Here is a 115,343-nt window from a genome sequence, read left to right as displayed (position 1 = left end):
CGCATCAGCAACGCCAGGCGCAGGTCCCGTGACAGCGCAGTGCGCACCATTGCTGATGTCCTTGATAATCACGGCATCAGGATCCCCGCCGCCCGGATCACGCGGATTGGAGAAGAATTGATCGCCGGCGACCTTGGCATTGAGATAGCTGAAGGACAGATTGATAAGCCAGTTCGGGTCCGGCCTGATGACAGACTCCAGTTCGACACCCCAGATATTGGCGTCAACCGTGTCATTCACGGACGTTCTTGCCACGATGCGGCTGAGCTGCAGTCCACTATATTTGTAGTAAAATGCGGTGGCATTGAGTTGTAACGCGCCGTTTGCGAAGACGTTCTTGGAGCCGATCTCGAAGGCATCGATCGTTTCAGAGCCGAAACTCTCGCTGACGGCGAAAATCGGAGAAAGCGGAGGATTGATCCCGCCGGATTTGTAACCCCTAGAATAAGATGCATAGAGTGAATTGTCCGGCGTAACCTCGAAGGCCAGAACTGCTCGTCCGGTAATTTCGTCGAAGCTTACTTCGCGAAACTGGGCGAGCTGTTGGCCCGGCGTCCCCGGGTCGGCATCGAAAAGCCCAGACGGCCCGGTGAGGGGCGTTATCGGGGTATCGAACGGATCTCCATCATTGGCATAAGGGTTCAGGAAACTGATCAGCGTCGTACGCGCCGTCACATCCTTCTTGTCATTATTGTAACGCAGCCCCCCGGTCAACGTCAGCCGGTCGCTTAGATCGAAATAGACCTCGCCGAAAATGCCATAGCTCTCTAGATTCGATTCCAGCGAGTTGTTCCGATACATCGACGTCGCGAAATAGGATGGCGGAAGGCCGCCCGACAAGGAGCCGAATGAACCCAATACGGCACTGGCGTAATCGAGCGCAAACGAGTTCACATAATAGCTATTGTCGGTGGTTTTCGATTTCGCGTAAATTCCGCCCAACAGGAAATTGAACGGCCCGTCGAAGTCACTCGTGAGGATGAGCTCTCCGCTCCACGATTCGCGTTGTTCCGAAGATCGATCGAAAGAAAGCGGCGTTTCGGAACACAGCGAGTTCCCTTCGAAAGCGCCTCTGCTTCCATCATCATTATCCGACGTGCACAGCACGCCCTGCGGACCGTCCGGGATTAGAGCGCCGGCAATCGGCGAAAAATAGGCCGAAGAGCCGGGAATGAAGGCTGGCGCCGGCGGAGCAAGACCTGTCGGTAATCCGTTAGCCGCAAAAAAGTCCAACGTATTGAGCGCCGGGGCGAAACCGGCACGGCTTTGAATTCCAAGAAAATAGTCCTGCCTGGAATCGACTTCAGTATCCTGATAAATGCCGGTGGCCGTCAGGGTCATCGCGCCGAATTTTTGCTCAAGGCGCGCCTGCACCTGTAGCTCTTCGGCAAAATAGAAAGGGGTATAGGCCGTGTTGACGACACGCACATCGCCAGGCTCCTGAAACCCGGAAAACCCATCAGGGCCATAAAGGCTGCCGAGGCCGAGCACGGCGGGAATGCCCTGAATGGCGAAGAACTCGGATGAACTGAGCGTCGCACCGACCGTTGAATTTGCGTTCGTGGTATCGAAATCACGTCGATTGTTCAGGCATCCGAGCACGCCCAATGGATCGCGTTGGCACGTTTGTTTCTGGTTTCTGAGGCGCGTGTCCTTTTCCCGGAAATAATAGCCCATGAGATCGATCGTCGTATCAGGACCGGGTTCGAAACGAAGGGAGCCTCGCAACGCATAGAGGTCCCGAGCGTCGATGTCCGATCCATCATAGAGATTCGTCGTATAACCGTCGCGGTTCACATATATGCCCGCCAGCCTCACGCCGATCATATCCCCGATCGGGACGTTGACCATGCCACGCGCTTCGATGCTGTTGAAATTGCCATACTCGAATTGCGCTTCAGCCTCGAAACGGGAGAGTTTGGGTTTCGCGGTCACAACATTCACGACCCCGGAGGTCGCATTCCGGCCGAACAGGGTGCCTTGAGGTCCGCGAAGGACTTCAATCCTTTCCAGATCGAAATATTCGGTCTCGAACAGGCGTGTTCCGAACAAGGGGGATCCATTGACATGGATTGCGGTCGCAGCATCGCAGGTGACGCCGACGCACAGGTCGCCAACGCCGCGAATAGTGAATGAAGCTGAGGTGAAATTGCCTTTCGAGAAAGATACATTGGGCAGCGTCAGCTGTAGATCCGAGGCATTTTCGATCTGCTGGCTTTCAAGCGCCTCAGCGCTGAATGCGCTGACAGCGATCGGTACGTCTTGCAAGCTTTGCGCCTGACGTTGCGCTGTCACGACGATGACATTGTCACCGCCATCTGGCTCTTCGGCTATGACTTCCTGAGCATTTGAGACCTGTGGCAACGCCATCACGACGGCGCTTGCCAACCAATAGGCTTTCTTATTCATCACCCTATCTCTCCCTGTCTCGATTTTTTCGTTTCTTGCGCGAACCCGTCCTTGTCCCCGATTGTCGATGTTCAAAAATGGGGCAGCTCGCCGAGCTGCCCCGAGTTTGAGGAGTGGCCAGAAGGAGATTTCCGGAGAGGAAAAGATTCTCGCCGCTCGGCTGGAAGATGAGCAGTTTTTCGGCATTTGGTAAAGAACTTTATTATGGCACTTTATTATTTTGCTCGGGGCGGTGGGAGGTGTGCCATCTCAGATCCGAAGATATCAGTTTATACATCCGATGCTTGCTGTCAGCGCTTCAGCCTTGGCGCGGTCGAGCGCGCGCCGACGACTTTTGGATGCGGCTGCGGTACGGCATGCCCGATCCGGAGCGCATGACCCGCGTGGTCGAAAGTTGGATAGCAGTGCAAAAGGCCGGGCTCTGATCCCGGCTGGTGGAAACCAGGGGGTCAGGTCAGTTCACCTATTCCTTCCCGTTCATTTTAGAGTCATCAAGATCGTATTAACCACGTCACGGTCCCTGCCGGGCAGGGCTTTCACGTGGGGGCATCCATGACCAGAACCAAACCATCCCTTAAGTCAGCTATCCTGTTGGCCAAATAGGATCAAGGCGACCGGCGCACCAATTTACCTCGTGACTGAGCCATGTGCGCGCGAAAACCGTCACCACTTCGATGGGGATTCGACATGACATTGCCATTTCACATGCCGTCCACAATCCGCCTTTCGGGTGTAGGTCTTGCCGCTTGTGCGATTGCCACGATTGCTGCCGCAAGTGCGCAGGCGCTACCACTATCCAGCTTCAAGGATCAGGGCGTCGACCATATCTTTGGCAGCTACGCCCCGCGCGGCGACTGCTCAAAGGAACCGCGCGTAACCATCGATGAAAAGGGCATGACGTTCCGCGCCAATGGTCGGGAAATAAAGCCCCCTCGGGTGGAATATGCTCTCACCTTCATGGGCCAGAGCTATGACGGCATCATGGCAGTATTTTTTCCCTTTCCAGTTAGCAGCAATGATTTTGGTCGGGTTCTCATGTATGTGAACGACGACGAGAAGCGCGGTGTCATCCGCTTTGAATCCGATCTGCCGCGCGGCCAACGCCCGGCTTCTTTCCATGCGGCCTTCACGGGTGGCGGCCCGTTCACGCTCTGCCAGGGCAGCGCTCTTGCTGGCACGCCACTGCCGCCACGGCCTGAGCCGGCGGTGGCCGTGCAAGGCATTCCAGCGGAATGGACCAATCTCGCCAGCCTCGTCGGCAAATATCCGGGAAGCTACGCCAAGGACAATATCGACCTGTTCGATAAGGGTACCTTGGCTGCGGCATTGAAGGCCCGGATGGGGCCGAAGATGGCTGCGCTGCGGACCAATCTCTCAGCCGTCTCGCCATTGCAGCGGGCTGGGAACTATTACTATCTTTCCGGCAATGCGCAGCATCAGGGCGGTGTGGAGCAGGCCTATATAATAATAGACCCGGCGCGCCGTGCGGTGCAGGTGGGCCTTTGGGAGCGCGGCAAGCTAACAGTTTATCCGTCTGCTTCGGGCGTTAGGCTGCCGATTGCGCCGGAAATCAAGACGCTGTTGGACAAAAGCCCGCCCGAAACGGCAGTGCCGCTTCCCGGTACACCCTGGGAAGTTGTACCGGTGCAAGGTCGCGCGCCCATGGCTTATGTGAGCGCCGCGGCATCGCCCAACATCGAAGCCCTCAGTCTCTATTGTGAAGGCGGAAAGCCCTACATGGCGATGCTGCTCAACAAGCCCTCCGCCGACAATGCGATGACGATGACGTGGAACTTCTCCGGTCGGCTCGTTAGCATATCCGTTCAGCGCGCCAATGCGAACGGCACTCAATGGATCGGCGGCGTGACGGGTACGCAACTTGTTCCCCTGCTCATGCAGCAAAGCGGGACGGTGATGCTACGTATCAACGGGCGGCTGGAAGGCGAAGCCTCGCTCAGCAATTCAATTGCAGTGCTGCGCGATACCCTGCGGGGATGCGTGCGGCTCTGACCTGTGAGAACGGCGCCGCCTCCATTTCAGGTGCTCTGCCACCTGAATTCTGGACCAGTTGCGGTTAGAGTTTTCCGCCGTAGATATCATTGGCTGGGCGAGGAGTTAGAGCGGGATGACATTTGGCTGATTCAAAGGGGATTCTTTTTTGGGCGGTTTTCTGATTCATATGTGGACGCCCCCTATGGCAAGGGCTTTGTGGTCGCGATGGCTTTGATCGGTTGCTTTCATATGTCCGGCCTGTTTGTGCGGCGTTTTGAGTGCCGCTGGCCTTGATGGAAATCCGCCGGTGAGGTCCCTAGGCCGCGTTGACAAAAGACTTCAGCCATAGCCGCGTGGCGGCGAGGTTTAGGAAGCTCTCGAACGAGAGAAGGGTTTTGTCATATCGAGTGGCGATGCGTCGTTGCTGTTTGAGCTTTCCGAACATGCGCTCGACGCGGTTGCGGTCCTTGTAACGGCGATAGTCGGGATGCTCTGGCACCTTGCGGTTCGAGCGGGGCGGGATGATCGGCAGGATGCCCCGGGTCAGCAGGCTTTCCCGGAAGCGATCACCATCATAGCCCTTGTCCGCGAGCAGCGCCTTGGGTGTGGCGACGGGGATCGCCATCAGCGGTTCGGCAGCGGTGTAATCAGAAGCCTCGCCGCCGGTCAGGATGAAGCCGACAGGCAGTCCTTGATTGTCGCAGCGGGCGTGGATTTTGCTCGTAAAGCCGCCGCGTGATCGACCAAGAGCGTTCGCACAAGCCCCCCTTTTCCGCCCGCTGCCGAAACATGGCCGCGAACGCTGGTGCTGTCGATCATATGTTGCCAGTCGTCGGTCAGACCCAGATCGACCAGCGTTTGCAGCAGGGCATCCCAGACACCCTGTTCGGCCCAGCGCCGGAAGCGGACATAGACCGAGTTCCACTTGCCGTAGCGCTCGTGCATGTCGCGCCAAGGGCAGCCGACCCGCAGCACGTGAAGCATGCCGTTGAGAAAGCGACGATTATCGCCCGACGGCCGCGCCCAGCGACCACGTTCAGGCGGCAGCAGCGGCCCAATCAGGTCCCACTCCGCATCCGACAAATCCCCGCGACCCATGACTGATCCTCAAAAAGCAGTCTTGAATCAGAAGGAGGAGGATTTGGGAATCCCTTTTGTCAACACGGCCTAGGGTCAGGACCCATTGATTTGCGGTGATGGCTGTGATTCAGGCGGCTGCGAAGGAGCCTGAATTTGAGCGATTTATTCTGGCTGACGGACGAGCAGATGGCTCGGCTTCAGCCCTATTTTCCCAAGAGCCATGGCCGCGAGCGCGTTGATGATCGGCGCGTTTTGAGCGGGATCATCTTCGTCAACCGCAATGGGCTGAGGTGGCGCGATGCGCCGAGGGAATACGGCCCGGCGAAGACGCTCTACAATCGCTGGAAGCGGTGGAGCGACAAAGGCATCTTCATCCGCATGATGGAAGGCCTGGCGACACCTCAGGCTCCCGAGCGCAAGACGATCATGATCGACGCGACCTATCTTAAAGCGCACCGCACGGCGTCGAGCCTGCGGGTAAAAAAGGGGGTCCAGGACGCCTGATCGGCCGGACGAAAGGCGGCATGAACACCAAGCTTCATGCCGTGAGTGATGCGAATGGTCGTCCAATCAGCTTCTTCCTGACCGCCGGACCGGTCAGCGACTACACTGGCGCGGCCGCTTTGCTCGACAGTCTGCCCAACGCGCAATGGATGCTGGCCGACCGAGGCTATGATGCCGACTGGTTCCGCGACGCCCTGCAGGAGAAGGGTATCACGCCCTGCATCCCGGGCTGAAAAATCCGGAACACGACCGTAAAGTACGACAAACGCCGCTACAAACGCCGTAACCGCATCGAGATCATGTTCGGCCGCCTCAAAGACTGGAGGCGGGTCGCAACACGCTACGATCGCTGCCCGAAGGCCTTCTTCTCCGCCGTCGCACTCGCCGCAACCGTCATCTTCTGGCTCTGATCAATGAGTCCTGACCCTAGACTATGCGACAAGAAATACTGGGATAAAACAAGCCATTCCCCCAGTTACCCGGCTACGGATCGTAAGAGTTTGCCCCCGCTTGCTTGCTTCTATCTCAGCTGATAACTTCGAAGGCTGTGCCGTATCCCACGTCGGCGGGGATAGTGAGGATGTTCTTGCCGTCTCGCTGGATGACTTCTGGAAGGACCGGCACGATTTCGCGAGCCTTGGCCCGCGCGACGCAATCGTCTGCGCTCGCAGCTTCGGCTAGCAGTTGCAGGTTCAATCGCGTGGGAAAGATGATCGTTCGTTCACCGCTGACACCCAGTTTCAGGGCTTTGCTTGGCGAAAGCCATTCCGCATCAACGGTTTCATATCCATCACATGCTGCGATCTGGCGCTCTGGGGCGCGAACGACGAAGAAATGAGTGTCGAAGCGCTTTTGCATAAAGCTGGGCGTGATCCACCGCGCGAACTCGCTCAGGCGATCAAGGCGCAGTTGCACATCGGCCTCGCGCACAATGTCGAAAAATTCGCGCTCGCCTCGCTCGACGGCTTTGCGGCTTTCAAGATCGCAAATATCCTCGAACTCGCTACCGTCGCGATGATCGGCCAGCAGGATGCCTGCTTCCTCAAAGGCTTCACGAATCGCGGCAATCCGAAGGGTGCGCTGCGTAGGATCTAGCGTTTTCCAGCCCCTGCAATAATCGGCCCATTCAGGCGCTTCATCGGCAGCAGAAGGCTTTCCACCGGGAAAGACCAGCGCGCCGGATGCAAAATCGATCTGGTGATGCCGCTTGACCATCAGCACCTGGAACTCCGGCTCGTCGCGAAGCAACAGCATGGTGGCTGCGGGGACCGGATCGACTGGCTTCTGCAGTGTCATCATAAACTCCAGTTCTCAGTTGGCCTGATATTGGACGCTGGCCCGTTCAAGCTGAGCAACGATCTTATCGCCATTTGCGCAGAAGAACCAACCCGGCAAGAGCCACTGCAACACTTGCAAGCACCCAGGATTGATTCGCAAGCAGCGCCGCGGAGACGATAAGTGCGGCCGCCACAGGACCTTTGACAGGCTGGCTCGCGCGGCGAATGGCTGCGAGCTTCTCAAAACTTGCCGGATCAATCTGGACAGGCACATGCCCGGACTTGGCTATAGCGGCGGCGTTATCGAGAAGGTCAGGCATGATCGCCGCTAGGGCGAGGAGTTGTCGGCGAACTTTTTTTAAATTGGCGCGATTCCTGCCAAGGGAGAATCTTTCTGCGAACAGCTCCAACATGATGGGGCGTGTTTCCTCCCCGATATTATAGTCAGGCGCAAAGGAACGCGCAAACCCTTCCGCCGTGAGCAATGTTCGAAGAAGGATCGCCAGATCAGGCGGAAGTGCGAGCTGATAGTCTCGCAGGAGATCGAACACGCGGCTGAAAATATGCGAGAACTCAATCCCCGAAAGGACCGTTCCCCTGAACTCACCGATCAGCTGGTCCAAATTCTGGGTGAGCCCATCACGGTCAACTTTCGGATCTCCAGCCCATTCGAGCAACACGTTCGCGACGTCTGCTGTGTCTTCGTCGGCTATAGCCATGACAAGTCGTACCAGTTCCTCGCGCCTCGCCTTTGTGAGAGTGCCGACCGATCCGAAGTCGATAAAGCCCACATCCTGTTCCCCGATAAGGAAAACATTGCCTGGATGCGGATCGCCATGAAATTCGCCATTCAGAATGATCATGCGCAGGACTGCATTCGCATATTGTCTCGCGAACGCCGCCACGCGTGGGTCGGTCGATTCGGCCTCGATCGCAGACGCGGGCGTTCCATACAGCCGCTCCTGGACGTTGACCCGTATCCCCGTCAGTTCCCAATGAATTGTTGGAGTCTTGATCCCAAGCGTATCAAGATAGCCACCGATACGCTCGCATGCACGAGCTTCTGCTGCCAGATCCATTTCCCAGGCAAGATTTCTGCCAAAGGTTCGCAGGAACTCTACGGGGCGATAGCGGGCGATTTCAGGGGATCGATCCTCGGCAACGGCGGCGAGGCGCGTCAGGAGCCGCACATCGGCCTCCATTCGCGCAGCAGTGCCCGGACGCCGCACCTTTATGATAACGTCGGCGCCGTCGAGCAGCGAAGCAGAGTAGGTCTGCGCTACCGAAGCCGAAGCCAGTGGTTGTTCATCGAATTGGGTGAATTCCCCTCGCCAGTCAGCTCCCCAGCTTGCGGCAAGGATGGGCTCGATTTCTTCGAATGGCACCGGAGAAACCTGATCGTGGAGCGTCGCGAAGGCAGCAATCCAGGACCTGGAAAACAGATCGCTGCGCGTCGCCAGCAGCTGTCCAAGCTTTATTCCGACCGGACCAATGTCGCGCAGGAGTGCGACGACCGCCGCCGGCCGCAATTCACCTGGATCGATTGACTTGGCCGGATGCGGAATGACTCCGAGAGCGCCCGCCAGGCTTTTGGCGCCGTGCCGGACAAGAATCTGTCCTATCTCGGCGGCGCGTGCGATGTCTCCTATCGGTTTATCTCGGAACCCAGGCATATGTCCTATTCCGCATCGGTCCGGCTCTGATCGAGATTCGACGCAATCCGCACAAGAATGTCCAGCAACGTCCGTTTTTCGTCGCGCGTGGCGTTCCGCCATAGGACCCTATGCAGCCCGTCCGCGGATTCTCTCAGTTGGGGCAACAACCTGTCGAGCTCCTGGGTCAGGATGAGCTGCCATGCCCGGCCGTCCGTTTTGGCTCGTCGCCTTTCCATCAATCCTTTCCCACAAAGGCCAGCGACGGCTTGACCGATCGTGGCGGATTCCAACTCTAGTCGCTTGGCAATTCCGGCCTGCGTCAACGATGGTTCGCGGAGAAGTTGTCCGATGATGCGCCACTGCGTCTGATTGAGGCCAATCTTGGCAATCCGTGCGTCATAAGCGCGCCTCGCCCCCCGACTAATCTCGTCCATCAAATATAGCATACGGTCGTCGTCGGTGAGGGCGCCTTCGCGAAGCCGTGGCGGCATTGTGTCGAGATTTGCGTTCATACCGCTGCCTAGTCCGTTTCGTGGGAATGCCAAAACGCAAATTACTAAACGATTTTACTAACCGGATGGAACGGTCTACGCCACGCCATGAAGCGACTTAGCACATGTCCAAAATCCTTCGAAAGAGGCAGATGACCGACGAACCAAATGAGCGGGAACAGGATCGCGCGCCCGCATCCAGCCTGAAATCGCAACCCAAATTTCGCCTCATCCTCATCATAGCCATCACTGCTGCGCTGATTGCAGGTGGTTGGTGGTATTACAGGCATGTCACCTATGGGCAGTACATGCAGTCGACCGACAACGCCTATGTCGCGGCCGACAGCGTTGTGGTTTCATCAAAAGTGGCCGGATACGTGGACGCGGTGCTCGTCTCTGAGAACGGGCGGGTCAGTCCCGGCGAGGCGCTCGTGCAACTGGATGTGCGAGATTATAGAGCCCAGGCGCAACAGGCGCGTGCGCAAATTGCGGCGACGCTGGCCGGCGCCGACACAATCCGCTCGCAAGTAACCGAACAGGACTCAGCGATTCGGCAGGCGCGGGCCCAACTCGCCGCCAAGCGCGCGGCGCTCGACCTCGCCAATGAGCAGGTAGCGAGGTATCGCCCCCTTGCCGCGACCGGTGCGGAGCCGCGAGAAAAGCTTCAACAATATGAGACACAGGCGCAGCAAGCGCACGCCGACTTTGTTGCTGCCCAGGCAGCAGTCTCTGCTGCCAACGGTCGGAGGGCCACCTTGTTCAAACAGATCGACCAGACCGAAGCCCAAGCTGACGCGGCCCGCGCGCAGCTGGAAGCGGCCGACCTAGATGTCACATCGACTCTGCTGCGAGCCAGCAAGGGAGGTCGCGTTGGCGATCTAACAGTAAGGGTCGGCCAATTCGTTCAGCCCGGTCAGCGATTGATGACGGTGGTTCCGGTAAACGAAATCTACGTCATCGCTAATTTCAAGGAGACGCAGGTCGGCCTTTTGCGGGCGGGGCAACCGGTCAGGCTCGAGGTCGATGCTCTTCCCGACTTTGAGATTGCTGGACGCGTTGAGAGCATCTCGCCCGGAACCGGAGCAGAATTTTCGATCCTGCCGCCCGAAAACGCCACAGGGAATTTCACCAAGATTGTTCAGCGGATAACGGTTCGTATCGCGATAATAGCCTCGCCCAAAGTGCGTCGTCTGCTCGTCCCGGGCATGTCGGTTGTGGCAGTTGTCGACACGCGAAACGCTGCCGGAGAGCTGAAAGAGATCTCGAGTACCGACAAATGACCGCCGAGTTGGCATCGAACAGCGCCTCTGGTACTCCGACTGCAGAAAGGCGGAATGCCGATATCACCGCGTGGATAGCGGTCGCAGCGGGTGCACTTGGCGCCATGCTCGCAACACTCGATATCTCTATCGTCAATTCCGCGCTTCCGGTGATCCAGGGCGAAATCGGAGCCAGCGGCACCGAGGGCACTTGGATTGCCACCGCATTTCTCGTTGCCGAAATTGTGGTAATTCCGCTTAGCGCCTGGCTTGAACGCCTTTTTGGACTGCGAAACCTGCTCATCATTGCGGTTTCCGCGTTCACCGGCTTCTCAATTCTTTGCGGTATGGCGACCGACCTCACGACCATGATCATCGGTCGCACGGGTCAGGGTTTCATGGGTGGTGCGCTGATACCAACTGCGATGACCATCGTGGCGAAAAGATTGCCGCCCCATCAACAGCCGATCGGCATGGCGCTGTTCGGCATGACAGTGATTCTGGGTCCGGTCATGGGGCCGCTGATCGGTGGCTGGCTGACCGAAAATTTGAGCTGGCACTATGCCTTCTTTGTCAATGTTCCAATCTGCGCCGTACTGCTGCTGCTGCTATTCGTCGGGCTTCCTCACGAAGAGCCGAAGTGGGAGTATCTGACCGATGCTGATTGGGCGGGCATTGCCGGCCTGATTCTGGGGTTGGGCGCTTTGACTGTGTTGCTTGAGGAGGGGCATCGCGAGGAATGGTTTGAATCCGCTCTTATTCGCTGGCTGGCACTCATTGCCGTTATCGGTTTCGCTTCACTCATATACGGGCAGCTGAACGCGTCGAAGCCCGTCCTGAAACTCCGCCTCCTTCTCAATCGCCAATTCGGAAGCGTTGCGGTGATGGCTCTCGCCCTGGGAATGGTCATGTATGGTTCGACCTACGTCATTCCCCAATTTCTTGCGATCATATCCGATTATAACGCTTTTCAAACCGGGCTCGTTATATTTTGGATGGGTATTCCGGCTTTTGTGCTTATGCCGATCCTGCCCTTCATGATCCGCAGACTCCACATTCGCATTGCCGTCGGTGTCGGAATGCTTCTGATGGCGGCCAGCTGTTTCGTCAGCATAAGCCTCACCGCGGAATCTGGGGGCGCCGTATTCATCGAAAGCCAGCTTATTCGGGGTGTTGGCATGATTCTGGCCATGATGTTCCTGAACCAGGCTACCGTAGCCTCGGTGGCAAAGACAGATGCTGGCGATGCCTCCGGTATTTTTAACGCCGCTCGAAATCTCGGAGGATCTTTCGCTTTGGCCGGACTGGCTTCGTTTCAGGACCAGCGGATCTGGCACCATAGCCGGCGCATGGAAGAGACGCTGAATGCCAACAGTGCTTCACTCCAGATTTATCTTGATGAACTCGCGAAAAGCTTCGGCGGGATGGAGGGTGCCATGTCGATGCTAGGCCGGACCATCCAGCGGGACGCGTTCGTAATGACCTACAATGATGTATTCTTGGTGATGGGCGTCCTGACCTTGATGACCGTTCCTTTGGTCATCTTTTTGAAGCCGCTTCCCAAGAATGTTTCCCTTTCGATGCACTGAGCCTGACATGATAAGAAAATCTGTAATATCGCTTCTCGCCTCGTTTCTGCTGGCCGGTTGTGTTGCGGGCCCAGACTACGCCGGGCCTCCAGAAGTATTCTCGGCGAACCGAAATGACGGCTTTGTCCGTGCCGGCGGTAACATCATCGATACCGAGCCCGAGCTGGCAGAGTGGTGGCTCCTTTTGAACGATCCGGAATTGACCAGGCTTATCGAGGCTGCGTTATCGGACAATCCTTCGCTTCAGGCTGCGCAAGCGCGGATTGCGCAGGCGCGGGCATCCGTGAGACAGGAGAAGGCCGGAAGATTTCCGACGCTTGGAACCCAGGCGACGGCTATTCAGGGCCGCTTGCCGGGCCTTGATATTCAGAACAGTGCCCCGCCTTCGGCGAGCGCGCCTGTTAGTCCGCAGGGACAGGCGGATGATAGCCTCAGTGTCTACAATCTCGGGCTCAACGCTAACTGGGAGCTGGATTTCGCAGGAGGAACGCAGCGACGGATCGAGGCCGGCAACGCTCAGGCCGCGGCAGCGGTTGCCAATGTGGAGGATGCCAAGGTCCAGCTGACCGCCGAAGTTGCCAATGCCTATGTCAACCTGCGCGAGGCCCAGTTTCGAGCCAAAGCGTACCGAACCGAGTGCGAGTTGCAGCAGCAAACCCTCTCGCTAACCTATCAACGGTATCAGCAAGGCGTGTTGCCCCTGTTCCCTCTCGGCAATGCAAATGCCGAGCTCGAGCTGCTCAAGTCTCAGCTCGCCGAGGCCGAAGCTGACACGGCGGTATTGCTCGATGCGCTTGCCATTCTAGCTGGACAGATCCCAGGGACAACGGACGAAGCGCTGAAACAGATCTTCGATGTTCCCCTCCCGCCGGAACAGGTCGCCGTGGGCGACCCCTCCAACCTTGTCGCACGTCGGCCCGACATCCGCGCGGCCGAACGCAGCCTGGCGGCAGCAACGGCTCGGATCGGTGTTGCGGAGGCTGCACGATTTCCGAAGCTGTCATTCATGGGAATCTTGGGACTTGGCGGAACGTCGCCAGACGATCTCTTTGATGTGAGCAATCCGTCAATTCTCGCCATTCCACAGTTGCAGTGGAACTTCCTCGATTTCGGAAGGGTCGATGCCTCGGTCGATCAGGCGAGCGCCGTCCGTGCCGAGGCAGTTGCCAACTATCGAAAGACGGTGCTTTCTGCACTTCAGGACGCCGAGCGCGCGTTGTCGCGCTTTAGCCAGCAGCGCTCTGCCCTGGTGGCGTTCGCGCAGATCAAGTCCCAGGCAGATGGCGCAGCCGATCTTGATCGACAACGATTTGCCGGCGGAGTGATCTCGCGCGCCGACCTAAATCGCACGCTTCGCAAACAGCAGCAGGCGGCAACCGACCTCGTCCGGGGAAAGGCGGCGCTCACGCTGTCATGGATCGCCCTGCAAAAATCACTCGGCCTGGGATGGCAAGTGCAAGCAAAGATTTAATGTCACCTACGAGTGTCGTTAATATGAACTCTAAGGTGCGATATCGGTTCAGAAAGAATCTCATAGGGATTTCAACTGACAATTTTATCTAACCTTAGCAAGAGTATCCTGTGCTTATTCAAACGATCTGTCGGCCGATTTGTGCGCAGCATACTCCTTGCAAGCGACCTGATATAACGCTACGGTGACGTTTACATAATGTCATTGAGGCAAGGCGCGATGTGTGGATCGGCATGGTTAAATGTGTGGGGTCAGTGGTCCCGCTTGCTGGCATGATCCGCTCGATGACGGGTTATGGGAGAGGGAGTTGCCACGGGCGATCCGCTCTCCCGACACCGGTTGGAGACTTGCTGCGATGAATGCGCGCACAGCACCGAACATCTTCGTTCGCGAAGGAGATGGCATTTCAACGTTGGTCGTTGAAGGTGACTGGACAGCGATGTCGATCGCAGGCCTTTCCGGGCATGTTCTGAGTCCCTCGAACCTCTCCTTCTCAAGCGACTTCGGAAACCTGGGAAGGATAGACAGCGCAGGCGCGCTCGCCATCCTGACTCTCGCACCCAATGCGGCATTTACCGCAGACCTGCCCGCCAATCTTGCTGATCTGTTCGCGCTGGTGGGCTCGGCCATGGCCGACCGCGATGTCCCGCCAATCAAAACTCCCCCATTTCACGTGCGTCTTGGCCAAAAAGTTTATCGAGCTGTCCAGGAAATCGGCGCAAGCGCTCGATTTCTCGGCCAACTTGAGGTGGCGCTCATGAAATCTCTTGCACATCCCAAAAGGATGCGATTGATCGCACTGGCGTCGTCAATTCAGAAGGCCGGCTTCGATGCGCTGCCACTCATAGCGATCATGACATTCTTTATCGGCGCAGTGGTGGCTCTCATAGGAAGCGATCTGCTCAAGACATTGGGTGCATCGGAACTGGTCGTCGAACTGGTTGGCATATCCGTCCTCCGCGAGTTCGGCGTCCTCATTCCCGCGATACTACTTGCCGGTCGGTCCGCTTCCACTTTCGCGGCCCAGATCGGCGCAATGCGAATGAATCAAGAGACGCAGGCAATGAAGGTGATGGGTGGCCTGCTGCCGGTTTGGTGGACACCGAGATAAGTTCATTCAGGCTACCCCAGCTTCACGTTCGAAGTCGATAGGACTGAGGTAACCCAAGGTCGAGTGACGCCGGGTCGGGTTGTAGAAGCATTCGATATAATCGAACACGTCGGCCTTCGCCTGCGCCCTCGTGCGGTAGATCTTCTTCCCGATCCGCTCGGTCTTGAGCGAGGAGAAGAAGCTCTCCATGGCGGCATTATCCCATACATTGCCGGACCGGCTCATTGAGCAGGTGACCCCATTGTCGGCCATGAGCCGCTGGAACTGCTCGCTGGTATACTGGCTGCCCTGATCCGAGTGATGCAGGAGAGCATCGGGCTTGCCGCGCCGCCAGATCGCCATGATCAGCGCATCGGTGACGAGCTGGGCTGTCATGTTGGGAGTCATCGACCATCCGACCACCCGGCGCGAGAACAGGTCGATCACCGCAGCAACATAGAGCCATCCCTCGGCCGTCCAGATATAGGTGAAGTCGGCCACCCACTTCTGGTTCGGCCTGTCTGCCGTGAACTGGCGATCGAGCACGTTGCCGGCGATGACCGAACGATCGCCGTGATCCTTGGGAAGCCCGCGTCGCCGCGGCCTCGCTCGCAGACCCTGCGCCCGCATGAGCCGTTCGATCCGGTGCAGGCCGCAGGACACCCCATCGGCCAGCAGGTCGTGCCAGACACGGCGCGCGCCATAAGTGCGATAACTTCCTACATGGCTGGCACGGACCTTCGCACCGATCACCTCGTCGTCGCGGGCACGCTGCGACGGCGGGCGGATCAGCCAGGCATGGAAGCCGCTTCGCGAGACACCGAGCGCCCCGCACATCCATGCCACCGGCCAGATCCCTCGGTGCTTCGCGATGAACTGGAACTTCATATCGAGTCCCTCGCGAAGTAGGCGGCGGCTTTTTTTAGGATGTCGCGCTCCGCCTTCAACTTGGCCAGCTCGCGCCGCAGGCGATCGATCTCCATCTGCTCCGGCTTCATCTGACCGTGACCGGGAAAGGCATGACCCGGATCGGCGGCAAGCTCCCGGACCCATTTACGCAGCACGTTCGCATGCACATCCAGATCGCGCGACGCCTGCGCGATCGTCACCCCGCGTTCGCGGACCATCCTCACCGCCTCAAGCTTGAACTCGCGGCTGAACTTCCTTCTTTGCATTGTGGACCTCCGATAGGTGGAAACACCCTATCTCGGTGTCCACCAAACCGGCAGCAGGCCAGGGCATCGACCTGTTCGACGCGCTGGTTGTGCCACGCGTATTGGCATTGCTTGTAATTATGCCCCTCCTGGCGATTGTTGCCATGCTGGCTGGTTTGGCCGGCGGGCTTGTCGTCAGCTGGGGCATACTCGACGTGAGCCCGACATATTTCGCCGAACGACTCTCAGCTGCGGTCGATATCCGACACTTCTGGGTTGGAATGGCAAAAGTACCGGTGCTGGCCATTGTGATTGCGCTTGCCGGATGTCGCCACGGCCTTTCGGTACGCGGAGATGTTGAGGATCTGGGCGGGCGGGTGACCGTCGCCGTTGTCCAAGCGCTATTCGCAATCATCCTTCTGGATGCCGCCTTTGCAATTCTCTTCAACGTGCTCGAAATATGATTTGCGATCCGGACATCGTTATTCGGGTGGAGAATCTTAAAACCCGATTTGGCGATCACATTATCCACCAGGATTTGAACCTAGAAGTCCATCGTGGCGAGATTCTTGGTGTCGTCGGAGGGTCCGGTAGTGGAAAATCCGTCCTGATGAACACCATTTTGGGCCTGATTGCGCCTAGCCATGGGGCAATCGAAATCTTTCAGAAAAAAATTGGGAGTCGCTTTGATCGTACGGAAATTGATCACCGAATTGGCGTCATGTTTCAAAATGGCGCGCTTTTTTCTTCTCTTAGTGTGCAAGAAAATGTCGAGGCTCCTCTCATCGAACATACCCGTCTTAGAGAGCCGTGGCTCGAGGCCGTGGCTCTGATGAAAATCGGCCTTGTCGGACTCGATGCCGAGGTGGGCCGGCAAATGCCCGCTGAACTTTCAGGCGGAATGCGAAAACGTGTAAGCGTAGCGAGGGCCTTGGCGCTCGATCCAGAATTGCTGTTCCTTGACGAACCCACTTCGGGCCTCGACCCGATCGCCGCCGCCGAATTTGACCAGCTGATACGGACGCTGAGCGACACGCTGGGGCTTACTGTCGTGATGGTGACCCATGATCTCGACAGCCTGTATTCCATCAGCGACCGCGTGGCCGTGGTTGCGGATCAGAAAATTGTCGAGGTTTCGCCAATCGCGGAACTTGAGAGGTCTGACCATCCTTGGATCAGGGCGTTTTTGGGAGGGCGGGCGGAGCGCGCCAAGGAAAGGAACCGTTAATGGAACGCGACGCGAACTACGGTCTGATTGGGGGCCTGACGCTGGCTCTGCTAGCGGCGGCTTTCGGCTTCATCCTCTGGCTCGGTCAATCCCAATTCGCCCGTAATTTCGACGAGTATCGGATCATTTTCGATGGTCCCGTCCGCGGTCTTAGCGAGGGAGGCGAGGTGCAGTTCAACGGAATTCCGGTGGGAGAAATCACGCGTATTAGTCTTGATCCCAGAAATCCAAACAGGGTGCTTGCAGGGGTGCGCCTGCGCGAGGATACGCCTGTGCGCGTCGATTCTACCGCCGCGACGGAGTCGCAAGGCATAACCGGCGGAAGCTACATCCAGATCAGTGCGGGGACGCCCTCTAAGCCGTTGTTGAAGGAGGTTTCCAAGGAAACGCTCCCAGTGATTAAGGCGGAAAAAAGTTCGCTACAATCCCTGATGGATGGAGGTGGCGCATTGTTGGCGGACGCTTCGCAGGCCCTGGAAAGGGTCAACCGGACCTTGTCCGACGAGAATATCGAAAATGTTTCGGCTGCTATTGCGGATGTAAGAGCTACCACGGCGGAATTGCGATCTAGTCGCGGAATGTTCAGCAAGGCTGAACAAGCGTTTGCACGCCTGGACCGGGCGGCGGCCGATATCGAGGCCGCGGCCGCATCGGCGCGCACGGCGATCGATGGCGACGGTCGCAAGACGTTTGCCGATGTCTCGGCAGCTGCTCGAGATCTTCGAGAGGGGATCGCCGAGGCGAGGGTGGTCATTCACAGGCTTGATGACGCCGCGAGTGGATTGGCGGCGCCCGACGGCTCCGGGATTGCTGCAACTTTGAAATCGCTCGATAGCGCGGCGCAGGAAATCGAGCAGCTCGCCGGCCAGCTACGACGGACCCCTCGTGAAAGGAAGCTCCCCCAATGAAAACGATCTCTGCAAGAATGTTTTTGCTGACGGGCGCGCTAATTTGCCTTTCTGGTTGCGGGAATATTCTGGGAACTGGCGGCAAATCGACGTTGTACCGGATCAGCAGCACGCCCGTACCGGAGCGTGAAATTGCACGACAGTGGATTCCGGTGTATATTACGCGACCGACGCTTCCGCCTGGGGCCGATGGAGACAGGATCCTCACGATCGAGAATCGCGAAGTCACGTATCTGGCCAAAGCACGGTGGATGAGGCCTGCGCCCGAGATGATCCGCGAGGCTATTGCCGGAAGCGTAGCGCGCAAAATCGATCACGCATATATCCCTGTCCAGAGCGTGGCTTCCGATCATTACGTCCTATCCGCACGGCTTTCTTCTTTTGCAGCCTATTACGAGCAGGGGCCCGACGCGGCCCCGATCATTCGCATCGCCGCGCAAGTGGAACTAAGCCGATCCAAAGAATCGGAACCACTGGCAGTCACGCGCATCGTCCTTGATAGGACAGCAAGCGCAAACAGCGTTTCGAGTATCGTCGAAGCCTTTGATCGCGCGAGCCTTGAAATGGCCGACAAAATCGCGAGTTGGACGGCTGCGGTGATCAATTAGCGGGTAGCCAATGGAAACTTAGGTGTTTAGTCCCAGCATGTGATGGTGTGGCTCCATATTGAAGATATCCGGCTTGGATTTCCAGAGTTCTTCGATGGCCTCATAGGGTGTCTTGAAGCGCAGTGCCTTCAACTGCTTGGCAAAGTTGTAAGCGACCAACCAGTCGCGGACATGGCGGCGCAGCTCGTTGATCGACGTGTAATGGAAAGATTTGACGGTGGCCTCCTTGATGGTGCGCACCATCCTTTCGGCCTGACCGTTGGTCCATGGGTGATAGGGTTTGGTGAGGCGTAACCGGTGTTTTCAGGCTACGACGGTCCATGGCATGAGATCACCGACGCTGTTGGCGGGATAACCGTTGGCGAGGCTGGTGAGGGTTTCGGTCAGCCATTGGTGGGGGTTGATGGTGCTGAGCTTGCAACATTCGATGAGCGTGGCGATCACCGCCCAGTTGTCGCCGCCCTCGTCGGAACCGGCAAACAGGGCATTTTTGCGATTGCGAGCCAGCGGCCTGATCGATCGTTCGACGGTATTGGAGTCGAGGTCGATGCGACCGTCATCGATGAAGCGTGAGAGGCCGTCCCAGCGGGTGAGTGCGTAGCGGATCGCTTCGCCGAGCTTGCTCTTGGCGCTGACCTGGCGGCCACGGGCGGCAAGATATTGGTGAAGATCGTCGATGATGACGCGGCTGCGTCCGGCCCGAGCGGCACGACGCTGCTCGGCCGAGAGGCCGCGCACATCGTCCTCGATGGCGTAAAGCAAGGCGATGCGGCGCAGCACCTCGGTAGCGACCGGGGATGTATCAGCCAGTTCGTAGAATTTGCGACGCACATGCGCCCAGCAGAAAGCGAGCCTGATCTGCTGGCGCCGCCGGGGGAGCGCGGCGTAGCCGCCATAGCCATCGACCTGTAGGATGCCCGCAAAATCACCAAGATGGAACTGGGGACGCTCGGCCTTGCGATCTGGCGCATAGACATAGGCGACGATCGGCGGATCGCAGCCGCCCCATGGTCGGTCGTCGCGGGCATAGGCCCAGAGCTGGCCGGTCTTGGTCCGCCCGCGTCCGGGATCGAGCACCGGGGCGGTCGTCTCGTCGGCGAACAGCCGCTCGGATCGTCGTAGCTCGTCGAGAATGTGGTCACGCAAGGGGCGCAGATACCAGGCCGCTCGCCCGACCCAGTCGGCCAAAGTGGATCGGTCGAGCCGGATGCCCTGCCGGGCGTATATCTGGGCCTGCCGGTAAAGCGGCAGGTGATCGGCATACTTGGATACCAGCACCTGGGCGATCAGTGCCTCGGTCGGAATGCCGCCCTCAATGATCCGCGCCGGCGCCGGCGGCTGCACGATCGCGCTCTCGCACGAACGGCAGCCATAACGCGGCCGCCGGGTGACCACGACGCGGAAGGTGGTCGGCACCACATCGAGGCGCTCGGCGACATCCTCGCCGACCTGGTGGAGGGCGCCGCCGCAGCAGGGGCAAGCATTGCTCTCGACGTCAACGATCTGTTCGATCCGCTCGAGATGCGCGGGCAGCGAACCGCGGTTGGTCTTGCGCACAGGATCACTGCGAGGCCGTCCGGCCTTCGCTTCGCTGGCGGCCTCGGCTTCCGCGAGCGCCGTCTCGGCATCCTCAAGGCCCAGCTGCAACTGATCCTGATCGAGCTGCTCGGAACGGCGGCCGAACCGATGACGCCGAAAAGCCTCGATGATCGCCCTCAGGCGTTCGGCTTCCGCGTCGGCACTCTCGAGCTTGCGGGCCTGTTCGAGGACGAGCGCGCGTAACGCGTCAACATCGTCCGGCAGGTCCGCTTCCATGAGCATGGGAGCAGTGAATCAGTCTGGGAACGCCCCGTCAACAGGCAATCTGCGGGGCCTGCGGGCGGCGCCCGCCATGCACCCGGCGCCAATCCAGACCCTCCAGAAGCGCGCCGAGTTGCGCTGAGGTCACACGCATCACGCCGTCCTGGATGCCCGGCCACCGGAAGCCGCCGGACTCCAGCTTCTTGGCCATCAGGCACAGGCCAGTGCCGTCCCACCAGACCAGCTTGATCCGGTCAGCACGCTTTGCCCGGAACACGTAGATCACGCCTGAATATGGGTCGCCGCCATACTCGGCGCCGACCAGCGCGGCCAGGGCGTCAGGTCCCTTGCGAAAATCCACCGGACGCGTCGCCACCATCACGCGCGCGCCAGCGCCAGGTCCGATCATCGCGTTGCCTTGAGTGCTTCAATCACCGCTGCGATCACAGCCGCATCGGCCCCGCGTCCGATCTTCACCGCCACGCCGTCAATCTCCAGCTCGACAGCACTGACTGTGGGACGCCGACGGCGACGGCCGCGCCTGGCGACAGGGGCTGGATCACCCGAAGGGAGCGGTTCGATCACCGCCGGCACGAACGCAGGCGTCGCTGGAAGCGTCAGCCCTTGGTCCTCCAGCTTCTTGCGCAGATCCCGGCGCCAAGCGAATAGTTGCGACGGAGCAAGCCCATGACGGCGCGCCACCGCGCAGGCCGTCTCCTGACCCGAATAGCTCTCCGCGACGATCGACGCCTTTACCTCAGGCGACCACTCCCGACGCTGGCCCGCACCTGTGAAAACCTCAAAACGCCGAACCACGCTGGTGCCAGCATCATCACATGTCATCATCATAGCATCAGCATCCTCCAGCCTGATCGGGCTAGCGAAAATCGACGCCACGCTTCACTCCCGCAAGGTGGCAGGGAAACACCGGTTACGGTGAGGCGATGCTCGATGCCGTTCTGCTCGCAGACACGGCCGAAGATATGGCCGATCCATCCCAGTGTGCCGCCCTGGTCACGCTGCACGAACTGCACGCCGTTGTCGGTCAGGATGGTGTGGATCCTGTAGGGAACCGTCTTGATCAGCACGCGCAGGAAGGCTGCCGCGGCGAGCTTGGTCGCCCGTCGATAGATGCGGGCGAACACCAGCTTCGAGGTGCGGTCCACCGCGACATAGAGGAATCCTTTGCCGCCTTCGTAGCGCAGTTCGGCGATATCGATGTGGAAATAGCCGATCTCGTACTTCTTGAACTTCTTCGGCTTCTCGCGATCCGCCTTCGGCAATCGGCTGATCCCGTGCCGCTGCAGGCAGCGGTGAAGCGACGAGCGCGTCAGGTTCGGGATCACGTCCTTCAACGCGATGAAGACGTCATCGAGCGGCAGCCGGGCCTGCACCCTGAGCGCCACGATCGCGGCTTCTTCCATCGGCGACAGCACGGTGCTGCGCCGTTCCTTCGGCCCCACCGGCATGTCCTCGACCGACGGCCGGCTGCGCCACTTGATCACCGTCTTCTCGTTGATCCCGTACCGCTTCGCGAGCTGCGCGACCGGAGCTTGCGATCGCTGTAGCTCCGCTCGAACGGCGTGCGTGGTCTTGGCGCTGCCGTGTAGAAGCTGGCCCATAATCCCTCCCGCTGTGACGATGACAAGCTTACACCATCACATGCTGGGACTAAACACCTAGTCGTGACAACTGCCCAGCCCGAGATGAAGCGGGAATGTTATGGATGGCTCCCCTTCTGGGAGGGGCGGCAGCCGTACACAAATAGATCCACAGCTTGCCTCATTCGGGCTGAAGAGGTTTCATTGTGACTGGTCACTCCCACTCCAAGAGCGGCCCGACGAAAAGGTGACAAAATGACGCTGGATATAAACTGCTCCGCAGCAAAATTCGCGTCTGACACCCTGATTTCTCCCCTCTCCTCGGCTTTGCGCAAAACCTCTGCCACCAATCTCGTCGTGCGTCCTACGCCGAATTCGTAAAGGTTTCGCGCTAAAGCGGGAAAACGTGCAGCCTCAGCCATTACAACGCGTTCCAACGCGACATGAATGTCGGTAAGCATCCAGGATAGCAGTTCATCGGACAGCTCTTCAAGCTCGGGCCGAACGTCGCCATGTTCGGGAACGTGCTGTTCGAGGAAGGAGAGCCGATCCTCGATTTCCCTGAGTATTACCGCCTCGAAAAGCAGCTTTTTGCTCCCGTAACGGGCGTACAAAGTGCGCTTGGAGATGCCTGCTTTTGCAGCAATCCGTTCCGCCGTTGAACGACCGAATCCGTCGGCAAAGAAGACATCGCGGGCGACACGGAGAATTTTCCTCGAAAGTGCTTGCGAGGCTTGTCGAGTAGGCCTCCCTGTTCGTCCGGAAGCTTGTTCTTTGGTTTTTTGGGTCGACGTCATGCCTCATCTTGGCCATACCTTGTCCGCGCTGCAAGCGTAGAGCGCTTTGCATTGTATAGCCCGCCCCCGCGAGATTGCCCGGGCTTATGCAAGACCCACGAGGCCCGCTGAACTTTGCCTGCCTGAAAGGATCGCTGCCGTTCGCAGGGAATGGACGCAGTGTGATCTCATCTAGGCGAGTTGGTTACGATACGCTTCGCGTAAGGCCTTTTTGTCGATCTTTCCCGTTGCAGTGAGCGGTACTGTCGCGAACAGGATGTCGTCCGGCAGCCACCAACGAACAACCTTCGTCTCCAGATGCGCGCGAATTGCGTCGGCTGTGACGGCTTGACCTTCATGCGTTTCAATCACGAGAAGGGGTCGCTCTTCCCATTTTGGATGATATACGCCAACGACCGCGGCGACCCGGACGCCGGGGTACCCAACCGCCGCATTCTCGATATCAATCGAGCTGATCCATTCGCCCCCGGACTTGATCACGTCTTTCGCGCGGTCGGTCAGCCGGAGAAAGCCGAAGCGATCGATCGTACCTATGTCCCCGGTGTCGAACCAGCCATCGCTCCCGGCGCCCTCAAAATCGGGGAAATAGCGATCGACGACCCACGGTCCGCGGACCTGGAGCGCACCCGCCTGCTCACCGTCCCAGGGGAGCGGCGTGCCATCGCCGTCGATAATGCGCAGTTCGATGCCAAATTGCATGCGACCCTGCTTCGTCAGCAGGAGATCGTTCGCGAAATCCTCGCCTTCGGCCATCAGGAGCGGGGAGGGCGTCGAAATCACGCCGAGAGGATTGGTTTCGGTCATGCCCCAGAGCTGGAGCACAGTGACACCATATTTGGCGCGGAATGTCTCGGCCATCGCCCGCGGGACGGCCGAGCCGCCAATCACGAGGCGCTTGAGATTGCCGACCCCCGTCCCCGTGGTGTCGAGATGAGCGAGGTACATGGTCCAGATCGTGGGCACACCGCCCGAAAAGGTGACGCCCTCTTCGTTGATCAGATCGGCGAGACTGGCACCGTCCATCCTGTCGCAAGGAAGCACTAGCTTGCAGCCGTTAATCGCTGCCGTGAACGGAAGTCCCCATGCCGTCGCATGATACATGGACGAGCAGGGCATGATGACATCAAAAGCGCTGAACCCGAAGGCACTGCTCAGACCGGCCGCCATCCCGTGGAGAACGATTGATCGGTGGCTGTATAGGACGCCCTTGGGGTCGCCCGTCGTCCCCGAAGTGTAGCAAAGAAATGCGGCTGCCTTTTCATCGAAGCTCGGCCAGGTGAGGGCCCCGTCCTGGCGTGCCAGCAACGCTTCATAGTTCAACGCGTCAGCAACATCTGGCGCGGTCGCTCCGCGATCCGCGAGAAGGACATAACGCTCGATACCTGGAAGGAGAGGGCGCAGCCGTGCGACGAGCTCGGCTAGATTGGGCTCGAAGAAGAGAATGCGGCTGCCTGCATGAGCGATAGTAAAGGCGATTTGCTCGTCGCTGAGACGCGGGTTGGCAGTGTGCAATACAGCGCCCATGCCCGGCGCCGCATAGAAGAGTTCGAGGTGGCGGTGCGTGTTCCAGGCGAGCGACGAGACGCGGTCGCCCGTTGCAATCCCGAGGACACCAAGGGCCTGCGCAGCCTGACGCGCACGCTGATCGCAGCGGTGCCAGTCATACCGCCAAACCGGCTCATCGACAGCCTTCGAGACGATCTCCCTCTCGCCGTGCGCGCGCGCGGCATATTCCAATATTCCGCTGATCAGCAGCGGCGCGTCCTGCATCAATCCCCGTAACATGCTGCATCCTTCTTCGCCCCACTGCGGCGTCGCGTGCAAGGTTCCGCCCCTCGGGTATGATTGCCGCGCGGGCTGTCAATAACCGTCATCATTTTGGTCCAGCGGCAAACTCCACGTGCCGCGTTTCCATTCGGCCAGCAATTCTCAATGATCATATTGCAGCGGCACGGCCTAGGTTCGATCGGCCCCGACATGTTTTCGGCCGCGTTTCAAATTAGTCACTCGCCGCTTTCAGCAACAGTGACAGGAACCGCCAATCGGACCAATCGCCTTTTTCCCCCGCCGCCAAAGCCGCCAGATCGAGTTTCGCCTGCCTAACGATTGTAAGCCGAAGCGACGGAATGATATAGAGGCGTTGATCGCCCGCGCCGGCGGCGACGACCATATCCGCCGGGAGTTCGTTGGCATGACTGGTGATATCGGTGGACCGGGTAACAATATCGACAGCCGGCGTGCTACGGGGCAACCACCAGGTGAGACCGTAGGCCGGATTGGCCTGGCTACCCTTGAACAGCTCGGCGAACGCCAGTTCATCGACAAGCGGCTTGCCGTCGAGCTTCCCACCGCCGCGGACGAACTCGCCGATCTTCGCCCACTCGGACGCTGCCAGCACGAGGCCCTGCGGCATGAGCGGTGCGCCATCGGGGCCGCTGCGCCAACTGCCTATGGTAACCCCAAGCGGAGTGAGAATGCGCCGCTCCACATAATGGCGAGCGTTGCCGTCTTGGCCCTTGGCAACGAGCTTGCGCCGCATGATCTCTCCAAAGATTTGCATCGGGGCGGGACCATATTGGAATTTGCTGCCCGGCGCCGCCGTGAGCGGTGCCTTCACCGAGTCCAGATACCCTTGGGCCCTGCCGACGGTCGATGCCTGGCCGCCCGTCATCGACAGCAATTGCCGAAGCGTGATCTGTTCCTTTTTGGGGTCGCCCCTCCATTCAGCGAGTGTCTCCGATGCCCGCTCGTCGAGGGTTAGAAGTCCATCCTGTGCGCCCGCCGCCGCCATCAGCCCGACAAGGCTCTTGGTGCCCGACCAGAGTTCCTGCGGCGTCGCGATGTCTGCCGATCGGCAGCGCACTTTGCCATCTTCAAGTATCAGCAGCGCAACGCCGGAATTAGCCTCAGAATAGGCGATCGCTTCGGCACAGCCGGGAAGAGGGGCGGGTTCGCCTGCCGCGGCTGGCTGTGCCGCAACCGCGGCTGCGAAAAAGAGGATGGTGCGCTTCAAGATCCGACTCCGATTTTCCGATGCTTGTCATTCTCCATATTATCGATAATAAATTCATTCGCAATCATCGATTGCTCGTGTGCGCTGCCCGATTAGGATGGCGCCGCGAGCAGGGAAAGCCGAACGGAGAGACATGGCCGCGACGAAGACCGACGACGACAGCGCGCCGACGCAGGACCGCGTGATCGCGCGCCTTTTGACCGACGACATCGTCGAATGGCGGATTCCGCCCGGATCGTGGCTGCGCGAGCGCGAAATCGCCGCGCGCTTCGGAGTGAGCCATGCGCCGGTGCGCGAGGCGTTCCGGCATCTCGCGCGGATCGGGCTTGTCAAGGTCGTGCCGTGGCGCGGCACCTATGTGATCGATATCGACGAGCATGCTGCGAACGAGGTCTATGAACTGTGGAAATCGCTGTTCGGCGTCGTTTGTCGCCTTGCGGCCGCCGAAATGACCGACCGCGACGGGCGCGAACTGATGCACCGGCTTGTCGAATATAAGGATGTCACCCAGCGCACCGACAATACGTTCGAGCATATCAAGGTCTCGAACCGCATCGGTCGCTTTATCGCCAAACGCAGCAATGCGCCGCTCGCGCTCGAGCTCCTCGATCGGGTCGCGCTGCTCGCGCGCTGGCAGCACAATGTCTATACTGACAGCTATATCGAGACGCATGGCAACGAGGCGGCGAAGCGATCGGCCATCCTCTACGACGCGCTTTGCCGCCATATCGTCGCGCGCGATGGCGATGCCGCCGATGCGGTGGCGCGCGATCTGATCGGGGTTACTCAGAATAGTTTTGGGCGCGCACTCGAGGAATATAAGGCCCGCCACGCAAAGCCTAAGCCCAGCCGCCGCCGCGCAAAAGTGACATGAGCCGTCTCCCGACCGACCGCCGCACCTTGCTTAAGGCGGGCCTCGCGGCGCCGATCGCATTGCAGGTTGACTCCGCTGCCGCTGTATCCCTGGATTTGACCATGTTCGGCCCCGGACGCCTCTTCGCCGACGTCCAAAGCTATGCCGAGGCCGGCAACAAGCAGTCGGGCGGCGCGGGCGATCGCTGGACCGCCGACTGGACAGCGAAGCGGCTGTTCAGTGCCGGATTCGAAGTGGATCGCCAGACGTTTGACGTGCCTTGGTTCGAGGCGTCGCATTGCGAACTTACGCTCGGCGACCACACGATACCGCTCGTCGCACAGCCGCTCGCCGTCGAAACCGGCGAGGCCGGTCTCGCTGCGCCGCTGCGCCTCGCAGAAATCCCTGAACGCCTCGACGGCGCGATCGCCGTCGTGCGCCTGCCTTTCCGCCGCTGGTCGAGCCTCGTAGATCGTGCAGTGCGCGAGCCGCTCGCCGATGCGCTTGCGCGCGGTGCGAACGGGGTCATTCTCATTACGACTGGGCCGACGGGCGAGGCCTTGCTCCTCAATGTCCCGGCCGGTCATCCTGTATCGGACAAGCCACTTGCCTTGCTCGCGCCGCGACTCGCCGCCCCGGTGATTGAAGCCGCGCGCCACGGTGCCGCGGCGAAATTAGCGCTTCGCGGGCGCGGTGGGATTCGGGCAGCGCAGAATATAATCGGGCGACGCGTTCGCTCCGGTCGCCCTTGGCTCGTCGTCTCTACGCCGCGTTCAGGCTGGACCGATTGCGCCGGCGAGCGGGGGCCGGGTATCGCGATGTGGCTCGCGCTTGCCGACTGGATGCCCCGAGCGTTTCCGCAACACAGCCTGCTCTTCCTGTGCAACAGCGGGCATGAATATGAGAATCTCGGTGCGAGCCATATCGCCGACAAGGTGGGTCCAGCCCCCGGCGAGACCGCTTTCTGGTTTCATCTCGGCGCCAATGCGGCAGCACGTGACTATCAGGAAATGCCGGGGCGCTTGCTGCCGCTGCCAAGCGCCGATCCCTATCGTTTTCTCATGACATCGCCCGAATTCGTGACGTGTGCGCGCGAGATATTCAAAGGCCAGCCGGGGTTGGAAATGGCCTATCCTTCGGCGGAAGGCACAGCGGGCGAACTCTCGGAAGTGATAAAGGCCGGCTACGTGCGTCATGCCGGCATCTTTGGCGCACACCGTCATCACCACGCTGTGACCGACGATTTATCGACGGTCACACCTGACCCCCTTGCCGCTACGGCGCGGGGCGTCCGCGACCTGCTGAGCGCCGTCGTCTCTTAGACCAGCGAACCACCTGCAAAGACATTGCGCTTTCCGGCTTGACTTGCCGACGGTTTTGCACAAAATTATCGATAATAATTGCGATAACAAGATGGGGAGAGTGACCATGGGACGCAGAGCGAACCTTCTTTTCTGCACGGCCGCGATTTGGGTAGCCGTCGCTCCGCCTGCTTTCGCTCAAGACGCACCGTCCGAAGCTCTTCCGGACGCGGCTGAAGCGGATGATGATGGCGCCATAGTCGTAACGGCGCGCCGCCGCGAAGAGCGGCTGGCCGATGTGCCGACCGCGGCGTCGGTCATCGATATCACGTCGCTCACCGATCGCGGCGGCGCCACGGGCAGCGGCGAACTCCTCGCCGATCAGCCAAGCGTTCGCTTCAACAATCTGAACTCGTCCGTCACGTCGGAGATCTCGATCCGCGCTTCGTCGACCGCGCGTGCCACCAATGGCGACCCGAGCGTCGGGCTCTATCGCAACGGTGCCTATATCGCCGGCGGTCCGGTGGGCGGTCGCAACTTCACGCGGCTCGACCTGCTCGACATCGGCCGCGTCGAGGTTCTGCGCGGGACGCAGGGCGCGCTGTACGGCCGCAACGCGGTCGGCGGCGCGATCAATATCATCTCGGCCGAGCCCGAATTCGATCTCTCGGGCTGGGCGAGCGCGCGCTATGGCTTCGAGAACAACAGCTTCCAGACGCAGGGCGCGATCAATGTCCCGCTCGCCGATGGCCTGGCGATCCGCATCAGCGGCGATCTCGTCGAGCAGGACAAGGGCTTCTTCTACAATCCCGACAACGACGTCTATTTCGACCAGCAGAAGGGCCACGGACTGCGCGGCCAGATCCGGCTGAAGCGCGGGCCGGTCGACGCGATCATCACGGCCGAGACCCAGCGGCTGACCACGCCGACGATCCATTACCAGATATCCATTCCCGCGGGCACGCCAGGCTTTCCCGGCGGTTATACGCAGGATCGCTTTCGCTACCCCTGGAACACCGCGCCGCGCGCCAGCCAGGACGTGGACGGCCTTCAGGCGCTCGTCCGCGTGGATCTGGGCGGTGCCGACCTGACGTCGACAACCTCCTTTCGCAAGCGCACGTCCGAATATGATCTCGACAATGACGCGATCAGCCCCGCCGAGCTGGCGCGTGCGCGCGCCGCGGGGCAGATCGGCGCTCTCACGCCGCTCGATGCCAGCACCGCGTCCTACGTCGTCGACACGACCGACAATTTTTCGCAGGATATTCATGTCAGCGGGGCGAGCGATCGCTTCACATGGCTGGTCGGCGCCGAAATGCTGTTGCTCGACAGCGATTTCTCGGTGGCGACGACGCGCACGCCGACGCTCGCCAATCCGTCGCCGGGCAATATCGCGCCCGCGCGGCTGCATTTCGAAAGCTATGCGGCCTATGGCTCGCTCGGTTTCGACATCACCGACAGCCTCAACCTGACCGGCGAACTGCGCTATACCCGCGACAGCCGGAGCATCTCGGCGCGGCTTTACGATTTGGGGACTGGCCTGCCCACCGGCGGGCCATCGCGGATCATCGACGACAGCATCAACGCCGACAATCTCTCCTACAATGCGACCCTCTCGTACAAGCTCACGTCGAACATCCTCGCCTATGGCAAGGTCGGCAGCAGCTATCGGGCCGGCGGGTTCAACACGCGCCTCTCCGATCCGCGCGCGCCGAGTCCTGTGCAGGTGCTGTTCGGCAACGAAAACAGCACGTCTTACGAAGTCGGCATCAAGGGCAGTCCGATCCGCCGCGGCTATTTCGCAATCGCGGGCTATTACACCGAGCTTGAAGACCTGATCGCGCAGGTCGACGATGGCTGCGCGCTCACCAATCCGGCGTGCCCGATCGCCGCGGTCGCCTATCTAACCAACGCAGGCGATGCGAAAAGCTGGGGTATCGAGGCCGAATATAGCCAGGGCTTCGATCTCGGCGAAGGCAATGGCCGCCTCGCCTTGAGTGGCTCGCGGCAAGAGGGCAAGGTCAAGAGCGGCCGCTATGACGGGCTGGACCTTGCGCAGGTTCCCGACTGGCTCGCCTCGGCCAACCTCAATCTGCGCTACCCGGTCACCAAGGATGTCGCGCTGACCAGCAATGTCCTGATCAGTGGTCAATGGGGCGGCAAACAGGAGCTGACAGCGACCTCGGTCGACCTCGATGATTATGTCCTCGTCAATCTTCGGGTCGGCGTCGACTTCGGCAAGATCAGCGTCAGCGCGTTCGCGAACAACGTCTTCGACAAGGTTTATTTCGTCGCGCAGGCGCCGACGATCAACCGGTACAGCCAGCCTCGCGTCGTCGGCGTCGAAGGACGCATTTCTTTCTAGGTCGCGCTCCCGTCCGCGGCCTCCAGCCGCTGGTCGGGAAGGGTAGGAGGGCGCAATGCGGCATTTGGTGATGGCAGCACTGTTCGGTGCCGCGATGCTGACCGGATCGGTGTCTGTCGCGGCGGCGGAGACGGCCCCCGCGGCGACAATCGCGCAGGGGCGCCTTGCGGGCGCGCGCACGGGGGACGTCGAGCGCTTCCTTGATATTCCTTTCGCCGCCGCACCGGTCGGCGCTCTTCGCTGGCGGGCGCCGCAGGCACCGCCGCGCTGGCGGGGCGTCCGCGATGCCGCAAAACTCGGCCCGGCTTGTCCGCAGACGGTGCGCCCCGCACTTGTCGCGGGCGGGGTAGCCGAGCATCAGTCTGAGGATTGCCTCCAGCTGAACATCTGGCGCCCGGCGGGGGCGCGAAAGCTGCCAGTGATGGTCTGGATCCATGGCGGCGCCCATGTGGTCGGTTCGGGCACCTTCCCGGTTTTCGACGGCACCGCCTTCGCGCGGCAAGGTGTGGTTTTGGTGACGATCAACTATCGGTTGGGCGCGCTCGGTTATTTCGCCCATCCCGCGCTCAGCGCGGCCAAGCCGCGCGGCGAGGCGCTCGCCAATTACGGCCTGATGGACCAATTGGCCGCCCTGCGGTGGGTGAAGAAAAATATCGCCGCATTTGGTGGCGATCCGCGCCAGATCACCTTGTTCGGCGAATCCGCCGGGGCGATCGGAGTGACGACGATCCTTGCCCAGCCCGAAGCCAAAGGCCTGTTCGCCAAGGCGATCGTTCAGTCGGGCGTTGGTCTCCTCGATCCGCGCCCGCTTGGCGAGCAAGAAGCGCTAGGCGCGGCGTTGGCAGCGCGCGCAGGTGCGCCGCCTTCAGCATCGCTCGACGCGCTTCGCGCGCTGCCCGCCGCCGCGCTCGTTGCCGCTGGCGAGGTCCGGACGCCGGGCGCGATGACCGGCCCCATCCTCGACGGCGACCTGGTACGCGAAGCGCCTTGGCGCGTCTTTGCGCGTAGCGAGCCGATCGACGTTCCGCTCCTCGTCGGCGCGAACAGCAACGAGGCGAGCGTCATCCTTGCCATGGGCGTGCCGCCATCCCCCGCGCTCGCCTATCTAGGGCGCGACCAGGCGGCGGGCCGGGCCGCCTATGGCATGGGGCTGGCCGATGATGAACTGGCGCGCCAGGTGTTGGGCGACGCCTGGTTCGTCGCCCCGGCGCGCTGGCTCGCGGCCCGGACGGCGGGAGGGGCGCCTTCGTATCTCTATCATTTCGACTATGTCGCAGCGGCGCGGCGCGACCGCGCCAAGGGCGCCGCGCACGGGTCTGAAATCCCCTATCTGTTCGGGACGCTCGACTATTTCGCGTCGGTCGCCGGCGCCGTCGGTGACGAGGATCGCCGCTTCGGCGAAGGCATCGCCGCCTGCTGGGTTGGCTTCGCCAAGACGGGCGTTCCTGGCTGCGCACTCGTTCGCGACTGGCCGCGTTACGATGCGGCAAGCGACCGTCTCGCAAAATTTGCGCCCGAGTCTGGCGTCGTCGCCGGCTTTCGCAAGGCGCAGCTCGACCATCTGCTCAATGTTCACTTCGGGAACGGCCAGCCCAGGCCCTAGCCCGTCCGGCCGCGCTAGGCCCTCCGTTTCGACGATGTGCAACGAAGCTGGGAGAGAGAAAATGGCTGGAAGAACGAAATGGATGTGGCTTGCCGCTGGTGCGGCGATGGCTGGGGCTGCGGCCTTTGCGGCGCAGGGCGGGTTCGGGGGCAACGGCGGCGGCGAGGCGCGTCCCATGGTGCAGCTTCCGCCTGCGGCGCCCGCTGCTAAAGCGTCGACGTCGGCGGCATCGGCGCCCGCGGCCGCCAGCCTTTCGGCCACCGTCGGCGGTTATACCTATGACTGGACCGCGTTACAGTCGGCAATCGACGCTGATACCGAGGTCGATAACGGCTATTTCGCCGTCGGGAATGCTTCGGATCCCGACTATCTCTTCGCTTACGAGAAGGGCAGCTTTGGTATCGATCGGGTGACCCCGCTTGCGTCGGCCTCCAAATGGTTCGCCGGCGCGCTGGGGATGCGCATGGTGCAGGCTGGCATCGCGACGCTCGACGATCCGATGCGGCCGCCGCTTGCCTTCTGGACCACGATCGGAACGAAGAAGGATGTCCAACTCAAGCATGCGCTGTCGATGACGTCGGGCTTCAATGCGAGCCCGCTCGTTGGCGGCTGTCAGCTGCTTCCGGCCATGACGCTCTACAATTGCGCGAAGAGCATCCACGATTTGCGCTATGATATTTTGCGCCCGGGCAACGCGCCCGGCGCGCAATATAGCTATGGACCGCACGGCCTTCAGGTCGCCGCTGCCTATCTGGAGGCAAAGGATATAAGCATCGCGCCCGGCACGTCACCGGCACGCCAGCGCAATTTTCACGAACTGTTCGCGCAGCATGTGACGACCCCGCTCGGGATGACGAGCACGACCTGGTATGACCCTGCGGGAAGCGCTCCCACCAACCCGTGGGTCGCGGGCGGCGCCTATTCGACGCCGCGCGACTATGCGAAACTTCTGCGTGCCTTCCTTGGCGGCAGCTTTATTACCGATATGACAAGCTTCACCCAGCAACGTACCGCAGGCTTGCCGCGCGTTTTCGTGCCGGCGAGCGCGGGCAATTGGGAATATGCGCTCGGCTCCTTTGTCGAATGCGACACGCCTTCGGCCTGCGCGACGTCCAAGATCAATTCCTCACCGGGTGCCTATGGTTGGACCGGCTGGATCGATCGCGAGACCGGCTATTACGCTTTGATCGCCACCGAAATATCGAGCGGAGGCGACCGGAAAGGCGTCGAGCTCGAACAGGTCATGCAGGATCTGATCGAGGATGCGATCGCGAATCGCACCCCGGCGCCCTGACCTGACCCAGCAGTCTAGTCACGCAGCACAGGAGAACTTGATCTCCATGCGCTGCGTGGCTGGCCTGTCGGACTAGGCAAAGTCGACGGCTCAAAGGCGAGCGGCCAAACCCGCGTGTGACCGGCAGGGAGCCGATTTGACTGAATGGCCGATGCGCGGCCGTCCGGTCGTGGGTTCGGCCTAGGGACACGTCGCCAAAAAGCGTGTCGCTGCCGCCACTGCCTCGGCTCCGAAAGCTGCTGGGCATGCATCTGGCCGCGCAGATTGGCTCGCCTCGGGCGGTTATCAGGCGACGTAGGCCCCTCTACCACTCGCCACCAAGGTTCCGTCTGCGGCTAGGATCCGGGTAGCCGCGACGCTTATCTGCCGCCCTAATTTCACCGGGCTGCCGATCGCGCGAAGCGGCCCCAGCTTGGCCGGTCGGTGAAAATCCACATGGAGGTCCGCCGTCGCCCGCGCAGCACCCCCCATCGCGATGATCGTATAGAGGCCGGTCAGATCGATCAAAGCCGATACGATGCCACCATGCGCCGCGCCGACCGTCGGATTTGAGATGATTTCGTCTCGCCAAGGCATGGAGATCACCAACTCGTTGGCGCCGACCTCAGCGATGCTGAGCCCGAGCCAGCGGTGAAAAGGGGCCAGCGCCAATAGGTCACGTAATTCCTCAAGCCCCGGGACGGCGGGGGCATTCATGATTTCATTTCCGCTTCATGGATGCCGAGCAAAAACTCTAGGATCGATTGCCCGAAAGCGTCGTTCTCGTCCCCCACCACCATATGAGTCGCATTCGCAATGTCGCTATACGCCATATGAGGGACAAGGCCCTGGAAATGCTTGACGGCTTCCAGCGAGACGAGATCGCTTGACCCGCCGCGGATCAGATGCACCGGCAAGGTCAAGCAGGCAGCGGCCGCGCTGAGCTCGGTGCGGCCATGGTCGCTGGAAACGCCGCCGCCCTGCTGCGTCACTCTTTCGATGAAGGCGGGGTCCCAGTGCCAATAGAAGCGTTCATCGTCCTTGCGGCGCAGATAGTGTGCTAGCCCGGCCGAAGCCTTCCGGCTGGGGCGATGGGGCAGATAGTCGGCAATGACCTGTGCGGCCTCTTCCACCGACGCAAAACCATCGCGCGCATGCGCCGCCATGAAACCGACCACGCGGGCGACGCCGCTCGGTTCCATCTGAGGTGTGACGTCGACCAGCGTCAGCGATCCGAAACTTCCCGGTGCGCATTTTCCCTCGGCGATGATCCCGGCCAGGCCACCAAGAGACGCGCCAATCAGCGCCGGTTTGCTCGCCGTCGCCGCAGCGATCTCGACGAGATCGGCCGCAAAATCGGAGATATCATAGGCTCCGTCGCTGGCCCATGCACTCTCGCCGTGCCCGCGCATATCGACTGCGATGGTCCGGAAACCATGGCTCGCGAGCCGGTGGGCTACCGCCCTCCATGCCCTTCGGGTCTGTCCGCCGCCGTGCGCGAGGATTACCGGTAATCCGAGTTCCGGGCCATCAACCGACGCTGCGATTTCATGGCCCGCTTTCCCGGCAAGCGTGATCGACTGATCAATCATTCCACGATCATACTATATCATATCTTACAGTAAAGGGTTTTCAGAATATGATGTTGGCTCTACAGTCCATGACGATGGTTGAACCTCGCAATACAAGCGGCATCTCTCCCGCGAAAAGTCTTCTGACGGCCTCAGACGAGTTTGTCTTTCTCATCGAGGAAGTGCCCCGCAAACTGCGTCGGAAGTTTGATGCCTCAACGGCGCGCTTCGGATTGACGCGAACCCAGTGGCGCGCGCTCGTCTATATCTATCGGACCCCGGGCATGACCCAAACCGACCTCTCCAAATGCCTCGAACTGGAGCGTGCCAGCGTTGGCCATGTTGTCGACCAGCTGGAAAGAATGGTGCTCGCGGAACGGCGCGCTGCCAAGGGCGACCGGCGCGTCTGGGAACTTCATCTTTTGCCCCGAGCGATCGAAATCCTGCCTCAGCTGCGCGCCGAAGCCGACATGATCTACGCGCGACTGCTCCATATGATTTCCCCAACTGAGATACGCGCGATGCGCTCATTGCTGACGAAAATGTCCGGCAATCTCGAAAGCGGATCGGAAGACATGCCTCCTCGATAGGAGCCGTGGAAGATTTGAAATGGCCGACGCCATTCATCGTCAGCAAGCCGATATCCCCAACTGGCACCGCTCGCGTCTGAGGCGGCGCGCCGCGGCCGTTCTGCCCCCGCTGCATCAGGTTGCCAGCACTGACGGCTAACTAATTGCGAATATCGCGGCACGGAGCCCTACCTGCCTCCCGCCGTGTTGCAGAATAGTCCGATCGAGCCGGCAATCGTTCGGCGGTGAGCGCCCTCCCGCGAGGCGGGCCGCTCTTGGCTTCGCGTGCCAGCGCCAATTGACCGACGAGCTATTTCGTGCAACGAGTTGTCTACCAAGAAACGAACCTCTGCGTGGAGACCGACATGGCTCAACCCGAGCGCTTCATGTGAGGGCGGATTGCCGGTGCTGTCCGCCGTCAGCACCAATGGCACAGATTTGAGGTTGTGATTTAAGGAGGATTTGGGCTTCGTCGTAGTGACTAAGGAACGAGGATGAAGCCCATCCTCCTTGAAAAAATCGGCGCCGAAGGCCCCTGCTGAGCGGCTGGTGAAGGACATACGGCGTGCGACGCGCCGGCACTTCTCTGCAGAGGACAAAATCAGGATCGTGCTGGAAGGCCTGCGCGGCGAGGACAGCATCGCCGAGCTGTGCTGCAAGGATGTCATCGCCCAGAGCTTGTATTACACGTGGTCGAAGGAGTTCATGGAGGCGGGCAAGCGGCGCTTGGCGGGCGACACCGCCCGTGCCGCGACCACCGGCGAGGTGCACGACCTGCGCCGCGAAGCCCGTGCCCTTAAGGAATGCGTGGCCAATCTGACGCTGGAAAACCGGTTGCTCAAAAAAAGCATGATCGCGGATAGGGCCGACGACGAATGAGGTAACCCGCATCCGAGAAGCTGGAGATCATTCGGATCGTCGAGCAGTCGCACCTGCCGGCCAAGCGCACGCTGGAGCAGTTGGGCATCCCGCGCCGGACCTTCTAACGCTGGTACGACCGCTACCTCGAGCGCGGGCCGGAGGCGCTGGAGGATCGGCCATCGGCCCCGAGGCGGGTGTGGAACCGCATCTGCGATGATATCCAGCAGCAGATCATCGACATGGCGTTGGATACAACCGACCTGTCACCCCGCGAGCTCGCGGTGCGCTTCACCGACGAGAAGCGCTACTTCGTGTCGGAAGCCACGGTTTACCGTATGTTGAAAGCCCATGACCTGATCGCCAGTCCGGCCTTCATCGTGATCAAGGCCGCCGACGGGTTCCACACCAAGACGACGCGGTCGAACGAGATGTGGCAGACCGACTTCACCTACTTCAAGATCATCGGCTGGGGCTTGGTGTACCTGTCGACCGTGCTCGACGACTTCTCCCGTTATGTCATCCTTTGGAAGCTGTGTACCACCATGCGGGCCGGGGATGTCACCGACACGCTGGAGCTGTCCCTCGAAGCTTCCGGATGCGCGTCGGCCAGGATGATCCACAAGCCGAAGCTGCCAATGGGCCCGGCCAGCATATTGCCCGCGCCCCTTAATTCGTCAGGGAAATGGGCGGCGAGGAATTGCCGCATTTCGGTGCGAAATGCGTCTTCGCTCGTCTAGACATCAGGTTCTAGCTGAGTTGGCACTGAAACCTCCGTTCAAAACTGAATTTGCGACGCCGCACGCGCACGACAGGGCTGCGCTCTGTCTGGTCAGTATTGCTGCTCGGGAACGTGCAAAATCAAACCTTCCACTCCTTCCACCATGGGTATCTGGCAGGCGAGGCGACTGTATTCGTTGGCACCTTCGGCAAATTGCAGAAGCTCTGCCTCCGCTGCCCCTTCGACCAGGCGACCAACCCTGTCGATCCAGGCCGGATCGACATGGACATGGCAGGTCGCACAGGCGCAGACACCGCCGCAATCGCCGTCGATGCCCGGTACATCATTGAAGAGCGCCGCCTCGCGTGCGGTTTCGCCCTCGGCAATTTCGACTTCCCGCCGCGTTCCATCGCTGGATACGAACGTCACTTTGACCATCATACACTCCGTATTTCTGCTTCAGCAAATCAGCGCGCGTGCAGCCGCACCGGCAGATTGGTGATCCCGCGCACAAGGTTTGAGAAAAGGCGCTCGGGCTCGCCGGTCACTTCGACCTTGGCGAACCGCTTGTGAATTTCTTCCCAGATGATCCGCAACTGCAGTTCTGCCAGCCTGTTACCCATGCATCGATGGATGCCATAACCGAATGACAGGTGATGGCGCGGATTCTTGCGGTCGATGATGAACCGGTCAGCCCGGTCGATGACCGTTTCGTCGCGGTTGCCCGACAGGTACCACATCACGACCTTGTCGCCCTTCTTGATCTGCTTGCCGCCAATCTCCCAGTCCTGCAGCGCAGTGCGGCGCATGTGAGTCAGCGGCGTCTGCCAGCGGATGATTTCCGGCACCATGCTGGCGATCAACGAAGGGTCGTCATTCAGTTTGCGATATTCATCGGGGTTCTGATTGAGCGCCAGCACACCGCCGCTTATCGAATTGCGCGTGGTGTCGTTGCCGCCCACGATCAGCAGCAGCAGGTTACCCAGAAATTCGAGGAAGGGCATATCCCGTGTCGCCGGGGAATGCGCCATTATGGAAATCAGATCGTTCTTCGGTTCTTCGTTGATGCGCTGCTCCCACAGTCCTTTGAAATACATCGCGCACTCGATGAGTTCTTCACGCCTCGCTTCGTACGATTCGACGATGCCGGTTTCAGGGGCGGCCGTTGTGACGTCGGACCAGCGCGTGAGCTTGCGGCGTTCCTCCCACGGGAAATCGAATAGGGTAGCAAGGGTCATCGTGGTCAATTCAACTGAGACCTTGTCAACCCAATCAAATTCCTCGCCTATCGGCAGATCATCGAGAATCTGACACGCTCGTTCGCGGATTGTCGGTTCGAGCAACAGCAAGTTGGACGGCGCTACAGCGGGGGTGACGGCCTTGCGTTGCTGGTCGTGCTTTGGAGGATCCATAGCGATGAACATTTCAAGTTCGAGCGCGCCTTCCACCGAATGCATGTCCTGAATGGCGATACCGCCGAGCTTTGCCTCCGACGAAAAGACTTTGTGGTTGGTGTCGACAGCCATGATATCGTCGAACTTGGTGATCGACCAGTAAGGCCCAACATAGCTTTCGCGGCAATAGTGGACCGGCTCCTCTTTGCGCAGCCGGTCGAAATACAGGCCGATCGTGTCCTGCTGAAAAAGACTCGGCCGTGCGACATCAATTTCGTCGATCGGAATGGCTGCAACTTTTCCGGCAGTATCCAGCTCCATCGTGTCGATGCTCATGTCTCGTCCTCCATCCCAGGCAAGCAGACTCACCTTGCTATCAAACAGGTAGATGTTTCGCAGGGTGTGGTCAATAAAGCTTATAAGGATTGTTGCGACATTTGACCGCACTGCAAACTTCATAGACTGATGCTGGACATGCCATCCGATAAACTCTTATAAGGTTTTATCAGAGGAGCGATTCCCAGTGATGCAACCGAAGGTCGATGATTCGAGGAAGGCCAAGCGTGCGCTCACGCTTGCGCAGGACATCGTACGCGATATCGAAGCCGGGGCGCATGTTGCGGGCGACAGGTTGGCGCGCGAGGACGAAATGCTTGCGCGATACGATGTCGCCCGAGCGACCTTGCGCGAAGCGCTTCGCTTCCTTGAACTCCAAGGCGTTATCCATCTTCAACTAGGTCGCGGTGGCGGGCCGGTGGTCGCTCGCCCGCAGACTGGCGATTTCGCAAACAGCCTCTCGCTGATCCTGCATTTCATGGAGGCGGACTTGAGGGGCTTGCTCGAATTGCGCGAAGCGATTGCGGCGGATGTTGCAGCCTATGCCGCCCAGCGCGCGACCACGGGTGATCTGAGCGCACTTGCCGATTGCCTCAAAGAGCTGGAGCGAAACGAAGCGAGCAGCCAGTTCGAGGAACTGAATCGCCGTTTTCACGATATGCTCGGCTGGGCCAGCGGCAATCCGCTTTTCGGCCTTCTGACTTCCGCGTTGCATATGCTTACCCGCGAATTCTCGCTCTCGCTGGGGTATTCGGCGCAAGAGCGTGCGGTCCAGTTGCGTTTCTTGCGCCGCGTCCTTGAAGCTGTGCGCAAGGGCGATGCCGAAGGAGCGCGGCAGGCTATGGCGCGTCTCGTGGCGGGCTCCGCCTCCTATCTCGCACAGAGAAGCCCTGAGCTTGTGTCCCAGAAGGTCAGGTGGGGACAGACGTAAAAAACGGGCGCCGGTGGGTGGCGCTGGATGGAGAGGGTATTACGATGGCACTCAAGAGCCGCATATGCGAAATTCTCGGGATCGAATACCCGATCCTTCTGGCCGGAATGGGCGGGGCGAGTGTCCCCGCGCTCGCGGCCGCAGTATCGAATGCCGGGGGACTTGGCGTTCTTGGCGCTGCGGCCTGCTCGCCAGACCAGTTGCGCAGCTGGATCCGCCAGACCCGCGAACTGACCGATAAGCCATTTGGGGTCGACACCCTTCTGCCTGCCTCCGTCAGGCGCGGTTCGGCACCGCAGAGCGGCGCCTCGCTCGAAAACCCGATGGCACTGCTTGGCGAATATCAGCAGTTCACCCGCGATTTCATGGAACGCGAGGATCTGCCCGAAGTGGATGCCGCAATGGCCATGCGCGCGGCTGGCGCGCCGGAAATGGGCAAGGGCGGTCCGCAGCTGTTCACGCGGGAGTTTTTCGAGGCGCAGATGGAAGTGGTAATCGAGGAAAAGGTGCCAGTCTATGCCGCCGGCCTCGGCAATCCCGGACCGTGGATGGACCGCCTTCATTCCAATGGCACCAGGGTCATGGCGGTGATCGGCAAGGTCAAGCACGCCCAGCAGGTGGTCGATTCCGGCATCGACATGATTGTGGCGCAGGGCCACGATGGCGGCGGGCACAACTCCCCGATCGGAACCTTCTCGCTGATTCCGCAGGTAGTCGACGCGGTGGGCGATCGGGTTCCCGTGATCGGAGCAGGTGGAATCTCCGATGGCCGCGGAGTCGCCGCAGCGATGATGCTGGGCGCTCTGGGCGCGTGGGTCGGAACGGCGTTCCTGGCAACCGAAGAGGCAGGGATTGAACGGTTCCAAAAGGAAGCAATAACCGACGGCGGCGATGCAGATACCGTCGTTAGCCGTTCGTTGACCGGCAAGCCTGCGCGCATGATCCGCAACAAATGGGCCGATGCTTGGGTTGCGGCGGGCAAGGAGCCGCTTCCGATGCCTTACCAGTCGATGATTTCAGGGCCGGTCATGGCTTCGGGCATAAAGGCTCAGCGCAAGGATATCATGCCCGGCTTCGCGGGGCAGGGAATTGGATTGATCCATTCGATCCGTCCAGCGGCAGAGGTCATGCGCGATCTTGTCGAAGGGGCCGAAAGGGCGCTGGCCGATGCCAGATTCTATTCCTGAATTGCGGCAAGACGGGTACGCTGTATGAACGCTTCGCAGACCTTATCCTTTGCCGACAAGGCCGCCATAACCGGTGTGGGCGAAACCGCATTCGTCAAGGGCACCGAACGGACCGCGGTGGACATGATGCTGGAAGCCTCGCGCCGCGCAATCTCAGATGCCGGGCTGAAACCTTGCGACATCGACGGCATGGTGCCGCCGCCGATCTATACGACCTCGGAGGAAATGGCCGCCAATCTCGGCATTGATGTGCTGCGCTATGCGGCCACCGTTCACATGGGCGGCGCCAGCCCGACGACGGCGCTGCAGAACGCGGCAATGGCGATCGCCAGCGGGCTTTGCGATCACGTGCTGGTGACGCTCGGTTGGAACGGCTATTCCGCCCTCAGGCCCAAGCCGGGTGCCCCGCCCACTCGGGCGATGAACATGAACACGCTGACCAATACCATCCAGGGCTATTACATCCCCTATGGTGTGTTCCTGCCGGTGCAGATGTATGCTTGGCTGGCGACCCGTCACTCGAAGCTTTACGGCGTGGGCGCGGATGCGATGGCAGCGGTAGCGCTAGCCTGCCGGCGTCACGCGCAGTTGAATCCGCGCGCCTTTACCTATGGGCGCGAACTCGACGCGGAAACCTATCATTCGGCGCGCTGGATATCCGAGCCCTTCCGCCTTTACGATTGCTGCCTTGAAACCGATGGCGCCTGCGCGGTAGTCATATCGCGAATGGATCGGGCCAGGGATATGCCGCATGTGCCCGTCAGCATCGCCGGTGCCGCGGAAGGCCACCCCTATCCCGCCGACGACATCCCCTCGCGGCCCGATCCCTTCAAGATTGGCCTCAGCTATGCTGCCCCGCGCGCTTTCGACATGGCGGGCGTCAAGCGCGAGGACATGGATTTCCTGCAGATTTACGACTGCTTTACCTATGTCGTTCTGCTGCAACTGGAAGCGATGGGCTATTGCGAACCGGGTGCACAGTTCGAATTCGTCGCCAATGGCCAGATTGAGCTGGGTGGCCGCTATCCGATCAACACCCATGGCGGCTTGCTCAGTGAGGCGCATGTCTGGGGACTCAACCACGTGGTCGAGGCAGTGCGCCAGCTTCGTCACGACTGCGGCGAGCGCCAGGTGCTGGGAGCCCAAACTGGTCTTGTGACCGGCTGGGGTGACCTTGGCGATGGAAGCATTGCCATTCTCAGGAGGTTTGCATGAGCAGCGAGAGCGATCTGCCTCCCAAAATGCGGCCCTCCGCGCAGGTTGCGCCGCCCAAACCGCGACCTCGCCCGCAAGACCCGGTTGAGCAGGAATTCTGGAAGCGGTGCCAAGACGGCAATCTCTATTTCCAGCGCTGCGGCGGCTGCGGCTGCTTCCGCCACCTACCGCGCTATATGTGCGCAAAGTGCGGCTCGCCGGAATTCTCCTGGGAACGCAGCAGTGGCAAGGGCACGCTGTTTTCCTGGACCGTTACCCACCAGGCCCTCCACCCGGCTTTTGCCGACGAAATTCCCTTCGTGGCGGCGGTGGTGGAATTGGAAGAGGGCGTACGCATGGCCACGCGCCTGATTGGTTGCGATCACGAGCGCCTAGCGCTCGACCTTCCGGTGGAAGTGGAATTCGAATTGATCGGTGAGGACTTCCGCCTTCCTGTTTTCCGCCTGCGTGAAAGTTAGAAGCGTCATGGATCTTGATTACGGGCCCGAATACGATGTCTTCCGCAAGCAAGTGCGGGCTTTCATCGAAGCGCACCGCCATCTCGCGCCGCCTTCTGCTGACCGGGCGGCCCGACCTTCGTCCAAGGCAGTCGAATGGCAGAAGCTGTTGATCGAGCATGGGTATACCGCGCGAACGATCCCGCAGGAGTATGGAGGCTATGGAGCGGAGCCGGACATTCTCCAATCGCGCATCATCGCAGAGGAATTTGCGCGGGCCAGGGTGCCGGGCGGGCTTTCTAATCAGGGAATCTCGATGTTCGTGCCGACCCTGCTTGAACTCGGCACCGAGGAACAGAAACGGCGCTGGATCGAACCCACGTTGAAAGGCGATATCGTATGGTGCCAGGGCTATTCCGAACCCGGTGCCGGGTCGGACCTAGCCAACCTCAAGACCAGCGCGCACATCGAAAACGGCGAATTTGTTATCAATGGCCAGAAGATCTGGACCAGCACCGCCAAGCAGGCCGACATGATCTTTTGCCTGGTCAGGACCGAACCTGACGCACCCAAACATGGCGGCATTTCCTACCTGATCTTTTCGATGGACACGCAGGGCATCGAGGTTCGCCCCTTGAAGACGATGACCGGTCACGCCGAGTTCAACGAGACGTTCTTCACCGATGTGCGCGTCCCCATGCACCAGATCGTCGGCCAGCGGGGCCAGGGCTGGTTCGTCGCGAACGCAACCCTAGGCCATGAGCGCGGAATGCTGGGCGATCCCGACGCGCTCGAAAACCGGCTGCAGGCGCTGATCGCACTGATGCAGGAAGAGCGTTTGGGCCAGGGTCGCGCGATCGACAATCCGGTACTGCGCGACCGGCTAGTGGCACTTCAGGCCGAAGTAGCGGCGATGAAATACAATGGGATGCGCATCCTTTCGAACAGCCTTAGGGGAGAGCCGGGCGGCATGGCGAAGCTGATCGTCAAGTTGCAAAGCTGTGAACTCGCTCACCAGATATCCGCGCTGGCAATCGACGCCATGGGCGAACTGGGCATACTCTATCACCACAGCCCGCGTGAGCGGGACGGCGGGGCGTGGCAATGGAACTATATGTTCCAACTCGGTCTCATCATCGGCGGCGGGACCGCTCAGATCCAGAAGAACATCATCGCCGAACGCGGCCTTGAAATGCCACGTGAGCCGAACCCCGCGGACATGGCGCGACAGAAGCAGGGAGCAGACTGATGGACTTTGGACTTTCGCAGGACCAGCAGATGTTGCGCGACGCCGTTTCGCGGTGCCTCGCCGATACCAGCCCGCTCAGTCACGTCCGCGAATGTGCGGAGCGGGACAATCCGTTGAGCGACCAGGTGTTGCGCGCCCTCCACGATCTGGGCGTTGCCGGAATGCTCGTCCCCGAAGAGCATGGCGGGCTCGGCATGACCTTGCTCGACGCGGCGGTGGTGGCGGAACAGCTTGGCTATGCGGTCGCACCGGTGCCGTTTCTCGCCAGTCAGGTTCTCGCACCGATCGCCTTGCGCGAAGCTGGCAACGAGGAGCAAAAGGCCCACTGGCTGCCAAAGATAGCGAGCGGCGAGGCGCGTGTCGGTGTCGCGATTTCCGAGACGATCGAGGTGCGCGACGGCGCGGGAGTTTCCTCTGCCGGCGGGAAGCTCAACGGCACCGCCCTGTTCGCGCTCGATTTCGAAGGAGCTGATGCCTACGTCGTCGCCGATTCCGGTGGCAGGCTGCACCTTGTCGGTGCCAAGGCGTCCGGGCTGGAAGCTATCGCGTTGACGACCATCGATCGCACCCGTAGCGTCGGGGAATTGCGGTTTGACGGGGACGAAGCGGAACCACTGGCTGACGATGGCGGAGCTACAGTGGCCCGGCTGCGCGATGCGGGCCGCGTGATCCTCGCCGCAGACAGCCTTGGCGCAGGTCAGGCCATGATCGAAAGGGCTGTCGATTATGCTGGTCAGCGCGAACAGTTCGGCCGCCTGATCGGTAGTTTCCAGGCCGTAAAGCATATGTGCGCCGAGATGGCCGCGCGGCATGAACCGTGCCGTTCGCTCGTCTGGTACGCCGCCCACGCCTTCGACGCGGTGCCGAATGAGGCATCACTGCTTGCCTGCCATGCCAAATCGCACACGGCCGAGGTCTATCGATTTGTCGCACGCACTTCCACCGAAGTGCACGGCGGAATGGGATTCACCGACCTGCTTGGCCTGCATTACTGGTTCAAACGGATCGGATTCGACCGGCAGGTTCTGGGTGGGCCAGAAGCGGTCCGGGCGGAGGCTGCGGCACTTCAGGGCTGGACCAAAGCTGCGTGATGTTTCTTCCAAGGGAAGTGCGCCAAAGCCGCCACCCCGTTCGGAGAGGGGAACTAATGTGATCGACTGGAATCTCGGCGACATTCTCGACGCTATCGAGCCCGTCATGCCAAAGGATGCGCCGGCCCTGATACACGGCGACCGGATCATCACCTGGCCCGAAATGTCGGGACGTTCGAACAATGTTGCCCGCGCGCTCCGGCAGCGCGGAGCCGGCAATGGGGCCAAGGTTGCCTTTTATATGCGCAACCGACCCGAATATGGCGAGTTGATGGCAGCCTGCTTCAAGGGGCGCCTGATCCATGTGAACATCAATTACCGCTATGTCGCCGAGGAGGTCTTCTATATCTTCGACGATTCCGATAGCGAAGTGATCGTCTACAGCTCGGAATTCCGCGACTGTATCGTCGAGCTCAAGGATCGGCTCGAGAAGGTTCACACCTTTGTGGAAATTGGCGAGGCTTCGCAAATCGCGCCTTTTGCGATCCCTTACGAAACACTCGCGCAAGAAGGCGACGGATCGGCGCTCGGCATAGTGCGCTCTCCCGAAGATCAGCTCTTCATCTATACCGGCGGCACGACGGGCATGCCCAAGGGCGTGATGTGGCATCACGACCAAATGCGCAAAGCACAGCTCGAGGCCCAGAAGCTGCTCGCCCCCGTTCCTCAGACACTCGAAGAACACGTCGCGTTGATCACAAGTCAAGGGCCCGGCAACCGCACCCTGCCATCCTGCCCGATGATGCACGGGACCGGCTTCATCACCGCGATCGGCACACTTATGTCGGGCGGCGCCATCGTTACACTCGCAGACTCGTCCTTCGATGCGACGGAGTTGTGGGAAACAGTTGATAAGCATAAGGTGCAAAGCATCGCAATTGTGGGCGATGCCTTTGCCAAGCCAATGCTGCAGGCGCTGGACCGGAATCCCGGCCGCTGGGATACCAGCAGCCTCGTCACCATCGTTTCATCCGGCGTGATGTGGAGCAAGGAAGTCAAGGCTGGGCTGTGCAAGCATATCCCCCAGGTGGTGCTGATGGACAGCTTCGGCGCTTCCGAAGGGCTCGGCTTCGGCCGCTCCATCACAACCGCGCAAGGGGGCACCAACACCGCGAAATTTGCGATTGGCGAATTCTGTCATGTCTTTGATGAAAACGACCAGAAAGTGACGCCGGGAAGCGGCGTACCGGGATTTATCGCCCTCATGGGTGCGATCCCAGCGGGTTATTACAAGGATCCCGAGAAATCCGCCAAGACCTTCCGCACAATCGATGGGGTCCGCTATTCGATTCCGGGCGACTGGTGCACGGTCGAGGCCGATGGCAGCCTGACCTTGCTGGGCCGTGGCAGCGTTTGCATCAACACTGCTGGCGAGAAAGTTTACCCCGAGGAAGTCGAGGAGATTCTCAAGACCCATCCCGCGATTGGTGACGCGCTGGTCGTGGACGTGCCAAACGAAAAATGGGGTCAGGCCGTCACCGCCGTCGTCCACCTCAGCGGCGACGTTGCGTTCGACGAGCAAGCCGTCAAGGATCATGTGCGGGGGCAGTTGGCAGGCTACAAAACACCGAAGGCCATATATCCAACGAAGATCCCCCTGCGCGCATCGAACGGCAAGGCCGACTATGCAACGGCGAAGGCAATTGCCGAGAGCCTGACTGCCGCTTCATGACGAATCAGACTTCGCCCGATTATGACGCTGTGATCATCGGTGCTGGCTTCAGCGGGATCTACTTGCTCCACAAGTTGCGGGACGCCGGGTTCAACGTGCTGCTGGTCGATGCTGCGACCGATCCGGGCGGCATCTGGCACTGGAATTGCTATCCCGGCGCACGCGTGGATTCGCAGATTCCGCTCTATGAATTCTCGATCCCCGAAGTGTGGCGGACATGGACTTGGAGTGAGCGCTTTCCCGGCTGGGAAGAACTCAGGGCCTATTTCCGCCATGTCTGCGATACGCTGAACCTTTGGCCGCTGATGCGGATGGGATCGAGGGTCGAAAGCGCCGATTTTGATGCAGGGCGGGGACTATGGAATCTACAGCTTGAGGGCGGGCAATCCGTATCGACACGCTTCTTGCTCCCAGCCCTCGGTTTTGCGTCGAAGCCGTATATCCCCGACATTCCGGGCATTGAGGATTTCGAGGGCGAATGGTGCCACACGGCGCGCTGGTCGCAGGAGGGTATTGATCTCGATGGGCGCAAAGTTGCCCTGATCGGAACCGGAGCGAGCGGTGTGCAGGTCGCCCAAGAAGCAGCCAAGCGGGCTGAAGCGCTGATCCTGTTCCAAAGAACCCCGATCCTGGCCCTGCCGATGCGGCAGGAGCGGCTGACGCGGGAGGATCAGGAACGCGAAAAGCACAGCTATCCTGCCCTTTTCGAACAGCGCAGGCAGACGAGCGGAGGATTTGAAAGCCAGTCACTTGAAGTCTCGGCGCTCGAAGTCGACGAGATTGAGCGCAATGCCCACTTCGAAGATTTATGGCAGCGAGGCGGATTGAGGTTCTGGTACCACAACTTCGCCGACTTGCTTACCAATCGCGCAGCCAATCGCCACGCCTACGATTTCTGGCGCGACAAGGTTCGCGCGCGGATCGCCGATCCCGATCTGGCCGAGAAACTCGCCCCATCCGAACCGCCGCATCCGTTCGGCACGAAGCGACCTTCGCTGGAACAGGGATATTACGAGATTTTCGCGCAGGACAATGTTGCGCTGGTTGATCTGAAGGCAAACCCGATCACCCGTGTCGGGCCGCACGCAATCACAACCGCAGACGGCGAGGTCGAATGCGATCTCATCGTTTTCGCCACCGGCTTCGACGCGGGGCGGGGCGGGTTGATCGACATGAACATCACCGGCAGGGGCGGCCTGTTACTGTCGCAAGCTTGGGACAACGGGCTGCGCGCCTATCTGGGAATGGCGGTATCGGGTTTCCCCAACATGCTGTTCGCTTACGGACCCCTGAGCCCCTCGGGTTTTTCCAACGGCCCGACAAGCGCGGAAATGCAGGGCGACTGGATCTGCGATTTCATGGTCTGGCTGCGAAACAACGGTTACGATCTTTTCGACGCCGATCCGCAAGCAGAGGCGGACTGGACCGAAATGGTCGCTCAGGTTGGCGCTATGACGCTCTTTCCCGAAGCGGACTCCTGGTACATGGGCGCAAACATCCCGGGTAAGAAGCGCCAACTCATCAATTTTCCAAGCGTGTCGACCTATGCTGCGATTTGCGGCGATGTGGCACGCGATGCCTACCGCGGCTTTGCCGCCAGCACACCAGCGAACAAGGACAGCGCAACCTGATGAATGAGATGTTCAGAATAAGTGACTTTCCAGTGGACATTGATCCTGTTTGGGCTGGCGACGGCTCACATCTGCCCGAATGGTTCGTGTCGGCGCTCAAGGTGCCCCGCGAAGAAGGTTATGTGGAAATAGATGGGGCCAAGGCGCACTATTTCCGCTGGGGTGACCCCAGCAAGCCCAAGGTATTGATGACCCATGGCTTTCTGGCACATGCGCGCTGCTTTGCCTTCATTGCACCGTTTCTGGCAGAAGATTATGACGTGGTGGCGTTTGATCTGGCCGGCATGGGCGACAGCGACATGCGTGGTCGCGCCGACCTCTTGGCGAGAGGGGGCGAGTTTCGCGAGATTGCCGAGGCGCTGAATATGTTTGCGGATGGCCAAAAGCCGACAATCATCGCGCACAGCTTCGGGTCGGGCGCAGCCCTGACAGCCGTGACCCAGTGGCCCGAGGCCTTTGCCGGAGTGGTGGTTTGCGATCTCATGATCATGCGGCCCGCTCTCCTGGAAGAGTACTGGAACCTCAGGCGGTCAAGCCCTGGTTCCGGCGATCCGGACAAGCCCAGCAAGCGTTATCCTTGCTATGAAACGGCACGTAAGCGGTACATCCTTTCCCCGCCCCAGCCGGTCGGCGAGCCATTCCTTCTGGACTACATGGCCTATCATTCCCTGCGACAGGATGGAGACGAGTGGACGTGGAAGTTTTCAACCGAGGTCTTTCGGAGGAGCAACAAGCCCAACGAATGGCTCACCATGGGCGAGCGTCTGGTGCAGGCACCGGGCCGGAAGGCCATCGTGCACGGCGGTATGAGCCAACTCTTCACCCCGGAATCGGCCGAATACGTCCGCGAGCTGGGTGGAGGTGACATTCCGATCATCGCGGTGCCTGAAGCCCGTCACCATCTGATGCTCGATCAGCCTTTGGCCTTTGTAACCGCACTCCGCAGCATTCTTGCCCTTTGGGATACGCACACTGCACCGCCACTTGCAGCCTGATCCTGGTTGTCCTTCGCCCCGGGTTCCCGCAGGTGCGGTGCTTGCCAGACCTTGCCTGCCGGGAAAGGGAGCTGCCACTCAGCGTTCGCCGGCCATGCCGTTGCGGCGTTCAAGCCATCGTTCGCGCCGCACCAGATAGAACGGGAAGGCGAAACAGTGCCAAGCAGCGAAAGCATGTAACCGGTGTTTTCAGGCCACGGTGGACCATGGCATGAGTTGGGCGAGATTGTTGGCGGGATGACCGTTGGCAAGTTTCACGAGGGTCTGGGTCATCCACCCGTGCGGGTTGACGCCGCTGATCTTGCAGTTTTCGATGAGCGTGGCGATCACCGCCCAGTTGTCGCCGCCTTCGTCGGAACCGGCAAACAGGGCATCTTTGCGATTCAATGCGAGGGGGCGGATCGAGCGTTCGACGGTATTGGAGTCGAGCTCGATGCGGCCGTCGTCGATGAACCGGGACAGTCCATCCCAGCGGGTGAGCGCATAGCGGATCGCCTCGCCGAGCTTGCTCTTGGCGCTGACTTGGCGGCCAGGGGCGGCAAGATATTGATGAAGATCACCGACGATGACGCGGCTGCGTTCGGTCCGAGCGGCACAGCGTTGCTCGGCGGGTGAACCGCGCACCTCGTCCTCGACACCATAGAGCAAGGCAATGCGGCGCAGCACTTCGGTGGCGACCGGCGACGTGTCGGCCAGTTCGTAGAACTTGCGGCGGACGTGCGCCCAGCAGAAAGCGAGCCGGATCTGCTGGCGCCGCCGGGCGAGCGCGGCGTAGCCGCCATAGCCATCGACCTGCAGGATGCCCGCGAAATCACCAAGGTGCGTGTGAGGGCGTTTTGCCTTGCGATCTGGCGCATAGACATAGGCAACGATCGGCGGATCGCAGCCGCCCCATGGTCGATCATCGCGAGCATAGGCCCAGAGCTGTCCTGTCTTGGTCGGCCCGCGCCCGGATCGAGGACCGGGGCGGTTATCTCGTCGGCGAACAACCGCTCGGATCGTCGTAGCTCGTCGAGAATGTGGTCACGCAAGGGGCGCAGATACCAGGCCGCTCGCCCGACCCAGTCGGCCAAAGTGGATCGGTCGAGCCGGATGCCCTGCCGGGCGTATATCTGGGCCTGCCGGTAAAGCGGCAGGTGATCGGCATACTTGGATACCAGCACCTGGGCGATCAGTGCCTCGGTGGGAGTACCGCCCTCGATGATCCGCGCTGGCGCCGGAGCCTGCACGATCGCGCTCTCGCACGAACGGCAGCCATAACGCGGCCGCCGGGTGACCAGGACGCGGAAGGTGGTCGGCACCACATCGAGGCGCTCGGCCACATCCTCGCCGATCTTCCGAATGTGCCGATGGCAGGATCACACCCTCGGCCTCAAGCTGTTTACGCAAATCCCGCCGCCAGGCGTATAGCTGCGAGGGATCCAGCCCATGCCGGCGCGCCACAGGACTGACGCCCTTGCGGCCCGAATAGCACTCCGCGACAATCGAGGCCTCCACCTCGGGCGGCCACTCCCGCCGCTTGCCCGCGCCGATGAACACCTCAAGGCGGCGCGCCAAGCTGGCCGCCGGACGCCCACCCAGCGCCAGCCTAAGGTGATGTACGATAGAATCCAGGCGGGCCGTACGCCGGGCAAATGTTGCAGTCACATCTGGAGGAAAGCGTTCAACGAAGATCCGCGTGGTGCAGCGGGATGTGGCGCAGCGAAAACGCCGGGCGACAAGAGTAATCCGAACCGGTCGGCCATGAGAGAGTAGATCGGCGAGTGTACAGTGATATCGACTGTGGACACGCGCAGATGGGCGGCAGCAGTTCGGGTAAATCGAAACTCGAAATCGGGATCGCCGGGTGATCCGTATCTGATCGGCGGCATACTCGACCTTGTCGATCACCAATCCTGTTGGCGCAATGGCTTCGCGAAAACCTCTCCCATGCATGGCGATCTGGCCTGCTGCCGGTTTGGTGGACACCGAGATAGGGTGTTTCCACCTATCGGAGGTCCACAATGCAAAGAAGGAAGTTCAGCCGCGAGTTCAAGCTTGAGGCGGTGAGGATGGTCCGCGAACGCGGGGTGACGATCGCGCAGGCGTCGCGCGATCTGGATGTGCATGCGAACGTGCTGCGTAAATGGGTCCGGGAGCTTGCCGCCGATCCGGGTCATGCCTTTCCCGGTCACGGTCAGATGAAGCCGGAGCAGATGGAGATCGATCGCCTGCGGCGCGAGCTGGCCAAGTTGAAGGCGGAGCGCGACATCCTAAAAAAAGCCGCCGCCTACTTCGCGAGGGACTCGATATGAAGTTCCAGTTCATCGCGAAGCACCGAGGGATCTGGCCGGTGGCATGGATGTGCGGGGCGCTCGGTGTCTCGCGAAGCGGCTTCCATGCCTGGCTGATCCGCCCGCCGTCGCAGCGTGCCCGCGACGACGAGGTGATCGGTGCGAAGGTCCGTGCCAGCCATGTAGGAAGTTATCGCACTTATGGCGCGCGCCGTGTCTGGCACGACCTGCTGGCCGATGGGGTGTCCTGCGGCCTGCACCGGATCGAACGGCTCATGCGGGCGCAGGGTCTGCGAGCGAGGCCGCGGCGACGCGGGCTTCCCAAGGATCACGGCGATCGTTCGGTCATCGCCGGCAACGTGCTCGATCGCCAGTTCACGGCAGACAGGCCGAACCAGAAGTGGGTGGCCGACTTCACCTATATCTGGACGGCCGAGGGATGGCTCTATGTTGCTGCGGTGATCGACCTGTTCTCGCGCCGGGTGGTCGGATGGTCGATGACTCCCAACATGACAGCCCAGCTCGTCACCGATGCGCTGATCATGGCGATCTGGCGGCGCGGCAAGCCCGATGCTCTCCTGCATCACTCGGATCAGGGCAGCCAGTATACCAGCGAGCAGTTCCAGCGGCTCATGGCCGACAATGGGGTCACCTGCTCAATGAGCCGGTCCGGCAATGTATGGGATAATGCCGCCATGGAGAGCTTCTTCTCCTCGCTCAAGACCGAGCGGATCGGGAAGAAGATCTACCGCACGAGGGCGCAGGCGAAGGCCGACGTGTTCGATTATATCGAATGCTTCTACAACCCGACCCGGCGTCACTCGACCTTGGGTTACCTCAGTCCTATCGACTTCGAACGTGAAGCTGGGGTAGCCTGAATGAACTTATCTCGGTGTCCACCAAACCGGCAGCAGGCCACCCTCCTCCTTCGGGGAAAAACTCGCCACTATCAACGCACTTGCACCAAAAGTGAGTCAGAGCCCCATTCTGGCGCTAATCCACATCCTAACGCGAAGGGCTCGGGCGCTTTAGCGTACGAAAGCCTCTGATGGGGGAACCCGCGTGGGCTCTGGGATTGAGCTATGGGATTTGTTTTGGCCTGGTCGGAAGGGCACCGTACATAGTTGCAAGACGACCCGGGCGACAGCGCGAGGCGCGAACTCGACCGTTATGATCGACGCTCAAAGCCTCCATTTGTCGTCCTTTGGCGGATGTGCGGCAACTCTCTGAGGCGATCGGCGCAAGGCGGCCCGTTGGCCAGCGCCGGGCGCGCGCGGTCGTTCTTGGGAATGGGGGCAATTGCCGCACTGGCCGAACTCGAACGCGTGGTCTCGACCTTATTGGCCTCGTCAACAGGACTGGGCCGCAATAGCTAGCAAGTTGCCAGCTCGAATTCGACGCTCATAAAATGATTACTCGGTCGGCGATTTTTCTGCCGGCGAGCTTGAAAAGCTGCGACTGCGATCGCGAGCGAATTTGCAACCAAAAATCGGCTTCCGATATCGTCCAGCCCTTGCCAAATTTTGTGATGGTTTCTATGATGGTTTCAGCGGTATCTCGTTGTTGATTGCATCGGATTTCCGCCGCTTTGATGCCCAGTTCAGTTCCTCTTCTGCACCATTTTTCTTATGCGACGCGCTATCGAGATTATTCCCGGCAGAACAGCTACCGGGAATTGTACGGCGCTTGAAAGAGATATCGATCAAAGCGTTCGAGCGCGTGCAGCTCATGCTGTGGCGCGGATTTTAGGCGATAGCAGTGCGGGGTTCGCCGAAGAGGCGCTCAATCTCTCTTGGAGAATATCGTCTTCAGCATTGTGGGTGGTGCCGCTTACAGGACTCGAACCTGTGGCCCCATCATTACGAATGATGTGCTCTACCAACTGAGCTAAAGCGGCAACGCCGGCGCCTCTAACAGCGCGGCCGGATGATGACAAGCATCGTCTGGCAATTGTTTTGGTGCGCCGCGCCGATTGCGTCCCGGGCAGAGAGGGTCTGATTAGCGGCGCAGGTCAGGCGGATATCGAGCGGCTGTTACCTCGCTCCCCCGGCCCCTCGCAGGAGCAGCGCGCGATGCCGCATCCTCAAGCTGTCTGCGGCATGGGGCGAATTTCGAAAAAATCATACGCAAATACTATGCGCGCCCCGATTTCGCGCTCTCGAATTCAAACGCGGCCCCGGCCTATTTGAGCCTCCTGCAGACGACTCGCCATCTTCCGTGGCCTGCGTCTTGCCGGAGCAACATCATGCAGGATCTGATCTGGATCGGCATCATCCTCGCCCTTCTCGCCGCGAGCCTCGGTTATGCGCGGCTGTGCGACGACGCATAGGGACCGATGCCATGACCCTCGACCTCTGGCTCGCGGGCCTCACCGCGCTCGGCCTTCTTTTCTACCTCGTCGCCGTGCTCGCGCGGCCCGAACGTTTCTAGGGGAGGCGCGCCATGACGTTTCAGGGATGGCTCCTGATCGCCGCCTTCGCCGGCATCCTCCTGCTTCTCGCGAAGCCGATGGGGCAATGGCTCTTCGCGCTTTACGAGGGGCGCCGCACACCGCTCCACCGCGTGCTGGGCTCCCTCGAGACGGGTTTCTACCGCCTCTCGGGCATCGACCCGGCCGAGGAGCAGGGCTGGCGCCGCTACGCCGCGCATATGCTCATCTTCAATACGGCGCTCGCGCTCTTCACTTATGCAATCCTGCGCCTGCAGGGCGTGCTGCCGCTCAATCCGCTGGGCTATGACGGCACCAGCGCCGACCTCGCCTTCAACACGGCGATCAGCTTTACCGCGAACACCAACTGGCAAAGCTATGGCGGTGAATCGACGATGTCGAACCTGAGCCAGATGCTCGGCCTCACGATCCATAACTTCCTGTCGGCGGCGACGGGCATCGCGCTCGCCTTCGCCCTGTTCCGCGGTTTCGCGCGGCGCGAGATGAAGACGATCGGCAATTTCTGGGCCGATATGACGCGCGTCACGCTCTATCTGTTGCTGCCGCTCTGCGCCGTGCTTGCGATCTTCTATATCGCGAGCGGCGTGCCGCAGACGCTCGCCGGCTCGGTCGACGTGACGACGCTCGAGGGTGTCAAACAGACCCTCGCGTTGGGGCCGGTCGCTTCGCAGGAAGCGATCAAGATGCTCGGCACCAACGGCGGCGGCTTTTTCAACGCCAACTCGGCGCACCCTTTCGAGAATCCGACGGCGCTGACCAACTTCGTCCAGATGCTGTCGATCTTCGCCATCGGTACCGGGCTGACCTGGACCTTCGGCAAGGCGGTCGGCAATCCGCGTCAGGGCTGGGCGATCCTTGCCGCGATGATGGCGCTGTTCCTGGCGGGGGCTGCGATCACCTATTGGCAGGAAGCCGCGGGCAATCCGGTGTTCCACAATCTCGGCGTTGCCGGCGGCAACATGGAGGGCAAGGAGGTTCGCTTCGGCATCGCCCAGTCGGCGTTGTTCGCGGTCGTCACGACGGCGGCGTCGTGCGGGGCGGTCAATGCGATGCACGACAGCTTCACTGCGCTCGGCGGCATGATCCCGCTGTTCAACATGCAACTCGGCGAGGTCGTCGTCGGCGGGGTCGGCGCCGGAATCTATGGTTTCCTCCTGTTCGCGATCCTCGCCATTTTCGTGGCCGGGCTGATGGTCGGGCGTACCCCCGAATATGTCGGCAAGAAGATCGAGGCGCGCGAGGTCAAGCTTGCGGTGCTCGCGATCGCGGTGCTGCCGCTCGTCATCCTCGGCTTTACGGCGATCGCGTCGGTGACCGGAGCGGGTCTTGCCGGGCCGCTCAACAAGGGGCCGCACGGCTTTTCGGAAATCCTCTACGCCTTCACCAGCGCGACCGCGAACAACGGCTCTGCCTTTGCCGGGCTCAGCGCCAACACGCCTTTCTATAACGGCATGCTGGGCGTCGCGATGTGGATCGGCCGGTTCTTCATCATCGTGCCGATGCTCGCGATCGCGGGCGGCCTCGCGGCGAAGAAATATACGCCGGCGACGGCGGGTAGCTTCCCGACCACCGGGCCGCTGTGGACGGGGCTGCTCGTCGGCATCGTGCTGATCGTCGGCGGCCTGACCTTCCTGCCGAGCCTCGCGCTCGGTCCGATCGCCGATCATCTCGCGATGATCAACGGTCAGCTTTTCTAAGGATATCCAAATGGCTCGGTCCCAAACCAAGTCCCTGTTCACCGCCGACCTGATCGTTCCGGCGATCGGCGACGCCTTCCGCAAGCTCAACCCGAAAGAGCTGATCCGCAATCCGGTGATGTTCACCACCGCAGTCGTCGCGGCGCTGCTCACCATCCTGCTCGTCGTCGGGCAGGACGGGATCGCCGCCGGCTTCAAGTTCCAGCTCGTCGTCTGGCTGTGGCTGACCGTGCTCTTCGGCACCTTCGCCGAAGCGCTTGCCGAAGGGCGCGGCAAGGCGCAGGCGGCGTCGCTGCGCGCGGCCAAGGCCGAACTGACGGCGAAGCGGGTGAAGGGCGACGGGAAAGCATGGGAAAGCTTGCCCGCCAGCGCCCTTCGGGTCGGCGATGAGGTACTCGTCGAGACGGGCGACCTCATCCCGTCCGACGGCGAAGTCGTCGCCGGGGTGGCATCGGTCAACGAAGCGGCGATCACCGGCGAAAGCGCCCCGGTGATCCGCGAGGCGGGCGGCGACCGCAGCGCGGTCACCGCGGGCACGCGCGTCATTTCGGACGAGATCCGGGTGCGGGTGACGGTCAACCCGGGGCAGGGCTTTCTCGACCGGATGATCGCACTTGTCGAAGGTGCCGAGCGGCAAAAGACGCCGAACGAGATCGCGCTGACCCTGCTGCTCGTCGGGCTGACGATCATCTTCCTGATCGCGGTCGGGACGATCCCCGCTTTTGCAAGCTATGCGGGTGGCAGCATTCCGGTGGCGATCCTTGCGGCGCTGCTGATCACCCTGATCCCCACGACCATCGCGGCCTTGCTCTCGGCCATCGGCATTGCGGGCATGGACCGGCTCGTGCGCTTCAACGTGCTCGCCAAGTCGGGCCGCGCGGTCGAGGCGGCGGGCGACGTCGACGTGCTGCTGCTCGACAAGACCGGCACGATCACCGTCGGCGACCGGCAGGCGACCGATTTCCGCGCCGTGGGCGGCCATTCGGCGGCGCAGCTCGCCGAGGCGGCGCTGCTCGCCAGCCTTGCCGATGAAACGCCGGAGGGGCGCTCGATCGTCGTACTGGCGCGCGAAAGCTTCGGTCAGGCCGCCGAGATGCCCGCGGGTGCAGAGATTATTGCTTTCACTGCGCAGACGCGCATCTCGGGCATCCGGATCGGCGACAGCGTGATTCAGAAGGGCGCGGTGGATTCGGTCCTGCGCGCCAATCCCGGCGCGGGGACCACCGCTGCCGCGACCGAACTCCGCCGGATCACCGACGAGATCGCGCGCGCCGGCGGCACGCCGCTGGCGGTCGCGAAGGACGGCGAATTGCTCGGTGCGATCTTCTTGAAGGACATCGTCAAGGCGGGCATTCGCGAACGCTTCGGCGAACTGCGCGCGATGGGCATCCGCACGGTGATGATCACCGGCGACAATCCGCTCACTGCCGCGGCGATCGCGGCGGAGGCCGGGGTCGACGATTTCCTCGCGCAGGCGACGCCTGAGGACAAGCTCGAACTGATCCGCAAGGAACAGGCGGGCGGGCGGCTGGTCGCGATGTGCGGCGATGGCACCAACGATGCGCCGGCGCTGGCGCAGGCCGATGTCGGCGTCGCGATGAACACCGGCACGCAGGCGGCGCGCGAGGCGGGCAATATGGTCGATCTCGACAGCGATCCGACCAAGCTGATCGAGGTGGTGGGGCTGGGCAAGCAGCTCCTGATGACGCGCGGGGCGCTCACGACCTTTTCGGTCGCCAACGACGTGGCCAAATATTTCGCGATCATCCCGGCGATGTTCGTCGCGCTTTATCCGGGGCTCGGCGTGCTCAACATCATGGGGCTCACCAGCCCCGAGAGTGCGATCCTGTCGGCGATCATCTTCAACGCGCTGATCATCCCGTTGCTCGTGCCGCTCGCGCTGAGGGGGGTAACCTACCGGCCGATGGGGGCGGGGCCGCTGCTTGCACGCAACCTTGCCGTCTATGGTCTCGGCGGCCTCGTCGCCCCTTTTGTCGGCATCAAGCTCATCGACCTGGCCGTCGGCGGCCTCGGTCTTGCCTGAGGATTATTCATGTACAAGGATCTCATCAGCTCGCTGCGCCCCGCGCTCGTCATGACGTTGCTTTTCGCGGCGCTGCTCGGGTTCGCCTATCCGCTCGCGATCACCGGTATCGGACAGGCCTTTTTTCCCGGTCAGGCGAACGGCAGCCTTGTTCGCGAGAAGGGGATCGTCATCGGCTCCACCGTCGTCGGGCAAGCCTTCGCGTCGGAGCGATATTTCCACAGCCGGCCGTCGGCGGCGGGCGACGGTTATGACGGAATGGCCTCGTCGGGCTCGAACCTCGGCCCGACGTCGCAGGCGCTCGCCGACCGCGTGCGGGCCGATGTCGTGCGGCTTTCCGAAACGGCGCCAGGGCCAAACGTCCCGCCTGACCTGGTGACGACCTCCGCCTCGGGGCTCGACCCTCATATCAGCCCCGAGGCGGCTCTTTACCAAAGCGAACGCGTGGCGCGCGCGCGCGGACTCGACCCCGCTGCGATTCGCAGGCTGGTAGAACAGGCGGTCGAGACGCCGTTGCTGGGCTTTCTGGGCGAGCCGCGCGTCAATCTGTTCAAGCTTAATCGACGACTCGATGCACTTGGGGCTAAACCGGCGAGGTGACCGAAGCCGACCGACCATTACCCGAGGCCTTTCTGCGTCAGGCGGCGCAGGAAGGCCGCGGCCGTCTCAAGGTCTTTCTCGGGGCGGCCCCGGGGGTCGGCAAGACGTGGGAAATGCTGACCGACGGCCGTCAGCGCCGCGATGCGGGTGTCGATGTCGTGGTCGGGGTGGTCGAAACGCACGGCCGACGGGAGACCGAGGCGCTCGTCCACGGCCATGAGATCGTCGCGCGGCGCGAGGTCGATCATCAGGGGCACAGCCTCGGCGAAATGGACATCGATGCGATCCTCGAACGGCGCCCGGGGCTCGTGCTCGTCGACGAACTTGCCCACACCAACGCGCCGGGCAGCCGCCACCCCAAACGCTATCAGGACGTCGAGGAACTGCTCGACGCCGGGATCGACGTCTATTCGACCCTCAACATCCAGCATGTCGAAAGTTTGAACGATGTCGTGGCATCGTTCACGCGCGTCCGCGTGCGCGAAACGGTGCCCGACTCGATCCTCGAAAATGCCGAGATCGAGGTGGTGGACATTCCGCCGGACGAGCTGATCGAGCGGCTCCGCGACGGCAAGGTCTATATTCCGCAGGAGGCGTCGCGGGCGCTGACGCATTTCTTTTCCAAATCGAACCTCACCGCGCTCCGCGAACTGGCGCTTCGCCGTGCCGCGCAGGCGGTCGATGCGCAGATGCTCGATCATGTCCGCAGCCACGCGCTTGCAGGCAGCTTCGCGGTGGGGGAACGGATCGTCGTGGCGGTCAGCGAGCTTCCCGTCGCCGCCGAACTGGTCCGCGCGGGCAAGCGGCTCGCCGACGCGCTGAAGGCGCCGTGGAGCGCGGTCTATATCGAGACGCGGCGCAGTCAGGCGCTGACCGACGACGACCGGCGACAACTCGGCGACACACTCGCGCTCGCCTCGCGGCTCGGGGCCGCGACCGCTACCGTCCCTGCTGCGAGCGTTGTCGAGGGGTTGCGCAGTTTTGCGCGCGACGCGCGCGCGACGCAGATCGTGATCGGCAAATCGAGCCGCCCCTGGTGGTTCGAGATGCGTCACGGCTCGGTCGTCGATCAACTCGTGCGGACGATCGACGATGTCGCGGTTCACGTCCTGCCGGGCGAGCCCGAGGTCAAGGCGACGCGGCCGGCGCCTCCGGTCCCCGGGCGTTGGGGCAAGCCGTCACATTATATCTGGTCGCTCGCGATGGTCGCCGTGATGACGGCGCTTGGCCGCGTGCTCATCGAGGTCATCGATCTTGGCAATATTTCGCTGCTCTATCTGGTCCCCGTCATGTTTGCCGCGGCGACCTTTGGCCTGCGCGCCGGGCTGTTCGCGGGGCTGGTATCGAGCCTCGCCTATAATTTCTTCTTCCTGCCGCCGACCGGTACGCTGACCGTCAACAACCCCGAGAATGTGATCAGCATCCTCGTGTTGCTTGGCGTCGCCATCGTCACCAGCCAGTTCGCGGCACGCGTGCGCGCCCAGGCCGACCTTGCGCAGTCGAGCGCCCGCCAGAATGCGGCGCTCGCCAGCTTCTCGCGCCAGCTTACCGCGGCGCCCGATCAGGACAGGTTGATGCAGGCTATCTGCGCCGAGGTCGGACGCCTGCTCGACGCCCGCACTGTCCTCCTCCTGCCGTCGGCCGATGGCCCGACGCTCCGCGCCGCCGTGCCGCCGGAGGACCGGCTCGAACAGATCGAGCGGGCGGCGGCGCAGTGGGCGATGGACAATGCGCAGCCCGCCGGGCGGGGTTCGGCAACGCTGACCGCGTCGGACTGGCTTTTTCACCCGCTACAGACCACGCGCGGTGTACTCGGGGTGCTCGGGCTGACGCGCGACGATGCGCAAGCGCCGGTACGGTCGGATCAGGTGCCGCTGCTGATGAGCCTGCTCGATCAGGCGTCGATCGCGCTCGATCGCATGGAACTCGAGGAAGCCTCGCTTCAAGCGCGGCAGGTCGACGAGCGCGACCGGCTACGCTCGGCGTTGCTGTCATCGGTCAGCCACGACCTCCGCACGCCGCTCACCACGATATTGTCGGCGGCGCAGGAGATGCGGCGCCATCCCACGGCAGAAATGGCCGAAACGATCGAGACCGAGGCGCTGCGCCTCAATCGCTTTGTCTCGAACCTGCTCGACATGGTACGCGTCGAGGCCGGCGCCCTTCCGATGAAGGCGGAAGCGACCGAGCTATTCGACGCTGCTGCGGGCGCCGCACACGACACCCGCGCCTCGCTGGCCGGGCACGATGTCCTGATCGAAATCGCGCCCGCCATTCCGCTTGTGCGCGTCGACCCGGTGCTGCTTCATCATTGCCTGATCAATCTGCTCGATAACGCCGGACGCTACGCCGATCCCGGCACGCCGATCACCATTCGCGCGAAGCGCATCGCCGATGCTGTCCTGCTGTCGGTGATCGACCAGGGGCCCGGTATCGCGCCCGGCAACGAGACGCGCGTCTTCGAAACCTTCACCCGGCTCGAAGGCAGCGACCGCGCCAAGCATGGCACCGGGCTCGGGCTTGCCATCGTCAAGGGCTTTGCCGAGGCGATGGGACTGACGGTCGAAGCGGGCAACAATGGCGAACCGCATGGTGCGTGCTTCACGATCCGCATCCCCGAAGCGCTGCTCGTCAAGGATCTGACCGTCGAGGATATTCCATGAAAATTCGCCACAAGATCCTGGTCGTCGATGACGAACTCCATATCCGCCGCCTGATCCGTGCGGCGCTGGAGCGGGCCGACTATGCGATCGTCGAGGCCGAAAATGCGCGCGAGGCGATCGCCCGCCTCGGTGAGGAACGACCCGACATCGTCCTGCTCGATCTCGGCCTGCCCGATCGCGACGGGCTCGAACTGGTTCCGCTCGTCAAGCAGAAGTCGGAGGCGACGCTGATCGTCGTATCGGCGCGCGACGCGACCGACGAGAAGGTCGCGGCGCTGGACCTTGGCGCGGACGATTATCTGACGAAACCATTCGACACCGACGAGCTGCTCGCGCGGGTGCGCGTCGCCTTGCGGAACCGGCTGACGCGCGACGGCGGCAATCTTGCCGTGACGGTCGGGGACGTCAAACTTGACCTGGTCGCCCGGCGCGTGACCAAGGGCGGCAAAGAGGTCCACCTCACACCCAAGGAATATGCAGTGCTCGCGCAGCTCGCCCGCTTTCCCGGGCGCGTCATCACGCACAAGCAGCTCATGGACGAAGTATGGCCGCGCGAGCATGAGCATCATGTCGAATATTTGCGCGTGCTGATCCGCACGCTTCGCCAGAAACTCGAAGCCGATCCGCAGCAGCCGCAGATCATCGGCAACGAACTCGGAATCGGCTACCGCTTGCGGCTCGGGACAGAGGGTTCCGGGGAATGAAAATATGGTGCCGATGTAAGCGGCGGTAGAGAGCAAGTCGTTCCGAATGGCCGAGGTTCGATCGTCAAGCCTCACGGCCGATCATATGCAATCTCAATGCCGGACGGCGTTTCGCGATCTCGAATTACTATGCCGCCCGGCGTAACTGGATAACCTCCTTTGGAGGTTATCATGAAAAAATGGCAGGAAACGCTCGCCGCCCGTCTGGGCCTTCGCATCGGCGGCGCCATGCTTCTCGTCCTCGGCTGGCCGGTCGCGGTCCGGCTCCATTGCCTTGTGCAGACGACGCCGGCACGCGACGCGACGTCGTTCACGATGCTGCTCGCCGCGTTGACCTTCATCTGCGGAAGCGCAGGCAGCGCGCTTCTGTTCGTCGGGCCCGGGCTTTGGGAGTCGGTGGAGGTTTCCGAGCGCTGGCAACGGCTGCCCGATCGCGATTAGGTGCAGTGGCTGAGTCTGCGCTGACGGACCATCTGACCCCTCGAAAAGCGGAGCGATGCTCAGACGGGGACGGTTCCCGCGACCGGCCGCGGCGGCGCTTCGCCTTTCGACCGGCGGCCATGCACCATGCGGTAGAGCGCCGGAAGTATGAGCAAGGTCAGGATGGTCGAGGAGACAATCCCGCCGATGACCACGGTTGCCAGCGGTCGTTGCATCTCGGCGCCGGCGCCGACGTTGAACGCCATCGGCACGAAGCCGAGGCTCGCGACCAGCGCGGTCATCAGCACCGGCCGCAGGCGGGTGAGGGCGCCTTCGCGGATCGCCTCGTCGAGGCCCGTACCGCTTTCGCGAAGCTGGCGGATGAAGCTCAGCATCACGGCGCCGTTGAGTACCGCGACGCCGGAGAGGGCGATGAAACCCACCCCGGCCGAGATCGACAGCGGCATTCCGCGGATCAGCAGCGCCGCGACGCCGCCGGTGAGCGCCAGCGGTACGCCCGAAAAGACGACCGCGGCATCCTTCCACGACCGGAACAGCGCGTAGAGCAGGCCGAGGATCATCAGCAAGGCCGCCGGAACCACGAGCTGGAGCCGTTTCGCGGCCGAGATCAGTTGCTCGAACGTCCCGCCGTAGCTGATCCAGTAGCCGGGGGGCACCCCGACCTCGGCACCGACCTTCGTCCGCAGTTCGTCGACGAACGATCCAAGATCGCGGCCGCGGACATTGGCGGTGACGACGACGCGGCGTTTGCCGTCCTCGCGGCTGACCTGGTTCGGTCCGACAACCACCTCGATCTTCGCGACGTCCGCGAGCGGGATGAAGCCGCGCAGGCCGGCATCGGGTGCCGCCCCTAGCGTCACGTCGCTCGACGGGCCGATCGCGGGCAGGGGGATGCGAAGCCGCCCGATTTCGTCGACCCGCTCGCGCATCGTCTCGGGCAGGCGGACGATGATCGGGAAGCGGCGGTCGCCTTCGAAGATCTGCCCGGCCTCGACGCCGCCGATCGACACGCCGACCACGTCCTGGATGTCGCCGACATTGAGCCCGAAACGTGCGAGCGCGGCGCGATCGGGGGTAATCTGGAGCATCGGCAGCCCCGTGACCTGCTCGACCGCGACGTCCTGCGCACCCTCGATCTTCGAGGCCACGCTTTCGATCGCATCGCCGATTTCGTTCAGCGTATCGAGATCGTCGCCGAAGACCTTGATCGCGACGTCGGCGCGAACCCCGGACAGGAGCTCGTTGAACCGCATCTGGATCGGCTGGGTGAACTCGTAATTATTGCCGGGGATCTCGGCGACCGCGGCCTGCATCTCGCGGACGAGCTCGGCCTTCGGTTTCCTCGGGTCGGGCCACAGCCTGCGATCCTTGAGCGTCACATAGGTGTCGGCAACCGACGGCGGCATCGGATCGGTCGCAACCTCCGCGGTGCCGATCTTTGCCACCACCCGTTCCACTTCGGGGAAGCGCTTGATCCGCCCTTCGAGCGCGGCCTGCATCTGGACCGCTTGCGACAGGCTGGTGCCGGGAATGCGGAGCGCGTGTAGCGCGATGTCGCCTTCATCGAGGTTCGGGACGAACTCCGACCCCATCCGGCTGGCGGCGAGACCCGCGAGCAGGACGAGGCCGACGGCACCCGCGACGAACGCCACGCGCAGCCGAAGCGCCTTGTCGAGCGCCGGCGCATAGGCGCGGCGCGCCCAGCCCATCAGGCGGCTTTCCCTCTCCTCGACCTTGCCCGTGACGAACAGCGCGATCGCTGCGGGCACGAAGGTCAGCGACAGGATGAGCGCCGCGGTCAGCGCCATCACGACGGTGATCGCCATCGGATGGAACATCTTCCCCTCGACCCCGGTGAGCGCGAAGATCGGCACATAGACGAGCGCGATGATCAGGACACCGAACAACGACGGCCGGATGACTTCGGAGGTTGCCGATGCCGCCAGCTTGAAGCGCTCGCCGCGATCGAGCAGCCGCCCGAGCCGGTGCTGCGCCTCGCCGAAGCGGCGAAGGCAATTCTCGACGATGATGACCGCCCCGTCGACGATCAGCCCGAAGTCGAGCGCGCCGAGGCTCATCAGGTTGCCCGACACGCCGCCACGCACCATGCCGGTGATCGTCATCAGCATCGTGACCGGAATGACCGCCGCCGTGATCAGCGCTGCGCGGACATTGCCGAGCAGCAGGAAAAGCACGACGATGACGAGCAGCGCGCCTTCGAGCAGGTTCTTTTCGACGGTTCAGATCGCGCGTTCGACAAGATCGGTGCGGTCGTAGATCGGCACCGCCTTCACGCCCGGCGGGAGCGCCTTCGCCGCCACCGCGAGGCGTTCGGCCGCCGCCTTGGCGACGACCCGGCTGTTCTCGCCGGCGAGCATCATCACCGTGGCGAGGACGACTTCCTTGCCGTCCTCGGTCGCGGCACCGGTGCGCAGCTCTTCGCCGAGGCCGATGTCGGCGACATCGGCGACGCGGATCGGAATGCCGTTCCGGTTGCTGACGACGACCGATTTCAGATCGTCGATGCCGGCCGCCTGACCCGGGGTGCGCACCAGATATTGCTCGACGTAACGCTCGACATAGCCGGCGCCGCGGTTGTCGTTGTTGCGTTCGAGCGCCTGGACGACATCGCCGAGCGTCAGCCCATAAGCCGAAAGCCGCGCCGGGATGGGGGTCACATGATATTGGCGTTCATGGCCGCCGATGCTGTTGACCTCGGTCACCCCCGGGGTGCCGCGAAGCTGCGGCCGGATGACCCAGTCCTGCAAGGTGCGCAAGTCTTCGGCCGTATATGCCGAACCGTCGGGCTTTTTTACCCCCGGTTCGGCCTCCAGCGTGTACATGAAGATCTCGCCGAGCCCGGTCGCGATCGGCCCCATCTCGGGCGAAACGCCCGGCGGGAGCCGTTCGCGCGCGGTTTGCAGCCGCTCGTTGATGAGTTGCCGCGCGAAATAGATGCTCGTCCCATCCTCGAACACGACGGTGACCTGGCTGAGGCCATAGCGCGAGATCGATCGCGTATATTTGAGCCCGGGCAGGCCGGCGACCGCGGTTTCGACCGGGAAGGTGACGCGCTGTTCGGCTTCGAGCGGGGAGAAGCCGGGCGCCGGCGTGAGAGGATCATCTTCTGTCTCCGCAAAAAGGCCGGGCGGACGGGATGCCCCGCTCGTCGGTCGCCGCCTTTCGGAACGCAGCGCTGTTTGTCTGGTACGCGAATTCATTGCGTCCGTCGATTGATGGCCCGCGAATGCCGATTGGACCGAATCCGTTCGCCGGATCAGGCATGGCACATGCATCCGTCCGTCCACGCTCGCCTCACGCCCGACAAGCCCGCCTATCGCATGGCGGGGTCCGGCGAAACCGTTACCTATGCCGAGCTCGACGCCCGGTCGAACCAGGGCGCCCATCTGTTGCGCGCGCTCGGCCTTGTGCGCGGCGACGGCATCGCGCTGATGCTGGAAAATGACGCCCGCTTTTTCGAGATCGTCTGGGCGGCGCAGCGCGCCGGGCTCTATTACACCTGCATATCGACCCGCCTCGCGGCGCCCGAGATCGCTTTCATCATCGCGGACTCGGGATCGCGCGTGCTGATCGCGTCGGCGCCCGTGTCTCCGGAGATTGCGGTGACCGGCCTCGAGATTTTCGCACCCGGCGCGCGCGATTTCGTGGCCGAACGCGTCGCGTTTCCCGGCATACCGATCGACGACGAAGCGCCCGGCATCGACATGCTTTACTCGTCGGGCACCACCGGGCGGCCCAAGGGTATCCGTCCTGCGCTGCCCGAAGGGTCGCTGGATCAAACCAACGCCCTGACCGAGTTCGGCCGGACAAGCTATGGCATGGCCGCCGATACGGTCTTTCTTTCGCCGGCGCCGCTTTATCATTCGGCACCGCTCCGCTGGTGCATGGCGGTCCAGAAGCTCGGCGGGACCGTGATCGTGATGGAGAAGTTCGACGGCGAAGCGGCACTGTCGCTGATAGAACGCTTTGCCGTCACCCATGCGCAGTTCGTGCCGACGCATTTCATCCGGATGCTCAAGCTGCCCGCCGAAACGCGCGGGCGTTACGATCTCTCGTCGCTACGCATCGTCTATCATGCCGCGGCGCCGTGCCCGGTGGAGGTCAAGCATGCGATGCTCGCGTGGCTGGGGCCGATCATCCACGAATTCTATGCGGGCACCGAAGCCAACGGGCTGACCGCGATCGGGCCCGGGGAATGGCTCGCTCATCCGGGCTCGGTCGGCCGCGCGATCTGGGGAACGCTGAAGATCTGCGACGAGGATGGCGATCCGCTGCCGGCCGGCGAGGTCGGCGCGATCCATTTCGCCGACGGCCCGGCGTTCGAATATCATAACGATCCCGAGAAAACCGCGGCGAGCCGCAATCGCCATGGTTGGACGACGCTCGGCGATGTCGGTTATGTCGATACCGGCGGCTATCTCTACCTCACCGATCGCCAGAGCTTCATGATCATATCGGGCGGGGTCAACATCTACCCGCAGGAGATAGAGGACGCGATCATCACGCATCCGCGGGTTGCCGATGTCGCGGTGATCGGTGCGCCCGACCCCGAAATGGGCGAGCGCGTCGTTGCCGTCGTGCAGCCCGCGGACTGGGCGGAGGCTGGACCGGAGCTCGCCGAGGATATCCGGCAATCGCTCCAAGGACGCCTTGGCCGGATCAAGCAGCCGAAGCAGATCGACTTCGTTGCCGAATTGCCGCGCCATCCGACGGGCAAGCTGCTCAAGCGCCTGGTGCGCGAACGCTACTGGCCGGGCTAAAAAAAATACCCGGCGCCAGGCGCCGGGTCATGGGAGGCGTAATGGCCCGCCGCGCATATGCGGCGGGCCTTTTCGTCAGAAGGTGACGCGCACCGATCCGCCGAAGGTGCGCGGCGCTGCCGGCACGAGGAACGGGTAAGGGAAGCCCGCCCCGCGCAGGTCGAGGCCATAGGCATAGGTCTTGCGGTTGAACGCGTTGTTGATGAAACCCTTAACCGTGAAGCGGCCGATCTCCAGCGCGAGCGTTGCGTTCACCTTGGCATAGGAACCTTGTTGCAGCTCGGCATTCTGCTGCCCCGTGCCGGGAGCGTTCACCTCGTTCAGCGGCGAGAAGAACTGGCGGCTGAAATAGGCGACATTCGGCGAGAAGGTCAGTTTGGAATCGCCCGTATCGAAAAGCCGGATGTCGGCGCCGGCCTGCGCCGTCCAGCGCGGCGCGAAGGGCAGGTCGTTGCCTGCGATGTCGGCGCCCTGGAGCACGAGTTCCTTATAGGTCGCGTGGAGATAGCCGACCGCGAGGTTCAACGTCAGCGCGTCCGAGGCGCGCCAGTTGGTCTCGAGTTCGGCGCCATAGACTTCGGACTTCGGCGCGTTGACGAGAATGCCGACCGGCCCGGGGCGCAAATCCTGCAACTGCTGCTTGGAATAATCATAATAGAAGGCGGCCGCCGAATAGGTCAGCCGGTTGTCCGCAAGCCGGCCTTTCGCGCCGATTTCATAGGCGTTGACGCGTTCGGGATCGACATAGTTGATGCCGCCCGAGGAGGTGTAGCTGCCGCCGTTGAACGCCCCCGAACGATAGCCGCGGTTATAGCTGGCATAGACCAGCGGCCCGGCATCGAACTGATAGCTCAGCGAGACGCGACCGGTCAGCGCGTTGTCGCGCCCGTTGCTCGCAAAGCGGGCATCGGGATCATAGGCGCAGGTGCCCGGCTGACCGGCGCACGGGACGGTGGTCGCGATCGGCGTCTTCGCCGTATCGACATAGCCCGCATAGAGATAGGCGAAGCCGTCGCGATATTTGGAGCGATCCCAGGTATAGCGGGCGCCAAGCGTCAGCGTCAGGCCGTCGGCGATCTCATAGTCGCCCTGTGCGAAAACGGCATAGGATCGGCGTTCCTGCCGGTAATGCTGGAAAAAGCCGCCGTCGACGCCGGGGCCGAGCGCCTGGCCGATGGCGAAGTCATTGTCGGTAACCACGCGGTCCCAGCCGTAGAAGAAACCCCCGACCAGGTTCAGCCCGTCCGCGCCATAGTTGAAGCGCGCTTCCTGGCTGAACTGCTGATATTTCGATTTCCACCAGACATCGAGAATATCGATCGGCGCCCCGTCGGCCGCCTGCTGGATGAGCTGCGAACCCCCGTCGCGCGAGGTGATCGAGGTGAAGCTCAAGGACGGCGACAGTTCGTAGGAGATCGTCGCCGCGATGCCATAGGCGTCGGTGCGGTTGAGCCCGATGCGGTTCTCGTTGACCTCGAAGAATTTGAGGCCGGTGCGCGCGGTGAGCAGGCCGTGGATCGCCGCCTGGGTGCCATGGTCGCGGCCGCCATAGGCCTTGATCTTGATATCGAGCGGTCCGCCGCCGGGATTGAAACGCAGCGTCGCGCGGCCCTGCAGCGTATTCTGGCGGTTGGGATCGCGGCCGCCGGGGAAGACATTGTCGATGAGCCCGTCGCTTTTCAGATAATTTCCGGCGATGCGGAGCCCGAGCTGGTCCTCAATCAGCGTCGCCTCGACCGCCGCCTGTGCGGTGATCGTGTTGAAATTGCCATAGCCGGCTTCGGCATAACCATTGCTGCCCGACAGCGAAGGCCCGCGGGTGATGAAGTTGATCGCGCCGCCGGTGGTGTTGCGCCCGAACAGCGTGCCCTGCGGCCCGCGCAGCACCTCGACGCGGTCGAGGTCGAACAGGCCCATGCCGTGCGAGGTGCGGCTCGCCATATAGACGTCGTCGATATAGACGCCGATCGGCGACGCCTGGTTCGAATTATATTCGTTGGCGACCGAAATGCCGCGCAGCGAGAAATTGGGCTGGGTGTTGCCATAGGGGCTGCTGATCTGGAGGTTCGGCACCGCATCCTGCAAATTAGCCGAATTGGTGATCCCCTTGCTGGCGAGCGCGTCGCCCGCGACCGCCGAGATGGCGATCGGCACCGATAGCAGGGATTGCTCGCGCCGGTTCGCGGTGACGATGATGTCGCCGACGCTATTATCGTCGCTCTCGGCCGCCGCCGGCGCGGTCGCGACTTCCTGTGCGAGCGCCACGGCGGGGCTCAGGGCGGTGGTGGCGGCGAGCAGCGCGCCCAATCGGACAATTTTCATTTTCCCTCTCCTGATCTGCGGTCTTTGCCGCTTTGGTTTTGAATGGATTAGCTTCGGCCGAGTTCGCCGACGCGGTCGCCGACCTCGCCGCCGATCGCGGCCCAGCCCGAACCGGGCGGGCGGCCGGCGAGAAAGTCGATCGTCGCCGATGTGTCGAAGGCTTCGGCGATGCGGGTGATGCCGGCGGGCCCCGCATGGACGAACAGCGTGTAATCATTCTGGTACCAGTCGCCCGCGAACAGCGACCAGGCGCGATAGACGAAACGCACGGCGCTCAGCGACGCGTCGCCGACCTCGTCGATGATCGTTACGGAGCAATCGCGGCGGTGATGCAAGGTCCACACCTGATCGTTGAACGCGCATACGGCTTCGATGCCTTCGAGTTTCGGCATGCCGAGCGAGGCTGAAATCTCCCAGCTCACATCGGGGGCATAGAGCGCGCGCATCGCGTCGGGCTTGCCGAAACGCTCGGCGAGTTGGCGCGCGGGCGTCATGCCCCGGCCTCCCGCACCTTATAGCGGATCGGCAGATGTTTCAGACCCGAGACGAAGCTCGCCTCGACCCACGCGGGGTCTCCCGCCAGTTCGAAATCGTCGATCCGCCGCAGCATTTCGGTGAAGAGAATCCGGATCTCCAGTTTCGCAAGCGCATTGCCGAGGCAGAGGTGCGGACCGTAACCGAAAGAGAGATGCTTGCGCGCATCGGGGCGGTCGACGCGGAATGCATAGGGGTCTTTGAACACGCTCGCGTCGCGGTTGCCCGACGGATAACACATCATCAGATTGTCGCCTGCCCGGATCGGCTTGCCGCCCACTTCGCAGTCGGCGACGGCGGTGCGGAAGAAATGCTTCACCGGGCTCGTCCAGCGGATGAATTCGTCGACGGCGGTGCCGATCAGCGCCGGATCGGCGCGCAGCTTGGCCATCTGGTCGGGGTTCTGGATCAGCGCGAGCAGTCCGCCCGAGATCGACGAACTCGTCGTATCGTGGCCGGCCGCAGCGACGATCAGATAATAGGCATTGCGTTCGGCCTCGCCGATCGGCTCGCCATCGATCGTCGCGGTCGCGAGGATCGTCGCGACGTCGCCCCGCGGATTGCGGCGGCGATCCTCGGTGACCTTGCCGAAATAGTCGTTGAAGGCGTTGAAGGCGTCGACCATTCCCGCCATGCCGTCGACCCCGCCGACGCTGCCGAATAATTTTTGCGACAGGTGCAGCATCAGCGGCTCGTCCTCGCGCGGCACGCCGAGGACGATCATGATCGTGCGCAGCGGGAACCAGGCGGCGATCTCGGCCGCGAAGTCGCAACTTTCGCCCATCTCGACCATCCGGTCGATGGTTTCGCGGGCCAGTGCGCCGATCTCTTCCTCGAGGCCGCGAATGCTCTTGGCGCCGAACCATGCCGAAGTCAGCGAGCGGAAGGCGCGATGTTCGGGGTCGTCCATCGCGACGAGGTTGTGCGCGAATTTGTGGCTGCCGGTCTGTTCGAGCAAAAGGTCTTCGTCGGCGCGGGTGACAAGGAACTGGCGCGGGTCGTTGAGGAAATTCTTCGCGTTGAGTTCGACCCCCATGATGTCCGCATGGCGCGTTACCGCCCAGAAGGGGCGATAGTCCTTCGGCTCGGTCCAATGCACCGGGTCGTCGCGGCGCAGCCGGTCGAATGCGCGGTGATAGCTATGCTCGTCGCCATAAGTCTTCGGGTCGACGATGATTTCATCGATATTGCCGGAAAGCGTGTCGCTCACGTCTTTCTCCTCTCCGCGGGCAAATTGCGGGCAGGCGCGGCGAGCGTCCAATCGGCAATGGCGCTGTATTTATCGATGCTGCCGATCCATCGTCCGGCGATCGCGGGCGATGGATTTCGGCTCCGACCATGCTATGCCTGACGCATCCCGGCGGCGATCGGGAGGCTTTTTGGGAGAGGTCGATGTTTCACCCGGATCTCCGCCTGTTGCGGAGCTTCGTGACGGTGGCGGCCGAAGGGTCGGTGACGCGCGCGGCGGAGCTTTTGCACCTCACGCAGCCGACCGTCTCGGGCCAGCTCAAGGAACTCGAGCAGGCGGTCGAGCATGTGCTGTTCCATCGCACCACGCGCAGCATCTCGCTGAGCCCGGCGGGCAAAAAGCTGCTTCCCGCGGCGCAGCGGGTGATTGCCGAGTCCGAAGCCTTGCGCGACCTGGTGGAAGCGATGCAGGGTTCGGGGCGGACGCAGTTTCGGCTCGGCGCGGCGCTTTATACGCTCGAAATTCCCGAAAAGGCGGCGCTCATCGACGCGTTTTCGATGCGTCATCCCGGGATCGGTTTCACGATCGACAACCGGCTCCAGAGCGCCCAGATTCCCGATATGCTCGGCGAGCGGCTCGACGTGGCGCTCCTGCTCGGGCTCAATGCGCCGCATGCCGCCGATGCGCGCGGCGACGAGATCACACCGATCTTCAACGAGACCCAATATCCCGATACGTTCGAGCGCGTCATCCTGCGGCGGCAGCCGATGAGCCTGCTCGTGCCGCGCGATTCGGAACTGGCCGAACAGGATATAATCGCCCGTTCGCAGCTCAACGGCCTGTCGGTAGCGATCCTCAACCGCGAGCATGGCAAGGCGATCTCGGATCCGCTCGAGGCCTTCTTCGTCGAGAGCGGCGCCGAAATCGTCATTCCTGCCGAGGGCAATGCGCTCGCCGTCGAACGCTACGCCGCGCAGCACGGCATCTGCGGCATCGGCACGGGCTGGTTCTCGCCGCCCGCCGCGCTCGTGCCGCGGCCCGTCGAGGGCCTCGACCTCTATCTGGACTTTGCGGTCGTGCTCGGCCCCGGCGCCAACCATGCGGCGCGGCAATTCTTCAACTTTGCCCGGAAATGGCAGGCAGACCGCGACGGGGGCGCCATCGCCGCCTAGCTGTCTCCGTTCGCTGTCCATGATGTCTCGTCCGAGAGGATTGCCGCGATGTCGCCGGCATCCCACCGGAACGTCGCTTCGACATCGCCGGCATCGGTGAAGGCGCCGGTCGGCTCCGCGAGGCGCGCCGCCGCCGCTTCGAAGCGGAGCGAGCGCCCTTGGTGATGCCAGCCGAAGGCAAGGCTGCCTGCGCCGCACAGCGACAGCGCGTCGATGGCGGCCGGAAAACGCAGCGTTACCTCGCCCGACGCCCGCCGCGTCGGCGGATCGAGCAGGACCGAGGCCCCGACGACCCGGGCGTTTGTGCCGGTTCCCGGCTGGAAATTCCCCGCGCATTCCGAAAGGCGCACCCCGGGGCGGGATGGGGTCGGCGACGGCAGCGCCGCGCTGTCGCTCGCCGTGCCTGCGAGGGCGATCGAGACATTGGTCAGCCCCGAGCGCGCCCACCGGATTTCGAGCGACGATATCGCGGCACCGGACAGCCTGCGCGGCGGTCGGCCCGGCTCGCGGTGGCACAATTCGAGCCGGGGCGGGGTGCCGGTCCATACAAATCGCTTTTCGCGATCGTCGATCGCCGGGGCGCCGAAAGCTCCCGTCAGCCACAGCGCGATCGTTCCGGTTTCGAGCGGCGCGACGAGCCGGGCGGCGCTGCCTTCGAAGTCGGCACTCATGACCGGGACATCCGAGGGCGGCGCGCCGTCGATACCCACCGACAGCGCGCCGCCGCGAACCCAGCGGCCGTCGACATAGGGGCCGTTCCAGACCTCGGCGATCTTGCCGTCGACCACCCGAAATACCTCGATCCCGCACCATTTCCAGTTGGGGTCGCGGCCGGTGACGTTCCACACGAGGGTCACATATTCATCGTCGCCGGCGAGGACGACGGGTTCGAAGGTCGGGCGCAGATCCTCGTAATTGTGGCGGATCCGGGCAATCTGTTCTTCGATGCCGAGGACGGCGACGCTGTTGGCGTCGTACCGGATCATGGGATCGGCACACAGCTCCGGGACCAGTTCGATCCGGCCCTTGTTCCATATCTCCAGATTGTACAGCGTCACGATCTCCAGTGCCGACCGCGTCATCTCATCTCTCCCTGTCGTTGCCGTGGTTCTCGCAAACACCCGGAGGCGCCACCAATCGATAATCGGGTCCATTTCATCGTCCGCGCCGATCAATCATCGCCTGCGCCGATCCCTTCCTCGCCAATTCCGATTGGTAGTCTCGCGGAACGCGCGGCAGCATGGTCCGAAAAGGATGTGGGAAGGAACTGCCGGTGGGCGACCATGACGCGCCGCGATTGCTCGATCGCCATGACGATATCGATCCGGAGTGGTTGACCCGGGTCCTCCGGGCCGCCGGCCATCGCGATGCCAACGTGATTTCGTTCGAAGCCCGGCCGATCGGCGCCGGCAATGTCAGCGAGACCTTATGCGTCGACCTGGCTTTCGCGGCGCCGACATCGGCCCCCGCGTCGGTCGTCTGCAAATTTCGCAGCAGCGACGAAACGTCGCATGCGCATGGTATCGGCAGCGGCTCCTATCTCCGCGAGCTCGAAAGCTACCGGCTGCTCAAGGGGCGCGACGATGTCTGCCGAATCCCGGCCGTGCTGTGGGTCGACGGCCATGCCGAGAATATCAATCTGGTGATGGAGGATCTGAGTTCGACGGCGCGCGCGGGAAACCAGATCGACGGATGCGAGCTGGACGATGCGCGCAGCGTAGTCGCCGAACTCGCCAAGCTCCATCGCAGTTTCTACCCGATGGAGCGGGGCGAGGCGCCGGGCTGGGGCATGACGATGGCCGGAACCGCCGATTATTGGTCGGCCGCCGTCGATCGGGGTCTGGCCGTCATCAGGCGCGATGCCGCCGACCGGCTGAGCGGCCCCGAGATGGATACCGTCGCGGCGGCGGCGGCATCGGCGCGCGGCTGGTACCGGCTGCCGATGGACCGCGGCACGCTGACCCATGGCGATCCGCGGGTCGACAATATCCTGTTCGGACCATCGGGCGCGGTGCTGATCGACTGGCAGATTACCGGCTGGCGCAATCCGATGCACGACGTCGGTTATTTCCTGTCAGGCAGCGTGAAGGTCGAGAGCCGGCGCCTGTCCGAGCATGAACTGCTGCGACTCTACGCCGATATCTTCGGATCGGGCTATGAGCGGAAATTGATCGAGCGCGACTATCGGCTCCAGTTGCTCAGCGGGTTGATGACGACCGTCGCGGCTTACGGCCTCCTCGCTTCCTCGCCCGAGGTCGACCGGCTCCTGATCACCTTGCTTCGGCGCAACGCTGCGGCGGCGGCCGATTGGGATTCGGTCGGCGCCTTCTCTCCATAATCGGGCCGGGGCTGCGTCAGGCGCTCGCTGCGACGACTGCTTCGATCTCGACCAGCGCGCCGAAATGGAGCGGGCCGCAGGGGACGATCGAGCGGGCCGGACGGTGCGCGCCGAAAAAGGCGGCATAGGCGCGGTTGACCTCATCCCAGTGCGCGACGTCGGTGACGTAAATGGTGCAGCGGACGATATCGTCGATCTCGGCGCCGACGACGCGGCCTATTGCGGCGATATTGGCGAGGGCGAAGGAAACCTGCTCGGCAACGGGGACCGCCGCCGGATCGGGCGTGTCGCGCGTCACGCCGAGCTGGCCCGAGACATAGAGCGTGTCGCGGTGGAGCATCGCCTGGACATAATGGCCGCCGGGCGGGGGCGCATCGGCGCATCGTATTTCGGTCATTTTCTCGGTCATCAAGGATCTCCGGACAGGTTCACCAGCCGCCGATCCGCGGCCATTGGTCGACGATGGTCCCGGCGCGCAGCACGTCGTAGGACTGATAGGCGGCGCAGGTCAGACAGGCGTGGTTGGGCAATATCCGCACAAGGCTGCCGATCGGGAGTCGGGCGAACCAGCTTGCGTCGGGGATGGGCACATTGCCATGTTCCTGATGCACGGTCGTCACCGCGAGTTCGCCGAGCGGTTCCAGCGTCGCCGCATCGCAGACCCGGCCATAGCCGGCATCGGGCATGAAGCGGTTGGCGCCCACATCTTTCGACAGGGCGAGAGCGCCGGCATCGAGGATGAGGCTGGGGCCGCCGCGCTGGTGGCCGATCACTGTCGCGAGCACCGAAATGGCAAGGTCGTCCTCGCTGCAAATGCCCCGTGAGAGCTGCGCAAGATCGTGGAACAGATAGATGCCCGCGCGGACTTCGGTGACCCCGGCGAGATGCTCGGCGAAGAGCGCGGTCGGCGTCGAGCCGACGCTGACGATCGGGCATTTGTGGCCGTGCGAGCGCAGCAGTTCGGCCGAAGCGACCGCCGCGAGCCGCTCGGTCTCGGCGAGCGCCCTGATCAGTGCCGGGTCGTCGAAGGCGTAGGAATGGCCGGCGTGGGTCATCACGCCCATCAGTTCGAGCCGCGGCGAAGCGGCCGCGATCGCATCGGCGATGGCGAGCAGCGCGTCCGAAGCGGGCTCGACGCCGCTGCGATGTTCGCCGCAGTCGACCTCGATGAGCAGGCCGAAGTGGGCGCCCAGTGCGGCCGCCTCCTTGCCGATCGCAACCACTATGTCGCGATCGTCGATGACGAACAGGATGCGCGCGCCATGGTCGCGCTGGATCTGCGCGGCGCGGCCGAGCTTCGCCGGCGCGATCGCGGTCGAATAGAGGATGTCGCGCCAGCCCGCGGCCGCGAAATATTCGGCTTCGGCCAGCGTCGAAACGGTGATCGGTCCTTGCGCGCCATCGGCGGCGACGCGCGCGACATCGGCCGATTTTGCTGTCTTGAGATGCGGACGAAGCGTGACCCCCAGATCGTGACAGCGCGCGCGCATGCGCGCCGCATTGCGTTCCAGCCGGTCCGCGTCGAGGAGCAGGCGCGGGGTGTATAATCCTTCGAACATTTCAATCGGATTCCTCACGCCAGCGTTACCAGCGGGTCGAGCGTGTCGGCAATAAGCAGCGGACGCGCCGTGTCGGCGACGAACGGCAGCCCGGCCCGGTTGTGCCAGAAAACGGACATGCCGACCCCGGCCGCACCCGGGATGTCCGCAGGCGAGCCCGCGACGAACAGCGTCCGTTCGGGGTCCGCGCCGAGCCGGTCGAGCGCGGCGCGGTACGCCTGCGGATGCGGTTTGTAAAAGCCGGCCTCTTCGGAGGTCATGACCACTGAAAGGGGAACGCCGACCTGCTCGGCAGCCTGCCGGCCGAGGGTGACCGAACAGTTGGTGACGACGCCGAGGCGCACACCGCGAGCGGTGAGATCGCCGAGCACGCGTTGCACTTCGGGCCAGGGCCGGAGCATGTCCCAGCCCGCGGTCAATGCCTCGGCCGCCGATGCAGCGACGCCCGCCTCGGCCGCCGCTTCGCGGACAAGGTCTTCATAGGGGCGATAGCTCCCGCAGCCGTAGGTCAGCCTCAGATAGGCGCGGCGCCAGCGCAGTCCGTCAGCCGCCGATCCGGCGGCGTGATTCCAGACCGACCAGGAGTCGAGGAGTGCGGTGAGGAGGTCGAAGAGCACGGCTTCGACGGGGGCGGCCGATTTCATGGCGAGGGTCCAGGTTCTTGCGGCCCGGATGCGACGTCCGGTCCTGCGTTGAAGTCGGTTGCGATTAACAGGGCGCCGGTCCTGCCCGCCAATGCCGGTTGCTGATGGTTTCATGCCGCGCCGTAAGCATCGCAATTCGCTCTCCGCGCCCCGGCGCTTCGTGATCACGCCGACGCCAGCTTCCAGAAGGCTTCGGCCGATGGCGATTGCCGGCCGCGCGGACGATAGAGCCGGATGTCGACCGGAATGTCCCATTGCGTGTCGCCCGCGCGGACCAGCAAACCCTGCGCCAGATCGTCCTCGACGATGCTCAGCGGCAACCACGCCAGCCCCCGCCCGTCCCTGGCCATACGCGCAAGGACGAGGGTGTGCGAGGTGAACACCGGCGTCAGGCTGGCGGGCGCCGCGTTCGTTCCGAGCATCGCCGATATGATCCGGTCCATGCCCGAGTCCGCGCCATAGGCGAGCAATTTGACCGGGACACCGGCCTCCTCGGCAAGGGTATGGAGCGCCCCCCGGTCGCTTGCGCGCGGCGCGCTGACCGGCACCAGCGTGTCGGTGCCGAGCGATATCGATTGAAAGCCCGCCCCATCGAGCACCGACACGGCGGCCGGGTGGAAATAGCAAAGCGAGAAATGTGCCTTTCCGTTTAGCATGATCTGTTCGGAAGCGCCCATATTGTCGGCGGTGAGCTGGATCGGAATCGCGGTGTCGGCCATCGACTGCAGCGTCGCAAGCCATTGCGGGAAGAAGGTCAGCGCCAGCGCGTGGGTAACGAGGATCTTGACCGTCGATGCCGATGTTCCCGCAATCTCCTGCACCTCGCGCCGGCCGTGTTCGATATCGCGCAAGACCGTTTCGGCGATCACGGCGAAGCGTTTGCCGGCGGGGGTCAGGACCATCTGATGGGTCGCGCGGTCGACGAGGTCGACGCCCAGCCAGTCCTCGAGGGCGCGGATGCGGCGGCTGAAGGCGGGCTGCGTGACATGGCGTGCCGCCGCGGCGCGCGAGAAATTCCCCGCGCGGATCAGCGCGCCGAAATCTTCAAGCCATGCCATTTCCATCGTTCAGCCCTCCGGACGCCGCGAAGCTTCTAATATATTGCGCGCGATCGGCCACCCTCCGTGGCGTGCATGGATTGATCCATATTGCGCATTGGTCCTGTTGCGGTTCGGTCGGCAATCTGCACTGATCGAAGGATGTTTCGGGGAGCGTGCGATATGGGTCTCGGGGTTGGGCGGCTTTTTGGTAACAGCGCCTGTGCCGCCGCGCTGGCGGTTGCGGCCTTCGGTGGCGGGACCGGCGCCGGATTGTCATCCTCAGCCTTCGCCCGTTCGGTCCAGCCCGAAACGCTCGTACCGCGCGACCTGCTGTTTGCCTCGCCGACCTATTCGGAACTGCAGATCAGTCCCGACGGCAAGCAACTGGCTTTTCTCCACCCGCTCGACGGGGTGCTCAACGTCTGGGTCGCGCCGATCGGCGACCCGGCGTCGGCGACACCCGTCACCCGTTTCGATAACCGGCCGCCCGACGGTTTTCAGTGGAGCGCCGACGGGCGTTTCATCCTGATCCTCAAGGATGTCGGGGGCGAAGAGCATAGCCAGCTCTGGATCGCCAATCTCGAGAAGGGGACGGTCATCAACGCCACCGCCGATCCGGCGGTGCAGACGAAGATCGTGAAGGTTTCGAAACGCCGGCCGGGCGAAATCCTCGTCGGCATGAACATCCGCGACCGCCGCTATCGCGACATTTATCGGATCGACCTCGCGACCGGCGCGCGCACCGAGGTGTTCCGCAACGCGCCCAATTATATCGACGTCGTCGCCGACCCCGATTTCAACATCCGTCTGGGCGTGCGCGGCAACCCCGACGGTTCCTCGACCTATTTCCGCCTCGACCCGGCCGGACCGCACGAGTTCATGACGATCCCGCTCGCGTCGCTTCGCAATTCCAAAGTGCTGGGGCTCGATGCCGAGGGGAAATTGACGATGCTCGACAGCCGGGGCGGCGACAAGGCGGGCCTCGTCTCGATCGATCTCGCAACCGGCAAGAAGACGTTGCTCGCCGCTGCCGGGCGCGCCGATATCGTCGATCCACTGCTCGACGAGGGAAGCGGGGCGTTGCTCGCGACGCGCGAAGACCCGCTGGTGAGTGAATGGACCGTCCGGGCGGACAGTGCGCGCGCCGAGTTCGCGGCGCTCGAGGCCGCTGCGGCGGGACCGTTCAAGATCGTCGGGCAGACGCCCGACAACGCGCGCTGGCTGCTCCTCGAAACGGTGCCGAACCGCCCCGACCGCTATAGCTGGTGGAACCGCAAGGAGCGGGCGCTGGTGCCGCTGCTGTCGACCCGGCCCGACCTCGAACAGCGCGCACTCGCGCGCCGCATTCCGGTCGCCATCGCATCGCGCGACGGGCTGACCCTGCCAAGCTATCTGACGCTCCCGGCAGATGCGAAACCGGGCGCGGACGGCATGCCCACGGCGCCTGTTCCGCTCGTGCTGCTCGTCCATGGCGGGCCCTGGCTGCGCGACGATCTGGCGTTTGATCCGCAGCACGCCTGGCTCGCCGACCGCGGCTATGCCGTGCTGTCGGTGAACTTTCGCGGTTCGGGCGGCTTCGGCAGCGATTTCATGGCGAAGGGCGACCGGAAATGGTCGGAAACGATGCACGACGACCTGCTCGACGCGGTGCAATGGGCGATCGACAAGGGCGTGACCGCGAAGGACAAGGTGGCGGTGATGGGGCTCTCTTACGGGGGCTATTCGACGCTCGTCTCGCTGAGCTTCACCCCCGACCGCTTCCAGTGCGGCGTCGATCTGGCAGGGCCGAGCAACCTCACGCGGCTGATCGGGGCAATGCCCGACTGGTGGACCTGGCAGCGGCCGCAATTCGTCAACCGGGTTGGCGATCCGGCGACAAAGGAAGGGGCGGCCGACCTGATGCGGCGCTCGCCGATCGCGCGCGTCGATGCGATCGTCAAGCCGCTGCTGGTCACCAACGGTGCCAATGATCCGCGCATCTTCCCCGACCAGTCGCAGGAGATCGTCGACGCGCTGAAGGCGCGCGGCAAGCCGGTGACCTACGCCTTCTATCCCGACGAAGGGCATGTCTATGCGAAGGACGCGACCAACATCTCCTTCGCAGCGATCGCCGAACATTTCCTCTCGCAATGCCTCGGCGGGCCGGCCGAACCCTATGGTGACGATCTCGCCGGCTCGCGCGTCGAACTGAAGGCCGGGGCGGCGCTCGTGCCGGGGCTCGAACAGGCGTTCAAGGACTCGGGCGGCGCGGCGGTGGCCGGGCAATAAGCGCCGCCGCTCAGGGTTCGCCCAGATATTGCGCGAGGCCCGCGTCGAGGGGCGGCCGCCGTCCGGCCGTCTCGGCAAGGTCCATGCGCAGGAAGGCGTTCTGGACATAGCGGATGCCCGCCCAGCGCAGCGGTTCGCCCTCCCAGTTCGGCGCTTGCGCGCGGATATAGGGTGCGTTTGCGCCCGGCTTCTGGCCGAGAACCAGTCCGGCGAGGGCGCGGGCGCAGATCGCGCTCGTGATGACGCCGTGGCCGGTATAGCCATAGCTGTGGCCGATCCGGCGCGCCGGATCGAAATGGACGGTCGGCAGCCAGTCGCGCGATATACCCAGATAGCCCGCCCAGCGATGCGTGAAGTCGACGTCCGCGAGCACCGGCCACCACTCGACCAGCCGATCGCGGATCCAGTCGAAATTGGCGTTTTCGCGCAGCGCGACCTCGGACATGTCCGAGCCATAGCGATAGGGGGCGCCGCGGCTGCCGAACAGGATGCGCCCGTCGGCGGTCCGGGTCAGATAGTTGGTCGTATTCACATAGGAACTGAGGCATTCGCCGCCCGCCCAGCCGATTTTATCCCATTGCCCGGCGCTGAGCGGCGCGGTGAGCATGATCGTCGAGGCCATCGGGATCAGCCGGCGGCGGTAATCGGGGAGGCCGGTCAGATAGGCCTCGCCCGCGAGCAGGATCGCGCGCCGCGCGCGGATCGTCCCGCCGGCGGTGACGAGCGCTGGCCGGGCGCCGTCTTCGACGCGCAGCACGTCGGTGCCTTCATAGATGCGCGCGCCGCGCCGTTCGACCGCGCGGGCAAGGCCGCGCACGAGGCGCCCGGGGTGGATCGTCCCGCCGGCGTCGAGGCGCATCCCGCCATGGACATGGGTCGCGTGCACCAGTGCTGCGGCCTGCGCCGCATCGAGCAACTCGCAGCCGTCCTCCATGCCGAGCTTGCCATAGGCGGCGAAGGATTTCTGCAACGCGGGCAATTGCGCCGCGCTGCGCGCGAGGGTCAGAACACCCGCCGGGTTGAAATGCGCGTCGATGCCTTCTTCTGCGCAAATCCGGCCGACCTCGTCCACCATCGCTTGCTGCGCCAGCAGGATGGCGCGGGTGGTCGCGACCCCGAAACGCCGGATGAGTGCCGACGGGTTGATCGGAAAGCGCGGCGAACACCAGCCGCCGTTGCGGCCCGATGCGCCGAAGCCGCAAAATTGCCGCTCGACGATGGCGATCGAAAGGCCGGGATTGCTCTGGAGCAGGAACCATGCGGTCCACAGTCCGGAGAAGCCGCCGCCCAATATGGCGATATCGACGCTTTCGTCGCCCGTCAGCGCGGCGCGCGGGGTCAGATCGTCACCGCAACTGGCGAGCCAGTAACTGCCGATGTCGGCGGGGGAGACGGCCGCGGTCACCGCCTTGGCGCCGTTACCGGACCGGCGGCCGGTATTCGAGCGTCAGGCTCGACACCGCGGTCTTGCGGATTTCGTCGGGGACGAGGGTGATCTTCTTGAGCTCGTTCGTCTCGTGCATCAGCGTCTGGTCGGCAAGGTTCGGATTGCCCTTGCCCTCGGGGTCGATGAACAGATTCTGCCCGCCGGCATCGACGACCGAATAGAGCGCGCGCCGGTCGCGCCCGATCTCCATCAGCCCGACCCAGCTTTCGCCGCCGTTGTGCGGCGCCATCGTCGGGCCGAGCCTGAGCACCGCCGACAGGCGGCGTTCGGGCGCATCCTCGGCCATTTGCGGGCGGTCGGGGGTTTCGAGCGAGGCGTCGAAATATTTCCAGAAGATCGCCTGCTTCCATTCGGCCATATCCTTGCCGGGGAAACGGGCTTTGACCTCGGCGAGTGTCGCCTTGATCGTCTCGACCATCACCGCGGTGCGATCACGGCCATTGAAATAGTCGACTGCCAGCGGCGCTCCGGCGGCATCGCCCTGAAAGGCGCGCAGCAACAGGCTCGATTGATAGGTCAGATAGCGATCGGCGTCGATCGCACGCCACCAGTCGCCCATATCGTCGCCGAATATGATCTTCGGCGCGATCTGCAGCCAGCTCCGATAGAGGGTGAGGCCCGGATTGTCGTATTTCTGGTCGCCGTCACGGTCCTGATACAGGCCGTTGAAGCTCAGCATATATTCGCCCGCGCGCTTGACCTCGGGATCGTCGCTCGCCGCGATCGCCTGACGGATATAGGGCGCGAAAAAGTCGGGCGCCGCCTGATTGCGGTCGACCGCACCCAGCGCGTTGAAGATCTTGCCGTTGAACTCGCGCATGTCGAGCAGGGTCAGCGCCTCGCCATTCTTCGCGAGCCGGTCGCCGAGCCAGGTGCGGAAGGTCGCGCCGATCCGGGCATTGTCGCCCTCCTGCGACCAGCCCGTCGCCTTGCTGTTCCACGACATGAAATATTGCTGCTTCGGATTGATCATGTGCGGCTTTTCGGCAGGGGTCAGAAAGCCGGTCCACTCATATTCGCCGGTGCCGGGGGTGGGCAGGCGCGGGTCGACCCCCGCCGCCTTTTTCGGCAGTGCGCCCGCCTCGAAATAGGCGATCGTGCCGTCCTCGCCGCCGTAACAGGCGCCCAAATTCCAGCCGAGCCGGTCGACGCCCTTTTCGCGGAACTCGGCAAGGCTTTTCGCGCGGCCCATCTCCGCGAACGCCACCCATGTGTCGAGCTCGCGGCCGTGTACCCCCATCTGCTGCGAATAGGCGGTGCCGTTGTCGGTATCCCACGCGATCACCGGGCCGTGGATCGTCCATGCGATCTCGTGGGTGACGGGCGCTGCATCCTTGACCCGGAAGGTCTCGGTGCGGTGCTCCATCTTCTTCCACGCGCCCTTGTACCAATATTCATAGCGGTTCTTCGGGTTCAGCCTCTCGGCGAACGTCGTTCCCGCTTCGCTGCTGCCCGAGACGAGCAGCCAGCCATGCTGCGCCCCGCGTCCCATCGTCGGCACGCCCCAGCCGGTCGATCCGAAGCCGGCATTGTCGAAGCCGCCGCCCTGCAGGTGGATTTCGGGGCCGTCGGCGGTCGCTTCCAGCATCAGCACATTGCCGCTCGCCGATTTTTGCGGCCCGATCACCATACAGCGGCTCATGCCCTTTACCGGCTCGGTCGGCGCGGCTTGTGCGGCGGCCGATGCGACGCCGCCGCCCGGCAGTTGGACTGGCGCGAGGACGGGGGCAGGGACCGAACGCGCCGGGGCGAGATCGTCGCCGGCGGGGATCGTCGTCGGCGAATCGGGGTCGGAGATCGGGACGACGTCATTGAAAATCTGCCAAGCCTTTTCAGGGCCGTAGCGATCGGTCATCGCCTTCAGAAATTCGAGATTGCGGATTTCATAGGTGTCGCGGCCGAGCGGCGCGGCGGTGATCAGCGCCAGATATTCGGCAAGGCTCCAGCGCGTCGGCTTGATCCCCCAGCGGGCGAACTCCAGCGGGGTCAGATGTTCGGGGTCGGCGTTTACCTCGTCGATGCGCTTGTTGATCCCGTCGACCATCGCGCGGATCATCTTGCGATGCTCGGGCGCAAGCGCATTGTAGCGCTGCATCAGCACCGCATCGGACAGCTTGCGGCCGCGCATGACCTTGTCGGTGTCGAGCGCCGACGCGCCCACCAGTTCGGCGCGGCGGCCCTGCGTGTTGTGCCGCGCCAGTTCCATTGCGGCGAGCCGGTCGTGCGCGATCGCATGGCCCGCGCCGAACATCACGGCGTCCGAGGTTTCGGCCTCGACATGCGGCACGCCGAAACCGTCGCGCGAAATAACGACCTTCTCCTGCGCCTGCGCGGTCGGCGCCATCGCCAGCAGGAGGGCGGCGGAGCCATGGAGCAGGGCGGCAGTCGAACGGCGCATCGAAATCGTCTCCGGGTTATTTTGGCAGGAATGCCTCGGCCAGCGCGACCCACAGCGCCGCACCGGTCGGCGAAATGCTGTCGTCATAGGCATAGTGCGAGTTGTGGAGCATCACCGATCCCGGCCCCTCGTCGCCGTTGCCGAGCAGCAGGAAGCAGCCGGGCACAACGTCGAGATAGCGCGCGAAATCCTCCCCCCCCATCCCCGGTGTGTCGAGGTCGACGAAGCGGTCGGGGCCGACGACGCCGATCGCGATATCGCGGACTTTCGCATAAAGATCGGCCGGGTTGTGCAGGGCAGGGTAGCCGCGCTCGTAATGGAGTTCGGCGGTGGCGCCGAAGGATGCCGCGACCCCGGTGACGATTTCGCGCAGCCGCTTCTCCACCGCATCCTGGCTGGCGCGCGACAGCGTGCGCACCGTGCCGCCCATCCGCGCTTCGTCGGCGATGATGTTGAACGCCGTGCCGGCCTCGACCTTGCAGATCGACACCACTGCGGCGTCCATCGGGTCGGTGCTCCGCGCGACGATGCTCTGCACCGCGATGACGATCTGCGCCGCGACGAGGACCGGGTCGATGGTGAGGTGCGGGCGCGCGGCGTGGCCGCCCTTGCCCGACACAGTGATTTCGAACTTGTCGGCGGCGGCATAGAGCGCGCCCGCCCGCCCGGCGAGCTTGCCGGCGGCGATGCCGGGGCGGTTGTGGATGCCGAAGATCGCCTCCATCGGAAAGCGCTCGAACAGCCCGTCGCGGATCATCGCGCTCGCACCGCCGTCGGGATCGCCGCCCGGTCCTTGATAACCGAGCGATTCTTCGGCGGGCTGAAAGATCAGGTGCACCGCGCCGTCGAAATTGCGTGTCGCCGCCAGATGCTTGGCGGCGCCGAGCAGCATCGTCGTATGGCCGTCGTGGCCGCAGGCGTGCATCACGCCGGGCGTGCAGCTTTTGTGATCGGACTCGGCGAGTTCGGTCATCGGCAGCGCGTCGATGTCGGCGCGAATGCCGATGGCGCGGCTCGCCTGTCCGGCACGGATCGTCGCGACGATGCCGGTGCCGCCGATGCCGGTGTGAACCTCGTCGACCCCGAATTCTTCGAGCAGGTCGAGGATGAAGCGGCCAGTGCCCTGTTCGTGAAAGCCGAGTTCGGGATGCCGGTGGATATGCCGGCGCCAGGCGGTCATGTCGGCTTCGAGTGATGTCAGGTCAACGGACATGGGGACGCACCTCCTGGCGCAGCGGCAAGGTAAGACTAGGGGCAGGGCTGGGCCGACCCCAATGCCGATTGGACATGCTTATATGTTCCGCTGCGATTTTCATGGTTCCGCTCCGTCAGGGTACCGCATGGGCCGCGACCTGATAATATACCTGCGCGTGCGGGCCGAGCGGAAGGTCAAAGCCGACCCATGCCACCACCATGAGGATGCCCGTTGCCATGAAGCAGAGCGCATAGGGCAGCATCAGCGCAAGCAGCGATCCCACGCCCATCGATTTGTCCCAGCGCTGGCAAAAGACGAGGACGAGCGGGAAATAGCTCATCAGCGGGGTCATGATATTGGTGTAGCTGTCGCCCATCCGGTATGCGGCAGTGGTCATTTCGGGGCTGATGCCCAGCAGCATGAACATCGGCACGACCACCGAAGACAGCACGCTCCACTTCGCCGTCGCCGATCCGATGAACAGATCGAGCAGCGACGAGAGCAGCAGCACGCAGACCAGCAGCAGCGGCGCAGGCAGGCCCATCCCCTGCAGCTTTTCGGCGCCGCTGATCGCGACGATCGGCCCGATGCCCGACCAGTTGAACATTGCGACGAAATGCGCCGCGAAGAAAACGAAGACCAGATAGGGCGCGATCGTCTTCACGCCCTCGCGCATCATGGCGATGATGTCGTTGGAGTTTTTGACCGTTCCGACGGCGCGCCCGAACACCGCGCCGGTCAGCAGGAACAGCAGGAACAACGCGGCGATGATCGAGCCGTAGAGTGGCTGCAGCCGGATCGGCCCTTCGGCGCTCTGGTCGATGAAGGGGGTATAGCCGGGCCACAGGCAGAGCGCGGCGAACAGCGCGACGACGAACAAGGCAGCGATCCCGGCGTGGCGCAGCCCGCGCCGCTCGTCGTCGCTGAGGTCGCCTTTTTCCAGATCGGCGCGCAGTTCTTCGTCGACCGGCTCGTTCCAGGTGCCGAGCCGCGGTTCGACGATGCGGTCGGTGACGAACCAGACGATCGGCGTGAAGAAGACGACGATGCCGAGGATGAAATACCAGTTGCCGAGCGGGTTCATCGTCCAGCCGGGCTCGACGATCCGCGCCGCTTCCTGCGTGAAGCCGAACAGCAGCACGTCGAGCTGGCCGGGCATGATATTGCCCGCATAACCGCCCGACACCGCGGCCAGCGCCGCCGCGATCCCGGCGAGCGGATGGCGTCCGACGGAAGCGAACAGGACCGCCGCCATCGGGATCAGCACGACATAGGCGGCGTCGGCGGCGTGGTGCGAGACCATGCCGACCACCGCGATGATCGGGGTCATATAGCGGCGCGGCGTGTTGCGGAGCGAACCGCGGATGAGCGCGAAGAACATCCCCGATCGCTCGGCGACCGCGGCGCCCATCATGATGGTGAGGACGATGCCGAGCGGGGTGAAGCTGGCATAGGTTTTCGGCATTTCGGTGAACAGGCGCGCGATATTGTCGGCCGAGAAGAGGCTCGAGGCGCGATAGGTGAGGATGCCGTTCGCGAGTTCGGCGTTGGCGGGGGCGGTCTTGCCCGAATAGGGCAGCGACGCGCTCCACCCCAGCGCCGCCCCGAGCGCGGAGACGAGCATCAACGCGACGATCAGGTAGATGAAGATGATCGTCGGGTCGGGCAGCAGGTTCCCGGCCCGCTCGACAAAGCCGAGGAACCCCCTCTGGCGGGCAGGACGGATCGTTTCAGCGGTCATCATTGCCCCTCCTGCCGGGCCGGTATCGCGTTGTTGTCCGCAAACAATATGAGGCCCGCGTCCATGACGCGAGCCTCATTGCTGTCGGCCGAAATCAGAAGTTCACTTCGAGCCCGAGCCGGACGACCGGCCCGAACTGATCGAAGCCGCCCCCCGACGGATCGATGACCTGAACCGATTCCATCACCGGCAGCTTGACGTTGAACAGGTTGCTGACGCCGAACGAGAATTTCGCTTCCTGCCGCCCGTTCATCGGCAGCGTGTAGGACCCCGAAATATCGTTGTAGAAGCGCGAACCCGTCTTGCGCGGCGCGATCAGTTCGCGGCTGATCCCCGGCGAGATGTCGGTCAGGCTCTGGCTCGACTGATAACGGCCCTGCCAGCCGAGAGTCAGCGGGCCGTTCGAATAGGTCAGCCCGACGACGCCCTTATATTTGGGATAGCCGTAAAAGCCTTCGAGCACGGTGTAGAGATCCGGGCGCGCCTGGAAGGTATAGGTGCGCAGCCGATGCAGATAGGTGAAGGCCAGATTGGTCGAGATTTTGCCGTTGCCCACCGGGAGGGTGTAGAAGATCTGCGTGTCGAGGCCCGAGGTTTCCAGCTTCGAGGTGTTGACATAGGTGCTGTTGCCGCCGGTGATGCCGAAATAGTTCGGGCTGGCGGTGTTCATGTCGCGGGTGATCAGCGAACACAGGTCCGGGTCGGGTCCGCCGGCGCGATCGACGCAGTTTTCGGCGATCTGTTGCGGGCTGAGGAAGCTGATCGCGTCGTCGATCTGGATGTTGAACCAGTCGGCCGAGATTTGCAGGCCCGGCAGGAAGTTCGGGGTCAGGACGACGCCCGCCGTCCAGCTATCCGATACTTCGGGACGCAGGTTTAGGTTGCCCGACACGATGAAGGGGACGCCGATCCCCCCGTTCAGCGGCACGAAGCCCGCCGGACGACCCAGCGTGGCGCAATTGGCCGCCCGGTTGGGATTTTCGCCGATGTTGGTCTGCGAACAGGGGTCGTCGACGTTGGTCGTCTGCCCCTCGCTCGGGCGGAAGGCTTCGAAGATGTTCGGGGCACGGATGGCGCGGCCGATCGTCGCGCGGAGGCGCAGGCCGTCGGTCGGCTCCCAGATGCCGCCGACCTTCCACGAGGTTGCCTGCCCGGCGTGGCTATAGTCGGCGTGGCGCACCGCGCCCTCGATCGACAGCAGCTTGGTGAAGGGCATGTCGGTCAGGATCGGGATGCTGAGCTCGCCGAAGAATTCGGTGACGTGATAGCCGCCCTCATAATCCTGCGTCGCCGCCTGGTTGGTGAAGCCGCCCTTGACCAGCGGATCGGTGGTACGGCCGTTGCGTTCCTTGCGATATTCGGCGCCGATCGCGAAACCGATCGCGCCGCCGCCCGGCATGGTCAGGAATTTTTCGCTGTCGCCGGCGAGCGAGAAGCCGGCCGTCGTCTGGCGGATGAAGGCGTTCGAGACCGTCGTCGCGGTGACGAAGTCGCGCGCCGCCTGCGAGCTGTTGACCGAACCGAAGGGATCGAACGGCGCGCAGGTGCCGCCGCCCTGGATGTTCGGGCGCACATAGCCGACCGGCTGTAGCGCGGGAACGTCCATCCGGCAGCGAATCTCGTTGGTCGCCGGATCGACCACCGCGTCGATCGCGGCGAGCAGGTTGGGCACGACGAGGCGGTTGTAGCCGATGAACTTCGCCTTGGTGCGGCCATAGGTGCCGTAGATGTCATAGCGAAGATCGGCGAAGCCGGTTTCGAATTCGCCCTTCAGGCCGCCGACGAACGACAGGCTGTTGCGGTCGACCTGGCTGTAACGGAGGCCAAGGTCGGTGAACAGGCGGTCGAGCCGCAGGGTGGTGGCCCCCGCCGCGAGCAGGTCGTCGCGGAAGTCTTCGTTGAGGAAGGCGTTCTCGGCGACGTTTATCGCCAGCCCCGTCCGGATCACCGGCTGGCCGCGGCCATAGCTTGACGTGTTGTTATAGTCGGCACCGAAATAGGCGGTGACATTGTCGCTGATGTCATAATGGGCGCTGAGGTTGAGGTTGTAACGCTCGATGTCGGGGACGAGCGAGATCGAATCGTCGAAACGGAAACAGGCGGTGCCGCAGTTTTCGAAGATGCCGAACAGGCTGCCGTCGCTCAGGCTGGGCGTCGGAAAGGGGCGGGGGGTGCCATCGTCGTTGAAGACGAAGCGCCCGAGACCGCCGGTGTCGTTGTTGAAGCCGACGACCCCATAGCCGGAGAAGCGCAGCGCTTCGCCACCGGGAACGACGATCATGTCGGGGATGCCGTCGTCGGGACCGGTGTCGGCCGGATTGAGCATCGCGACGTAATTTTTCATGCCCGCCTGCTTCGGCGTGATTTCCTTCACCTTCGCATAGTCGCCGGCGACGGTGATATTGCCGCGCCCTTCGCCGAAATTCATGCCGGCGACGAGGCTGGCGCCGTAGGTCAGCCCTTCGCCGCCGCGCGTCGGCTGCGATCCGTTGAACGAGATGCGGACGCCGTCGAAATTATCCTTGAGGATGATGTTGACGACCCCCGACACGGCGTCCGAACCGTAGATCGCCGACGCGCCGCCGGTGATCACTTCGATGCGCTCGATCAGATTGGGGTTGATCGAATTGAGGTCGATCGCGGTGCTGTCGGTCGCGCCGGCGACGCGGCGCTTGCCGTTGACGAGCACCAGCGTGCGGTTCGATCCGAGGCTGCGCAGGTCGACGAGGGCCAGGCCGCCGCTATTCTCGCCGCGCGAGCCCGACGCGCCGGTCTGCTGGCTCTGCTGCATGCTGCCCGAAAAGCCGATCGATGGCTGCTGCGCGAGCGCGCGGCCGATGTCGAACTGGGCGTTGTTGTTTTCGAGCGTATCCGACGAAACGACGCCGACCGGGGTCGGCAGGTCGAGGACGGGACGGCCGATGCGCGACCCCGTGACGACGATGTCGTTACCGTCCGCAACGCCCTGTTCGTCGACCGGTTCGGCGACGTCCTGTGCGTGCGCCGCGCCCGCCAGACTCGCGAAAAGGGAGATTGCGAGGATGGAAGTGGAAATTCTGAATTTGCCGCAAGCGGCTGCCGTTGCCGATCCCTGGATCATGTTTTTTCTCCGCCCTGAACCCCTGCCAAAGCCGTTCGTTTGCCGGATAGTGCAAGGGCCCATCCTGTCTATGGACATGCGGTCATCGATCCCAATGCCGGTTCGACATAGAATCATTCGTGCGATGCGGGCGGGGTTGGCGCAGCTTTGTTGCGCGCGCTTTCAGGCGGCTTCCGACCTGATCCGATTCTTCAGCGACGTCCAGAAGGCCTCGACGCTCGGGCTTCGCCGCGCGATCGGTTTGTAGATGCGGATTTCGATCGGGACGTGCCAGCTCGCATCGCCCGCCGCGACAAGGCGTCCGCTTTCGAGATCTTCGCCGGCAAGGCTGAGCGGCGCCCAGCACAGCCCACGGCCGTCGCGGGCCATCGACAGGAGCGCGGTCGCCATATGCGACCGGAAAACCGTGCGCAGCGCCGCCGAGCCTGCGGAGATCACCTGCGCCGCCTGCAGGATGCGCCCCATGCCCGACTTGTCCTCGAATTCCAGATAGGGAAGCGGCTGGTCGCCCGACCCGGGGAGCCGATGTGCCGGCGATCCGTCCTCGTACGGCGCCGCGACCGGAAGCAGCACGTCCTGTCCCAGGAGGAGCGACGCAAAACCGGCCGGATCGAGGCGGTGCGCCGCCGCGGTATGGTGATGGCAGAGGAGAAAATCGGCCTTTCCTTCGAGCATGAAGCGCTCGCAAGCCACCATATTGTCGGCGATCAGCGTGATCGTTCCCGCTTCCTGGCCGTCGCTGAGGCTGCGAAGCCACGACGGGAAAAAGGTCGTCGACAGCGCGTGCGTCGAGGCGAAGCGGATTTCGTTGCTCAGCGTCCCGCCGATTTCGCGGACATGATCGCGCCCAAGCGTCAGCCGCCGCAATATCTCTTCGGCGAGGATGCGAAAGGCCTGACCCGCTTCGGTGAGGGCGATCCGGTGCGTATCGCGATCGACCAGCGTCGCGCCGACCCAGTCCTCGAGCGCGCGGATGCGGCGGCTGAAGGCCGGCTGGGTCAGGTTGCGCGCCTCGGCGGCGCGGGAGAAATTGCCTTCATCCGCGAGTTTGATGAAGTCCTCGAGCCACATGATATCCATTTGATTCCACTCGTCGCATCAATTGATACTGTCCCGGCATTGGCATAGCCAGAACCGTGCACGGTAAGCCCAGCCCCGCAAGACCGCAGGAAGGGTAGAAGAATGTCGGCGCCCAAAACGCTCTACGACAAGATCGTCGACGAACACCGCATATTATCTTTCGACGAATCCGGCGGCGCTGGCGAACGATTGTTGCTCTATATCGATAGAACGGTGCTCAACGAATATACAAGCCCCCAAGCGTTCAGCGGCCTCCGCGCCGCCGGGCGAACCCCGTGGCGGCCGGCGGCGTCGCTGGGCGTCGTCGATCATGTCAATTCGACGAACCCGGACCGCGAGGCGGGGCAGCTCGACGACGGGGCGCGCCGCCAGATCGAATATCTGGGCGAAAACGGCCGCGATTTCGGCATCGAGATCTTCGATCTTTTCGATCCGCGGCAGGGTATCGAGCATGTCGTGATGCCCGAACTGGGGCTGGTGCTGCCGGGGATGGTGATCGCGGCGGGCGACAGCCATTCGACGACCTACGGCGCGTTCGGGGTCGTCGGCTTCGGCATCGGCACGTCGGATATCGAGCATCTGCTCGCCACCCAGACGCTCGTCTACCGGCGGCTCAAGACGATGCGGATCACCGTCGACGGGACGCTGGCGCCGGGCGTGACGGCGAAGGACCTCATCATGGAGGTCATCCGGCGGATCGGTGCCGACGGCGCCGCCGGACATGCCGTCGAATTTGCCGGCGATGCGATCGCGGCGCTGGGCGTCGAGGCGCGCATGACGATCTGCAACATGGCGGTCGAATGCGGCGCGCGCGTTGCGCTGATGGCGCCCGACGACAAGGTGGCGGCCTATATCGAGGGCTGCCCGCGCGCGCCTTCGGCCGGGCTGTTCGCGCGGGCGCGTATCGAATGGGACGCGCTGCGCAGCGACCCGGGCGCCCGCTTCGACAAGGAGCTTTCGCTGAGCGCCGGCGATATCCCGCCGATGGTAAGCTGGGGCACCAGCCCCGACCAGTCGCTCGCGATCACCGGCCGGGTTCCCGATCCGGACGATCTGCCGCCCGAACGCCGTGCCGACGCGGTGCGCGCAATGGCCTATATGGGCCTCGCGCCGAACATGGCGCTGCAGGAGATCGCGATCGATCGCGCTTTCATCGGATCGTGCACGAACGCCCGTCTGTCGGATCTTCGCGACGCGGCGGAAATCTTGCGGGGGCGCAAGGTGGCGCCTGGCGTGCGAGCGATGATTTCGCCGGGCAGCAGCCATGTGCGCAGCCTTGCGGAGGCCGAAGGCATCGACCGCGTCTTCGTCGAGGCGGGGTTCGAGTGGCGGCGGTCGGGCTGCTCGCTGTGCCTCGCGATGAACGACGACAGCCTGGCGCCGGGAGAAAGATGCGCGTCGAGCACCAACCGGAATTTCGAGGGACGGCAGGGGATCGGCGGACGCACCCACCTGATGAGCCCGGCGATGGTCGCCGCGGCCGCCGTCACGGGGCGGCTTGCCGACGTGCGGACACTCGCCGCGGCGGAGCCGGCCCGATGAAGGGGTTCGTCCGCGAAACGGGACGCGTGGCGGCGATGCCCGGCGCCAATATCGATACCGACGTGATCATGCCGAAAGCGTTCCTCAAAGGCATCGACCGGTCGGGGCTGGCGGTGGGGCTTTTCCACGACCTGCGTTTCGACGAAACCGGCGCGGTGCGGAGCGACTTCATCCTCAACCGCCCCGATATGGCGGACGCCCGCTTTCTGCTCGTCGGACCCAATTTCGGCTGTGGATCGTCGCGCGAGCATGCGGTGTGGGGCATGCTGCAATATGGCATCAGGGGGATTATCGGTTCGTCGTACGGCGCGATCTTTGCCGACAATGCGGCGAACAACGGATTGCTCCTGCTGTCGTTGCCCGTCGCCGAGGTTGCAGCGCTGGCGGCGCAGCTCAAAGGCGGGGCAGGGGATATGACGATTGATCTCGAAGCGCAGCGGATCGAGACGGGCGCGCAAATAGCCGGTTTCGACATCGACCCTGCCACGCGGCGCGCGCTGATGCTCGGACTCGACCGGATCGGCGAGACGCTGACCCACGCCGATCGCATCCGGGCGTTCGAGGAGGCCTATCTCGCGCGCAAGCCGTGGCTTATGGATGCAGGAAGCGATGAGCGCCTATCCTGAATATCCCGACCTTTTGCCCGGCTTTCGCTGGCAGGACATCGACGCCGGCGGGGTTCGCATCCGTACCGCCGTGGGCGGTTCGGGGCCGCCGCTGCTGCTGCTGCACGGGCATCCGCAAACGCACCTGACCTGGCACAAGGTCGCACCGGTTCTCGCGAAGCGCTTCACCGTCGTCGCGACCGATCTTCGCGGCTATGGCGACAGCGAAAAACTGCCCGGCGACGCCGACCATCGCAACTATTCGAAGCGGGCGATGGCGGCCGATCAGATTGCGGTGATGGCGGCGCTCGGCTTCGAGCGGTTCGACGTCGTTGCGCATGATCGCGGCGCGCGCGTCGCGCACCGGATGGCGCTCGACCATCCGGACCGCGTCGGGCGGCTCGTGCTGCTCGATATCGCGCCGACGGCGACGATGTATGCCGAGACCAACCGCGAGTTCGCGACGCGCTATTTCTGGTGGTTCTTCCTGATCCAGCCCTTCGACCTGCCCGAACGGATGATCGCCGCCGACCCCGATCATTTTCTCGACCGCCACCTCGCCGGCCAGATCAAGGTCGATGGCTCGCTCGACCCGCGTGTCGTCGCCGAATATCGCCGCTGCTACCGCGACCCCGCGACGCGCCACGCGATCTGCGAGGATTATCGGGCGGCGGCGAGCATCGACCTCGACCATGATGCCGCCGATGCCGACCGGCTGATCGAGGCGCCGCTGCTCCTCCTTTGGGGCGGCCTCGGCACGGTGGGCAGCCTGTTCGATGTCCTCGAAAGCTGGCGGCCGAAGGCGCGCAACGTGCGCGGCCGCGCCCTGCCTTGCGGCCACAGTCCGCAGGAAGAGGTGCCCGACTTGCTGCTGGCCGAGCTGGACGCCTTTCTCGCGGCCTGACGCGTTTAAGGCTCCGTCAGGACCCGCGCAAAGCGGCCGAAATGCCCGCCAGTCCGCCCTCGAGTTCCTCGGCGGTCGGCCAGCCGTAGCCGAGCCGGAAATAGCGGTCGGACATTTCGAACCAGTGCCCGGGCCCGACATAGGTGCCATGATCCTCGAGCAGCCGGCGGTAGAAGCCTTCGGTGCCGCCCGGCGGATCGGCCTTCATGCGGGGGAAGCAAACGACGCCGCCCGAGGGACGAACCCATTCGAGCAGTTCCTCTCCGTCGATCCACGCCGCAATCCGGTCGAGCCGCCGCCGCCATTCGGCCAGCGTCGGTGTGAGGAAGGCGTCGCGGCGCTGCAATATCTGTTCGGCGACCCATTCGTTGATCACGCTGCCGCAGATGCTGATCTGTTCCTTGGCGGCGAGAAAAACCTCCTGCAGCCCGGGATCGGTGTTGACGATCCAGCCGACCCGGATGCCGGGGACGCCATAGGCCTTCGACAGCGAGGACACGCTGATGACATGCTTGCCGAGCGTCGCCGCCATCGGCAGTTTGCCGGTCAGCGACAGGTCGCGATAGGTTTCGTCGACCAGCAACAGGCAGCCGCGTTCGGCGGCGAACCGGGCGATCCGGCGTAATTCCTCTTCGCTGATCGTCACCCCCGTCGGGTTATGCGGGCAAGTGATGCTGATCAGCCTCGTCCGTGGCGTGACGGCGGCCGCCAGCCGTTCGACATCGAGGGCAAAGCCATCCTCGAATGTCAGATCGACGAAGGATATCGGACATCCGATCGCACGCGGCGTTTCGAGGTTCGTGGCATAGTTCGGCCGGACCACCACCAGATGATCGTCGGGCCCGAGCAAGGCGGTGGCAATGATGAACAGGGCGCCGGCCGCGCCGCCCGCGATCAGGACGTCGTCGGCGGTCAGCGCCGGTTCGTCGGCGACGACCAGTTCGCGCAGCGCGGGGCTGCCGCGATGTTCACCATAAAGGAGAGTGAGATCGGGGATCGTCAGGCCGAGGCTGCCGAGCGACTGATCGGCGATCGAACTTTCGGAGAGATTGAAGCGGATATTGCCATATCCATATTCTTCGGGAGATTCGACTTCGATCGGCATTCGGACATAGCGCATGATGAAACCCTTTCGCTGGTCGCCGACGATTGGCACGGCCCGCGGGCACCCGCCATCCCCCCGGCGTGGGATCACCGCGCCAGCGCGAACAATTCCGCCAAGGCGCTGATCCCGAGTTTCCGGAAGATGCTCTTGCGGTGATCCTTCACCGTATGCCGGCTGAGCGACAGCCGCAGCGCGATGGCGTCGCTGGAGCAGCCCGCGAGGAGAAGCCGGCAAATCTCGTCCTCGCGCGCGGACAGGACGCCGGTCCGTGCCGGCCAGCCGGACGTCGTCGGTCGTGACGCTGGTGCGAGGAGGCGGTGGCGCTCGAATGCGGCGCCGACGGGTCCCGCCAGTTCGCCCAGGGCCCGCAGCAGGCGAGCGCGCGCCGGCCGGCGGCTGCGCTCGCGGTACAGGCCGATTTCGATCGTGCCGCCCCAGCCGGGGAAATAGACGCCGATCTCCTCTTGCCGCTCGGGCCAGCCGACGGTCCGAAATCCCAGCTCTTCGCGCGGCGCCTCGATCAGGTGCGGACGCATGCTCTCCGGAATGTCGGCGAAGCGCCCGCGATAGTCGCGTGCGCGCATGGCGCCGCTGCTGGCGCCGCGAAGCATCGGGTTGAACCGGCAGGTCCGGCGCGCATAGGTGTCGAGACCGGCGCGATGGCCGATTGCGCCGAAATTTTCGTGGAGGATGCGCGACCGGCTGTGCGGCCGGTGCGCGACGACGGCCGCAAGGTCGAATTCGGCGAGAGCGCAGAGGGTGCCGGCCGCGACGGCGGCGAAGTCGGGTTCGCCGATGGCGGCGATGATATCCGACACAACGGATTCGATGCTCATCGCCATCGCCCGATCGAGCCCCGGGGCTTAGCTGACGACCACACGCAGGAAGCGGACCACCGCACTGCCCGCATTGGCATAAGCATAGCTTTGTGCGCTGCTGTAGATGGCGAAATCGCCGGCTTCGACGGTGACGATGCCATCCTCCTTCTCGATCCGCAGCCGTCCTTCGGCGACCGACACCATCTCGTGCCATCCGGCCGGATCGGGCTCGGCCTGATAGCGCTCGCCGACCGCAAGCGACCATTGCCAGAGCTGCGCCTCGCGCCCCGCCGGCGCGCTGCCGAGCAGCACGCCCTTGCTTTCCGCCCCGGCGCCGCGCCAGCCGACGGCGTCGATGCGTTGGCTGCTCGCCGCCGGGTCGGCAATCATCGAAACGAAATCGACCCCCAATGCGTCGGCGAGCTTGTCGAGACTCGACAGGCTGACATTGGTGTCGCCGCTCTCGAGGTTGACGATCATGCGCCGGCTCAGGCCCGACGCTTCGGCCAGTGCACCCTGACTCAATCCGGACCTCCGCCGTAACCGCCGCAGATTGCTCGAGACATGCGCCAGCACATCGCCGCGTTCTCCCGCCGCCGGGCCTACGTCAGCCATCGGCGCACACGCCCCGCTGGGCCAGATAATCCGACATGCGTGCCAGTCCCTCCCGCAATACCGCCTCGTTGTTGCAGTATCCGATCCGGACATATCCTTCCATGTCGAACGCGCTTCCCGGCGTCATCATCACGCCCGTCTTTTCGAGCAGGTCGAGGCAAAAGGCTTCCGACGGAACCGGCAGATCGTATTTGAGCATCGCCGTCGTGCCGCCGCGCGGCTTGATCCAGTCGATCAGTGGTTCGCGGTCCACCCAGTCCGCAAGGATGGCAAGGTTCGTCCGGCTGATGGCACGCGACCGCGCGAGGATCGCATCGCGTGCCTCGAGGGCAATCGCGGCGAGATGGTCGTCGATCATCCCGACGCTGATCGTATTATAGTCGCGGTGGACCGTGATCGGGTGGACAAGATCGACGGGCGCAATGATCCAGCCCAACCGCAGGCCGGCGAGCGAGAAGGATTTCGACATGCTGCCGGTGCTGATCCCGCGCTCATAGAGGTCGAAAATCGATATCGTCATCCCGTCGCCGTCCTGTCCCGTACCGCGATAGACCTCGTCGCAGAGCAGCCACGCGCCGCATCCGCGGGCGATTGCGACGATCTCCTCGAGCATCGCCCGGTCCATGACCGAACCGGTGGGATTGTTCGGATTGTTGATCGCGATCAGCCGCGTGCCGGGGGTGGCGAGCGCGCGCAATTCGTCGAGATCGGGCAGGAAGTCATTCTTCTCGCGCAACCGCAATATCCGGACGTCGGCGCCATAGCTTTCGGGGATCGAATAATGTTGCTGATAGGTCGGCAGGACCGAGATGACGCGGTCGCCGGGTTCGACCAGCGTCTGGTGCACCAGCGCATTGGCCCCGATCGCGCCATGCGTCACGAGGACATTCTCCCGCTGCGCCGTCTCGGTCATGCCCGCGATCAGCCCGCGCAGCCGGTCGCTGCCCTCGATGGCGCCATAGGTCAGCTTTAGCGGCAGCAGTTCGGAGAGGAGGGTCTCGGTCCGCCCCGCCATCTCCAGCAATTCGGCGACCGTCAGCGACTCGACGCACGTCTCGGCAAGGTTGAGCTCGCACTCGAGCTCATAGCGGTTCATCCACATTTCGACGGCGAACTCACGGATTTTCATGGGTCATCCTTCCTTTCGGGTTGCACGGTGCACCGCATCGGCGAGCGCGACATCTTCAAGGCCGAGGCCGATCGAGCGGAAAAAGATACGCTTGCTGCCGGTCGGCTGCGGCGCCCTGCCGACCATCAGTGCGGGGAGGTCGCCGCGCAGCGCGTCGGCCGACCATAGGCCCGCCGCGATCGCCAGCTTCATCTCGCCGGCCGACAGCGGTGCGGTGGGCGCATAGTCGCAATAGACCTCCATCGCCGCGAGCGCCGCGGGGTCGATCTCGTGCGCGTCGGCCGCGTTGGTGCTGATCGAGGTGATGAGCGCGTCGGCCTTTGCTCGATCGACGTCGATCACCGGCGCGCCCGAAGAGGTGCAGAGCAGGATGACGTCGGCGTCGGCGATGGCGCGGCCGGGATCGGTCTCCACTATGACCGGGCATCCGCTGTCGAGCGTGCGGGGCAGGTCCTGCCGCTCGGTCGCGCCCGGCGAGCATAAGGTCACACGGGCCCAGTCGCGCAGCGGCCCGACGTGGCGCAGGTGGGCAAGGCCGACCGGGCCCGTCCCGATGACCGCGAGCGAACGGGCGTCGGGTCTCGCCAGCAGATCGACCGCCAGCGCGGTCGTGCCGGCGGTGCGCTCGGTGGTCAGCCGCTTGGCGTCGCAAAGCAGCAGCGGCGCTCCCGTCTCCATCGACAGGATTACCGTCCACGCCGTCACCAGCGCGCCGCCGTCGCGCGGCAGATAAGGGGAGAGTTTGGCGCCGAACACGGCGCGGTCGGCCAGCGCGCCGAGATAGGCGATGAAGTCTCCCATCCCGTCCGGAAACAGCGTCAGCGTCTGCGGTGGCTGGGCCGCGCGCCCGTTGGCGAGCCCGGCGAACATGACGGCCAGCTCGGCGGCGACGTCGATCGTCTCCAGCGCAGCCGCGACGGCGCGATCGTCGAGAACGAGCGGAAGCGTGGACATGCGAATCTCCCCGAAGTCGGTCGAACTTAGTGTGTGCAGTAAACTGCATCTTAATGAGCATTATAATGCTCACTCGTTAAGGTCAACAGCCTTGGGTCAGATACGTCCGGTCACCCGCCGAGGACGTAGCAGCACGATCTCCGCGCGGGCGCGGAGCTGAGGATGGCCAGGCGGGCGGGGCGCTCCGGCGTGGCAGCGCCGGGTTGGCTCAGGCTGTCAGGACGATGCGTCGGGCTCTTCGCGGCTGTTGCGGCTGCGCTTCTGGCCGACATGCCCGGTGAACTCCTGATAGAGTTCGGATACCAGATCGAGCCGGGGCTTGGCGGCGTCGCCGCGGCGCAGCACGACTTCCTGAACGAGGAGAGTGAGGGCAGAGACCATCGGGACGAGCGTCGCGAAGAACAGTGCGCTTTCGTCGGGCAGCGCAAGGACGTGCGGCGTGTACTCCTTTGCCCAATGGCAGAATTTGTCGGTGACGATGACGATCGTGAAACCCGCCGCCGCCGCTCGTTCAGCAAGCAGCTTCGCCTGGCGCGAGTAGCGGCGGATTTCTACGATGACGACGCATTTCCCGCGCCCGCTTTCGGTGAGGATGTCGGCGAAGCTGCCCGCGGCCAGATCGGCCATCCGGACGCCCGGCCGGACATATTGCAGCGTGTGCGCAAAATGCTCCGCAATGCCGCGCTCGGTCTGGAAACCCGCGACCAGCACCTCTTCGCTCGAATCGAGGATGGAGACGATCGCATTCCATTCGGCGGTGCCCGCCAGCTGGTAGACCTCGCTGATCGCCGCGATCACCATGTCGCGGTCGCGCTTCAGCAAGGCCTCGCTCCCGCCGCTGGAACTGCGGGGAGTGGACGATGGCCAAGGCTCGGAACCGATATCGTACCGCAGCGCGGCCTTCAGTTCGCGGAAATTGCGGAAGCCGACGCGCCGGCAGAAACGGCCGACCGTCACCGGGCTCACGCCGACCTTCTGGGCGACCGAGACCGCGGTCTCGAACGGAATATTCTGCCGGTCGGACAGGAGGAAGTTGGCGACGACGCGTTCGGCGTCGCTCAGCGTCGCGATCTTGTCCTCGATCATTTCGGTCAGGCCAGCGCCGCTCTTCGTGTTCATGAAAAGCGGCTTACCGAAGCCGCGTGCGTTTCGCCATTGCCAAACACCGCGCGGAGCAGTCGATGCGCTGCATCGTCGTCGGTATCGCGAAGCGTGAGCAGGTCGAACACGATCGTCCTTTCGATATGGAACCGCGAGCGGCCGGGCTTCTTGCCCTGAGCGCTTGTCTCGTATCGCATCTCGTTTCTGACTTGCAAACCTTCCCGTCAGAAATGGATCGCACGAATATGGCAACATAGCCTGCATCCGGCAGTTTTTCGTATGGGGCCATTGCTTGGTGTATCGTAGACACGATGACAACTTTTTATCGTTGACTGATAAAAGACAGTAAATTAAACACCCGGCATGCGCTGGAAGACTCTGCTCGCCCTCGGCCTTGCCGTATCGACGGCAACCAATTGCTACGCTGCGACCCTGATCCGGTCGGCGACGGTGGCCAACGGCCGCGATGCCCAGACGGCTCCGGCCGATGTCCGTATCGACGGCGACCGGATCGTGGCGGTCGGCAATCTGACGCCGCAAAAGGACGATATCGTCATCGACGGCCGCGGCCTTGTTCTGGCGCCGGGCTTCATCGACACGCACAGCCATCATGACGAGAAACTCGGCGAGCATCTCGACGCGACACAGCTGCTCGCGCAGGGGGTGACGACGGTCGTATTCGGACAGGACGGCGGCTCGGAGTTCCCCGTCGCGAAGCTGTTCGCCGAGCGCGAGGCGCATCCGGCCGCCGTCAACATCGCATCCTATTCCGGCCACGGAACGTTGCGCGGCGAGGTGCTCGGGTCCGACTACAAGCGCGAGGCGACGCCGGCCGAGGTCGACCGCATGCGCGCGCTGCTCGACGCCGACATGCGCGCCGGGGCGCTCGGGCTCTCGACCGGGCTCGAATATGATCCGGCGATCTATTCCTCGCACGCCGAAGTGCTCGCCCTTGCATCCGAAGCCGCGAAATTCGGCGGACGCTATATCAGCCATATGCGCAGCGAGGATCGCGAGCTTTGGGCCGCGCTCGACGAGCTGATCACGATCGGCCGCGAAACGGGCATGCCGGTACAAGTGAGCCACGCCAAGCTCGGTATGACCGACTGGTGGGGGCAGGCCGACCGCTACCTCGCAAAGCTCGATGCGGCGCGGGCCGAAGGGATCGACGCGTCGCTCGATATCTACCCCTATCCCTATTGGCAGTCGACGCTGACCGTCCTCTGGCCCGAGCGCGATTTCGACAATCGCGCGACGGCGGCATTCGTCCTCGGCCATCTGGCGCCGCCCGAAGGGCTGCTGATCTCGGGCGACAGCGGCGATGCGTCGCATGTCGGCAAGACGGTGGCGCAGATTGCGGCCGAGCGCGGAGAGGATCCGGTCACCACCGTCATTTCGCTCATTCGGGCGGCGCGCGCCAAGGACGGCGATATCAGCGTCATCGGTACCAGCATGGACGAGGGCGACATCGCGAAGCTGATCGCGTGGCCGCATGCCAATATTTCGTCCGATGGGGCCTTCGAGGATCTGCACCCGCGCGGCGCCGGGCCGTTCGCCAAGATACTGCGCGTCTATGTCCGCGAACAGAAGCTGCTGAGCCTCGGCGAGGCGATCAGGAAGATGAGTTCGCTGGCGGCGCGGCACATGGGTATCGCCGATCGCGGTGAAATCCGCGTCGGGGCGATTGCCGACCTGATCCTCTTCGACCCCGATACCATTCGCGACAATGCGACGACGGAAAATCCCGGCGCGGTCGCGACCGGCATGCGCCGCGTCTGGGTCAACGGCGTGCTGAGCTTCGTCGACGGCAAGGCGACGGGCGAGCGGCCGGGCCGCGTCGTCCGCCGCGGCCATTCGACCCCCTGGCCGGCCGCCGGGGGGCGCGCCGACTGAATTTCAACGACCGAATGACTCGCAACAGCGGGCGACAAGACACGCATGGGAGGCGGACAGGACATGAATAACAGGCTCAAGGTCGCGCTCAATTCGGCGACATTCCTGACCGGCTGCATGCTGACGACGGGGGCTATGGCGCAGGACGCTGGTGCATCGGCCGGGTCCGAAGAGATTGTGGTGACCGCGACCCGGCGCGAAACGACGCTGCAGGACACGCCGATCAACATCAGCGCGATCTCGGCCGACATGCTCGAAAAACAGCGCATCGACGACGTGCGCGATATCGCCGACTTCACGCCGGGGATCACGATCAGCGACACCGGCCCGACATCGACCGGCTCGATCGTCCTGCGCGGCATCAGCGCGGACGATACCGGCGACAGCGGTTCGGACGGCGACAATACGTTGGGCATCTATCTCGGTGAAGTGCCGCTCTATTATGATTTCAAGCTGCTCGATCTCGAGCGGGTGGAAACGCTGCTCGGGCCGCAGGGCACGCTATACGGCGTCGGCACGCTGGCCGGCGCGATCCGTTACATTCCGAAGCGCCCCAACCCCGACCGTTTCGAGGCCGAGGTGCACTCGCGCGTCTATGGCAAGGATCATTCGAAGGACGTCGGCTTTCAGGGCGACTTCATGCTCAACATCCCGCTCGTCCGCGATCATGTGGCGTTCCGTACCGCCTCGGGCTATTATTTCGACCCGGGCTTCATCGACTATCCGCTCGTCCTTCAGGAACCCGGTGTGTCGCTGCCGCAGGCGGGCGGCACCGGCAACGCGATCGGCCCCGACTATGCGGCCAATCTGCGCATGGTGAGGGACGTCAATTTCGAACGCACCTATACGACGCGCAACCAGTTGCTCCTTCAGTATAATCCGAACGTCAAAGCCATATTGACCTATGTCTATCAGCAGACGCGGACGAACGGCCGCCAGGCGAACAGCGCCGGTGTGCTCGGCACAGGCCCCTATGAGAATGGATCGCGCTACGTCGAACCGCATCGGCGCCACGCCCATCTGGTAAGCCTCGAACTCAACGCCAACCTCTGGGACATCGCCGATCTCGTGGCGACGACGGCCTATACCAACCGGAAAGTCCGCGAGGTGAAGGATCAGACCGACCAGCTGCTCGATCTCGAGCTCGGCTATGAAGCCTTTCCCGCCTTTTCCGCCTATTTGATCCGCGACAACAATACCGAACAATATAATGACGAAATCCGGCTGGTCTCCCGCCACGGCGGGCCGTTCAGCTGGACGATCGGCGGATTTTACAACAAGCAGACCTCATCCTATCCCTATGTCGAAATCGCGCCGGGCCTCGCCGATTTCTACGGCGTCGGCGACACCAACCCCGACGATATCGAATATGCCAGCATCACCCGCGGCAAGGTCACCGAAAAGGCGGCCTTCGGCGAACTCACCTATCAGGTGACCCCCGCCTGGCAGGTGACGGCGGGCGCGCGCTATTTCAAATATAGTTCGCGGCTGGCCGGCGCGATCGTGCTGCCGCTGCTCGGCGACCCGCTCGACCCCGACGAACTGCCGCAGGAAGGCGGGACGGCGGGCAAGTCGGGATGGGTGTGGAAGTTCAACAGCTCCTACAAGATCACCCCCGACCTGATGGTCTATGCGACGTACAGCAAGGGCTATCGTCTCGGCGGTCCGAACTACGTCGCGCCGTGCCCCGATCCGGTGCCGCCGGACCAGCAGAATGCGTGCGCGCTGCCCGACGAACTTCAATATGGGCCCGATACGACGAAGAATATCGAGATCGGCCTGCGCGGCGAGCTGTTCGACCGGAAGCTCCATTTCCATTTCGACGTCTTCCGCATCAACTGGAATGGACTGCAGCTCGGTACCGAAACGACCTATGGCGCGGTCGGCATTACCGGCAATGGCGGTTCGGCGCGTTCGCAGGGTTTCGAGGCCTCCTTCACCGCGCGCCCGACGCGCGAACTCAGCATCCAAGGGACCTATTCCTACGTCGATGCAAAGCTGACGTCGGACGCGCCGGGGATCATCAGCATTCGCACCATCCCCGGCGATTATTCGTCGCCGGTCGTGGCGCTCGACGCCCTCGCTGGCGACCGCTTGCCGGGGTCGGCCAAAAATGCCGGCAGCCTCGGCGTGACCTATACAAGGCCGCTCGGCGATGCCGAACTGATCGCCAACTGGACCGCCGTGTACCGCGGCAATGTCGTCTCGCGCCTCGGCTGGGAACGAACCTATGGCGAACTCATCCCCAGCTATGTCACGCATCGCGCGTCGCTCACCTACAGCACGGAGAAATACGACCTCTCGCTGTGGGCGAACAATATCTTCGACAAATATGCGGTGGTCTCGATCGGCGCCGACCGTTCGCGCATCGGCGTCAACGACGGCTTTGCGGTCCGCTATTATTCACGCGCGGTGATCAATCCGCGGACCTTCGGGATCGAAGGCCGGTTCAAATTCTAGGCCGAACCGGGCCGGGTCATGCCCGGCGCCGCGTCCTCGATCAGCCGGCGCGCGGCGCCGAGTGCGTCGGCATGGGGACGCCACTGGCCGATCGCGTCGGCGTTCAGCGGCCGCCGGACCTGCGCGGCGCTCGGCGTCGCCACCGCTCCGTCCTGCTCGTGAAAGTGGAGGCAGTTTTCGTCCCAGTCGAGTTCGCAATGATCGAGTAGCCGGCGCGTCTCGCCGGCCTGGTCGCGGATCAGATCTTCGTAACCGAGTTCGAGCACCGCACCGGGAAATTTCTCGCGCCAGAAGGCGATCAGCCGGTCGAAGCGCAGATAATAGCGGGCGATATCCTCGGGGTCGTAGGAATAATCGTGGAATGCCGAGCCGTCGGCGAAAAGATGCCGGTAATTGCTCCAGATGGTGTCCATCGGGTCGCGGCGCAGGCAGACGATCTTCGCGGCGGGAAACGCCTGCCGGATAAAGCCGACATACAGGAAATTGAACGGCAGCTTGTCGACGAAGCGCTGCCCCTCGACCGCCGGCTGTTGCCGGGCGCGGGCGAGATAGAAGGCGGCGACGTCGCTTGCCGCCTGTCCCCGCGCCGCGGCTATGGTTTCGGCATCGGCGACTGCTCGGGTGCGCGTGGCGGCGGCCTGTTTGATCGCGAGCGGCATCGCCGCAAGCTCGCCCGCCGACCGCACCTTGGCATGCGAGGACAGGATGCGGTCGACGAGCGTCGTCCCGGTCCGCGGCATTCCCACGACGAAGATCGGTTGCGCTGCGGGGTCGCTGCTCCCGCTCAGCGGCGGGCGTCCGGCGAACAGATGCTCGACGGTATCGAACAGCCGCGCGTCGCGCGCGAAGGTATAGCCGGATTGCTCCTTCCTTTGCTCGCCAGCCTGCTGAAGGTGCCGCAAGGCCTCGGCCGGCTGCCCGCATTCCTCATATTCCTTGCCGAGCGCGAAGCCGATACGCAGCCGGTTGTCGGGATTTTGCGCCACGGCCAGCGCCTGTTCGAGCCGCGCGATATGGTTGCGCTCCGGCGTCTGGCGCCGCAGCCCGGACAGGGCGAAATGCGCGCGGCCGTCGGTTGGCGCGGCGGCGAGGATCACATCGAAATGCCGTTCTGCCTCGTCGGTCTCTCCGGCAAAGCCCAGCTCTACCGCCAGATTGTACCGGAAATTCCGATTGCCCGGCGCGTGCGCGACCGCCTGTTCGAAAAGGCGCAGAGCGTCGGCATGCGACCCCAGCCGCGTGTGGACGCAGCCCAGCGTGTCGAACGTCAGGGCATCCGTGGGCCGCAGCGTTTCGGCGCGGATCGCTGCCTCCCGTGCCTCGCCATCGCGGCCTGCCGACAGGAGCAGGCGGGCCAGTTGCGCTTCATATTCGGCGCTCGGTGCGTGGGCGACCGCCGCTCTGATCAGTTCCAGCGCCGCCGCGGTGCGCCCCGTCCCTGCTTCGACGACAGCAAGCAGGAAATATGCTTCGGCAGCCCCGCCGGGCGCGGACTGCAGCGCTGCCGCAACCCGCCGGACCGCCTCGACATTCCCCATCGCCAGCGCTTCGCGACCGGCGCGGCGCAGATCGGCGGTCGCCCCGGTCACCGAAAGCCCATTCGGGAAAAAGCGCGCATCCTTATCGTCCTCGCTGACGAAATGTCGCCCGGCGGACGGGCAGCCGCGACAATTTTCTTTCGGAAACTCCGGTCTGTAGAAAAATGTCCCGCATGTCGAGCCTTGCGGTGTCTATCCCGTTTTCCGGCGGCGCAGGCCATAGAGCCAGTAAATGCCGCCGCCGATCGCCAGCCAGACGATCAGCCGGATCCACGTATCCTGCGGCAGCGTCCACATCAGATAGACACAGGCGATGATGCTGAGGATCGGGATCCACGGATAGAAGGGCACGCGGAAGGGCCGTGCTACGTCCGGTTCGCGGCGCCGCAGGACGAGGACGCTGGCCGAGACCATCACGAACGCGAACAGCGTGCCCATCGAAATCAGCTCGCCGAGCAGGTTGAGCGGGAGCACGCCCGCCGCGAGCGCGGCGACGAGGCCGGTTACCAGCGTTCCGGCATAGGGCACCGAACTGCCGGGCCGCGCACGCGTGAAGGCGGGGGGCAACAAGCCGTCGCGGCCCATCGCATAAAAAATCCGCACCTGACCCAAAAGGGTGACGAGCAGCACCGAAACCAGCCCGGCGATTGCGACGAAACCGACGATCAGCTTGGTCCACGCCAGACCGGGGCCGGCGCTGTTGAGCGCGACATAGATCGGATCGGCGACGTTGAGCAGGCGATAGCTGACCAGCCCGGTGATCACGAGCCCGACAAGGGCATAGAGCAGGGTCGTCACGCCCACCGACGCGAGCAGGGCCTGCGGCACCGTGCGCTGGGGATTGCGGACGTCCTGCGCCAGCGTCGAAACGGCATCGAAACCGACATAGGCGAAGAAGAGTACTCCGGCGCCCTGCATCACGCCCGACCAGCCGAAGCGACCGAAGACGCCTTCGTTGGCCGGGATGAAGGGCGACCAGTTGGCGGGATCGACGAAGGCGAAGCCCGTCGCGACGACGAGCAGCATCGCGGCGATCTTTACGACGACGATGAGATTGTTGATCCGGGCCGAAAAGTCGGTGCCGCGCAGCAGCATCGCCATGCAGGCGAGGGTCACCAGCGCTGCGGGAAGGTCGATGATCGAGCCGGTCGCGACCAGATGACGGTCGGCCGAGATCGAGAAGGGAGCCTGCGAAAAGATCGCCGGAAACACCACGCCGATGTCGTGCAGCGCGGCCTGGAGATAGGCCGACCACCCGATGGCGACCAGCGCGCCCGCGAACAGATATTCGAGGACGAGGCACCAGGCGACCGCCCACGCCGCGGCCTCGCCCATCGAGGCGTGCGTATAGGAATAGGCGCTGCCCGCGACCGGCATCATCGCCGCCAACTCGGCATAGCAGAGCCCGGCGAGCAGGCAGACGACGCTCGCGATGAGGAAGGACAGCGCCACCGCCGGGCCCGAATGCTGCGCGGCGACGGTGCCGGTGAGGATGAAGATGCCGGCCCCGACGGTGCCGCCGACCCCGAAACAGACGAGGGCGAACAGGCCGATCTTCGGCGCGAGGGCGTCGCCATTCTCGCGCGTGCTCGCCTGCAGCGCGGCAATGGTCTTGCGGGCGAAAGGCGTCATGGCAGCCTCCGCGCGCGGGCGGCGGGGCAGGGTGGCAGGGCAGGCAGGCTGGCAGGGGGTATGAAGGTTTTCAACCGCTCTCTCCGGATTCGATGTCATGTTAGTTTTTTACCGATTGACACGTTATAGTAATTTTTATTACTAGCAAGCCATTCCAGCGACGGGCGCGGCTTCGCGTCCATTTTTCAGGAAAGACGGCCGAATGATCATCCCGGGGAAATATCTGCTGTTTCTGGGCGATGTCGCCGACCGGCTCGACGCGAAGACCGCTTGCGGATTGGTCGACTGGTCGCGCGAACGCTGCGTGGGGCAGTGGCGCCTGCCGTCCTGCGGCATCGACATGGGCCTCGAGGACATGGACTTTGCGCAGGCGCGGGCCGCCGGCGCCGAGACGCTCGTCATCGGTGTTACACCTTTCGGCGGCGCCATTGCGCCGCAATGGATCGCCCCGATCGTCGCCGCGCTCGGCGCCGGTCTCAATATCGCGAGCGGCATGCATGTTCGCCTCGGCAGCATTCCCGAAATCGCGGCGGCCGCCCGCGCCTCGGGCGCTTCGCTGTTCGACGTCCGGGACCCCGGGCGAAGCTTTCCCGTGGGTTCGGGCCGCAAACGGTCGGGCCGCCGCATGCTGATGGTCGGCACCGATTGCGCGGTCGGCAAGAAATACAGCGCGCTCGCGATCGCGCGCGACATGAAGGCCCACGGCATGAAGGCGACCTTTCGCGCGACGGGTCAGACCGGGATATTGATCGCGGGCGAAGGCGTGCCGATCGACGCGGTCGTGTCCGATTTCGTCTCCGGAGCCGCGGAAACGCTGTCACCGGACAACGACCGCGACCATTGGGACGTCATCGAGGGACAGGGGTCGCTGTTTCATCCGGCCTATGCCGCGGTGGCGCTCGGCCTGCTGCACGGTTCGCAGCCCGATGCGATCGTTCTCTGTCATGCCGAAGGCCGGACGCATGTCGACGGCTATCCCGATTTCCCGCTGCCCGGGCTCGCCGAATGCATCGAGGCCAATCTGGGCATGGCGCGGCGGATCAATCCCGCGGTTCGCTGCGCGGGGATCAGCATCAATTGCTCGGCGTTGCCCGCCGACGCGCGGGCGGATCATCTGGCGGCCGTGTCCGATCGCTTCGGTCTCCCGTGCTTCGACCCGGTGGCGACGGGACCGGCGGCGCTGGTCGCGCATATTGCCGCCACCTTCGATTGATTGAGGCAAAGGCAGCGTCATGGATATCGCGGTCCGCGTCGAAACCTGGCCCCTCGTTCACCCGTTCCGCATCACGGGCTGGACCTATGAGGCGATCGAGGTCGTCGTTGTGACGCTGAGCGATGGCGACTATCGCGGACGGGGCGAAGCGGCGGGGGTCGATTATCTTGGCGATACGCCGGCGAGCGTCGCGGCCACGATCGCGTCGATGCAGGACGCCTTCGGTTCGGGCATGGACCGGCAGCGGCTCCAGTCGCTGCTGCCGCCCGGCGGCGCGCGCAATGCGCTCGACTGCGCGCTGTGGGATATCGATGCCGCCCGCTCGGGCCGGCCGGTCTGGCAAGAGGCCGGGGTTCGTGCCCCGAAACCACGTCTGACCACCTGGACCATCGGCGCCGAGCCGCCCGCGGTCGTGGGCGAACGGGCGAAGGAATATGCCGGTGCGCGCGCGATCAAGCTCAAGCTGATCGGCGACGGGCAGGATGCCGCCCGTGTCCGCGCGGCGAGAGCGGCGCGTCCCGATATATGGCTGGGCGTCGACGGCAATCAGGGATTCTCGCGCGCGACGCTCGAGCAGATCATGCCGGCGCTGGTGGAAGCGCGGGTCGAACTCATCGAGCAGCCGCTGCCGCTCGACCGCGACGCGGACCTCGACGGCTTCGCCTCGCCGATCCCGCTCGCCGCCGACGAAAGCGCGCAGGGGCTGGCATCGATCGCGACGCTGCCCGACGCCTTTTCGGTCGTCAACATCAAGCTCGACAAGTGCGGCGGCCTTACCGAGGCGCTGGCGATGGTCGAAGCCGTCCGGGCGCGGGGGATGCAGGTGATGGTCGGCAACATGCTCGGCACCTCGCTGGCCATGGCGCCCGCCTTCATCGTCGGCCAGCTTTGCGACATCGTCGACCTCGACGGTCCGTTGCTGCTGTCGCGCGACCGGTCGCCGGCGGTCGAATATCGCGACGGCATGGTCTGGTGTTCCGAAGATATCTGGGGCGGCGCATCGCGGACCGCCCATGGTCTCGAAAATGGCTAGCCGCACCGACGGCAAGCAGGATGGAAGGGGAGAGAGAATGCTCGAACGGACGAAGATCTTTTTTGCCGCGGCGCTGGTTTGCGTCGCCGCACCGGCGCGTGCCGCACCCGACCCCGACACGTTCAGGAAACAGGTCGATGCATTCGTCGAGCAGGAAATGCGCAGCGAGAAGATCCCCGGCGTCTCGGTCGCGGTGGTGCACAAGGGCGAGATCGTTCTCGCCAAGGGCTATGGCCTCGCCAACGTTGAACATAATATCGCCGTCACCCCGCAGACGATTTTCCAGTCGGGTTCGGTGGGCAAGATGTTCACCGCGGCGGCGGTGATGCGGCAGGTCGAACAGGGGAAAATGAGCCTCGACGATCCGCTGACCAAATATGTTCCCGATGCGCCGGCGAGCTGGCGTCCGATCACGATCCGCCAGCTCCTCACCCACACGTCGGGCATCCCCAATGTCGGCGAAGATTTCGACTTCAAGCGCAACTACACCGACGACGAACTGATCAAGAGCTTTGCGGTGCTGCCGCTCAGCTTCCAGCCCGGCGCGCGCTACAGCTACAGCAACAGCGGCTACGTCATGCTCGGCATCGTCATCGAACGGGCGACGGGCCGCTTCTACGGCGATATTTTGAGGACCGACATTTTCGAGCCGCTCGGCATGAAGACCGCGCGCGTGATCAGCGACCGCGACATCGTGCCCAATCGCGCGGCGGGATATGAGGTCGTCGACGGCGCGCTCAAGAATCAGGATTTCGTCTCGGTAAAGATGAACACCACCGCCGATGGTTCGCTCTACTTCTCGCTCGACGATCTGATTTCGTGGAACCGCGGGGTGGAACAGGGCAAAGTGCTGAGCGCCGCGAGCTGGAAGCAGGTCTACACCCCGGTCCGGCTGAACAGCGGCAAGACCTATCCCTATGGCTTCGGCTGGGATGTCGACATGGCCGGGGGCAAGCCGCGCCTTCATCATGGCGGCTCATGGCAAGGTTTCCGTTCCTATTATTCGCGCTATCTGGGCGACGATCTGGCGATCATCTTCCTCGCCAATTCGGCGGAGGCCAACACCGAAACCTTCGTCGACGGGGTGGCGAAGCTCTGGGATCCCGCGCTCGTCGCCGTGCCGCGTCCCAAACCCGAACCGGAGGTCGCGCGCAAGGTGACGGCGCTGATCGAAGCCGCGCGTGCCGGCCGCCTTCGTGCCGAGGACGTGCCGCTCGCGCCCGCCAATTTCATCCCCACCCAAGCTCCCTATTTCGTCAAGGACCTGCAGGAACTCGGCGCGCTGACGAAGCTGGAGCTTGTCGAGCGCAGCGAGGCGGGGGACGACGTGAATTATGTCTTCAAGGCAAGCTTCGGCGATCGCCTCGTGCGGGTCTATTATTCGGTGGCACCGGGCGATCAGGCCTCAAACTTCTTCCTCTCCCTGTAAGCCGAAGCAGGGGCGACATGCTCAACCCAGATGCCCCTGCTGCAACGCCTTGAGCGCTGCCCTGGTCCTGTCGCGGGCGTCGAGTTTCAGCAGCAGGTTGGAGACGTGATTCTTGGTCGTTCCTTCGGCGATCGCGAGAAGCTCGGCGATTTCCCTGTTGCTATAGCCGGCGCAGATCAGGTGCAGCACCTCCTTTTCCCTGGCGGTGAGCGCATCGCCGGCCTCGTCGTCCAGCGATGCTGACGGACCGCGTTGAATGGCGGCGATCAGGCTTTCGGTCATCGCCGGCTGAAACGCCGTCCGGTTGTCGGCAAGGGCGCGAATGGCTCCGGCAAGCGATTCGAGCGACACATCCTTCAGCATCAAGCCCCTGGCGCCTGCCCGGATCGCCGCGATCGCGGCATCGCTGTCGTCGAAGGTCGTGAGGATCAATGTCGGAGGCAGCGCATCCACTTTTCGAAGCGCCTCCAGCACCGCGATGCCGTCGAGCCGCGGCATGCGAATGTCGAGAAGCAGCACGTCCGGTCTGAGTTGGGGTACCTTTTCGAGCGCTTCGGCGCCGTCGCACCCCTCTCCCGCAACCTCTATGTCGGGAAGCAGTTCGAGCAGGCTGCGGATGCCCTGCCGCACGAGCGTCTGGTCATCGACAAGGACGACCCTGATCATGCCGGCTGCGGCGGGCGTGACGGCAACCAGGCGTCGATCGTGAAGCCGAAATCGATCCCGCTGCGCAGCGTCAGCTTGCCGCCGAGGCATTCCAGCCGCTCGCGCATCCCCACCAGCCCGGAGCCGGGCGAAGAAGCGGCGGGACGCGCGTTGCCGTCGTCGCGCGCGATCATGCGCACGCCGCTGTCGTCCGCCGTCACCCGCAGCCAAAGGTTCGCGGCGCCGGCATGCCTGACGGCATTGGTAATGGCTTCCTGCGCGCAGCGGATCAGGGCGTGGGCCTGATCGGGGTCGACGTGGACGTCCGGCGCGAAATCGACATGGACGGTCGGTGCGGGCACACTCTGCGCCAGCGCCTCCAGCGCCTCCTTCAGGTCGCCGCGGTCGGCTTCGCGTAATGTCGCGACGACATCGCGGACCTTGGTGAGCAGGGCAGCGGCGAGCGCCTTCGCCTGCCGGACATGGTCGGTTGCCCGCCCCGGCTCGGTCACATGGCTTGCGATCTCGAGCTGCAGTCCGAGCGCGGTCAGTTCATGGCCCCAGGCATCGTGCAGTTCGCGCGAGATGCGCAGGCGCTCGGCATCGCGGACGCTGTTGGCGACGATGCGATTGGCTTGGCGCAGGTCCCGGTTCGCCTCGGCCAGCGCTCGCGAGCTTTGCGCTTCCCGTCGCAGCGCCTGCGCGGTGAAGACCAGCAGCAGTTGCAGCGCAAAGGCCTGACCGATCACCCAGCACAGGTCGGGGTTCAGCGCCTGCGCCAGCGCGCCGATGATCGCCAGCGTCTGAAACGCCACCCACGCCAGCGCTTTGCCGGGCGTCGTCGTCATCGCCACCTGCCACGCAATGATGATGAGGAAGGTCGACATTCCGGCCCAGGGAACGATGACCGCCATCGTCACGACCGCGAGAAGCTGGACGCACAGCAGCGCCCAGCGCACGCCGGGGCGCAGCTTCATTACCATCGCGGCGAAGACCGCTAGCGCGAACAGCGCGAATGGCGCCAGCCACAGCGGCGATACCGGCGCCCCGCGCATCGTTGCGCCGGTCATGAGCTTTTGCAGCACCGGCCAACCCCAGGCAAACCACACGGCCAGCGCGGTGGCGCAGAAAATCCAGTGCTGCCGGGACCTGAGCTGCTCTGCCATCGGCGCATGCTGCCACAGCGCGGCTCCCCTTCCAATAGGCCAAAAGTCACGGGTTGCGGGCGCGACCTCCGGCACTTTTGCGGATCGGAGCGGCGCGGCATCGATGACGGACGAAAAGGGAGTGAAAGCCATGCCAAGGTCCGTCGCTATCATCGCCATCCTCCTCGCCTCCGCGCCCCGGGCGTGGGGACAGGCCGCAAACGGAAACGCGGCGGAGCCGGCGGAAAGCGAGGCTGGCAACGCGCAGACCGGGCGCGCCGACGAGAATGCGGTGCGGGCGGCCAATGATGCGTTCGGCACCAGCGTCGGGAACGAAAAGATCGGCCTTTACGGCGTCGGCGACGTCCGGGGTTTCAACCCCGCCACCGCCGGAAATATCCGCGTCGAAGGACTGTCGGTCACCGAACATGGCGGCTTCACCAGCCGGATCGCGAGCGGCTCGACGATCAGGGTCGGATTGACCGCGCAGGGTTATGCCTTTCCGGCGCCGACGGGGATCGCCGACTATGCGCTCCGCAATCCCGGCGACGAGGCGGTGCTGAGCCCGGTGTTCTATTTCGGCCCCAATGGGACCGCGGCCGCCGATCTCGACGCGCAAATCCCCATTGCCGGCAGCCGCCTCGGCATGGCCGCGGGTATCGCCTATCGCTATGAGGAGAATTTCCCCGGCGAAGACAGCCAGACGCTGCAGGGCGGCGCCGTCCTGCGCTGGCGGCCCGCCGATCAGATCGAATTCAAGTCCTTTTACACCCGCGCGGCGATCATGGACGATCTCGACATCGGCAACATCTTTTCGGGCGGACCCTGGTTGCCGCCGCAGATCGAACGGCGCTATTTCGGCCTCGACTGGACGCAGACCGAGGTCCGGCGGCAATTCTATGGCGCGCTGGGGGCCGCCCGGCTTTCCGACGCCTGGCAGATCCGCGCCGGTCTCTTCCGGTCCGAAAACGAAGTGAAGCTCAACCCGGTCGAACTCTATCGGGGCGTCGGGCGCGATGGTTCGGCGCAGCGGCAACTCGTGGTGACGAAGGATCAGGCGGCGAAATCGAAGTCGGGGGACGTTCGTTCTTCCTATTCCTTTGGCGAAGGATCGCGGCGGCACATCATCCATCTTGCCGCGCGCGGGCGCGAGACGCGGCGTGCCTATGGCGGCGGCGACGTGCGCGATCTGGGACCGGCGACGATCGGCGAGCGAAGCGATCTTCCGCAGCCGGCCTTCGATTTCGGGCCGCTGACCCGCGACGATGTCCGGCAAATCACCGGCGGCATCGGTTATGAATTGCGCTGGCCGCAGGTGGCCGAACTCAGCCTTGGCATACAGAAGACCGATTATGAGAAGAATGTCCGGATTCCGGGCCGGCCGCTGCTGACGACCAGGGATCGGCCGTGGCTCTACAATGGCACGCTGGCGTTCCATCTTACCGGCGAACTGGTAGCCTATGCCGGCTATACGCGCGGTCTCGAAGACAGCGCGACCGCGCCATCGGATGCGGTGAACCGCAACGCGGCCCCGCCCGCGCTGCGCACGAGCCAGCGCGACGCGGGGCTTCGCTATGCGATCCGCCCGGGCTTCAACCTCGTCGCGGGCCTGTTCGACGTGCGCAAACCCTATTTCAACATCGACCCCGACCGCGTCTACCGCCAACTCGGGACGGTCCGGCACCGCGGTATCGAACTGTCGCTCGCAGGGCAGCCCGCCCCGGGGCTGAGCGTCATCGCGGGCGCGGTGTTCCTCGACGCAGATGTTTCGGGTGAAGCGGTGGATTTCGGGATTATCGGCCCGAAGCCGGTGGGCACGGCAAACCGGATCGTCCGCGCCAACCTCGATTATCGCTTGCCCTTCTTCGCGCCGCTTTCGGTCGACATCGGCGTCGTCAGCCAGGGAAAAAGGATCGCCAGCGCGCTCGAATATCCCGAACTCGGCGGACGGCAGTTGACCACCCGGCCGCTGACGACCGTCGACATCGGCTTTCGCTATCGCTTTCAGGCGGGCGCTGCGCCAGCCACCTTGCGCGCCCAGGTCACCAATCTCTTCGACGCCTATGGCTGGAACGTGTCGCCGAACGCGTCCTTCAAGTTCAACGAGACGCGGCGTTTTCTGATGACGCTGGCGGCGGATATCTGACGCTCGCACGGGGAAGGGCAGGGGCGGCCGGACGCCGTCGCCATGTTAACACCGTAAATTTCACTTGACCCCTCTCCGGCAATGTTTACAACGACAACATTGAGTCGCCCGTCACCGCTACAGGCTCTCCCCCGCCGCGGGCGATCGGAAAGGATGTCGATATGAGGTCGCTGTTATACGCTGTCGGACCGATGCTGTTCGACTCGCTGGGCGTGATCGTCTTCGCCGTTTTGCTCGGGCTCGGCGTCGATCTGGTCGTTGCGACGATCGCGGGTACTGTCACGGCGGTGGGCGTCGTCGGCTATGAGCTTGCGCGGGGCAGGAAGGTCGCGGCGCTGCAGTGGATCAGCCTTGCCTCGGTCCTTTTTACCGCCGCCGCGACGCTCTTTACCGGCGACCCGCGCTTCGTGATGGCAAAGCCGACGATTGTCTATCTGATCGTCGGCAGCGTGATGCTGCGCAAGGGCTGGCTCGACCGCTACATCCTGCCCGAACAGTTGGCGCTGGCCGGCGATGTGATGGACCGGTTCGGGATGATCTGGGCGGCGCTGATGTTCGCGAGCGCCGGACTGAACCTCG

At 63.3% G+C, this 115,343-nt stretch carries 88 protein-coding genes, 1 tRNA gene and 8 pseudogenes (2 of these 97 running past the window's edge); 50 read left to right on the top strand and 47 right to left on the bottom strand.

The annotated features are described in order from the left end of the window. A protein-coding gene (locus AN936_RS14305) for a TonB-dependent receptor (protein WP_054588702.1) crosses the window boundary here: on the bottom strand, window positions 1-2,409 show its 5' portion. It extends 528 nt beyond the left edge of the window; the window shows 2,409 of its 2,937 coding nt (coding positions 1-2,409); its start codon is at window positions 2,407-2,409; its stop codon lies beyond the left edge, outside the window. Window positions 2,410-3,096: 687 nt separating this feature from the next. Between AN936_RS14305 and AN936_RS14300 the strand changes: the two genes are divergently transcribed. Then, the gene (locus AN936_RS14300; protein WP_039575466.1) at window positions 3,097-4,419 is read left to right on the top strand and encodes a hypothetical protein; all 1,323 of its coding nucleotides are present in this window, start codon (window positions 3,097-3,099) and stop codon (window positions 4,417-4,419) included. Window positions 4,420-4,717: 298 nt separating this feature from the next. Here AN936_RS14300 and AN936_RS24220 read toward each other — a convergent pair. Next, a pseudogene (locus AN936_RS24220) lies at window positions 4,718-5,499 on the bottom strand (IS5 family transposase). Window positions 5,500-5,634: 135 nt separating this feature from the next. On the opposite strand from AN936_RS24220, the pseudogene AN936_RS24215 reads away from it, so the two are divergent. Continuing rightward, window positions 5,635-6,395 (top strand): annotated as a pseudogene (locus AN936_RS24215) (IS5 family transposase). Between the two features lie 115 nt (window positions 6,396-6,510). Here AN936_RS24215 and AN936_RS14275 read toward each other — a convergent pair. The 3 genes from AN936_RS14275 to AN936_RS14265 form a co-directional block, all read right to left on the bottom strand. Next, window positions 6,511-7,281, bottom strand: coding sequence for an NUDIX hydrolase (locus AN936_RS14275; protein WP_054590306.1), 771 nt, complete (start codon window positions 7,279-7,281; stop codon window positions 6,511-6,513). Window positions 7,282-7,345: 64 nt separating this feature from the next. Next, the gene (locus tag AN936_RS14270; RefSeq protein ID WP_039575416.1) at window positions 7,346-8,935 is read right to left on the bottom strand and encodes an ABC1 kinase family protein; all 1,590 of its coding nucleotides are present in this window, start codon (window positions 8,933-8,935) and stop codon (window positions 7,346-7,348) included. 5 nt (window positions 8,936-8,940) lie between these two features. Further along, window positions 8,941-9,429 carry a MarR family winged helix-turn-helix transcriptional regulator gene (locus AN936_RS14265; protein WP_052208277.1) on the bottom strand — a complete coding sequence of 163 codons (489 nt, stop codon included), beginning with the start codon at window positions 9,427-9,429 and terminating at the stop codon, window positions 8,941-8,943. Window positions 9,430-9,560: 131 nt separating this feature from the next. Between AN936_RS14265 and AN936_RS14260 the strand changes: the two genes are divergently transcribed. The 4 genes from AN936_RS14260 to AN936_RS14245 all read left to right on the top strand — a co-directional run bounded on the left by AN936_RS14260 (window position 9,561) and on the right by AN936_RS14245 (window position 14,838). After that, the gene (locus AN936_RS14260; RefSeq protein WP_054590305.1) at window positions 9,561-10,688 is read left to right on the top strand and encodes an HlyD family secretion protein; all 1,128 of its coding nucleotides are present in this window, start codon (window positions 9,561-9,563) and stop codon (window positions 10,686-10,688) included. Further along, window positions 10,685-12,256, top strand: a complete 1,572-nt coding sequence (locus AN936_RS14255) for an MDR family MFS transporter (protein WP_095385529.1) — start codon at window positions 10,685-10,687, stop codon at window positions 12,254-12,256. The genes AN936_RS14260 and AN936_RS14255 overlap by 4 nt, the downstream gene beginning before the upstream one ends. Before the next feature lie 7 nt (window positions 12,257-12,263). Then, the gene (locus AN936_RS14250; RefSeq protein ID WP_039575413.1) at window positions 12,264-13,727 is read left to right on the top strand and encodes an efflux transporter outer membrane subunit; all 1,464 of its coding nucleotides are present in this window, start codon (window positions 12,264-12,266) and stop codon (window positions 13,725-13,727) included. 307 nt (window positions 13,728-14,034) lie between these two features. Further along, window positions 14,035-14,838: an MlaE family ABC transporter permease gene (locus AN936_RS14245; protein WP_234715577.1), complete on the top strand. Its 804-nt coding sequence runs from the start codon at window positions 14,035-14,037 to the stop codon at window positions 14,836-14,838. Window positions 14,839-14,844: 6 nt separating this feature from the next. On the opposite strand, the gene AN936_RS14240 is transcribed toward AN936_RS14245, so the two are convergent. After that, a protein-coding gene (locus tag AN936_RS14240; protein WP_095385752.1) for an IS3 family transposase occupies window positions 14,845-15,992 on the bottom strand; the annotation gives its coding sequence in 2 pieces (ribosomal slippage) (window positions 14,845-15,734 and window positions 15,734-15,992; 1,149 coding nt in all). A 35-nt stretch (window positions 15,993-16,027) separates the two neighbouring features. Here AN936_RS14240 and AN936_RS14230 point away from each other — a divergent pair. Genes AN936_RS14230 through AN936_RS24210 form a run of 4 tightly spaced genes read left to right on the top strand, consistent with a single transcriptional unit; the run spans window position 16,028 to window position 18,715 of the window. After that, a complete protein-coding gene (locus tag AN936_RS14230; protein WP_234715576.1) occupies window positions 16,028-16,435 on the top strand; it encodes an MlaE family ABC transporter permease in 408 nt (135 codons plus the stop codon). Then, a complete protein-coding gene (locus AN936_RS14225) occupies window positions 16,432-17,199 on the top strand; it encodes an ABC transporter ATP-binding protein (RefSeq protein ID WP_054588699.1) in 768 nt (255 codons plus the stop codon). Before AN936_RS14230 ends, AN936_RS14225 begins: the two co-directional genes overlap by 4 nt. Then, on the top strand, window positions 17,199-18,107 hold the full coding sequence (locus AN936_RS14220) for an MlaD family protein (protein ID WP_054588698.1): 909 nt from the start codon (window positions 17,199-17,201) through the stop codon (window positions 18,105-18,107). Before AN936_RS14225 ends, AN936_RS14220 begins: the two co-directional genes overlap by 1 nt. Then, entirely contained in the window at window positions 18,104-18,715 is a 612-nt protein-coding gene (locus tag AN936_RS24210) for an ABC-type transport auxiliary lipoprotein family protein (RefSeq protein WP_081997347.1), read from the top strand. The genes AN936_RS14220 and AN936_RS24210 overlap by 4 nt, the downstream gene beginning before the upstream one ends. A gap of 18 nt (window positions 18,716-18,733) precedes the next feature. Here the strand turns inward: AN936_RS24210 and AN936_RS14210 are convergent. The 8 genes and pseudogenes from AN936_RS14210 to AN936_RS14175 form a co-directional block, all read right to left on the bottom strand. Next, window positions 18,734-19,006: pseudogene (locus AN936_RS14210) on the bottom strand (integrase core domain-containing protein); the annotation flags it as partial. A 12-nt stretch (window positions 19,007-19,018) separates the two neighbouring features. Then, window positions 19,019-20,536: an IS66 family transposase gene (gene tnpC, locus AN936_RS14205; protein ID WP_054588696.1), complete on the bottom strand. Its 1,518-nt coding sequence runs from the start codon at window positions 20,534-20,536 to the stop codon at window positions 19,019-19,021. 31 nt (window positions 20,537-20,567) lie between these two features. Beyond that, complete coding sequence (gene tnpB / locus AN936_RS14200; RefSeq protein WP_039575394.1) at window positions 20,568-20,924, bottom strand: IS66 family insertion sequence element accessory protein TnpB; 357 nt, start codon at window positions 20,922-20,924, stop codon at window positions 20,568-20,570. Then, complete coding sequence (tnpA, locus tag AN936_RS14195) at window positions 20,921-21,364, bottom strand: IS66-like element accessory protein TnpA (protein WP_052208271.1); 444 nt, start codon at window positions 21,362-21,364, stop codon at window positions 20,921-20,923. Before tnpA ends, tnpB begins: the two co-directional genes overlap by 4 nt. An 86-nt stretch (window positions 21,365-21,450) precedes the next feature. After that, window positions 21,451-22,137: pseudogene (locus tag AN936_RS14190) on the bottom strand (DDE-type integrase/transposase/recombinase); the annotation flags it as partial. A 98-nt stretch (window positions 22,138-22,235) separates the two neighbouring features. Then, window positions 22,236-22,913 (bottom strand): TetR/AcrR family transcriptional regulator, encoded by a 678-nt coding sequence (locus tag AN936_RS14185; RefSeq protein ID WP_039575391.1) that lies wholly within the window; start codon window positions 22,911-22,913, stop codon window positions 22,236-22,238. A 171-nt stretch (window positions 22,914-23,084) separates the two neighbouring features. After that, a complete protein-coding gene (locus AN936_RS14180; RefSeq protein ID WP_137865749.1) occupies window positions 23,085-24,698 on the bottom strand; it encodes a long-chain fatty acid--CoA ligase in 1,614 nt (537 codons plus the stop codon). Window positions 24,699-24,912: 214 nt separating this feature from the next. After that, window positions 24,913-25,926 (bottom strand): serine hydrolase domain-containing protein, encoded by a 1,014-nt coding sequence (locus AN936_RS14175; RefSeq protein ID WP_052208266.1) that lies wholly within the window; start codon window positions 25,924-25,926, stop codon window positions 24,913-24,915. Between the two features lie 133 nt (window positions 25,927-26,059). Here AN936_RS14175 and AN936_RS14170 point away from each other — a divergent pair, with 133 nt between their 5' ends. The 5 genes from AN936_RS14170 (at window position 26,060) to AN936_RS14150 (ending at window position 33,342) form a co-directional block, all read left to right on the top strand. Then, window positions 26,060-26,800, top strand: coding sequence for a GntR family transcriptional regulator (locus AN936_RS14170; protein ID WP_052208263.1), 741 nt, complete (start codon window positions 26,060-26,062; stop codon window positions 26,798-26,800). Further along, on the top strand, window positions 26,797-28,101 hold the full coding sequence (locus AN936_RS14165; protein ID WP_054588695.1) for a hypothetical protein: 1,305 nt from the start codon (window positions 26,797-26,799) through the stop codon (window positions 28,099-28,101). The genes AN936_RS14170 and AN936_RS14165 overlap by 4 nt, the downstream gene beginning before the upstream one ends. A 106-nt stretch (window positions 28,102-28,207) precedes the next feature. Next, window positions 28,208-30,445, top strand: coding sequence for a TonB-dependent receptor (locus tag AN936_RS14160; RefSeq protein ID WP_054588694.1), 2,238 nt, complete (start codon window positions 28,208-28,210; stop codon window positions 30,443-30,445). Between the two features lie 55 nt (window positions 30,446-30,500). After that, the gene (locus tag AN936_RS14155; protein ID WP_054588693.1) at window positions 30,501-32,048 is read left to right on the top strand and encodes a carboxylesterase/lipase family protein; all 1,548 of its coding nucleotides are present in this window, start codon (window positions 30,501-30,503) and stop codon (window positions 32,046-32,048) included. Between the two features lie 61 nt (window positions 32,049-32,109). Continuing rightward, a complete protein-coding gene (locus tag AN936_RS14150; RefSeq protein WP_158500098.1) occupies window positions 32,110-33,342 on the top strand; it encodes a serine hydrolase domain-containing protein in 1,233 nt (410 codons plus the stop codon). A 285-nt stretch (window positions 33,343-33,627) separates the two neighbouring features. Here the strand turns inward: AN936_RS14150 and AN936_RS14145 are convergent, their stop codons facing one another. Further along, window positions 33,628-34,038, bottom strand: a complete 411-nt coding sequence (locus AN936_RS14145; protein WP_054588691.1) for a hotdog fold thioesterase — start codon at window positions 34,036-34,038, stop codon at window positions 33,628-33,630. Further along, complete coding sequence (locus AN936_RS14140) at window positions 34,035-34,913, bottom strand: alpha/beta fold hydrolase (RefSeq protein ID WP_039575377.1); 879 nt, start codon at window positions 34,911-34,913, stop codon at window positions 34,035-34,037. Before AN936_RS14140 ends, AN936_RS14145 begins: the two co-directional genes overlap by 4 nt. Window positions 34,914-34,981: 68 nt before the next feature. Here AN936_RS14140 and AN936_RS14135 point away from each other — a divergent pair, with 68 nt between their 5' ends. Then, window positions 34,982-35,482, top strand: a complete 501-nt coding sequence (locus tag AN936_RS14135) for a MarR family winged helix-turn-helix transcriptional regulator (protein ID WP_223181259.1) — start codon at window positions 34,982-34,984, stop codon at window positions 35,480-35,482. A 489-nt stretch (window positions 35,483-35,971) separates the two neighbouring features. Next, window positions 35,972-36,954 (top strand): annotated as a pseudogene (locus AN936_RS24205) (helix-turn-helix domain-containing protein); the annotation flags it as partial. A gap of 197 nt (window positions 36,955-37,151) precedes the next feature. Here the strand turns inward: AN936_RS24205 and AN936_RS14120 are convergent. Then, window positions 37,152-37,478 (bottom strand): 2Fe-2S iron-sulfur cluster-binding protein, encoded by a 327-nt coding sequence (locus AN936_RS14120; RefSeq protein ID WP_039580993.1) that lies wholly within the window; start codon window positions 37,476-37,478, stop codon window positions 37,152-37,154. Between the two features lie 29 nt (window positions 37,479-37,507). Beyond that, window positions 37,508-38,770, bottom strand: a complete 1,263-nt coding sequence (locus tag AN936_RS14115) for a cytochrome P450 (protein ID WP_039575372.1) — start codon at window positions 38,768-38,770, stop codon at window positions 37,508-37,510. A gap of 190 nt (window positions 38,771-38,960) precedes the next feature. Here AN936_RS14115 and AN936_RS14110 point away from each other — a divergent pair, with 190 nt between their 5' ends. Genes AN936_RS14110 through AN936_RS14070 form a run of 9 tightly spaced genes read left to right on the top strand, consistent with a single transcriptional unit; the run spans window position 38,961 to window position 49,178 of the window. Beyond that, on the top strand, window positions 38,961-39,701 hold the full coding sequence (locus AN936_RS14110; protein ID WP_039575369.1) for a FadR/GntR family transcriptional regulator: 741 nt from the start codon (window positions 38,961-38,963) through the stop codon (window positions 39,699-39,701). Between the two features lie 44 nt (window positions 39,702-39,745). Beyond that, complete coding sequence (locus AN936_RS14105) at window positions 39,746-40,888, top strand: NAD(P)H-dependent flavin oxidoreductase (RefSeq protein ID WP_054588690.1); 1,143 nt, start codon at window positions 39,746-39,748, stop codon at window positions 40,886-40,888. A gap of 24 nt (window positions 40,889-40,912) precedes the next feature. Beyond that, window positions 40,913-42,103: a thiolase C-terminal domain-containing protein gene (locus tag AN936_RS14100; RefSeq protein WP_054588689.1), complete on the top strand. Its 1,191-nt coding sequence runs from the start codon at window positions 40,913-40,915 to the stop codon at window positions 42,101-42,103. After that, window positions 42,100-42,561, top strand: a complete 462-nt coding sequence (locus AN936_RS14095; RefSeq protein WP_054588688.1) for a Zn-ribbon domain-containing OB-fold protein — start codon at window positions 42,100-42,102, stop codon at window positions 42,559-42,561. The genes AN936_RS14100 and AN936_RS14095 overlap by 4 nt, the downstream gene beginning before the upstream one ends. Window positions 42,562-42,568: 7 nt before the next feature. Then, window positions 42,569-43,789: an acyl-CoA dehydrogenase family protein gene (locus AN936_RS14090; protein ID WP_054588687.1), complete on the top strand. Its 1,221-nt coding sequence runs from the start codon at window positions 42,569-42,571 to the stop codon at window positions 43,787-43,789. Beyond that, complete coding sequence (locus tag AN936_RS14085; RefSeq protein ID WP_054588686.1) at window positions 43,789-44,880, top strand: acyl-CoA dehydrogenase family protein; 1,092 nt, start codon at window positions 43,789-43,791, stop codon at window positions 44,878-44,880. Before AN936_RS14090 ends, AN936_RS14085 begins: the two co-directional genes overlap by 1 nt. 58 nt (window positions 44,881-44,938) lie before the next feature. Then, a complete protein-coding gene (locus AN936_RS14080; RefSeq protein WP_054588685.1) occupies window positions 44,939-46,552 on the top strand; it encodes an acyl-CoA synthetase in 1,614 nt (537 codons plus the stop codon). Window positions 46,553-46,581: 29 nt separating this feature from the next. Then, the gene (locus tag AN936_RS14075) at window positions 46,582-48,183 is read left to right on the top strand and encodes a flavin-containing monooxygenase (RefSeq protein ID WP_232003481.1); all 1,602 of its coding nucleotides are present in this window, start codon (window positions 46,582-46,584) and stop codon (window positions 48,181-48,183) included. Continuing rightward, a complete protein-coding gene (locus tag AN936_RS14070; protein ID WP_039575348.1) occupies window positions 48,183-49,178 on the top strand; it encodes an alpha/beta fold hydrolase in 996 nt (331 codons plus the stop codon). The genes AN936_RS14075 and AN936_RS14070 overlap by 1 nt, the downstream gene beginning before the upstream one ends. Before the next feature lie 189 nt (window positions 49,179-49,367). Here AN936_RS14070 and tnpC (AN936_RS14065) read toward each other — a convergent pair. Next, window positions 49,368-50,533, bottom strand: a pseudogene (tnpC, locus tag AN936_RS14065) (IS66 family transposase); the annotation flags it as partial. A gap of 22 nt (window positions 50,534-50,555) precedes the next feature. After that, window positions 50,556-51,113, bottom strand: a pseudogene (locus tag AN936_RS25915) (transposase); the annotation flags it as partial. Window positions 51,114-51,181: 68 nt separating this feature from the next. On the opposite strand from AN936_RS25915, the gene AN936_RS14055 reads away from it, so the two are divergent. Both AN936_RS14055 and AN936_RS24720 read left to right on the top strand, forming a co-directional pair. Beyond that, window positions 51,182-52,329 (top strand): IS3 family transposase gene (locus AN936_RS14055; RefSeq protein ID WP_095385752.1). Its coding sequence is split into 2 segments (ribosomal slippage): window positions 51,182-51,440 and window positions 51,440-52,329, totalling 1,149 coding nucleotides; the frame shifts between segments, so codons are not numbered across the junction. Between the two features lie 598 nt (window positions 52,330-52,927). Beyond that, window positions 52,928-53,200, top strand: a complete 273-nt coding sequence (locus AN936_RS24720; protein WP_149037673.1) for a hypothetical protein — start codon at window positions 52,928-52,930, stop codon at window positions 53,198-53,200. 72 nt (window positions 53,201-53,272) lie between these two features. Here AN936_RS24720 and AN936_RS14050 read toward each other — a convergent pair. Next, a tRNA-Thr gene (locus AN936_RS14050) sits at window positions 53,273-53,348 on the bottom strand. A gap of 288 nt (window positions 53,349-53,636) precedes the next feature. Here AN936_RS14050 and AN936_RS25090 point away from each other — a divergent pair. The 8 genes from AN936_RS25090 to AN936_RS14015 all read left to right on the top strand — a co-directional run bounded on the left by AN936_RS25090 (window position 53,637) and on the right by AN936_RS14015 (window position 62,049). Further along, window positions 53,637-53,780, top strand: coding sequence for a hypothetical protein (locus AN936_RS25090; RefSeq protein WP_158500097.1), 144 nt, complete (start codon window positions 53,637-53,639; stop codon window positions 53,778-53,780). 11 nt (window positions 53,781-53,791) lie between these two features. Further along, a complete protein-coding gene (locus AN936_RS14045) occupies window positions 53,792-53,881 on the top strand; it encodes a potassium-transporting ATPase subunit F (RefSeq protein WP_054588683.1) in 90 nt (29 codons plus the stop codon). Between the two features lie 12 nt (window positions 53,882-53,893). After that, the gene (gene kdpA / locus AN936_RS14040; RefSeq protein ID WP_054588682.1) at window positions 53,894-55,597 is read left to right on the top strand and encodes a potassium-transporting ATPase subunit KdpA; all 1,704 of its coding nucleotides are present in this window, start codon (window positions 53,894-53,896) and stop codon (window positions 55,595-55,597) included. 10 nt (window positions 55,598-55,607) lie between these two features. Continuing rightward, window positions 55,608-57,641 carry a potassium-transporting ATPase subunit KdpB gene (kdpB, locus tag AN936_RS14035; RefSeq protein ID WP_054588681.1) on the top strand — a complete coding sequence of 678 codons (2,034 nt, stop codon included), beginning with the start codon at window positions 55,608-55,610 and terminating at the stop codon, window positions 57,639-57,641. 9 nt (window positions 57,642-57,650) lie between these two features. Further along, a complete protein-coding gene (gene kdpC, locus AN936_RS14030; RefSeq protein ID WP_054588680.1) occupies window positions 57,651-58,241 on the top strand; it encodes a potassium-transporting ATPase subunit KdpC in 591 nt (196 codons plus the stop codon). Beyond that, window positions 58,238-60,904 carry a sensor histidine kinase gene (locus tag AN936_RS14025; protein WP_054588679.1) on the top strand — a complete coding sequence of 889 codons (2,667 nt, stop codon included), beginning with the start codon at window positions 58,238-58,240 and terminating at the stop codon, window positions 60,902-60,904. Before kdpC ends, AN936_RS14025 begins: the two co-directional genes overlap by 4 nt. After that, complete coding sequence (locus AN936_RS14020; protein WP_054588678.1) at window positions 60,901-61,608, top strand: response regulator; 708 nt, start codon at window positions 60,901-60,903, stop codon at window positions 61,606-61,608. Before AN936_RS14025 ends, AN936_RS14020 begins: the two co-directional genes overlap by 4 nt. Window positions 61,609-61,779: 171 nt before the next feature. Then, complete coding sequence (locus AN936_RS14015; protein WP_054588677.1) at window positions 61,780-62,049, top strand: hypothetical protein; 270 nt, start codon at window positions 61,780-61,782, stop codon at window positions 62,047-62,049. 59 nt (window positions 62,050-62,108) lie between these two features. Here the strand turns inward: AN936_RS14015 and AN936_RS14010 are convergent. Beyond that, a pseudogene (locus AN936_RS14010) lies at window positions 62,109-65,162 on the bottom strand (efflux RND transporter permease subunit); the annotation flags it as partial. Window positions 65,163-65,339: 177 nt separating this feature from the next. Between AN936_RS14010 and AN936_RS14005 the strand changes: the two are divergent. Then, on the top strand, window positions 65,340-66,830 hold the full coding sequence (locus tag AN936_RS14005; RefSeq protein ID WP_054588676.1) for an acyl-CoA synthetase: 1,491 nt from the start codon (window positions 65,340-65,342) through the stop codon (window positions 66,828-66,830). 75 nt (window positions 66,831-66,905) lie between these two features. On the opposite strand, the gene AN936_RS14000 is transcribed toward AN936_RS14005, so the two are convergent. From AN936_RS14000 to AN936_RS13990, 3 genes are read right to left on the bottom strand one after another with little or no spacing between them, the layout of a single operon-like run. Then, window positions 66,906-69,152 carry a TonB-dependent receptor gene (locus AN936_RS14000; protein ID WP_054588675.1) on the bottom strand — a complete coding sequence of 749 codons (2,247 nt, stop codon included), beginning with the start codon at window positions 69,150-69,152 and terminating at the stop codon, window positions 66,906-66,908. Between the two features lie 47 nt (window positions 69,153-69,199). After that, window positions 69,200-69,646 carry a nuclear transport factor 2 family protein gene (locus AN936_RS13995; protein ID WP_054588674.1) on the bottom strand — a complete coding sequence of 149 codons (447 nt, stop codon included), beginning with the start codon at window positions 69,644-69,646 and terminating at the stop codon, window positions 69,200-69,202. Then, window positions 69,643-70,896 (bottom strand): cytochrome P450, encoded by a 1,254-nt coding sequence (locus tag AN936_RS13990; RefSeq protein WP_054588673.1) that lies wholly within the window; start codon window positions 70,894-70,896, stop codon window positions 69,643-69,645. The genes AN936_RS13995 and AN936_RS13990 overlap by 4 nt, the downstream gene beginning before the upstream one ends. 182 nt (window positions 70,897-71,078) lie before the next feature. On the opposite strand from AN936_RS13990, the gene AN936_RS13985 reads away from it, so the two are divergent. Next, complete coding sequence (locus AN936_RS13985; RefSeq protein WP_054588672.1) at window positions 71,079-72,047, top strand: LysR family transcriptional regulator; 969 nt, start codon at window positions 71,079-71,081, stop codon at window positions 72,045-72,047. Here AN936_RS13985 and AN936_RS13980 read toward each other — a convergent pair. Next, window positions 72,044-73,129, bottom strand: coding sequence for a nuclear transport factor 2 family protein (locus AN936_RS13980; RefSeq protein ID WP_054588671.1), 1,086 nt, complete (start codon window positions 73,127-73,129; stop codon window positions 72,044-72,046). The two genes, AN936_RS13985 and AN936_RS13980, sit on opposite strands and share 4 nt — an antisense overlap. 191 nt (window positions 73,130-73,320) lie before the next feature. Between AN936_RS13980 and AN936_RS13975 the strand changes: the two genes are divergently transcribed. Beyond that, window positions 73,321-74,385 carry a phosphotransferase family protein gene (locus AN936_RS13975; RefSeq protein ID WP_054588670.1) on the top strand — a complete coding sequence of 355 codons (1,065 nt, stop codon included), beginning with the start codon at window positions 73,321-73,323 and terminating at the stop codon, window positions 74,383-74,385. A gap of 16 nt (window positions 74,386-74,401) precedes the next feature. Here the strand turns inward: AN936_RS13975 and AN936_RS13970 are convergent, their stop codons facing one another. The 4 genes from AN936_RS13970 to AN936_RS13955 form a co-directional block, all read right to left on the bottom strand. Next, window positions 74,402-74,794: a RidA family protein gene (locus tag AN936_RS13970; protein ID WP_201782918.1), complete on the bottom strand. Its 393-nt coding sequence runs from the start codon at window positions 74,792-74,794 to the stop codon at window positions 74,402-74,404. Between the two features lie 19 nt (window positions 74,795-74,813). Then, entirely contained in the window at window positions 74,814-75,962 is a 1,149-nt protein-coding gene (locus AN936_RS13965) for an alanine racemase (RefSeq protein WP_234715575.1), read from the bottom strand. Beyond that, window positions 75,959-76,588: an HAD family hydrolase gene (locus AN936_RS13960; RefSeq protein WP_054588668.1), complete on the bottom strand. Its 630-nt coding sequence runs from the start codon at window positions 76,586-76,588 to the stop codon at window positions 75,959-75,961. The genes AN936_RS13965 and AN936_RS13960 overlap by 4 nt, the downstream gene beginning before the upstream one ends. Window positions 76,589-76,752: 164 nt before the next feature. Then, the gene (locus AN936_RS13955) at window positions 76,753-77,652 is read right to left on the bottom strand and encodes a LysR family transcriptional regulator (protein WP_054588667.1); all 900 of its coding nucleotides are present in this window, start codon (window positions 77,650-77,652) and stop codon (window positions 76,753-76,755) included. A gap of 156 nt (window positions 77,653-77,808) precedes the next feature. Between AN936_RS13955 and AN936_RS13950 the strand changes: the two genes are divergently transcribed. Continuing rightward, on the top strand, window positions 77,809-79,896 hold the full coding sequence (locus AN936_RS13950; RefSeq protein WP_054588666.1) for a S9 family peptidase: 2,088 nt from the start codon (window positions 77,809-77,811) through the stop codon (window positions 79,894-79,896). Window positions 79,897-79,906: 10 nt separating this feature from the next. On the opposite strand, the gene AN936_RS13945 is transcribed toward AN936_RS13950, so the two are convergent. The 6 genes from AN936_RS13945 to AN936_RS13920 form a co-directional block, all read right to left on the bottom strand. Beyond that, a complete protein-coding gene (locus AN936_RS13945; protein ID WP_054588665.1) occupies window positions 79,907-81,301 on the bottom strand; it encodes an NAD(P)/FAD-dependent oxidoreductase in 1,395 nt (464 codons plus the stop codon). A 13-nt stretch (window positions 81,302-81,314) separates the two neighbouring features. Next, on the bottom strand, window positions 81,315-83,741 hold the full coding sequence (locus AN936_RS13940; RefSeq protein ID WP_054588664.1) for a penicillin acylase family protein: 2,427 nt from the start codon (window positions 83,739-83,741) through the stop codon (window positions 81,315-81,317). Between the two features lie 16 nt (window positions 83,742-83,757). Continuing rightward, on the bottom strand, window positions 83,758-84,954 hold the full coding sequence (locus tag AN936_RS13935; RefSeq protein ID WP_054588663.1) for a M20 aminoacylase family protein: 1,197 nt from the start codon (window positions 84,952-84,954) through the stop codon (window positions 83,758-83,760). Between the two features lie 115 nt (window positions 84,955-85,069). Then, on the bottom strand, window positions 85,070-86,677 hold the full coding sequence (locus tag AN936_RS13930) for an AbgT family transporter (protein ID WP_054590301.1): 1,608 nt from the start codon (window positions 86,675-86,677) through the stop codon (window positions 85,070-85,072). A gap of 94 nt (window positions 86,678-86,771) precedes the next feature. Beyond that, the gene (locus AN936_RS13925; protein ID WP_054588662.1) at window positions 86,772-89,777 is read right to left on the bottom strand and encodes a TonB-dependent receptor plug domain-containing protein; all 3,006 of its coding nucleotides are present in this window, start codon (window positions 89,775-89,777) and stop codon (window positions 86,772-86,774) included. 162 nt (window positions 89,778-89,939) lie between these two features. After that, window positions 89,940-90,857, bottom strand: coding sequence for a LysR family transcriptional regulator (locus AN936_RS13920; protein WP_054588661.1), 918 nt, complete (start codon window positions 90,855-90,857; stop codon window positions 89,940-89,942). A gap of 102 nt (window positions 90,858-90,959) precedes the next feature. Here AN936_RS13920 and leuC point away from each other — a divergent pair, with 102 nt between their 5' ends. From leuC to AN936_RS13905, 3 genes are read left to right on the top strand one after another with little or no spacing between them, the layout of a single operon-like run. Beyond that, window positions 90,960-92,399 carry a 3-isopropylmalate dehydratase large subunit gene (leuC, locus tag AN936_RS13915; RefSeq protein WP_054588660.1) on the top strand — a complete coding sequence of 480 codons (1,440 nt, stop codon included), beginning with the start codon at window positions 90,960-90,962 and terminating at the stop codon, window positions 92,397-92,399. Next, complete coding sequence (gene leuD, locus AN936_RS13910; RefSeq protein ID WP_054588659.1) at window positions 92,396-93,025, top strand: 3-isopropylmalate dehydratase small subunit; 630 nt, start codon at window positions 92,396-92,398, stop codon at window positions 93,023-93,025. Before leuC ends, leuD begins: the two co-directional genes overlap by 4 nt. Continuing rightward, window positions 93,009-93,908: an alpha/beta fold hydrolase gene (locus tag AN936_RS13905; protein WP_054590300.1), complete on the top strand. Its 900-nt coding sequence runs from the start codon at window positions 93,009-93,011 to the stop codon at window positions 93,906-93,908. Before leuD ends, AN936_RS13905 begins: the two co-directional genes overlap by 17 nt. Window positions 93,909-93,924: 16 nt before the next feature. Here AN936_RS13905 and AN936_RS13900 read toward each other — a convergent pair whose 3' ends face one another. From AN936_RS13900 to AN936_RS13870, 7 genes are all read right to left on the bottom strand, one after another. Beyond that, on the bottom strand, window positions 93,925-95,028 hold the full coding sequence (locus AN936_RS13900; protein ID WP_054590299.1) for a pyridoxal phosphate-dependent aminotransferase: 1,104 nt from the start codon (window positions 95,026-95,028) through the stop codon (window positions 93,925-93,927). A gap of 71 nt (window positions 95,029-95,099) precedes the next feature. Further along, the gene (locus AN936_RS13895; protein WP_054588658.1) at window positions 95,100-95,849 is read right to left on the bottom strand and encodes a helix-turn-helix transcriptional regulator; all 750 of its coding nucleotides are present in this window, start codon (window positions 95,847-95,849) and stop codon (window positions 95,100-95,102) included. A 27-nt stretch (window positions 95,850-95,876) separates the two neighbouring features. After that, on the bottom strand, window positions 95,877-96,446 hold the full coding sequence (locus AN936_RS13890) for an XRE family transcriptional regulator (RefSeq protein WP_054588657.1): 570 nt from the start codon (window positions 96,444-96,446) through the stop codon (window positions 95,877-95,879). Beyond that, window positions 96,439-97,575: an aminotransferase gene (locus AN936_RS13885; protein WP_054588656.1), complete on the bottom strand. Its 1,137-nt coding sequence runs from the start codon at window positions 97,573-97,575 to the stop codon at window positions 96,439-96,441. Before AN936_RS13885 ends, AN936_RS13890 begins: the two co-directional genes overlap by 8 nt. A gap of 3 nt (window positions 97,576-97,578) precedes the next feature. Beyond that, a complete protein-coding gene (locus AN936_RS13880; protein WP_054588655.1) occupies window positions 97,579-98,529 on the bottom strand; it encodes an ornithine cyclodeaminase family protein in 951 nt (316 codons plus the stop codon). A 216-nt stretch (window positions 98,530-98,745) separates the two neighbouring features. Next, on the bottom strand, window positions 98,746-99,648 hold the full coding sequence (locus AN936_RS13875) for a MurR/RpiR family transcriptional regulator (RefSeq protein ID WP_054588654.1): 903 nt from the start codon (window positions 99,646-99,648) through the stop codon (window positions 98,746-98,748). Next, window positions 99,645-99,827 carry a hypothetical protein gene (locus AN936_RS13870; RefSeq protein WP_054588653.1) on the bottom strand — a complete coding sequence of 61 codons (183 nt, stop codon included), beginning with the start codon at window positions 99,825-99,827 and terminating at the stop codon, window positions 99,645-99,647. The genes AN936_RS13875 and AN936_RS13870 overlap by 4 nt, the downstream gene beginning before the upstream one ends. A 166-nt stretch (window positions 99,828-99,993) precedes the next feature. On the opposite strand from AN936_RS13870, the gene AN936_RS13865 reads away from it, so the two are divergent. Together AN936_RS13865 and AN936_RS13860 are read left to right on the top strand one after the other, a co-directional pair. Then, window positions 99,994-101,523: an N-acyl-D-amino-acid deacylase family protein gene (locus tag AN936_RS13865; protein WP_054588652.1), complete on the top strand. Its 1,530-nt coding sequence runs from the start codon at window positions 99,994-99,996 to the stop codon at window positions 101,521-101,523. A gap of 63 nt (window positions 101,524-101,586) precedes the next feature. Beyond that, complete coding sequence (locus AN936_RS13860) at window positions 101,587-103,983, top strand: TonB-dependent receptor (protein ID WP_054590298.1); 2,397 nt, start codon at window positions 101,587-101,589, stop codon at window positions 103,981-103,983. On the opposite strand, the gene AN936_RS13855 is transcribed toward AN936_RS13860, so the two are convergent. Together AN936_RS13855 and AN936_RS13850 are read right to left on the bottom strand one after the other, a co-directional pair. Beyond that, on the bottom strand, window positions 103,980-105,572 hold the full coding sequence (locus tag AN936_RS13855; protein WP_234715574.1) for a tetratricopeptide repeat-containing sulfotransferase family protein: 1,593 nt from the start codon (window positions 105,570-105,572) through the stop codon (window positions 103,980-103,982). The genes AN936_RS13860 and AN936_RS13855 overlap by 4 nt on opposite strands. Window positions 105,573-105,713: 141 nt before the next feature. Then, window positions 105,714-107,153: an APC family permease gene (locus tag AN936_RS13850; protein ID WP_054588651.1), complete on the bottom strand. Its 1,440-nt coding sequence runs from the start codon at window positions 107,151-107,153 to the stop codon at window positions 105,714-105,716. 202 nt (window positions 107,154-107,355) lie between these two features. Here AN936_RS13850 and AN936_RS13845 point away from each other — a divergent pair, with 202 nt between their 5' ends. The 3 genes from AN936_RS13845 to AN936_RS13835 are packed head-to-tail and all read left to right on the top strand — an operon-like array spanning window position 107,356 to window position 110,828. Then, window positions 107,356-108,366, top strand: coding sequence for a DUF1611 domain-containing protein (locus AN936_RS13845; RefSeq protein WP_054588650.1), 1,011 nt, complete (start codon window positions 107,356-107,358; stop codon window positions 108,364-108,366). Between the two features lie 19 nt (window positions 108,367-108,385). Beyond that, window positions 108,386-109,399 carry a dipeptide epimerase gene (locus AN936_RS13840; RefSeq protein WP_054588649.1) on the top strand — a complete coding sequence of 338 codons (1,014 nt, stop codon included), beginning with the start codon at window positions 108,386-108,388 and terminating at the stop codon, window positions 109,397-109,399. 37 nt (window positions 109,400-109,436) lie between these two features. Continuing rightward, window positions 109,437-110,828, top strand: a complete 1,392-nt coding sequence (locus AN936_RS13835; RefSeq protein WP_054588648.1) for a serine hydrolase domain-containing protein — start codon at window positions 109,437-109,439, stop codon at window positions 110,826-110,828. Between the two features lie 21 nt (window positions 110,829-110,849). Here the strand turns inward: AN936_RS13835 and AN936_RS13830 are convergent, their stop codons facing one another. Continuing rightward, window positions 110,850-111,494, bottom strand: a complete 645-nt coding sequence (locus tag AN936_RS13830) for a response regulator (RefSeq protein WP_054588647.1) — start codon at window positions 111,492-111,494, stop codon at window positions 110,850-110,852. Then, entirely contained in the window at window positions 111,491-112,639 is a 1,149-nt protein-coding gene (locus AN936_RS13825; protein ID WP_158500095.1) for a sensor histidine kinase, read from the bottom strand. Before AN936_RS13825 ends, AN936_RS13830 begins: the two co-directional genes overlap by 4 nt. A 130-nt stretch (window positions 112,640-112,769) precedes the next feature. Here AN936_RS13825 and AN936_RS13820 point away from each other — a divergent pair, with 130 nt between their 5' ends. Both AN936_RS13820 and AN936_RS13815 read left to right on the top strand, forming a co-directional pair. After that, on the top strand, window positions 112,770-114,764 hold the full coding sequence (locus AN936_RS13820) for a TonB-dependent receptor domain-containing protein (protein WP_054588645.1): 1,995 nt from the start codon (window positions 112,770-112,772) through the stop codon (window positions 114,762-114,764). Between the two features lie 161 nt (window positions 114,765-114,925). Beyond that, a protein-coding gene (locus tag AN936_RS13815; protein ID WP_054588644.1) for an inner membrane-spanning protein YciB crosses the window boundary here: on the top strand, window positions 114,926-115,343 show its 5' portion. It continues 167 nt past the right edge of the window; the window shows 418 of its 585 coding nt (coding positions 1-418); it begins with the start codon at window positions 114,926-114,928; the stop codon falls past the right edge of the window.

Origin of the sequence: Sphingopyxis macrogoltabida, assembly GCF_001307295.1 — a bacterium.
Lineage (GTDB): Bacteria > Pseudomonadota > Alphaproteobacteria > Sphingomonadales > Sphingomonadaceae > Sphingopyxis > Sphingopyxis macrogoltabida_B.
This window is presented reverse-complemented; position numbering and strand designations above follow the sequence as displayed.

Excerpts from the sequence above, each read along its gene's own strand:
- AN936_RS13925 (WP_054588662.1), bottom strand. The coding sequence starts at position 89,777 with ATGATCCAGGGATCGGCAACGGCAGCCGCTTGCGGCAAATTCAGAATT.
- AN936_RS13985 (WP_054588672.1), top strand. The coding sequence starts at position 71,079 with ATGTTTCACCCGGATCTCCGCCTGTTGCGGAGCTTCGTGACGGTGGCG.
- AN936_RS13840 (WP_054588649.1), top strand. The coding sequence starts at position 108,386 with ATGGATATCGCGGTCCGCGTCGAAACCTGGCCCCTCGTTCACCCGTTC.
- AN936_RS13875 (WP_054588654.1), bottom strand. The coding sequence starts at position 99,648 with ATGAACACGAAGAGCGGCGCTGGCCTGACCGAAATGATCGAGGACAAG.
- AN936_RS13830 (WP_054588647.1), bottom strand. The coding sequence starts at position 111,494 with ATGATCAGGGTCGTCCTTGTCGATGACCAGACGCTCGTGCGGCAGGGC.
- kdpA (WP_054588682.1), top strand. The coding sequence starts at position 53,894 with ATGACGTTTCAGGGATGGCTCCTGATCGCCGCCTTCGCCGGCATCCTC.
- AN936_RS13955 (WP_054588667.1), bottom strand. The coding sequence starts at position 77,652 with ATGGAAATGGCATGGCTTGAAGATTTCGGCGCGCTGATCCGCGCGGGG.
- AN936_RS14155 (WP_054588693.1), top strand. The coding sequence starts at position 30,501 with ATGCGGCATTTGGTGATGGCAGCACTGTTCGGTGCCGCGATGCTGACC.
- AN936_RS14015 (WP_054588677.1), top strand. The coding sequence starts at position 61,780 with ATGAAAAAATGGCAGGAAACGCTCGCCGCCCGTCTGGGCCTTCGCATC.
- AN936_RS13870 (WP_054588653.1), bottom strand. The coding sequence starts at position 99,827 with ATGCGATACGAGACAAGCGCTCAGGGCAAGAAGCCCGGCCGCTCGCGG.
- AN936_RS13880 (WP_054588655.1), bottom strand. The coding sequence starts at position 98,529 with ATGTCCACGCTTCCGCTCGTTCTCGACGATCGCGCCGTCGCGGCTGCG.
- AN936_RS14090 (WP_054588687.1), top strand. The coding sequence starts at position 42,569 with ATGGATCTTGATTACGGGCCCGAATACGATGTCTTCCGCAAGCAAGTG.
- AN936_RS13885 (WP_054588656.1), bottom strand. The coding sequence starts at position 97,575 with ATGAAAATCCGTGAGTTCGCCGTCGAAATGTGGATGAACCGCTATGAG.
- AN936_RS13865 (WP_054588652.1), top strand. The coding sequence starts at position 99,994 with ATGCGCTGGAAGACTCTGCTCGCCCTCGGCCTTGCCGTATCGACGGCA.
- AN936_RS14150 (WP_158500098.1), top strand. The coding sequence starts at position 32,110 with ATGGCTGGAAGAACGAAATGGATGTGGCTTGCCGCTGGTGCGGCGATG.
- AN936_RS14275 (WP_054590306.1), bottom strand. The coding sequence starts at position 7,281 with ATGACACTGCAGAAGCCAGTCGATCCGGTCCCCGCAGCCACCATGCTG.
- AN936_RS13930 (WP_054590301.1), bottom strand. The coding sequence starts at position 86,677 with ATGACCGCTGAAACGATCCGTCCTGCCCGCCAGAGGGGGTTCCTCGGC.
- AN936_RS14000 (WP_054588675.1), bottom strand. The coding sequence starts at position 69,152 with ATGAAAATTGTCCGATTGGGCGCGCTGCTCGCCGCCACCACCGCCCTG.
- AN936_RS14115 (WP_039575372.1), bottom strand. The coding sequence starts at position 38,770 with ATGAGCATCGACACGATGGAGCTGGATACTGCCGGAAAAGTTGCAGCC.
- AN936_RS13895 (WP_054588658.1), bottom strand. The coding sequence starts at position 95,849 with ATGAGCATCGAATCCGTTGTGTCGGATATCATCGCCGCCATCGGCGAA.
- leuD (WP_054588659.1), top strand. The coding sequence starts at position 92,396 with ATGAAGGGGTTCGTCCGCGAAACGGGACGCGTGGCGGCGATGCCCGGC.
- AN936_RS14185 (WP_039575391.1), bottom strand. The coding sequence starts at position 22,913 with ATGACGTCGACCCAAAAAACCAAAGAACAAGCTTCCGGACGAACAGGG.
- AN936_RS14270 (WP_039575416.1), bottom strand. The coding sequence starts at position 8,935 with ATGCCTGGGTTCCGAGATAAACCGATAGGAGACATCGCACGCGCCGCC.
- AN936_RS14120 (WP_039580993.1), bottom strand. The coding sequence starts at position 37,478 with ATGGTCAAAGTGACGTTCGTATCCAGCGATGGAACGCGGCGGGAAGTC.
- tnpA (WP_052208271.1), bottom strand. The coding sequence starts at position 21,364 with ATGATGATGACATGTGATGATGCTGGCACCAGCGTGGTTCGGCGTTTT.
- AN936_RS13920 (WP_054588661.1), bottom strand. The coding sequence starts at position 90,857 with ATGGATATCATGTGGCTCGAGGACTTCATCAAACTCGCGGATGAAGGC.
- AN936_RS14180 (WP_137865749.1), bottom strand. The coding sequence starts at position 24,698 with ATGTTACGGGGATTGATGCAGGACGCGCCGCTGCTGATCAGCGGAATA.
- AN936_RS14095 (WP_054588688.1), top strand. The coding sequence starts at position 42,100 with ATGAGCAGCGAGAGCGATCTGCCTCCCAAAATGCGGCCCTCCGCGCAG.
- AN936_RS13940 (WP_054588664.1), bottom strand. The coding sequence starts at position 83,741 with ATGCGCCGTTCGACTGCCGCCCTGCTCCATGGCTCCGCCGCCCTCCTG.
- tnpC (WP_054588696.1), bottom strand. The coding sequence starts at position 20,536 with ATGCTCATGGAAGCGGACCTGCCGGACGATGTTGACGCGTTACGCGCG.
- AN936_RS14135 (WP_223181259.1), top strand. The coding sequence starts at position 34,982 with ATGACGATGGTTGAACCTCGCAATACAAGCGGCATCTCTCCCGCGAAA.
- AN936_RS14100 (WP_054588689.1), top strand. The coding sequence starts at position 40,913 with ATGAACGCTTCGCAGACCTTATCCTTTGCCGACAAGGCCGCCATAACC.
- AN936_RS14005 (WP_054588676.1), top strand. The coding sequence starts at position 65,340 with ATGCATCCGTCCGTCCACGCTCGCCTCACGCCCGACAAGCCCGCCTAT.
- AN936_RS14045 (WP_054588683.1), top strand. The coding sequence starts at position 53,792 with ATGACCCTCGACCTCTGGCTCGCGGGCCTCACCGCGCTCGGCCTTCTT.
- AN936_RS14160 (WP_054588694.1), top strand. The coding sequence starts at position 28,208 with ATGGGACGCAGAGCGAACCTTCTTTTCTGCACGGCCGCGATTTGGGTA.
- AN936_RS13820 (WP_054588645.1), top strand. The coding sequence starts at position 112,770 with ATGCCAAGGTCCGTCGCTATCATCGCCATCCTCCTCGCCTCCGCGCCC.
- AN936_RS14085 (WP_054588686.1), top strand. The coding sequence starts at position 43,789 with ATGGACTTTGGACTTTCGCAGGACCAGCAGATGTTGCGCGACGCCGTT.
- AN936_RS14070 (WP_039575348.1), top strand. The coding sequence starts at position 48,183 with ATGAATGAGATGTTCAGAATAAGTGACTTTCCAGTGGACATTGATCCT.
- AN936_RS24210 (WP_081997347.1), top strand. The coding sequence starts at position 18,104 with ATGAAAACGATCTCTGCAAGAATGTTTTTGCTGACGGGCGCGCTAATT.
- kdpC (WP_054588680.1), top strand. The coding sequence starts at position 57,651 with ATGTACAAGGATCTCATCAGCTCGCTGCGCCCCGCGCTCGTCATGACG.
- AN936_RS13935 (WP_054588663.1), bottom strand. The coding sequence starts at position 84,954 with ATGTCCGTTGACCTGACATCACTCGAAGCCGACATGACCGCCTGGCGC.
- AN936_RS14250 (WP_039575413.1), top strand. The coding sequence starts at position 12,264 with ATGATAAGAAAATCTGTAATATCGCTTCTCGCCTCGTTTCTGCTGGCC.
- AN936_RS13950 (WP_054588666.1), top strand. The coding sequence starts at position 77,809 with ATGGGTCTCGGGGTTGGGCGGCTTTTTGGTAACAGCGCCTGTGCCGCC.
- AN936_RS14255 (WP_095385529.1), top strand. The coding sequence starts at position 10,685 with ATGACCGCCGAGTTGGCATCGAACAGCGCCTCTGGTACTCCGACTGCA.
- AN936_RS14105 (WP_054588690.1), top strand. The coding sequence starts at position 39,746 with ATGGCACTCAAGAGCCGCATATGCGAAATTCTCGGGATCGAATACCCG.
- AN936_RS13860 (WP_054590298.1), top strand. The coding sequence starts at position 101,587 with ATGAATAACAGGCTCAAGGTCGCGCTCAATTCGGCGACATTCCTGACC.
- AN936_RS13995 (WP_054588674.1), bottom strand. The coding sequence starts at position 69,646 with ATGACGCCCGCGCGCCAACTCGCCGAGCGTTTCGGCAAGCCCGACGCG.
- AN936_RS14225 (WP_054588699.1), top strand. The coding sequence starts at position 16,432 with ATGATTTGCGATCCGGACATCGTTATTCGGGTGGAGAATCTTAAAACC.
- AN936_RS14220 (WP_054588698.1), top strand. The coding sequence starts at position 17,199 with ATGGAACGCGACGCGAACTACGGTCTGATTGGGGGCCTGACGCTGGCT.
- AN936_RS13835 (WP_054588648.1), top strand. The coding sequence starts at position 109,437 with ATGCTCGAACGGACGAAGATCTTTTTTGCCGCGGCGCTGGTTTGCGTC.
- AN936_RS13960 (WP_054588668.1), bottom strand. The coding sequence starts at position 76,588 with ATGAAATCGGCCGCCCCCGTCGAAGCCGTGCTCTTCGACCTCCTCACC.
- AN936_RS14165 (WP_054588695.1), top strand. The coding sequence starts at position 26,797 with ATGAGCCGTCTCCCGACCGACCGCCGCACCTTGCTTAAGGCGGGCCTC.
- AN936_RS14265 (WP_052208277.1), bottom strand. The coding sequence starts at position 9,429 with ATGAACGCAAATCTCGACACAATGCCGCCACGGCTTCGCGAAGGCGCC.
- AN936_RS14140 (WP_039575377.1), bottom strand. The coding sequence starts at position 34,913 with ATGATTGATCAGTCGATCACGCTTGCCGGGAAAGCGGGCCATGAAATC.
- AN936_RS13970 (WP_201782918.1), bottom strand. The coding sequence starts at position 74,794 with ATGACCGAGAAAATGACCGAAATACGATGCGCCGATGCGCCCCCGCCC.
- AN936_RS13905 (WP_054590300.1), top strand. The coding sequence starts at position 93,009 with ATGAGCGCCTATCCTGAATATCCCGACCTTTTGCCCGGCTTTCGCTGG.
- leuC (WP_054588660.1), top strand. The coding sequence starts at position 90,960 with ATGTCGGCGCCCAAAACGCTCTACGACAAGATCGTCGACGAACACCGC.
- AN936_RS13825 (WP_158500095.1), bottom strand. The coding sequence starts at position 112,639 with ATGGCAGAGCAGCTCAGGTCCCGGCAGCACTGGATTTTCTGCGCCACC.
- AN936_RS13850 (WP_054588651.1), bottom strand. The coding sequence starts at position 107,153 with ATGACGCCTTTCGCCCGCAAGACCATTGCCGCGCTGCAGGCGAGCACG.
- AN936_RS13980 (WP_054588671.1), bottom strand. The coding sequence starts at position 73,129 with ATGACGCGGTCGGCACTGGAGATCGTGACGCTGTACAATCTGGAGATA.
- AN936_RS14260 (WP_054590305.1), top strand. The coding sequence starts at position 9,561 with ATGACCGACGAACCAAATGAGCGGGAACAGGATCGCGCGCCCGCATCC.
- AN936_RS13900 (WP_054590299.1), bottom strand. The coding sequence starts at position 95,028 with ATGCGCTATGTCCGAATGCCGATCGAAGTCGAATCTCCCGAAGAATAT.
- kdpB (WP_054588681.1), top strand. The coding sequence starts at position 55,608 with ATGGCTCGGTCCCAAACCAAGTCCCTGTTCACCGCCGACCTGATCGTT.
- tnpB (WP_039575394.1), bottom strand. The coding sequence starts at position 20,924 with ATGATCGGACCTGGCGCTGGCGCGCGCGTGATGGTGGCGACGCGTCCG.
- AN936_RS14145 (WP_054588691.1), bottom strand. The coding sequence starts at position 34,038 with ATGAATGCCCCCGCCGTCCCGGGGCTTGAGGAATTACGTGACCTATTG.
- AN936_RS13845 (WP_054588650.1), top strand. The coding sequence starts at position 107,356 with ATGATCATCCCGGGGAAATATCTGCTGTTTCTGGGCGATGTCGCCGAC.
- AN936_RS14020 (WP_054588678.1), top strand. The coding sequence starts at position 60,901 with ATGAAAATTCGCCACAAGATCCTGGTCGTCGATGACGAACTCCATATC.
- AN936_RS14110 (WP_039575369.1), top strand. The coding sequence starts at position 38,961 with ATGCAACCGAAGGTCGATGATTCGAGGAAGGCCAAGCGTGCGCTCACG.
- AN936_RS14170 (WP_052208263.1), top strand. The coding sequence starts at position 26,060 with ATGGCCGCGACGAAGACCGACGACGACAGCGCGCCGACGCAGGACCGC.
- AN936_RS13890 (WP_054588657.1), bottom strand. The coding sequence starts at position 96,446 with ATGGCTGACGTAGGCCCGGCGGCGGGAGAACGCGGCGATGTGCTGGCG.
- AN936_RS14300 (WP_039575466.1), top strand. The coding sequence starts at position 3,097 with ATGACATTGCCATTTCACATGCCGTCCACAATCCGCCTTTCGGGTGTA.